We start from the raw sequence: 109,671 nt of genomic DNA, 5'->3' as shown, positions 1-109,671 counted from the left end.
GACGTGATGAACGATGCCTGGGATCCGAAGCTGGCCCGGCGCAAGCTGAAGGCAATGCCGGACGTCATGGTCTGTGATGCGCTTCTGGACCAGACGGTCTTTGCCGGCGTGGGCAACATCATCAAGAACGAGGTGCTGTTCCGTATAGGCGTGCACCCCGCCACGCGCCTGGGCGACCTGCCATCGCGCAAGCTCACCGCGCTGATCACGCAGGCCCGCGCCTACAGCTTTGATTTCCTGCAGTGGAAGCGCCGTTTCGAGTTGAAGAAGCACTGGCAGGTACACACGCGCAGGATCTGCCCGGCATGCGGCGGCCCGATCAGCAAGCTGTACATGGGCACCACCCGGCGGCGCACGTTCTTCTGCCCGAACGACCAGGTGCTGTACGAACCCTGAGGCCGCCGTCCATGGCGGCCGGCTTCGGGGCGCGTCGATCAGGCGGCTTGGGCCGCCTTGGCATTGCCGCCGCCCTTGGCCAGCAGGGTGAGCTTCTCGTCGGTGGCCTTCTCTTCCTCAAGCGTCTCCAGCAGCAGCGGCAGGGCGTCCTTGTAGCCCAGCTGCTTGGCCAGCGCGGCGATGGTGCCGTAGGACGCAATTTCGTAATGCTCGACCTTCTGTGCGCCGCCGATCAGGGCGGCATCGCGCACAGGGCCCTTGTCGATGCTGTCGATCACTTCCTTGCCTTCCTCCACCAGACCTTCCATCGCCGCGCACTTGATGCGCTTCAGCCGGATGCCGAGAACCTCCACCACCTGGTCGATGCGCTCGATCTGGCCCTGGGTTTCTTCCAGGTGCGTTTCAAACGCTGTGGCCAGGTCAGGGTTCTCGGCCGCACGGGCCAGGCGCGGGAGGGCCTTGGTCAGCTGTTTTTCGGCGCTGTAGATATCCGAGAGTTCGTGGATGAACAGGTCTTCCGCTGTCTTGATAGCCATGCTGGGCTCCGCTGTGAGTGGAGCGCTCAGCGTAGGTCCCGCCCGGTTGCGATCAGGCGGGGGCCAGGTGAAGGTGGCATGTGAACGCCAACGCGAGCCCTGCGCGTTGTCTTCACGAGGTGGCGTCTGTCGCCCGCCTGCCGCAGTCCCGATACCAGCAGGCCTTCGCCATCGCTTCACGGTGGCATCGCCTGGTGCCCATGGGCCGGCCGGTACGGTCACTTCACGCCCAATCACGCGTGGAGACTCCCATGAGCGATGACAAGAAGAACACCGGCAGCCCGGACCGGGATCGCATCAACGTCAACGAAGACTATGAACTGCAGTACTGGACCACCGCGCTGGGTGTGTCAGCCGAGGAACTTCGGGCTGCGGTCGCCGAGGTCGGGCCCACCGCCGCTGCTGTACGCAAGCACCTGGGAAAGTAGCGCGGAGCTGCCCATGTCACTGGTCGAGTACCGCCGCAAGCGTCGTTTTGACCAGACCAGGGAGCCCGAACCGGGCAAGGCGCTGCCAAAAGGCCAACGCGCCATTTTCGTGGTGCAGTTGCATCATGCCAGCCGCAGGCACTACGACTTCCGTCTGCAGGTGGGTGACGCGCTGAAGAGCTGGGCCGTTCCCAAGGGCCCCAGCTACGACCCGAAGGTCAAGCGCATGGCGGTGGAGGTGGAGGATCATCCCGTCGACTACGCAGCATTTGAAGGCGAGATTCCCAAAGGCCAGTATGGCGGCGGACATGTCGCCCAGTTCGACCACGGTGTGTGGGCCACGCAGGGTGACCCGGAAGCCCAGCTCGCCAAGGGCCATCTACGCTTCGAGCTGTTCGGCGCCAAGCTCAAGGGTGGATGGCATCTGGTCCGTTCCGGCAAGCCTGCGCGCCAGCCACAGTGGCTGCTGTTCAAGGACGACGATGAATTTGCCAGCGATATCGAGGCAGACGATCTGCTGGCGGATGTCGCTGTAGCGCCCCCGGAGGACCTGAAGCGTGCCGGGGCAGGAAAGACCGCGAAGAAGAAACTCACGGTCGTACCGCCCACACGCACCCGACGAAAGAACTGGGCGAAGAAGGCCCTGGCGCTCAGCAAGGCGAAAAAGGCGGCAGCGCCGTCCGGACCGTTTGAGCCGCAGTTGGCCAAGCTGGGCGACGCGCCGCCCCAGGGCGGGCAGTGGGTGCATGAGATCAAATGGGATGGGTACCGCATCCTTGCTACGGTGGCTGAGGGCAACGTGCAGCTGTGGTCGCGGAACGCACTGGAATGGACCGGCAAGCTGCCTGAAATACGTGACGCGATCGCGGCACTGGGCCTTACTTCGGCGGCACTGGACGGTGAGCTCATCGCCGGCGCCGGCACCAAGGAAGACTTCAACCTGCTGCAGGCCACGCTCTCCGGCGAGCGGCAGAGCATCCTGACGTACGCATTGTTCGATCTGCTGCATCTTGATGGCGTGGACATCGCCGATGCGCCCTTGCTGGAACGCAAAGCCCTGCTGCACTCCGTGCTGGAGGGGCAGGGCAGGCCATTGGCGTTCAGTTCGCATGTGCAGGGGGATGGCGACGAGGCCTATCGCCTGGCCGGTGAGCAGCACTTCGAAGGCATCATTTCCAAGCGCGCTGATCGCAGCTACCACAGCGGCCGCAGTGAGGATTGGCGAAAGACCAAACAGCTGGCCAGCGACGAGTTCGCGGTGGTCGGATACACCGCGCCGAAAGGCAGCCGCACCGGGTTCGGCTCGCTGCTGCTGGCGCGGCCAGACCCGAAACATGGCTGGCTCTACGTCGGCCGCGTCGGGTCCGGGTTCTCGGACGAACTGATCGGCGAAGTCAGCAGGCGCATCGAAGGCGGCGGCGGCCGCAAGCCGACGGCGCACGTGCCCACCCAGGACACCGACCTTCGCGCCGCGACCTGGTTCGCACCGCGTTTCGTGGTGGAGGTCTTCTATCGCGGGATTGGCGGGCAGAAGCTGTTGCGCCAGGCATCGCTGAAGGCGGTACGGGCGGACAAGGACATCGCCGATCTCGAAGATTCCGATCGCTCCGGGCCGGCCATGGCCTCTGGTGGACAGCCCGCATCCAGGCGTCCTGCGCGCGATACGAAAAAGTCACCCGCTACCGGCCGCACACCGCCCGCGCTTTCGTCGCCCGGCAAGATCCTGTTTCCTGGCGATGGCTACACCAAGCAGGAGGTATGGGACTACTACGCAGCAGTGATGGAGCACCTCCTGCCCGAGGTGGTTGATCGTCCGCTGTCGATCATCCGATGCCCCAGTGGCACCGCAAAGCCCTGCTTCTTCCAGAAACACCACACAGCCGGGCTGGAACTGGTCGATCCGGTAAGGCTGAAGGAGGAAAGCGGCATCAACGCCCATTACCTGGTGGTGCGTGACGCGGCCAGCCTGCTTGAACTGGTGCAGTTCAACGCGTTGGAGTTCCACCCTTGGGGCAGCCACGCCGAAGCGCCCGACAAGGCCGACCGGGTGGTGTTCGATCTGGATCCAGGACCGGACGTACCCTTTGCAGAGGTCAAGAAGGCGGCAACCGACATCCGAAAACTGCTCGCGCAGCTGCAGTTGGAATCGTTCCTGCGCGTCTCCGGCAGCAAGGGCCTGCACGTGGTGGTGCCGCTCAACCCGGGATGCGACTGGGACCTGACCAAGCGCTTTGCGAAGGGCTTCGCCGATGCGCTGGCGCAATCCGAGCCCCAGCGATTCCTGGCAACGGCCACCAAAAGCCTCCGCAACAAGCGGATCTTCGTCGACTACCTGCGCAACGGGCGCGGTGCCACGGCAGTCGCGTCCTACTCGCTGCGGGCGCGGCCGGGCGCACCGGTCGCGTTGCCGATCGCCTGGGGCGATCTGGCGAAACTCAAGCGCGCAGACGCGTTCACGATCAAGGACGTGCCAGCAAAGCTCAAGCGGCGGCGCAAAGACCCCTGGGCCGGCATTGGGAAAGTGAAGCAGAATCTGGCGCGCTGGGCGCAGGCAGACCCGTAGCCCGCGCCTATGCGTCGGATCCCTGCGCGCTGCCGGGCAGGACATGATCGCATTCGACCAGCCGCGCGTTGCTGACCGTCTGGCGCGAAGGACAAGCGCCGCACACCAGCGTCGTTCCACCGGGCACCGCCCCCAACGCGCCCCCCGACAACTGTGTAATCCCGCCGCAGGTGTTGCAGAGCACGCGAATGGACCTGACGCGCTCAATACCCTGCACGCCGGAAACAGCGTCCAGCTCCAGAACATGGAAAAGGCCGGTATTGGGCATGGGGCGCTCCCGAGTCATCTGGCCCAAGCGTAAACGATCCACGGCATGGGCGGTGTAGGCGTCCTGCATGCCGTTTGTCAGCTGGAACCCAACTGATTCACAAAATGCACATGATGGGAACAACTGCAGGGCGCAGCTGGCCTATCCTACGGCCACGGAATCTGGGGGGATTCGCTACAGGAGCAGTTAATGCCGATCAGGGCAGTCGCATACGTCAGCGAAGCGGGCCCAGCCGTTGCTGGTGATCCGTTCGGCCTGGGCAGCGGAAAGCTCGACGATCTGGTCGATGATGCCGCCCGCTTCAACCGCAGTGCCGGCGTCACCGGCGTCCTGCTGTTCGACGGCAGCCGCTTCCTGCAGTACATGGAGGGGCCCGAAGACGGCTTGAGGGTGGCGTATTCGCGGGTGGTGGGCGCCTCCAGCCATACCGGGCTCATCGAGCTGCAGCGCGGCAGGGTGGGCAACCGGCGGCTCCCGTTCTGGCCGATGCGCTGGCTGCCCACCCAACCCGAGCAGTTGAAGCTTCTTGCCCGCGCGGACTGGTCAGGGTTCGCCCAGCACAGCGGTGACGATGCGCCAACCGAGACGGCGATGGATATCCTGGCCAGGTTGGTGGAACCCTACGCGGTCGCGGCGTGATCCACCGGCCTAGCGGCCTCCATAGCGCGCCGCCCATGGAATCTCTCCGCTGCACGCGTTGAGGTGCCCGGTGCGCATCACGCAATACAGCCGGGCCTCCGGGTCTGCACTGGCAGCAATGTAGTCCAGTGCCTCGGCAAGCATGCGGACGAACTGCTGCTCGGGGTAGAACGCTGCCCAGGTCGGCAGCAGTTCGTCCAGTTGCGCGATCATCAGATCGATTTCCAGGTGCGTGCTCACTGCCTGATCCTCCTTCCAGGCACGTTAGCTACCACGCTGCAAGCAGAGAGTTGCGGTTCGCAGAGGCGACACAGGCGTGTTGCCCACGCAGCGCTCATCTGGCCTTGACCATGGCGTTGATCGTCGCAGCGCGTGAGCATCATCTGCACGGCCGCGCCACCCTCGTTTCACCCGGCAAGGCGTATCAGAGAGGCCTCCCAGCTGAAGCTGCAAGGATCCCTTTCATGTCCGAACCGTTCCCGCGCGCCAGCTTATGGTCAGCTGACACCGAGTCGCATTGCTTCCGCCCCCTTGCCGGCACGACGCGCGCGGACGTGCTGGTGGTGGGCGCCGGCATGACCGGCCTGCTGACAGCGGCCCGCCTGGCGGATAGCGGCCTCGATGTGCTGGTGGTCGATGCAGGGCCCATCGGCGGGCGCAATACGGTGATGTCCACGGGCAATCTTTACGCGCCCGTCTCCCGGCTGGCAGAACTGGTCTCGCGCTGGGGCGGCGACACGGCCAGTCGTATCGTGCAGTGGCGGCAGCAGGCCCTGCGCGCCATCGAAACGCTGGTTCATCGCTACGATCTGCGTTGCGGCTTCGAACGCGTGGCCATGCAGTACGGCATGCAGGAGCGCACGCGCGAGGTGACGACGCGATTCGAGCGTGAACTTCAGGCCTATCAGCGCGTAGGCCTGCAGTGCGAACACCAGCAGTCAGGTCTGCCATTCGCATTGGGCCACGCGTTCCGTGTTCCCGATCAGGCGCAGTTGGATCCGGCGGCTTTCTGCAGGGAGCTGGCGCGACACCTGGTGGGCCGGGTGCGCATCCACGACTGGACCCAGATCAACAGCATCGAGGCATCAGCAGGCGTTGCCACCGCCCTTGGCGGCCGCATCCATGCCAGGCACTTCGTGCTCGCCACCCACTCGCCAGCAGGGTTCAACCTGGTGCAGGCCGAGATGGAGGTGTACCGCGAGTACGGCGTGGCGGTGCCGGTTGCCAATCCGCCAGCGGCAGGTATTCATTGGATCGCCGATCGGCACCGCTCGCTGCGCGGGGTGCGCGGTACTGATGGCCGCGACTGGCTGGTGCTGGTCGGCGAGACACATCGCACCGGCGAAACCCCGGTGATGGATCCGGCACAGCATCTGGTCGCCGACGCGCGTCGCAACTTCACCGTGCAGGGCGAACCGCTGTGCTGGTCGGCGCAGCAGTTCCGTGCAGCCGACCAGCTGCCCTACATCGGCAGCAGCGCGCACGACAATGTGTGGGTCGCCACCGGCTATGGTCCCGATGGCTTGACCTGGGCGGGCGTGGCCGCTCGTGCGATCACCGAGGGAATCATGGGCACGACCAGCGAGATCGAGAAGCTGCTAAGCCCCATGCGCTTCACGCCAGTGCGTTCGGCGGCCGGCTGGGCCCGTACCAATGGCACGGTTGCACGGCACATGGTGGGAGATCGCCTTGGTGCTGCGCCGTCGCACTCACCCAGTGAGCTGGCCCGTGGTTGCGGCGCACTGCTGGACGTGGACGGAAAGCGAACCGCGGTCTACCGCGACGAGGGCGGGCGCCTGCACATGATGTCGGCGCTCTGCCCGCACCTGAAGTGCGTTGTCCAATGGAATGACCATGAGCGCACCTGGGACTGCCCCTGCCACGGCAGCCGCTTTTCCGCCACCGGAGCGCTGCTGGAAGGCCCTGCCAGGCAGGGCCTCACACCAGAACAGCTGTAGGCGCAGGCATCCACCTCAGGCTTCGGCGGCTGCATCCGCATCGCAGGGCATGCAGCGCTCCTTCTTGGACTTGATGTCTGCAGCGGTCTTCGCCAATGCCTCGTAACGCTGGCGAATCTCTTCAAGGTGCGCCGGTTCCATCGACTCCAGGTTCAACAGCTCCTGGTTGGCGTCCTTGCTGACCCGGATCAGTTCATCCAGCTTGATGTGCAGCGCGGCCGTATCGGCATTCTGCGTATGCTGGATCAGGAACACCATCAGGAAGGTCACGATGGTCGTTCCCGTGTTCACCACCAGCTGCCACGTATCATTGAAGTGGAAGGCCGGCCCGCTGGCGGCCCAGGTGATGATCACCCCCAGCGCCGCGACGAATGCGCCCAGGCTGCCGGACAATCGTGCCGTCGCGGCCGCGACCCGGGCGAAGCCGCGCCGGATCACTCGTCACCTCCCGCGGCCTCCTCATCCGTTCGACGATCTGGCAGCCTGACCCGCTCACCCAGGCGCTTGGCCTGCTCTTCCGGCGTTGGCGCGGCGACGAAGGGGGAGATCGGATCACTGGCAGGGAAGGTTTCCTGCAGCGCTTCGTCATGATTGCGGCGGTTGTGCAGCTTTGCCTGCAGCGGGCTGACAGGATCGGGGTGCTGCGCTTCCGCGTCCGGGTGGGGGAGGTCTTTCTGATCGCGTTGCATGGTGAATCTCCAGGTTGATCACCACCCCTCAGGTGGCGGGCCCAGCATAGGAGTGCGCTGTGACCGGCCCCATCAAGGGCGGGGCAACGTGGCGTCAAACCTTCAGGCAACACGCGTTAACAATCAGCAGGGCGGGGCAGCGTAGCGCTCAACGCGACGCCGCCCGGCCATCGCTCCATCCCCTGCACCGGGCGTCTGTAGCCCGTTCGCCGGTCAGACCCTGCTCATATAGCGCTGTGCCGGCTGGGCACGCGAAAGCCCCGGCGCCATCGCCTTGCGTGCGTGCTCGAAGGCGTCCCACTCAGCGATGTCCGGAAGCGCCGGAATGGTCACGCGTTCGCCCTGTGCCAGCCCGGCCAGGGATGCATCCACCATGTCCTCGGCGCTCATCACGATGCCCTGCGGCAAGTGCTCCACCGGCAGGCCGGAGAGGTGCCAGAAGTCCGTTGCGGTGGCCCCCGGCAGCACAACCTGGACGCGCACGCCCTTGTCGGCCAGCTCATGGTGGAGCGACTGCGAAAACGCCAGAACGAACGCCTTGCTTCCCGCGTAGACGCCGTTGAGCAGCTCGGGCGCCAATGCGACGATGGAGGCGATGTTGATGATCGTGCCCTGGCCATGGGCCACGAACACCGGGGCGGCGGCGTAGGCCAGACGCATCGCGGCGTTCACGTTGAGCGTGATCATGCGCTCCATCTCGCCGATGTCCGACTGCAGCAGGGGAGCCGTGGCGCCGATGCCGGCATTGTTGACCAGCAGTCGGATATCCGCTCGGTCTCGAATGACCTTCTCAACTTTGGCAAGCCCGTCGGAGGTGGTCAGGTCGGCCGCGACAATGTCCACTGCGCGGCCGGTGCTGCGGGCCAGTGCTTCGGCCAGTTGGCGCAGGCGGTCGCCGCGTCGCGCAACCAGGATCGGGTCGTATCCGGCGCGGGCCAGGCGATCGGCATAGACCGCGCCGATGCCTGACGATGCGCCGGTGATGAGAGCGGTGCCTTGATGGGTAGGGTTGTTCACAGTGGTCAGTCCGAAGCGGCGGGCGTCGCCGGGGTCAGGGCCAAATCTAGGCCGGCTTGTGAATGGCGTAAATGTCGTATATACCTCGTTTACGGCCACCCCTGAAAAACCGTCATGCTCAGTGTTGGATTTGTCCTGCCATCCGGGTTCCAGACCATGGCGATCGCGGCTGCGTCCGCCTTCGAACTGGCGAATGCCACCGAAGGCGCGCGCCTTTACGATCTGCACATGCTCTCCGAACAGGGCGGGCTGGTGCCCAGCTCGCTTGGCATGGCCATGCAGACGGCGCCGCTGGCTCAGCAGCCGCTGGATACCTTGATCGTGGCCGGCCTGCTGGAGCCAGCCCCGTCCACCGGCACGCTGATCGAACTGATCCGCCAGGCGGCCACGCGCACGCGCCGGACCGCGTCGGTGTGCACAGGCGCCTTCATTCTTGGCGAAGCGGGGCTGCTGGACGGGCGGCGCGCCACCACGCACTGGTTCCACGCCCGTGTGCTCAAGCAGCGCTTTCCCGCCGCGCAGGTGGAGGAAGATCGCATCTTCATCACCGATGGCCCGATCTGGACTTCCGCCGGCATGAGCGCGGGGCTGGACCTGGCGCTTGGCATGATCGAGAACGACTTCGGTGCGGAGTTGTCCAGGGCGGTGGCCCGGAAGCTGGTGGTCTACCACCGCCGTGGAGGCGGGCAGTCCCAGCATTCGGTGCTGCTCGAGCTGGATGCCCGGTCCGATCGCATCCAGAATGCGCTGACCTTCGCGCGTGGCAACCTGCGCGCCACCTTGTCGGTTGAAGAACTGGCCCAGGCCGCACATCTCAGCACCCGTCAGTTCAGTCGCGCGTTCCGCGAAGAAACCGGGCAATCCCCTGCGAAGGCGGTGGAGAGCCTGCGCGTGGAGGCCGCTCGCGTGCTGATCGAGCAGAGCCGCTACACGATGGATGAAGTCGCGGCCGAAACGGGCTTCGTTGACACCGAACGCATGCGAAGAGCGTTCCTGCGCGCCTTCGGCCAGCCCCCGCAGTCCCTGCGGCGCAACGCACGGGGCGGGGCGGACTGAGTTCGTCTTTGCGGGGACCTGTGCGGAGCCGAGCCATGCCCGGCTGCCGATGTCCGACACGAAAAGGGCCGCATGGAGGCGGCACCCTGCAGGATGAAACGGGCTCCGGCGCAGTGCCGGAGCCCCCTGTTGCTCACTTTTCCTGCAGGAACGTCAGCAAGTCCTGGTTGACCTTGTCCTTGTGGGTGTCGGTCAGGCCATGCGGCGCACCCGGGTAGACAATCAGCCTGGCGCCCTTGATGAGCATTGCCGACTGGCGGCCCGAGATATCGATCGGTACGATCTGGTCGTCATCACCGTGGATGACCAGCGTTGGCACATCGAACTTCTTCAGGTCCGCGCGGAAGTCGGTGGCCGAGAACGCAGCGATCGAATCGTAGGTGTTCTTGTGGCCGCCCTGCATGCCCTGCGCCCACCACGCATCGATCAGCCCCTGCGACACCTTCGCGCCCGGGCGGTTGAAGCCATAGAACGGGCCCGACGGAATGTCCTTGTACAACTGGGCGCGGTTGTCCATCTGTGCCTTGCGGATGCCATCGAACACTTCGATCGGCAGGCCGTTGGGGTTGTCGGCGGTCTTCAGCATGAACGGCGGCACCGAGCTGATCAGCACGGCCTTCTTCACTCGCCCGGTGCCATGCCGGCCGATGTAGCGCGCCACCTCGCCGCCACCGGTGGAGAAACCCACCAGGGTCACATCGTGCAGGTCCAACGTATTGATCACCGTGGCCAGGTCATCAGCGTAGTGATCCATATCGTTGCCGTCCCACGGCTGGCTGGAACGACCGTGGCCACGACGGTCATGCGCGATCACGCGGTAGCCATGATTGGCCAGGAAGAGCATCTGGGATTCCCAGCTGTCCGAATTCAACGGCCAGCCGTGGCTGAAGGTCACGACCGGGCCGTCCTTCGGACCCCAGTCCTTGTAGTACAGCTGCACGCCATCGGCGGTGGTGATGTAGCTGGCGGTGCGCGCGATGGCGGTGACCGCCGCCGGCTTGGCCGGCTCGGCGGCCTGTGCGGACAGGCCGGCCTGGACCGAGAGGGCGAGGGCGGCAACGGCCAGTGAGCGGGCGAGGGTATTCATGCGGGAACTCTGATGGGTGGGTGGTGAGACGTACTTTGCGCCCGCGATCAGGCGCCAGGGATATGACAAGTCCGAATTTCTTGATAGATCGTCCTGAGTGCACGGATCCACAGTGGGGTCGACTGGATGATCATCCGAAGCTGCCCGACCTGGGCCTGCGCGCTACCGAACGAGCCAGAGGCGCTTGCAATGGTGGCATTGCAGCCGGTTCCGCATTGCTTCCCGGAACGCAACATGACGTACCCCTTCACGGCGCTACCGCACCTGCGGCGTACTGCCTAGGCTGATCCCACACGGCACCTGCCGTGTTCCGGGCCCATTGCCCGCGCAGTGGCCCGTCTTCCCATGAACTCCGCAGCGCTGGCCTGCCAGGCAACCGTGCCCTGGCAATGTCACTGCCTGCGCCATGGGCAAGCGCCCGGATTCGTTCGCGCCAGCCTTGCATTGCTGCCCGCCAAATGGCTCTTCGTGGAGATCCCTCATGTTCAGTATGGAAAACACCGCCGCGCCCATTGCCCCCGCCCTCGATGAACTGGTGCCCTCGCGCTACGCCCTGAAAGTGGGCGACGTCGAAGTGCTGGTGATCAGCGATGGCGTCCTGCCGTTGCCCACCCAGATGCTCGGCCACAACGTACCGGCGGCCGACCGTGCCGAATGGTTCGAAGAGATGTACCTGCCGCAGGATGCCTTCGACTGGGCATTGAACGTAATGGTGGTGCACAGCGGGGATCGCACCATTCTCATCGATGCCGGCCTGGGCATGGACCCGGACCTGCAGCTGCCGCGCGCCGGCCAGCTGATCCGTCGCCTTGGTGCTGCCGGTATCAACCTGGGCGAAATCACCGATGTGGTGATCACCCACATGCACATGGACCACGTCGGCGGGCTGCTGGTTGAAGGTGTGAAGGAACAGCTGCGCCCGGACCTGAAGATCCACGTGGCCGCAGCGGAGGTGGAGTTCTGGAAGTCGCCGGACTTCAGCCGCACCAACATGCCGCAGGGTTTCCCCGATGCGCTACGCGCCACGGCCAAGCACTTCTGGGCCGAGTACAGCAGCTATGTGCATACCTTCCAGAACGAACAGCAGATCGCGCCGGGCGTAACGGCCCGCCGTACCGGTGGGCATACCCCGGGCCACTGCGTAGTGCGCGTAGCGTCCGCGGGGCAGGCCCTGACCTTTGCCGGTGACGCCGTGTTCGCGGTCGGCTTCGACCAACCGAACTGGCACAACGGTTTTGAGCACGACCCGGAGGAATCCGCACGCGTACGCATCGCTCTGCTGAAGGAACTGGCCGGCACCGGCGAAATGCTGGTGGCCACGCATCTTCCGTTCCCGTCAGTGGGCCGGGTGTCGCTGGAGGGCGAGACGTTGCGCTGGGTGCCGGTGTTCTGGGACTTCTGATCGGATCCTGCGGATACAGCGCAAGCAGGGGTTTTCGACGGGGCGCATCGGCGCCCCGCTCGAATCCCGCAAGGACGAGGCCGACAACGGACGCCATCCACACCTGGCGTGGAACTACAGGATGGCGGTAGGGCGAGCCAACCGCTGCAGCTTGTGCGGGTTGCGCTGCACCAGGATCTGCGTGATCCGCTCGCCATCGGTCTCGAAGGCCATCGCCGCCTCCAGCACGCCATCGAAATAGCGCAGCAGTCCCAACCGTCCGTTGAGCATGGCCGGTACCATCCGCAATTGCGCGCTGCGCCGCAGGTGCGGGGCATACAGCAGCTGGGCAATGCGTGCGCCGCCGAGCAAAGGCCCTGGAAAGCTGGTGACGATACCGCCGCCGTCACCCACCAGCTCGGCCGATTCGGCCATCAACGCCTTCATCGTGCGGAAATCTCCACTGGATGCAGCCTCGGCGAAGCGGCGCAGCAGTTTCTGATGCACGTCCTGCGGGACGTTGTAGCGCGGGCGCTCCTGCCTGAGCTGACGGCGTGCGCGATGCACGATCTGCCGGCAGGCGGCTTCCGTCTTGTCCAGTGTGCGCGCGACCACTGCGTAATCCTGATCGAACACATCGTGCAGCAGAAAAGCCGCACGCGCATCCGGGGCCAACCGTTCCAGCACACTGAGGAAGGCGACCGACAGATCGCTGGCGGTCTCCAGCACGTACTCGGGCGTGGCGGTGTCATCGGTCAGCAGCGGCTCGGGCAACCACATGCCCACATAGTGTTCGCGCGCATGCCGGGCCAGGCGCAGGCCATCAATGGCGCGACGGGTGGTGGCCGCCACCAGCCAGGCTTCCGGATTCTCGATCTGTGACTGGTCGGCGCCATGCCAGCGAAGCCAGACATCCTGCACCACGTCTTCGGCTTCGTGCGAAGACCCAAGCATGCGGTAGGCCACGCCGAACAGGCGTGGGCGGAGGCGTGAGAACAGCGCAGTGGAATCGTCCATGCCAGCGTAGACGGGACAGGTCCCCGGATTGTGACACCCGGGAACCTGTCGTTGGTGCCAGCGCCGGACGTGCGATCAGTGCGGCGGCAGCACCGCCGGCTTGCCGATGTCCTTGATCAGGAACACCACGAACTTCGCCGGCTCGGTGGCGCTGGCGTTGCGGCCTACGGTGTGCAGATCGGCCGGGCCCTCATGGAAGGCCTCGCCCGGGCCAAGGGTGACTTCCTTGCCGCCGGCCACACCCATCACGATCCGCCCTTCCAGGACATAGACGAAGCCATGGGCATCGTGGCGGTGGACAGGATCGGCGCCACCCGGCGGGTACTCCACGGTAAGGATCAGCGCTTCCTTGCCGGGCTGCTCCGGCAGGGCGCGGGTCATCACCTCGCGCACCAAGGGCTGGGGCGCAGGAGAGGGCGGGATGGCGGCAGCGCCGCACAGTGGCAGCAGCGCAAACAGGACCAGAACAGAACGACGCATGGCAGGTCTCCAAAGCGGTAGAGGAGGGCCGCAGCATGGGGCAGCGGCGGAAGGATCAGGCCAGGCCGGCCTTGTCCAGGCCAAAGGCCGTATCCAGGGTGCCGGGCGTGGTACGGAAGGCAACGTTGGCGCGGTTCCAGGCGTTGATCGCCATCACCGCGTGGGTGAGGTCGACAATTTCCTGATCGGACAGCTGGCCGCGCACGCGCGCGTACAGCTCGTCGGGCACACCCTGCGCCGGCAGCTGGGTCAGTACTTCGGTCCAGGCCAGGCAGGCGCGCTCGCGCGGGCTGAACAGCGTTGATTCACGCCATGCCGCCAGGTGATGCAGGCGCAGCGGGCGCTCACCACGCAGGGTGGCCTCCTTCACGTGCATGTCCAGGCAGAAGCCACAGCCGTTGAGCTGCGATGCACGGATGTTGACCAGATCAACGATGGCCCCTTCGATCGAGGCGGTGTGGGCGGCATGCGAGTACAGGCCGAGCTTCTTGAACAGTTCGGGGGATTGCGCGGCGTAATCCAGGCGTGCGGTCATGGTGTGTTCCTGTAGCGTGTGAAGGGCACAGCGAGGCTAGGCCTGCATTCGCAACGCCGGTAGGCGGGGGCCGGGCCGCACGCTGTTGCATGAAAAACACCAATGTCCTGTCACAGCGGCCGATGCTCGGCCGTCTGCCGGGCATGGACACCTCATCGCACTGCGCACCGCATCGCGCCCTGCCAGCGAACAGGTCTGGCAGGCCTTCCTCGCCGCATTGCGCGAACTGCCGCCCGACGCACGCGCGATCCTGCTGTTGCACGACGTGCTGGGCGCCGGATTCGAGGACATCGTGCCCCTGCTGGGGCTCGACCCTTCCACGTGCAGGCAACGGTTGGCGCTGGCGCGGAGCCACCTGCACGCACAACGTGCCCGCCTGGAGCCAGGCCACCCATGAATGCCGCAACGCCCCGCCCGGCCAGTGACGGCCACGATGCGCTCAATGCGTCCTTCTCCACCAGCTACGCCGGTGTGCTGGCCTTCATTGCAGTGGCGTCCGAGGGCAGTTTCGCGCGCGCGGCCGACCGCCTCGGCATCGGCCGCTCGGCCGTCAGCCGCAGCGTGCAGAAGCTGGAAAGCCAGCTGGGCGTGCGGTTGTTCCTGCGCACCACGCGCTCGACCACGCTCACCCGCGAAGGCGAGCTGTTCCTGGAGGGCTGCAACCCGGGCGTGACCTGCATCCTGCAGGCGCTGGAGGAAATGCGCGACCTGCGCGAGGGCCCGCCGCGCGGGCACCTGCGCATCAGTGCCAGCCACGGCTTCGGCCGGCGGGTGATCGCCCCCTTGCTGGCCGCATTCCGCGCCGAGTACCCGCAGGTATCCGTGGAACTGCTGCTGGACGAGCAGGCCCCCGACCTGGCCGGTGACCGCATCGACGTGGCGTTTCGCGACGGCCTGCTGGAAGACAGCCAGGTGATCGCCAAGCAGCTGGTGCCGATGCAGCTGGTCGTATGTGCATCACCGGCGTACGTGCAGGTGCACGGCCTACCCGCGTCGGTGGACGCGCTGCCCACGCATGCCTGCATCGGGCGGCGCCTGCCGGGCGGACGCATGCAGCCCTGGGAATTCCGTGTCGACGGTGCCGAAGTGCACCTGCAGCCGCCTTCCGCAATGGTGTTCAACGATGCCGACCTGGCCCTGCAGGCCGTCATCGACGGGCTCGGCATCGCCCAACTGCCCAGCTATCAGGTGCGTGAAGCGCTGTGGGCGGGCAGGGTGGTGACCTGCCTCGATCGGCATGCGCCGCTCGATCGTGGCCACTACCTGTGCTACCTCAGCCGCCGCCAGCTGCCCAAGCGCGTGCGGGCCTTCATCGACTTCAGCACGCAGCGGGTGCGCGCGCTCGAGCTGGATGTGATCTCGCACTGGGAAGCACGCCAGCAGGCCACGCCTCTGAACCCAGGCGCACGGCCTGGCTGGGCGTGAGCGTATTGGTGCGTGCCGGGCAACAGTGCGCGGCCCGCCATGGACCTACTGCCTCGCGCCCGCGCTCCCTACGATGCCTGCGCCCGGCCACATCCGGTAGCCCTTCTACATTCCAGGAGATACGCAATGAAGTTCCTCGTCATCGGTGGTACCGGCCGCATCGGCAGCAAGGTGGTGGAACGCCTGCGCGTAGCCGGGCATGAGATCGTGGTGGCAGCACCCTCGACCGGGGTGGATGTGCTGACCGGTGAAGGTCTGGATGCCGCCATGGACGGCGTCGACGTGGTGGTGGACCTGGCCAACTCGCCCTCGTTCGAAGATGCGGCAGTGCTTTCGTTCTTCGTGACCGCTGGCCACAACATACTTGCGGCCGCTATCCGTGCCGGCGTACATCACCACGTTGCGCTTTCCGTCGTAGGCACCGACATGCTGGCAGCCAGTGGCTATTTCCGCGGCAAGATCGCCCAGGAGCGCCTGATCCGCGACTCGGGCCTGCCGTACACCATCATCCATTCCACGCAGTTCTTCGAGTTCTTGCCGGGCATCATCCAGTCCGCCGGCGATGGGGAGACCCTGCGGCTGCCGGCCGCCGACGTGCAGCCGATTGCCGCCGAGGATGTTGCCGAAGCGGTGGCACGCATCGCGCAGCAGCCGCCGGCCAATGGCGTGCTGGAAATCGCCGGGCCGCAGCGTAGCGCGATGGCGGATCTGGCCAGGCAGTATCTGCAAATGACGGGTGATTCCCGGCAGGTCGTTGCGGATGCCCAGGCGCTGTACTTCGGCGCGCCGCTGCAGATCGACACGCTGGTGCCGGTCGGACACGCGTGGCTGGGGCAGGTCGATTTCGACGCCTGGCTGCAGCAGTCCGGCCTGTTGCAGCGGCAGCCTGCCTGAGCGGCGAATCGATCGCCTGCCGCAGCTGCGCTTGATGGAGCCGCGCAATGACCGAGCTGAAGCCTCCTTCGCCCGCCATGCTGGACCGTTACCAGGGCGACGACGTGAAGCCGCTGTACACCGGCCGCGTGCGGGTGAGCGGTGGCCAGGCCCAGCACGGGCGGGCGTCCGGCGTCGTGCGGTCGGACGACGGTGCACTGGCGGTGGACCTGCGCCTGCCGCCGGAACTCGGCGGGCCTGGCGGCGGCGCCAATCCCGAGCAGCTGCTGGCCGCAAGCTACGCTGGCTGCTTCCACGGTGCCATGGTGCTGGTGGCCGCGCGTGCCGGCCTGCTGCTGCACAACCCCAGCATCGAAGTGGCGGTCACCTTCGCCCGTGATCCGGCAGATGGGCTGTACCTGCTGTCGGCCGAGATCGTGGTACATCTTCCCGGCATGGATGAGAACCTGGCCTGCGAACTCGTTCGCAACACCGAACGCGTCTGCCCATACGCCAAGATGTTCCATCGCGGCGTCAGCCATGTGGTGCATGTTCGGGTCGGCCCGCAGGCTCCGCCTCTGTAGAATCGAGCCATGCTCGACTCCGGGAAGGTCCTGGCCCTGACGATTACACGGCTAGGCCGTATTCCGCCACAACCCAGCTCGGCTACGATGGTGGCGCCGGCAACCTGGCCGGTGGGGCAGGGGATGCAATGGACATGCAGGCAGGGGGCGGATTCGATCCGCCGGCAAAGACCGATTCGCAGGAACTGACATTCCACTGGCTCTACCAGCGGGTGCAGGGACTGGTTGAGCACAGCATCTACCCCAAGGCGGGCAGGGTGGAGACGTGGGCGTTTCGCATCGGCGTGGGTGCGGCGATCTTCGGCATTCTCATGGGTCAGCTTCCGGATCGATGGCTGCCTCTTGGCGTAGTGCTCCAGGTGGTTGTTGCCTGCCTGGCAATCGAAATAGGAGGGTTCATTGTCGGTGGCGTACTGGCCGCCCGTAGGGGCATTCGCCAGTTCATCCAGCCGCGGCTCTCGCACGCCCGGGAGATGGATGAAGACTTCGCTCACTGGCAAGCGGTGGTGACCGAGCTTCGCGGATTCCCGCGCGTCCAGCGCGAGCGGCGACTCAAGTTCGTCAGCACCTTGCGCACAAACATGATTGAGCGCATGGGCATGATGTATGGCGGCCTGCAGCGGCTGGGACCATTCCCGCTGTTGATTGCCCTCTACCTGCAGTTCCGCGGATGGAAATGGGGCGACTGGGCGGGCGCTTTCGATGTTGGCCCGCTGGGTGCACTACTGATCTTCGCCATGGTGCTGCTGTACCTGCTGGGCTGGATGCTGATCGGCCTTCGCACCAGGCTTGATACCTACGTTGCCTTGTTGGAGGGCTCCATCCACGAACCCGAGCTCTCCCAGCGAACGCCTTTGTAGCGTCGGGCCATCATGTTCCTCATGCTGAGGGACAAACAGGACTGTGAGTCATCCAGTGAGGCATACGCATGGCTCAAGAGTGCCGCGCTGTGGCTGGATGCAGCCGATTTCTTCGGGCTTGCTGCATCATGCTCGTACATTTCGCCGACTTCACAGGCCTGTACCCCGCAGAGGGGCATAGTAGCCCTTCGGTAGTGTGAGCGCGTCCATCCAGCCACGGGGTTTCCCCGAACGCCAGGAGGTCACTGTGCCAAGTTGTGATGAAGGAATGAAGTTGACGCGTCGCCAGGTGATCGCCGGCGGCGTCACGACCGTGGCGATGTCCGCCGCACCGGGGGCGTCATCGCTCGCCGCCGAACTGGCGGCGCCCCCGCCGCCCAGGCCGCCGGTCATCAGCACGGTGGCCTTGACCGTCAACGGCAAGCGGCGGGAACTTGAACTCGACACCCGGACCACGCTGCTCGATGCCCTGCGCGAACATCTGAAGCTGACCGGGACCAAGAAGGGCTGCGACCACGGTCAATGCGGTGCCTGTACCGTGCTGGTCAACGGTGAGCGCATCAATGCCTGCCTCAGCCTGGCGGTGCAGCACCAGGGCGATGCCATCACTACCATCGAAGGCCTCGGAACCCCCGATGACCTGCATCCGATGCAGGCCGCCTTCATCAAGCATGATGGCTACCAGTGCGGGTATTGCACGCCGGGGCAGATCTGCTCGGCGGTGGCGGTACTGGACGAGATCAAGCGGGGTGTCCCCAGCCATGTGCAGGCGGATGTCAGCGCACGGCCCCGGGCCACCAACATGGAAATGCGCGAACGCATGAGCGGCAACCTCTGCCGCTGCGGCGCCTATTCCAACATTGCCGAGGCGATGGCAGAGGTCGCTGGCGCAACCTCTGCAGGGAGACGCTCATGAGGGCCTTCAGTTACGAACGCGCGAAATCCCCGGCCGAGGCTGCCAAGGCCGTCGCCGGTACCGAGGGCGCGAAGTTCCTGGCCGGAGGGACCAACCTGCTCGACCTGATGAAGCTGGAGGTCGAGACGCCAGCGCACCTGGTCGATGTGCAGGACATCGGCCTGGACAGGATCGAGCCCACCGACGAGGGCGGCCTGCGCATCGGCACGCTGGTCACCAATACCGCGCTGGCCTCGCATGAGCGCGTGCGCCGCGACTACGCGGTGCTGACCCGCGCGATCGTGGCAGGCGCCTCCGGGCAGTTGCGCAACAAAGCCACCACCGGCGGCAACCTGCTGCAGCGCACGCGCTGCCCGTATTTCTACGACCCCAATCTGCCCTGCAACAAGCGCCTGCCCGGATCCGGCTGCGGCGCACTCGAGGGGTTCTCCCGGCAGATGGGCGTGATCGGCACCTCGGACAGCTGCATCGCGACCTATCCGGGCGACATGGCGGTGGCCCTGCGGGTGCTGGACGCCTCGATCCAGACCGTCAGGGGTGACGGCAGTACGCGAAGCATCCCGATTGCCGATTTCCATCGTTCCCCCGGCGACAGGCCGCAGCAGGACAATGTGCTGCAGCGCGGTGAGCTGATCACCCACGTCACGTTGCCGGAACCTCTGGGCGGTCGGCACGTGTACCACAAGGTGCGGGACCGCGCGTCCTATGCGTTCGCACTGGTGTCGGTCGCCGCGGTCGTGCAGCGTGACGGCTCGGCGCGGTTCGCCTTCGGTGGGGTCGCGCCGAAGCCGTGGCGCGTCGAGGCAGCCGAACCCCTGCTGCGCGACGGCGTGAAGGCCGCGACCCGGCAGGTGTTCGCCGGTGCCCGTCCGACGCCAGAGAACGCGTTCAAGATCGCGCTCGCCGAGCGCACCCTCGCAGCGGTGCTGGTGGAAGGAGAGCGCTGATGCCCCTTGAATTCAACGCCCCCGCCGGCGACAACCTGTTCGACAAGGCCAAGGTCGTCGGCAAGTCGACGCCGCGCATCGACGGTCCACGCAAGACCACCGGCACTGCCCCCTATGCCTACGAGCGCCATGACGTGGCGCCGAACCAGGCCTACGGCTACATCGTCGGCGCGGGCATCGGCAAAGGGCGCATCATTTCGATGGATGCATCCCGCGCGCGTGCCGCGCCCGGCGTACTGGCGGTCATCACCGCACCGGAAACCAAGCCGGTCGGCAAATCGAACTGGAACAATGCACCGTTGTTCGGCGGACCCGAAGTGGCCCACTACCACCAGGCCATCGCCTGCGTGGTGGCAGAGACCTTCGAGCAGGCCCGCGCCGCCGCGGCGCTGATCCGCACCCGCTACGAGCGCGGCAAGGGCCGCTTCGATTTCCCGGCCCTGGCACCGTCCGCGCCGCTGGCAAAGGGGCGCGGTGGCAAGCCCGACCGGCAGACGCTCGGCGATTTCGACACCGCTTACGCGAGCGCGGCGGTCAAGCTCGACGAGACTTACCACACCTCCGACGAAAGTCATTCGATGATGGAGCCGCACGCCACCATCGCCGCCTGGGAGGGTGACACGCTCACGTTGTGGACGGCGAACCAGATGATCGACTGGGCCAGGCAGGGCATGGCGGCGATCCTCGGCATCGATCCTGCCAAGGTGCGCGTGGACTCGCCCTATATCGGCGGAGGCTTCGGCGGCAAGCTGTTCATCCGTGCCGACGCGGTGCTGGCCGCGTTGGCGGCCAAGCAGGTCGGGCGACCGGTGAAGATCGCGCTGCAACGCCCGTTGATGCCCAACAACACCACGCACCGGCACGCCACCCTCCAGCGCGTGCGGATCGGCTGCGGAAAGGATGGCCGGATCTCCGCCATCGCCCACGAGAACTGGTCGGGCAACATCAACGGCGAGGACGGCGAAAACGGCACCCTGCAGACGCCCAAGCTCTATGCGGGCGCCAACCGCCTGGTGGCCAACTACATCGCCACGCTCGACATGCCCGAAGGCAATGCGATGCGCGCACCGGGCGAAGCACCGGGCCACATGGCGCTGGAAGTGGCGATGGATGAAATGGCCGAGAAGCTGGGCCTCGACCCGATCGCGTTCCGCATCCTCAACGAGCCCGAGGTGGTACCCGGCGATCCGTCCAAGAAGTTCTCCGACCGCAACCTGGTGCGCTGCCTGCGCGAAGGTGCGGAGCGCTTCAACTGGAACAAGCGCAACCCCAGGCCGGCGCAGGTCAGGGAAGGGGACTGGCTGGTCGGCATGGGCGTGTCCGCGGGCTATCGCGGCGCACCGACGATGAAGTCGGCGGCGCGGGTCCGGCTTGACGGCCAAGGCGGGGTGATTGTCGAGACCGACATGACCGACATCGGCACCGGCTCCTACACGATCATCGCGCAGACGGCAGCCGAGACCATGGGCGTGCCGCTGGAGCGGGTCCAGGTGACCCTCGGAGACTCCCGTCATCCCGCCTCCGCCGGTTCCGGCGGCCAGTGGGGCGCGGCAAGCTCGACCGCAGGCGTGTACGCGGCGTGCGTCAGCCTGCGCCGCAAGGTGGGTGAGAAACTGGGTTTCGACGGCGACACCGCAGACTTCGCCAATGGCCGCATCCAGGCGGGTGGGCGGACCATCAAGCTGGCGGAGGCGGGCACACTGTCGGCGGAGGACGGCATTGCCTTCGGCGACTTCAAACAAGGCTACGACGTCGGCACCTATGCAGGGCATTTCTGCGAGGTTGCCGTGCATGCCTACACTGGAGAGACGCGCATCCGCCGCATGCTTGCCGTATGCGATGGCGGCCGGATCCTCAATCCGCTCTCCGCACGCAGCCAGGTCATCGGCGGGATGGTGATGGGTGCGGGCGCGACCCTGATGGAGGAGCTGGTGGTCGACAAACGGCTTGGCTTGTTCATCAACCACGATCTGGCCGGCTACGAGGTTCCCGTGCACGCCGACATCCCGTACCAGGAGGTGGTCTTCCTCGACACGCTGGATCCGGTGATCTCGCCGATGAAGGCCAAGGGTGTGGGTGAACTGGGCATCTGCGGGGTTGGCGCCGCGATCGCCAATGCGATCTACAACGCAACCAGCGTGCGCGTGCGCAGCTATCCCATCACCTTGGACAAGCTGTTGCCCGGCTTGCCCGGCTTGCCCGACGTGGGCTGACGTTGCGCATGGACCGACCCGTAGCCTCACCCGCGCTGGAAGCTTCAGCGGCAGGCGGAGGGGAGCCCGGCGATCTTGCCGAGGACCTGTCCGCAGCGCCGGGCTTCCTCGCCGAAGGTAGCCCGCGCGGCGTACTCGAGACGGCCTTGACGCGCATGCGCGCGGGGGAGCACGCCGTGCTCGCGCTGGTGCTGGAAACCGATGGCTCCACCTACGCCGGTGCCGGCGACATGGTGCTGTTCTGCAACGGCAGCCAGGTCGGCTGGCTCAGCGGCGGATGCTTGGAGCCGGAGCTCGCGCGACGCGCGGAGCAGGTGAGCGCGGCAGGGCGGGTCGACTGGATCGAGATCGACACCCGCAGTGACGACGACCTGTTGAGCGGGTCCGCGCTCGGCTGCCGCGGCCGGCTTCGGATTGCGCTCCTGCCATTGCGTGCCATGGCCGGCATCGACGTTGTCATCGAGGCATGGCTGCGCGAGGGTGTGCCACTACAGCGCGAGCTTCGTGCATCGGGGCAGATCGTTTTCCGCACCGGCCATCGCGAGCAGGCGTGGCAGCTGCATCCGATGCATGGTGCGCAGCCCTTTGGCGAGGGCGCATGGCATTTGCAGTTGCGCCGTCTTCCGCGGGCTCTGGTGTTGGGGGGCGGTCCCGAAACGCCCTTCCTGGTTCCGTTGCTGCGGAGCCTGGGGTGGCGGGTCAGCGTGGCCGAACGTCGAGCGCGCTGGGCCTCAGCCGGGCAGTGCGCGGATGCGCATCTTCAGACCAGCCCGGCCGAGGCCCTTCATGGCGACCCGTGCGACGCGGCACTGGTGATGCATCACGATTTCGAACTGGACCGGGAGGCGCTGGTGGCCCTGGCTGATACCAACGTCGCGTTCATTGGACTGCTGGGTCCGCGTCGAAGGCGCGAGGACCTGTTCAAGCTGCTGACACCGGATCAGCGCCACCGCCTTTCCCCGAGACTTCAATCACCGGTCGGCCTGAACATCGGCGGCCGAGGGCCCGAGGCGATTTCGCTCAGCATCGCCGCGCAGCTGCAGCAATGGCGAAGCGCGCACGGCAGGTGACTGACGCGCATGCGGTCGTCGTGCTGGCTGCCGGCGGGAGCACCCGGCTCGGCCAGCCCAAGCAGCTTCTGACCCGGCAGGGCGAAACCCTGGTACATCGCGTGGTGCGGTTGGCGCGGGAGCTCGCGCCAGCGCAGGTCCTGGTCGTGGTGGGCGCGAACGCACAGGCCGTGACATCCAGCATTGCCGGGCTGGAGGCCACTCCGGTAACCAACCGCCACTGGGAACGCGGCCTGGCGGGCAGTCTGCAGGTTGCCGGCGCACACCTGCTGCCCACGGTGACCGCGGTGATGGTCGTGGCATGCGACCAGCCCGCGATCGAGCACTCCCATCTGCAGGCGTTGCTTTCGGGTGCCCGCGCCGCAGCGTCAACGTGCGCGGGCACCCGCCACGGAAATGCGCTTGGCGTTCCCGCAGTAGTGCCGCGCGCCTGGTTCACCTCTGTCGGTGCAGCCGGTGACCGCGGCTTCGGAGCGCGCCTGCGGCAACTTCCTGTCGATACGGTGCATGTCCTGCAGGCACCGGAACTGGGCCTGGATATCGATACGCCAGAAGATCTTGCGCGTGCGCGCGATGCGGGCTGGATCGATGCCGGGAGGTGACCCGCATGATCACTGGGCAAATGCCTGTCGCGCAGGCGACGAGCGGCAGAGCTGCAGCCCGAACCCTCGCTGCCCGCAACCCTGTAGAGTCGGGCCATGCTCGACTACGGCACGCCACATCGCGCCCCATCAGGCACATCACTAGCAAGACTCTGCAGCACCCGATCCAACAGAACAGGTTCCGGCGCGCCAGCCAGTACCTGCTCCAGGTAATCCAACGGCTCCAACTGCCATTGGAGGAGCGCCCGCAACCGCACAACGGCGGGCGCCCGCTGCTTCGCGTCCAGTGAGGCCCACAACAGCAGATGTTGCGGGCGCCTCTCCAGCCACAGCACGGGTATGCCTCGGCAATGAACCTGGAACTCGGCATCTCGGTGCCGCTCTACGAACTGGAAGCCCTGTCGTGGCCGATCCTCCACGAACTGCATGGCTTGGCGGCGCAACTGCAGAAAGCGATCGCCGGGGATGCTGTGGAAACCGATAGGCGAGGGCTTGGGCGGCGCCAGCCACTGCGTCTGTGCCGCAACCACCACCACAAGACAGAGCGCGTTGGCCGCCCAGCGGCACCACGCCACTCAACCCTCCGGATGCAGTCGGGTACTGGCGTGTGCGGTAAGGCCGATTCCGGCCATGATCAGGCCCTCCATGACGCGCGGGCCGACGTATTGCTCCAGCTCGCCGTTCTCGCGGGCACGCTGTGCGGCCAGCAGAATCTCCAGCACCACGCGAAGGCCGGCCAACGAGCAATCGGTGTCTGCCAGTGCGATGCGCCGGCCCGGCATCTGGTGGCGCTCAGGCCAGGGCTGACCATCGGAGGCGGCACCGGCGCCGATGCTGTGCAGCAGGGCGATGAGGGTGTTCGGGTCCAGCACCGGGCCGTTTGCGGGCGCGTCGTGGATGGGTTGCGGGGCAGGGGAGTGGGGCTGGGTCATGGCGGGGCTCCTTGCGTGCATGCAGAAGCCGCCACCGATAAAGGTGGCGGACGGTGCGTGGCTCGAAATCCGGTACGCGACTAGGCCCGGTGGGCGCAGGGCCCCCACGCACCGCCCGCCATAGCCGGCCGACGGATTGCCAGCCGGCACCACAAAGCGTGGTGCCGGCTGACAAGCGCAAACTACAGTCGCGTTACCGGGATTTCGAGCCCCGGCCACCGGTGTATTGGTGGCACGAAAAGAAATACGCCCGGTCGTACGCGTTGCCAATGCAGTAAGGCCGATGCCGACACCACTTTCAACATTTTCAGAATCGTTGCATATGGCGCAATGAGGCTGGAGCGTTGCGCTGCAAGGCTATCGACCATGTCGGTGGTGCAACTCTGCGCGCTGTCGGCATCCGCCCGGCGAGGCCGTGAGCGAGGCGAATGCGACAGGATTGCCAAGGGGCGCCAAGCGTCAGTAGCCCTTCAACGCAATCTTGGTCCGCTCCAGCCATGCATTGTGCCGGCCCGCACAGCATCCGACGTTACCGCTTAGGCTAATAGCGACCATCCGTATAGAATACCCAAACACCGCGAATCAAAGGACTCTCGCGCAAATGCACCTGGACAGCTTGACACTGATCGGCGTTCGTCAATTCAAACGCCAGACCTTCTATTTTCGACCGGGGTTTAATCTGCTCGTTGGCGAAAACGGGGCTGGAAAGACCACCATTCTGCGTGGATTGCTTGCTGCCATGGCAAGTTCGAGGCAGCGCGGGTCAAGTTTCAACCTCCAAGATAGTGATATTGGATTTGGTGCGCGCCGCGCGGAAGTTAGCGCCGTTGTGCGTAGTGGCAACGAATTCAAGGAGTTCAGTTTCTACAAGGAGTTATGGAAACCCGCCGAGCGCACCAAAGATCGAAAGAGCGCCCCGCTCGTCCTTCTGTACTCATCGAGCGAATCCATATGCTCCGCGCTTAAGGCGAAGCGAGGGCGGCTAGTTCGGGAGCTCGTCAACGACCCATCGCGAGGTAGTGAAGAGTTTCTTTATGCCGCCGAGGAAAGGGTTCGCCAGAGAACGGCAGTAGATAGGTCCAAGAAATTTGGAAACAGTCGGTCGGTGAGGGACTTTGTTGGAAAAGTACTCTCAACTTTTTCCCCCGGCATGGGTGACTTCTACTGGCGCTTTGAACCCTATGACTGTTCACTTGTAGCCAATGAAGGCTCTGGGAAGCGCCCGCGCTTTGAGGCCGAAGTGCGAACTCTCGCGCGCGATATTGCGATGCGTTATTTTCAGCAGCGATTAATACGAAGGGGGCGGAACTACAGTTGGCCCGACCAACCGAAAATAGTTCTCGCGCCAGATTCCCATGAGCTCGACCTCGGTCAACGAGGCATACCCAGCTTGAAATCGATATGGCAGAACGCTGATATGCCGTCGGAGGCCGCTCGACGGTACTTGATGAGTTGCTCCCTGGAAGTGAAGCTCGCTCCAAGAATAATGATTAGACGAAGAATTGGAGCACTTCCATTGAGTCAGCTTTCCGACGGGGAGCAGAGGCTTTTCTCGTTGTTCGTTGACATCGCCCGGCAGTTATCTATCAGGAACGAAGGATCTCCGCTTGGCGAGGGCGAAGGGATCGTGCTTATCGACGAAATAGATGTTCACCTTCACCCGAAGTGGCAGCGTAAGATTGTGCCGGCACTAGAAGATCTATTTTCCGGCTGCCAGTTCATCGCAACTACACATTCACCATTCGTAATTCAAGCGACCCAGCGCAATCAGGTGACATCTATTGACCCTGCATCTGCCGGAATATTCTTGCACGGTGGCGAGAGCATCGAAGATATTGCTGAAAATATTCAGGGAATCGATCAGCCTCAGCGCAGCGCCCGATCAGAGACACTAAGCAAAGCGGCCGAGAAGTACTTTTCGCTTCTTCAGATACACGCAGTCACACCGACACAAGTGAGAATGGAGGATCTACAGTTAGCCGAGCTGCGATACCGGGAAGCCAGCGAGCCATTTACGTCGGACCCAGCTGTCAGCGCCCTTCTTAAGGTGATGAAGCTCGAGAGGCAAGCGCCATGAGACCAGTGAGACGAGGCGCAGCACCGAAGGTATACGCGAGATACCAGGACGCTATCGGCGATCTAGAAGACTGTTTTGGGAGCTACTGTAGCTACTGCGAGCGCCGCTTCCCAGCGCTATTGGCTGTGGAGCATGTTTCACCAAAGTGTTTGGATGCAGCACGCGAAACAGACTGGACAAATTTCCTCCTTGGTTGCGTCAATTGCAACTCAACAAAGGGTAGCACCCCTACAAATGATTGCGACTTTTTGTGGCCGGACAAGGACAACACCTTAAAAGCCATTGAGTATAAAGCCGGAGGCATGGTAGTTCCATCGCCCGCGCTGAGTCCGCATGTCCATGCCAAGACCTCAGCCTTAATTGAACTGGTAGGACTTGACCGACACCCGGGCCAAACCCCTGACAAGCGCCCTAGCGATAGGGACAAGCGCTTCGAGCAGCGGGAGAGGGTGTGGCAGCTCGCCATACGCATGCAAGCAATGCTTGCGCGCAACGACAATAGTGACTTTCGCGAAACAATCGCTGAGTTGGCGGTGGGGCATGGATTCTTCAGTGTGTGGATCTCTGTATTTCTTGCCGACGCCGACATGTGCTCACGATTGTTTAATGCCCACGTCGGAACTGAAAGAGACTGCTTCGAAAGTGACTGGACACTCAGAAATAGGCCTGGCGGCCATATCTAGACCGCAGCAGGGGGGGGCTCCCAGAAACATGGCCATGTTTTGCAGGCACGCAGTACATTCTCGTCACGGCAGCCAATGCCAAGGCGCGGCCCGCAGGCTAGTATGGTCAGTGCGACATCTTGATTCCGTCCATAGGCGGGGGCTTGAGATGTCCACTACGGAGCAGCCATGGGCACTGGGCTGCTGCGTGACGCGGACTGAGTTTGGCGCGTTGCTGTCAACGAAGCGCCACGAGATCATCGCGACGACTTGGCCCGTAGACCCGTTTGGCGAGCAGTCCGATGCTACGACCGCGCGCATAAGGCTGCGGCGGGGTCGCCTGTGACGAGCGCTAGCGAGACACAACCGACCACCGCCGCGGCGAACGGGAGCACCCTAATTAAATTACAGTTGGGAGGCTCCCCTTGGGTACGCTCCCAGAGACGCCGCCATATCCGGCGAGCTTCTGATTTTCGCAATGGGATACCATGCCCCCAAACCTTGGGGGCGAAATGGACATTCGATCCGGCGTAGTTCTGGCTTTACTACTGCTTTCGGCACCTACCCATGCGCAACAACTACGCTCGGCTACCGGCCCGCAGCCTGTGCCTAGGTACACGCCACCAGCGCCGAAGGCGAGCAACCTTGGCGCTGAACCACTGAAATGCCAGCAACACGTTGATCCGCGCATCCGGCTCTATTGCGCCGAAATTGAACGATCCTTGATACAAGGCGAGGCGCGTCGCCAAGGCATACCGACCCCATCGAGCGAGATTGTGCGCATGCCGGCTTACGGAAGCGCTGAGGCAAAGCAGTTTGGCGCCGCCTGCATGGGGGGCACTGCGATGCGCCGCCTAAACAACGGCTGGGAGCAACTTCGAAACGCCAGGGGTGAATGGCTGAGGTGTAGAGCAGAGTAGGGCGTCGCTAGTTGTTACTCCGCCACTCACTCATCTCGGGATCACCCCAAATCTTCGGTGCCCTTTCCTCTTTAGCTACCCATTCGGCCCGATAGAACAGGCTAAGCGTGAGAAGCACCGTGGAATTGATGAAGCGAAATCTGTTGCTCGCAAACCTCGCATCGTCCATAGGGAGATCGGATTTGAGGCTCGTACAAAGACCCGCAACTTTGGGAGAGTTCAAGTCCAAGCCATGCCTCTTGTGGGCAAATTCATTCCGAATGCGACGTAGCAGGCCAATCTCCTGATGCTCATCGGGAGTTATTAGCCCGAGCGCGGCGCATGCCTCGATCCGAGCAGATAGCGTTCCGAGAGGTGCGTTAGGGTCGGTAAGCATCCGCGTAGAGGACTTGCCATCCACGAAGAAGGCTTGCAGCGTTTCCAGCAGTTTCTCGTCTAGGAGCGCCAGGCCCACCAGCGCGAGGCCACGATCAGTCTCCGCCTGAAGCTCTGTCAGAAAGCTCTGTAGGTCCGCTAAATCCTTCTCGCGCATACAGTGCCTGCTTAGATGGTCAGCGGGCATTGTACGGGGTGTAGGGGCAGCGCCCCTACGGCAAACGCCTCACATGCGCTGGTGGCGTTTCGGCCCCGGTATCGGCAGGACTGCCGCTAGTGGCTCGGCGTCAGGGCCAGCCATCGCCACCGCCGACCGCTGTTTGCGGGCGCCGTTCCTGCGCTTGGCAGGCGATGAGCGACAGCCACGCCAAGTCTTCAGGCAGCAGCTCGCGACCTTCGGGAGTGATCAGCCGATCACCGAGGAAAGAAAAGCCGGCCCAAGGGCCGGTCAAGTCGATACGGTGGTGTGGGTCGAACTCAATCTTGCCGCGATCTCATCCTTGGCCGGGGTCTCGGGGAGCAGGCAAGAGCCGAGCCAGAGGCCCAGCCATTGCCACGCGGAGCCAACCAATCGTACCAAGGCCGATACAGCATTTCGCATAATGTATACAGCGTGGCGGAATCAACGGCCGCCACCGCGCCGAGATGCACAGATTGCACAGCCGCGTGCGCCGAGCTGGGCAGGGCAAGCCCCACTGCAAGACAAACCGCCATAGCCGTCGCGGCCAGCTTCCGCCAGACCGCCTTCTCTTCTCGGCTGATAGCTCGCGCTTCACCGATGACGCCCAGCACGCGGGCAAGCGGCACTCCTGTCAGGCCAGCCAAAGTTGCGCAAACCACGGCATCAGGGTGCGAAACACCCTTTCGATAGTTGCTAATCGCAGACGGTCGCACGCCGAGGCGCGGCGCTAAGTCCTTGTCGTAGCTGACGCCACACGCCTCTTTCGCCTGGTCGAGCAGGGAATTGACGTCCATTTGATCCAAGGCCCTTGATTTTCGGAGTTCAAGGGTATTGAATCACGTCCGCGATCCAAGGGCCTTGGATTGCACCCGTCACCGGCACCCCAAGGCCGTGGGCGGGTCCTCTTGGGGGCTTGGGGCAGGGGATAGGGATGATCGATCCGCTCATTGCCTTCGCGCTGCTGGCGGCCATCGCGGCTGCCTCCATCGGCTGCGCAAAGCTCGTTTCATGGCTGCTCGACCGGCGTGACTACACCGCCTCGCAGCAGTCCCGCGAAGCCCAGGTCATCGCGCTCGCAAAAGCTGAGATTGCTGCCACCAAGCGCGGTGATCTTCTGGCCGCCGCTCGCTACGCGGAAGAGTAGGAGCGCGCCGCATGAGTAGGTATCCCTCATTCGCCGAGCTGGCAGAGTTCGATATGGGCCTCGCGGCAGTCGTTGTGTTCGTGTCGCTCGTCGTGGCCGGAGCCATCGTCTCCATCGTGATCGAGCAGGCATGGCTGGCGCTTCGTCGCCTCTGGACGTTGCGGAAGGATCGCTCCAATGATCGCTGAGATTGCTGAGTTCCTCCGCGATCCGTTCGCTGTGGCGATTGCTGGTGGCGTGCTGGTGACGGTCGTGTACTGGACGGTTGTGCTCGCGCTGCGCGGGAAGGGGCCGAGCAATGGTCGGTGATCGCGCGGTGCTGGCCGGATCGGGACTCCCCTCGTCTAACAGGGGAGTCAGTGAATTCAGGAACGCCGATGGAACCCTGACGGTCGGCATTGACTGGTTTTCCGCTTCCATCGATCTGCGCGCAGCGCTGGACGAGCTCGCGTTCCGTGATGGCGACAGCTTCGAAGAGGTCCGCCAGTGGATCGAGTTCTGCCCGGACAACGCCCGTATCGCGGCCTTGCAGGTGTTCTGCTGGTTCTTCGCTGGGCTGGGCCTTGAACTCGATGAAGCCGTGGGCGGCGGTCGCTTCTACACGTGGCGAATCAAGATCATCGACGCGGCCAAGAAGTTCGTCGGCATGATCGAACTGGGTGGCGAAGATTGCCGCCGTGCCGATGGCACATATACCGCTCGAATCGAGCTAACCGGTGATGGATGCAAGGCGGTAGGCGCAGCGCGCTGCGGCCATGCGCAGCGGTGGCTGGAGCTTCGAGCGAAGCTCGAAAGCTGCGCCGGAAGGATCACCCGTGTCGATGTGTGCGCCGATGACCTGGTGGGCGACTACCCATTGCGTATGGCGCAGAAGTGGTACGCCAATGGCGACTTCGACAACCGTGGTCAGCGCCCCAAGGCGCAGCTGGTGGACGACTACGACAGCGGTGACGGCAAGACCTTCTACGTCGGCGGCAAGAAGTCGGAAAAGCAGCTGCGCGTCTATGAAAAGGGCAGGGAGCAGGGCGACAAGAGTTCGCCGTGGGTGCGCTACGAGGCGCAATTCCGCAACTCCAACCGCAAGGAATTGCCGCTCGACATTCTGCGTGATCCGGCGTCCTACCTGCTGGGTGCCTATCCGGTCCTGTCCTTTCTGCGCTGCGTTGCCACGCGCATCGAAATCACGAAAGCCGCTGTTGAAGCGACGTGGAAGAGCGTCCGCCGCCACATCCGTCGCCAGTACGGTGCGGCCCTCAATTTCATCGCCAAGAACTGCCCTGACGATCAGGCGTTGCGGGCGGTAATCGAATCCTGCACTTCGCCATCGCTGCCGAAGTGGGTCACAGGTGACACAGCAGCGCACTGGCCCGAAATCGCGGCCGTACAGCCAACCCAAAAGGGGTAACAGCATATGAGCATCAAGGTCATCGTCCTCAAGAACGAAATTGACGAACGCGGCGGCAGCTTCAAGAACGACGCTGGCGAGAACGTGGAATACACCACCCGCAAGCAGAAGGCCAAGCTGGAAACCGGTGGTTTTGCCTACCCGTTCGACGTGCGCCTGGACAAGGGCCAGCCGGGCTACCCCGAGGGCGAGTACGAGCTCGATGTTGAATCCATGTTGCAGGTCAACAAGGGCGTCGCCTCGCTGAGCAAGTTCACCGTCCTGCGCATGGTGCCCAAGGCTGCACCGCGCGCAACCGCGCAGGCCTAAGTCATGGCCGTGTGCGTGTCTCTGACGGCTGAGGGGACGCTCGTACCCACCGGGGAGCCTGCATCGCAGTGTGGTGGGTATGTGCTTGTGTCAGCAGCAGAGCACGCACAGGCCTCAATTCTCATCGATCTATTCCAGTGGCCCGAACCTGAGGTGGCCACTGGCTGGTTCTCGGGGGTGTTCACGCTAGTTCTTGCACTGAACGTGCTCGGCTACATCGTGGGCGCCGTCGTGAAGTCGGTCAGTACAGAGCGGGATTGACCACCCCATTCAACGCGCACAACGCGCATAACCAAGGAGCAGTGCAATGGACTTCGGCGACATTCTGACCGGCCTCGCAGCCGCCAGCGCAGTCAGCGCAATCATCAGCGCAGGCGCCATCAAGGCGTCCCCGGGCTTCGCCCGCTGGGCGACCAACAAGGTCGCGACTTTCTTCCGCTGATCGCGGTCGAATCGTGACGGGGAGGGGCTGGGAAACCGGCCCCGATTCCTATGCAGACACAGCCCGATGACCTCAACACCGATGAATGCCAGGACGACTGGTGCCCTGAGTGTGGCGGTGATGACGTGATCGTGTTGGACGACGGCAACCTGTGGTGTACGGAGTGCCGCGCCGTCATCGACTACTAGGGGGTGGGTGATGGACTTCAGTGGGGTATTTCTCGGGCTGTCTGTCGCTCAGGCCGTCGCTGCAATCGTGGCTGCAGGGACGCTCATGGCGCTGCCGTGGTTTGGCCGGTGGTGTGTCGACAAGATCGCGGGCTTCTTTGAGGACCGCGAGGATCAGGACGCCGACGAGCATGCCGACGATGAGGCGGGCGAGGTGGAGGAGGTCGTGTGTGGTGACACCGGCCACGACTATGACGGCGGCGAATGCGTCTACTGCGGCGCTCCAGAGAGGGAGGATTGACGATGCTTGTGTGCATGGTGTTCGCGTTCATTGGCGGACTAGCGGGCCACGCAGTTGCCCTGGCATTCAATGAGGCAAGCCAGTGATTCGACATGCCATCGTGACAACCGCGGCGATTGCACTGGCCGTTCTTGGCCTGAGCCTTTCCGCACCAGCACAGGCCGCCGGGTGTCCGGCGAGGGCGGGCATCTCCTATGCCGAGTGCGACGATCAAGGCGAGGCTTACGCAGCGGCTTGGGCGGCTGCGACTGAGCAGGCTGGCATTTCCAATGCCGGTGGTGGGTCCACATGGGTCCCAATGGTTGAGCAGGAAGACAACGCATACGTTGGCTTCGTACGGCCCTCGTATGCGTCCAGCGGTCGGTATGCGTCCAGCAAGCGCGGTTACAAGACCAAGTGCAGTGCGCGACCTGAGGAGACTGGGTGGAAAGGAGATAAGTCAGGCTTCGGTGCCGTCTGTCACAACGGATGCAAGTACACCGATAGCCTCTACGCAGGATCACCCACAGGACACCTCTATGCGCCTTCTGGCGACACGTGCAAAACCGATGAGCTGGCCCCGCCCGAGTCGGGAGACCCCGGCGAGGGTGGCGGCGACGGCGGCGGAACCGGCCCCGGTGACGGCGGTGGCGATGGCGGTGGTGACGGCGGCGGGGATGGCGGTGGCGGTACCGGCCCAGGTGGTGGCGATGGCGGTGGCGGAACTGGCCCGGGCGATGGCGACGGCGACTGTAAAGACCCTGCAGGCTGCGAAGGACCGGGCCCCGGTCCCGGCCCGGGCCCCGGACCCGGTGATGGTGGCGAAGGAGGCGAGGGCGGCGGGGCGGGGCCGACGACAGGGCGCCTCTACAAAAAATCCGGCAAGACGGTGCAGAAGGTGTTGGCCGAGTTCAAGACCGCCATTGAGGGCGCGCCGATCCTGTCCAAGGTCAAGGGGTTCTTCGGTAATTGCACCGGCGCAGGCGGCTCCTGTCCCACCGCAACATGGGACGGCGGTCAGTACGTCGGCAAGTTCGATCTGAGCAGCTTGTGCAGCGGGCCATTGCTGCAGCTTTTCCAGTACGCCGGATTTGTCTTCCTTGCGGGCATGGGCGTTGTTGCGCTGAGGTGGGCACTGCTATGAATCGGAAACATCTGATCGTGTTGGCTGCAGCGCTTCTTGTGTTGGCGCTGTCGGCATCATGGGCGTATGCCGAAGGCGTGAGCCCGATTGCTGCGATCACCGCATGGGCCAAAGAGCAGATCACGTCGCTGTGGGCGGACTTCTCCGACTTCATGACGGACCTGCAAACGGACTTCATCGAGCTTGTGCTGTCGTTCGTAAAGGCGATTGTGTACCTGATCCCGGCGCCGGACTTCCTTACGCAAATAAGCTTCTGCGCGATGCTCAATGCGGCCGGTCCATGGACCGCGTTCATCGTCGGGCAGCTACGTGTCGGAGAGGCAATTGCGCTGCTTACCGCCGCCCTTATTTTCCGCCTTGTGCGGGTGTTCCTGACCGTATTCCAGTGGACGTAACGAAATGATCTTCGGCCATGAAGGGTTGCCGCGCAGCGGCAAGAGCTATGAGGCAGTGCTACACCACATCCTGCCCGCGTTGCGCGCTAAGCGGCACGTGTACGTGCGCCTTAACGGCGTAGGTGAGAGCCTGGACAAGATTGCGGCCCACCTTGGGATGCCCGAGGAAGAAGTGCGCGATCTTGTCCACGTGATGGGCGACAAGGAGGTGGTTGACTGGTGTGTATGCGACACGGACAACGACGGCGCTATCTCGTTCCCGCACATCGAGAAGCATGCTCTAGTCGTGATCGATGAGGCGCATGAGTACTGGCCCACGAACCGGGCCAATTTGCCGGAACGTACGGCCAACTTCTTCGCCAAGCACGGCCACATCAGCCTTGACATGGTGATCATTTCGCAGGACTGCAAAGACCTGCACCGGCTGATCATTCGCCGCATGGCGAAGAAGAACACGTATACCAAGCTCGATGCGCTGGGCTCCGATCAGCGCTATTCTGTGAGGTTCTACGCCGCCACCGGCACCGGCAAGTACGAGACGGTAGGTACCGAAGTTCGCAAGTACGATCCGGCCATATGGGAGCTTTACCACGGCGTGCAGCCGGGCATTGAGTCAAACGAGGTCTACAAGGGCAACACCCGCACCTTGTGGAAGACACTGCGGGGGCCCTCAATCGTGATGGGGCTTGCACTCGTTATCGGCGTTGTCATGTTCCTGCGATTCTTCTTCGCTGGTGGCTCAACCGGCGAGGAAAGCAAGCTGAAAGAGGTTGTGAAGTCGCAGAAAGCTGCGATTCCGGCAATCGCGCAAGCGCCCGGCGCACAGCCGGCCACCGTGGTTACGAAGGTAGTGGACGCCCCGCAGTCCAAGGAGAAAATGCCCGCAGGCGTGCAGTACATCCTTGACATGGCGGCCAATGCCAGGGCGCGGCACGCTGGCTGGTACGGTCAGCGCGATATCGTGGAGTTCCGCGCATCAGGGGGAGGGCAGGTGCTCGATAGGTTCACTACGGAGCAGCTTTGGGCGCTGGGCTGGTCCGTGAAACGGACTGAGTTTGGCGTGCTGCTGTCAGCGAAAGGCCATGAGATCATCGCGACCACTTGGCCCGTTGATCCGTTCGGCGAACAGTCCGATTCAACTACCGAGCGCATAAGGGCTGCGGCGGGGTCGCCTGTGACGAGCGTGAGCGAGACACAGCCGACCACCGCCGCGGCGAACGGAAGCACCCTAATTTCAGTTGGGAAACGCCCGCTGGGCACGTTCCCTGAAACGCCGCCCTATCCGGCCTCGTTTTAACGTGACGCGTCACGCGCTCCAAGGGGTGCTATAAGAGGACCGCGCAGCTATCATCTTCACACGATCAGGGGCGCATGGAGCATGGCAATGGCAGTAGATCCCGAAATTGGCTTTACAGCGGACGTTATCCGTGACCCGGGGAGGTTCGTTGGGAGGACATCTCTAATTCGGCAGACGATCACCGCGGTGAACTCTGCAACTGGCCTCATTGCTGTTTTTGGGAAGCGAGGCGTAGGCAAATCCTCGCTTCTACGGCAGCTTCAACAGATGGCGCTCGGGGATTACACCCTGGCTCGTCGCGCCGGCCTCGCGCACGAAATACCCAGTCGCCCGCGAACCTACCTCACCGTCTACTACACCTGCGACTCAATGATTGCGGACGGGAAAGGCCTCCTGTCGCGCCTCATCAATGATCAGGACGCAGAGGATGGCCTGCTGAGGCTCGTTCCCAACGATGGCAAAGAGATCGTTGAGTTCACTCGGACCAAGGAGGTATCCGGAGGTGCCGATCTTAAGGTGATCAACTGGGGCGCGAAGGGTGTCGAGGCATCGAAGTATGCTCGCGTCGTAGAAGGCGACGTAGTCCAGACCTTCCGGAACTTTGTTGGGGCGATCGTTGAAAATCAGGTCAAACGCCGCATGAAGCGCGACGGCCTCCTGATCATCCTTGACGAGTTTGACGTTATTGCAAACAAAACCGGCATCGGGTCGTTGATCAAGTCGCTGACCACGCCCGAGGTGAAGTTTGCCGTGTGCGGAGTCGGCGGTGATTTGATCGACTTGATCGTGGACCATGCCTCGGTCGAGCGATTGATCGAACAAGGTGAACTTCCTGTCAAGCCGATGCCGGAAGCGGAATCTGAAGAAATCATCTTTCGAGCCAGCGAGTTGTTTGGCGATTCTGTGCGATTTGCACCTGGAATCTCTGGAAAGATCGCAAAGCTTGGTGGAGGCTTCCCTTACTTCGTCCAGCTGATCGGCAAGCAATGCGTCATAGAAATGAACGCTCGGGCTACAAGCTTGATTGATGATGATGTGTTCGATGAGGTTGTGACCGGGATCAAATCGGGCAAAGGTTTCCCGACGCTGGAGCGTGCCTATCAGATGGCAATAGGAAACTCAGAAACCCGTCAGCTGCTGCTTCATCTTCTGGCGGAGCAGGATTCAGAGCAGTCAAGCTTCAACGACGAAATCGGGCGAATTGTTCTTAAAGCCTCCCGCGAGACTGCTGAGGAAATGGGTATCCAGTACATGGATCAGCTTATGCCTCGACTTCTTGATGCGAAGTACGGCCCCGTCATGCAGCGGGTCGATCACGGAGTGTACGAATTTGTCAACCCGGTACTCCGACAGTACGTTCGGCTGCGGGATTTGCCAATGGCATCGTCACAGCAAGGCTAGGGCAGGGATGAAGAGCGTAGGCTTACTATCAATAGCACTCCTCTTCCTTTCGACCCCTTGCCACTCGCAAGGCCTGCGCTCAGCAGCGGGACCATCTACGCCAACCAAGCAAGTTCCGCCTGTTCGGTTGGCACACAATCCCGGCAGTGAACCGCTAAATTGCCGGCAGCACTCCGATGCTCGCATTCGCGTGTATTGCTCTGATATTGAGCGCTGGTACATCCGCAATGAAGCTCGCCGACAAGGCCTCCCAACGCCATCGGACGAGATAGTTCGAATGCCTGCCTATGGCACGCCAGAGGCAAAGCAGTTGGGCGCCGCGTGCATGGGAGGTACCGCAATGCGCAGGCTAGACAACGGTTGGGAACAACTTCGAAACACCAAGGGTGAATGGCTACGCTGCCGGGACCATTGATCCGGGGTGTAGGGGCTGCGCCCCTACGGGAGCGCCTCATCCGCGCTGGCGCGGCCTCGGCCCACGGCGCATGTAGACCACATTGGAGGTTTCGGCGCCGGAATCGGGGTCACCCATGCCCAACTGCCGTTCTCGACGAATTCTAAGGACGTCACCAAGGTAGATCACGCTGGATTTCGCTGTAGCGGACGACTTGGGGGCCGGCAATGAACGGCGTGACGTATCTGACCGCGCCGCCGCCATCATCAGCCGCCATTCGCGCGCAATGTTGCAAGTCAGGGACCACCAAGTCATATCGCATGGTTCAAGCTGGTGGCCTTCAGGGGTAAACATATGCCCAGCCTGGAATCCGAAACCGGCCCAAGGGCCGGTCAGGTCAATTCGGTCGTGCGGATCGATCTCGATCATGCTGCAAGCTCATCCTTGTTGGGGGAGCCAGCAGGGAGGCAAGAGCCGAGCCATAGCCGGAGCCATTGCCAGGCCGAGCCGACAAAGCACGCCCAGCGAACGGCCCTGCGTCGGATACGTCGCATTTCGCATAATGTATATTATGTTCGTTGCGTCTGGGCCAGACTGGCACGGAGCTTGCCTCGACCCTTGGCCCTGCTGTGGCATGGAGCCTGATTGTGCGTGATCGCAACCTAACCGGCCCTTGGGCCGGTTTTTCGTTTAAGGCTGGCCGACTGGTCACACCCGAAGGCCGTGAGCTGGAACCACAGGATCTGGCTTGGCTTTCCCTGCTGGCGGCACAGGCGCAGGAATGGCGTCGGATGATGGAGATTGCCCGAGGCGGTCAGAAACGGCCGTTTGGGCGTGCGGGCATCGTTGACCTGGCTGAGGTTGCTCATCGGCGCGCAAAGCGGTCTTCCGGGGTGGCCGCTGGTCCCGACGCCGACCCGGTTGCAGGTGTCCTGCCGGTGCCGGGGCCGAGGCCTCGCCAGCGCGTGTGAGGCGCTTCCGTAGGGGCGCTGCCCCTACACCCCGTAGAATGGCCTCCGGATTGCTTGGGGGTGCCATAGATGGCGAATTCAACGGGTTTGGTCTGGAAAGTCGCACTTGGGGTGTTCGTCGGCGGTAGCGCGCTACTGCTTGCGACATGTGGTGTCCTGGGCTTAGCGGGACACGCTGTCATGAAGGAACAGGAGCGAGCCGGAGAGGCGCTCGCTCGCCAGATGACTCAGACCGTGCCAATCAGTGAGGTCCGCGAGAGGCGCGAAGCCGCAGAACGAGAGAAGCAGCGGAAAGCCCTGCCTCCGGGGCATCGCTGCATCAATGGACAGACCTTTCGCCGAATCGAGAATGGCTGGGCGCAGGTGTCATCCACATGCGCCCCGTGATGCGTCACGTTAATCAGAAGGTGGCCGGATAAGGCGGCGTCTCCGGGAACGTCCCCATGGGGCGTTTCCCGACCTCAACAAGTGCATGTGGTGACTTCTCAGGCGCGCCAGATGGCGTGGACTGAGCGATGCCGCGAGCTGGGTGATCCTGACTCGACTCCGATTCCTGGCGTGGTGCGCGATAGGGATTGTAGGCCGGGCCATCGCGCGCGATCGCCACGCACACAGGTATCGATATCTTCGCCTTGGTGCCCTGCTCCGTTACGCACGTACAGGTGGTGTCCTGCTCAGTGGTGCCGGAGGCCATGCAATACAGCTCCGGCTGCGATTGCACAGTTCGATCATCAAAGGCGGGGGCAGACCACGGCTGGAACTCCACACGTGGTTTGTGTTTTTGCACGTATTCTTCGCGGGTGAGGGGCCGTGCCGCCGGCATGCCCGCGCCCAAGGGCGCCAGGGCACCTGCCGCCGGCAAAGCTTCGGCCCCCTGCTCTTCCTTCTTCGCAGCTTGTGCGTTGGAGGGTTTGATCAGGAACAGCCATCCCAGCCACAGGATGCCTATCAAGGCGACCGCTACTGACAGGCCCTGCCAGACTCGCTTCGGCACCTTGAACTTGTGACTGGCCGTGTGCAGCGTTGCGCTGCGATACCTGTCATAGAGGTTCTTCGGGTAGACCCAGATTTCTTCTTCGGCCTTCTCGCGTATCCGCTCGTCGTAGGGATCAGCCTGCACGCGGGTCCACGTCAGAACACCAGCCCGCTGCATGCCAAACGCACGATTCATGTGGGTATGCGAGCCGATCAGACTGCGCACCTGGTGGTGGATCTTGCTGGGCCACTGGGTGACGAACACCAGATCGAAACCGCGATGCCGGTGCGTGGACATCGAGCGAATGCGTGGATCTTCCGATTCACCCGGCTTGCCGGTGGACGGGAACAGCCTGCCATAGCGCTCCAGCCCCTGAGTGTTGCCATCCGAATGCGCTTCGTCGTACAGCACGAAGGAGCCATCGGGAAGCTGGGTCCAGTCGTTGTGGTCAGGCAGCTTTTCGATCCATGGGAAGGCGTCCGGATTCTCCTCGGTGGTTGCACCTGCGACGTTGGTGAAGAAGCGTCGCGGCTGCGCCTTGCCTTCTTTGACGGCCTGCTGGTTCTGCTCGTAGAACTCCTGCGCCATGCTCATGGCGCGCAGGGTCTTGCCGTTGCCGGGCTGGCCGGAAATGAGATACATCATTTGGATGCGGCCTTCTGAACTGCGACTTTGCCAGCGTCAATCACAACCTTGGTGACCATGGCAGAGCCAACGATGGTGATGGCCTCCCCTGCTCCTGCGAGCAGCAGCACATTGGCGAGGTCACCGGAAATGCCGCCCCAGTAGGAGACGACAAGATTCAATGCTGATTTGACCAGCGGAAGCAACGCAGCGCCGGTCGCAAGCCCGAGGCCTGCGCCGGTCAAGACACGTGCGAGAGAGTTGCCCAGGAGTTGGACAAGGAAAGCGGCAAGCCAAGGCATTATCTTCTGAGCCCCAGAACGATGTAGGCAGCAACGATGGCCGCGAATGCGATCACCATGCCGCGGATGTACCGAGAGAAATCACACAGCGGCTTGAACTCAAAGACCATGGCTGCGCTGTAGCCGCCGAGAGAGACGTTGATGGTCCGAGGCGACGGGCAAGACCCACCCCCTAGACCGCTGGACCACTGCCCTTGGTAGCTGCCGGGAATGGGTGGATCCATGTAGGGCATCGGCACATCGCCCGGATACTGCGGATCGCCCGGGAGGCTGGGATTCTCTCCACCATCGCCATCGCCATCGCCATCGCCGTCCCCGTCTCCATCTCCATCTCCACTACCACCGCCGTCGCCACCGCCGTCACCACCCCCGGAGCCGCCGTCCCCTCCCCCATCGCCACCGCCATCACTGCCGCCGCCGTCGCCACCACCGTCGCCACCGCCTGTTTCACTACCGCCACCGCCGCCATCGTCGCCGCCACCATCACCTGCAGGCGTGGGCTCTGGCGCGTCGGAGGTGGAGCAGATGTTGCCGGTAGGCGAGTAGCTGAAGCCCGCCGCGCCAGCTGGGTCGAGCGCACTGGAATACATGCAACCTTCGTGGCAAACATTGACGGACGCGGCCGTACTGCCGCCCTCCCATCCGAACTCTTCAGCACGCTTCTCGCACTTCCTGTTGCAGTCGTAAGGGAAGAATGCGATGTAATCGCCGTTTGTGGCCTTTAAGCCGACCGCGCACGACCCGTCATAAATCTTGCCGATGTCAATGCACTGTTTGGCCGAGTTGCCCGCATTAAACAGAACACTGTTCTGGCAGTTCTGCGCGGCCTGGCCTGCATCATCAGTGTTAAGTGCCTGAGCTGGCGCAGAAATGATTGCCGCGAGCAGGATGGCAAGGAATACGCGCAGCATCTAGTCACCGAAGGCGATGTAGAGCGCCGCACTGCCGACGCAGAGAACGAATAGACCGAGCATCACCAATCCCCCCATAGAAAGGGGCCGGATTGCCCGGCCCCGGTGCTACTGCGATCAACCGAAGATCGCAGCCTTGAACCACTTGTAGCCAACCGCGATTGCGGCCGGCGCCAGCTTGGCGGTGCCGATGGCGGCAACACCCGCTGCCAGACCGGCCAGAACGGTGAGTGCAGCGCTGTAATCCAGATCCATGATGATCCCCTTGCGTAGTTGAGTTAGTTGCGAACGGACCTGCCTAACTGCTTGTATGCCCAGGACACGGCGAAGCACACCGCAACCATGGACAACAACCCCGACACCTCGGCAGTGGTAAGTGCGGGAATATCGGTGCGCGGCACGAATCCAGCCTGCTCACAGGTGCCGGTCTGCTCGTTGAATTGCAGGCACTCGTAGACGTACCGCGCCATGACTTAGGCCTGCGCCGCCGGGCGCGGTGCAGCCTTCTGCAGCGGGCGCAGCACGGTGAACTTGCTCAGGGTTGCAACGCCCTTGTTGACCTGCAGCATGGCCGGAACGTCCAGCTCGTATTCGCCTGCCTGATAGCCCGGCTGCCCCTTGTCCAGGCGCACGTCGAACGGATAGGCGAAGCCGTCCGCCTCCAGCTTGCCGCGCTGCTTGCGGGTGGTGAACTCAACGTTCTCGTTGCGGTCGTTGGTGAAGCTGCCGCCACGCTCGTTGATCTGCGAATCCAGTACGGTGACCTTGATCATTTCGTTACCCCTTGGAGGTTTGTTGTACGGCCGCGATTTCGGGCCAGTGCGCTGCTGTATCGCCTGTTACCCACTTCGGCAGCGATGGCGAAGTGCAGGATTCGATGACCGCCCGCAGTGACTGATCGTCCGGGCAGTTCTTGGAAATGAAGTTCAGTGCCGCGCCGTACTGGCGGCGGATGTGGCGACGAACGCTCTTCCACGTCGCCTCAACGGCGGCTTTTGTGATCTCGATGCGCGTAGCCACGCAGCGCAGAAAGCACAGGACCGGATAGGCGCCGAGCAGGTACGAAGCCGGGTCGCGCAGAACGTCGAGCGGCAGTTCCTTGCGGTTGGATGCACGGAACTGGGCCTCATAGCGAACCCACGGCGACGCCTTATCGCCCTGCTCCCTGCCCTTCTCGTAGACGCGCAGCTGCTTTTCCGACTTCTTGCCACCCACGTAGAGGGTCTTGCCATCGCCGCTGTCGTAGTCGTCAACCAACTGCGCCTTGGGGCGCTGACCGCGGTTGTCGAACTCGCCCTGGGCATACCACTTCTGTGCGAGGCGTAAGGGGTAGTTGCCGGCAAGATCATCTGCGCATACGTCGACGCGGGTGATTCTGCCGCCGCAGCTTTCGAGCTTCGCTCGAAGCTCCAGCCACCGCTGCGCATGGCCGCAGCGCGCTGCTGCTACTGCCCTACACCCATCGCCGGTCAACTCAATTCGGGCGGTATAGGTGCCATCAGCACGGCGGCAGTTCTCGCCGCCAAGCTCGATCATGCCGACGAACTTCTTTTCGGCGTTGAGGATCTTGATGCGCCACAGGTAGAAGCGCCCTCCCCCGGCTACTTCGTCCAGTTCCAGTCCCAGCCCTGCGAAGAACCAGCAGAAGATCTGCAGGGCGACAATGCGGGCATTGTCGGGGCTGAAATCGACCCACTGCCGGATCTCTTCGTATGAGTCGCCCTCACGGAATGCCAGCTCGTTCAACACCGCGAGCATGTCTACAGAAGCGGAGAACCAGTCAATGCCAACCGTCAGGGTTCCCTCGGGGTTCCTGAATTCACTGACTCCCCTGTTAGACGAGGGGAGTCCCGACCCGGCCAGCGCCGCGCGATCACCGACCATCGGAGCGATCCTTCCGGAGATTCCACAGGCGACGAAGCGCCAGCCATGCCTGTTCGATGACGATGGAGACGACAGCCGCGCCGAGAACGAGCGCGACCAACACAACGCACGCAGTGAGGCCCATATCGAGCTCGGCCAGCTCGGCGAAGGAGGGATACCTACTCATGCGGCGCGCTCCTGCTCTTCTGCGTAGCGAGCGGCGGCCAGAAGATCACCGCGCTTGGTGGCGGCAATCTCAGCCTTTGCAAGCGCGATGACCTGGGCTTCGCGGGACTGCTGCGAGGCGGTGTAATCACGCCGATCCAGCAGCCACGAAACGAGCTTTGCGCAGCCGATGGATACGGCCACGATGGCCCCCAGCAGCACGAAGGTAATGAGCGGATCGATCATCCCTGTTCCCCTGCCCCAAGCCCCAAGGCAACCCGCCAGCGGCCTTGGGGTGCCGGTGGCGGGGTGTTTAGCCACGCCAAACACGGGGGCATGTATAGTCCCGCTATACACCCCTGTCAAGGATTGCTAACCATGGATACCGCCAACGATCTGCTTGACAAAGTGAAGGCCGCTTGCAACTTCCCGTCCGACAACGTTTTGGCGCAGAAGATCGGGCTTACGCGAGCGATGGTCAGTTCGTGGCGACATGGGCGCCATCCGATCCCCGATGAGCGAATTGCGCAGATGTGTGCCTTGGCAAAGCTCGATGGACCCACGTGGATTGCCATGCTCCACGCCGAACGTGCGCAGACTGCGACCGAACGTGCTTTGTGGCGTCTCATGCTGGACAGGCTGAGCGCGGCGGCTGCGGTCGTCGCGCTGGTAGCGCTGTCGTTGCCGAGCCTCGGAAACGCAAAAACCGCCCAAAATAAGGCGGTTAGCGAGGGTCTACTGACCCATTCTGTATATTATGTTCAAAGCATCCCCGGGGACGCTGGCGTACCGTTCGCCTCAATCCCCTCGCGGCCTGGCAGCTACGGCTTCCTCCATCGTCCGATCAGGGTCTTATGCATGCCCCAGGCGATCCAGCCGCAGACCAAGCCGCCCCCCCGCGACAATGATCTCTTCCTCTTCAAAGGCGGCTCCATTCAGTCCTTGATAGGTCACGAAAGCCAACGCTCTCAATGACAGCAAGGCAAACAAAGCTGTAGGCGCCCAAAGCAGGACCTTCATCGTTCTCCCGCCTCCAATTGCATCGGCCGGTCACTTGCCCTGACAGGAACGTGATTTCCGCCCGGCGTGACGCGTCACGTTAATGGTCTATGGCAGTCCGCTGCCGCAGGCCCTCTATCTCAACCTGGCGCCCCTTTCTGCACTAGCTCGAAAGCAGCCCCTTCGCCAGAAGCGTGATTCGGGTCGCCGCATTGAGGTCGTACGCACCCAGATCCTTCGGTTCCACCCAGGCATGGGCATCAAACTCTTCGTTGATCGTAACGTCACGGTTCAGTGCTTCGCAGTCGAAGATCAGGTAGATCATGTGGATCTGCTCGCTGGAACCGTCCGGATAGAGCTTGGTGCGGATGTCGTCGCGGAAGGTCCATGGTTGAACGGCATCGATCTGCAGCGCGTGCCCCAGCTCTTCGCGGATCTCCCGGCGCAGGCCTTCCTCGATGCGTTCGGCGGGCTCCAGCCCGCCGCCGGACAGTCCCCATTGGCCTGGGAATGCACCACGGTCCAACGGCATGCGGCACAGCAGATAGGCGCCCTGGTTCTGGATCAGCGGGCATACGATGACGCGTTGTCTCACAGGGTCTTCCTTGGATGTTGGGCAGATGACGGAAGGATTGTATGAAACCCCGCGGCATCCCGATGGGTTGCAATTGATTTAGCGTGGCAGGTCACAACGAATCTGCGCGACGCGCCGGCTTCACACCCTGCCGCCGGTCACTTCGCAATAGTGCGGGGGTCCTCGTTGTTCGAGTGGTTCATGTCCCCTCCTCCTGCGCCCGTACATCACCTGCCCTGGCGACGGCGCATTGCCATCTACATCCTGCTGGGCTTGTATGTTGCCTACCTCCTGGCCGGCAACATCTTCCTCAACACCCCGCTGTTCGACCAGGTCACCAACCGCAAGCCGCACAAGTTCGTGATGACTACCGGCCCAGCCGTCACCTTGCTGCCCGGCCACGTGATCGCCTGGAACGTGCACATGCGCGGCCACGTCAACCACACCGTCTACGTGCTGCATGCCGACCGGGCAAGCGCCAGGCTGGCAGTCCTGCCGCTGTTCCAGCGCGAAGTTCGGGTTCCGCGCCTGCAGGCCACGGGCGTATCGGCCGAGATCAGCCGTGTTGAAGAGGCCATCCCGCCGCCCCCGCGCAGCGACCAGGGCTGGACGCTGCGTTTCGATGCCATCCACAGCGACAGCATCCGCAGCGCCCGTTTCGGCAAGCTGCTGATCATCGGCAAGGGTCAGGGCACGGTCGGCTTCGTCAAGCAGCTACGCGGCGGTCCTTCGGAACTGCTGGATTCAACCGTCACGTTCAAGGGGGCGGACACCAGCTTCGATGGCGTGCAGCTGCTGGGTGACATGAACCTGGCTGCACGCTTCAGCTACCCGCGCCATTACCGGGACCAGGCACCTGGGCTCGCCAAACTGAAGATACTGCATGCCCAGCTGGATGTTGATGCACGCAGCCAGGGCCTGCGCATGGATACGGATGCCACCACCCCGAAGATCTCCAGCGCACCGGTGCCGGGCCACCTGCAGCTCTCGGCACACCTGATCGCCGGCCAGCTGCAGCCCGGCGACCACGCTCTATGGCAGGTGCCGCTCTATCTTGGGGACGGCGCTCCCGATCGCGGCGTGCTGGCCCTTCAGCTCAATGTGGCCAATGACCTGCGCCTGCAGGCACGCCTGCCAGCCCGACCCGGCTCGGGCAGCGAAGTGGATGCGGACCTGCACGTCACCGGTCGTGACATTCCCTTCCAGGATCCGGCGCAGTTGCTGGAGCGAAGTTCCGGCACGGTGCGCGGCGAATGGACGTTCACCTCGCTCAACTGGATCCCTGCCCTGTTCGTCCGCAAGCCGTGGCTGCAACTGGACGGTGGCGGCACGCTGAAGGCCGACCTGCGGCTGCGCAATGGCGAGCTGAGCGAAGGCAGCACGGTGGACATTCCCTCTGCCGAAGCAGTCGCCGAGGTCGCCGGCGTCCGGCTTGCCGGTACCGCCAGCGCGCATGGGGAACTGAAGGCGGGCTCTCCCAACCAGGCCCTGCTTGCCGTCCGCCTCCCCCGCTTCACCGCGCGTCCCACCGATGCCAAGGACGTTCGGCTGTTCGATGGTCGTGATCTGGCGCTGGATCTGACCGGCGACGGTCGCCTGCAGGAGCTGCGCAAGGGCGTGCGCGCGCACCTGAGCTTCAGCGAAGCCACCATTCCAGATCTGTCGGCCTACAACCGTTATCTCGGTTCAAAACAGGTGCGCCTGCTGCGCGGCACCGGCTCACTCAGCGGTGATGCCACCCTCGATACCGATGGCCGCGTTGGCCATGGCACGGCCCGGCTGTTGGGGCGCAACGCCAGTGCCAAGGTGGCGGGGCTGGACATGGGCGGCGACGTCGACGTGAACGCTACGCTGCGCCGTGGCGACTTCAACCAGCGCCACTTTGATCTGTCCGGCACCACGGTCGAGCTACGCAACGTGCAGGTGGCGGGTACGGAGCGCGCAACCGCCTGGAAAGGCCGCGCGGCCTTCAAACGTGGCCGTATCGATGCGCAGTCGCCATTCCAGGTGGATGCCACCACGGATCTGGATCTCAGCGATGCCCGTCCGTTGCTCGCGCTGTTCGCAGAGCGCACCGACTACCCACGCTGGACGCTGTCCCTCCTCGATTCCGGTCAGGTGCAGGCACAGGCGACGCTGCGCTGGCGCCCTGGCCATCTGGTCATCGATGGACTGCAGGCCGAGAATGATCGCCTGTCGGTACGCGCGCGGCTGGATCTTCTGGAACAGCGCAAACGCGGCGATCTCTACCTGCGCTGGGGACTGCTGGGTGCGGGCATCGAGCTGGACGGTGACCGGCGCCAATGGCATCTGTCCAAGGCACGTGAGTGGTTTGATCAACAGCCTTCCCTGCTGCCGGCAAGCCAGGGCACGAGCGCCGCCGGCTCTTCAGACTGAGAAGGCCCGCAGCCTGCATCCATTCGCGGCCTCTGCGCGTACACGGGATCATGCGCATCAGGGATGCTGGACGGTATGAAGCGGAGTATGAAGCGGAGTTCGCAGGTTTTCGGGCTGCTGGGATGGGTGGCGATCACCTTCGTCGCGGCCGCCCTGGGCGCGTGGGCGTCCACATCCGCAGCCAGCTTCTACGCCACCCTCGATCTTCCCCCGTGGGCACCACAGGCCAGTGTCTTTGGTCCGGTGTGGACCCTGCTCTACGCCATGATGGCGATTGCCGCGTGGCTGGTGTGGCGCGAACGCGGCTGGCGCGGGGCACGACCGGCGCTGATGCTCTACCTGGTGCAGCTTGCCGTCAATGCGCTGTGGAGCTGGCTGTTCTTCGGCTGGAAGCTGGGCGCCCTGGCCTTCGTTGACATTCTTGTATTGATTGCGCTGGTTTGCGCAGCGATCGTCGCGTTTGCGCGCATCCGTCCGACTGCGGCGGCGCTGCTGCTTCCCTATCTGGCCTGGATCTCGTTCGCCTCGGCGCTCAACTTCGCGGTATGGCGAGCCAATCCCGGGCTGCTGTGATCTCCGCCGCTTACGCCTGGGCAACGGCCTGCGGGCGCCAGGTCCGCAGCAGGGCCGGCTTGAACGCCTGCTGCCCGCAGCCGGTAGGGCATCGCACCACCCGCGCCGCAGTATGGCTGACCAGGCCCTGCCCTTCTTCGGCCTTGAAGATCGTCTCGCAGGACAGGCAGCGGGCAACCAGCGAATACAGGTGCAGCAGCCGGCCACTGGCCGGGTCCTGCAGCGCATCCACATCCAGCAGTTCAAACTGGCAGCTGTCAGCCAGCATGCGGTACGGGGACAGGGGCGCGGGCTGCAGGTTCACGGGGCGGTCGCTCAGGGAAGTGGATCCACTCTAGGCAATGATCTGTCGAGCTGATGTGCAGCGTAGATGTATTCTTCGCGAAAACCTCAAGTGCTCGACCTCGTCCCTACATGAAGAATTCAGCTTGGACAGAAGCACGCTTCATACGCATACACTGGTAGGCGAATGCACGATTTTGCTTCACCATTGATGGGTACCGGATGTACCACTGGGCCTTCCAGCCATCCACGAATGATGAGTCCCGCCCTTGATGCCTTCTGCTGAGTCCGCGCACGACACTGCCTTGTCCAGTTGCGCGCGCGAACCGATCCACACCCCCGGCGCGATCCAGCCCTACGGTGTGCTTCTGGTCGTTGAACCGCAGTCCCTGCAGGTGCGCGAGCGCGCCATCAGCCAGCCCGGGCTGCTGCTGCAGTTCGGCGAACCGTTGATGCGGCACGTCAGTGAGGTGTTCGGCGGCGTGCTGGCGCCGTTCCAAGGCTTGTTCCAGCAGGCCGTGATCGGCAGCAGTGCCCATGTCGGTGCCGTGCATCTGGATGGCCACGGCCGGCATCAGCTGCTGGTGCACCGTTCCGCCACCGATCTGCTGGTCGAGCTGGAAGCACCGGTTCCGGGCCAGCCCGGCTCGCTGGAAGAGCTGTATCCGGCCATCCGCGAGCTGATGGCCGGCATCGAGTCGGCCAGCACCGTGGAAGATCTCTGCCAGCTGGCTGCCGCGCACATGCGCCGGCTCACCGGCTTCGACCGCACCCTGGTCTACCAGTTCGATGCTGGCTGGAACGGTGTCGTGGTGGCCGAGGATGGCAACGGCCTGTTGCCGTCCTACCTGGACCTGCGCTTCCCCGAATCGGATATTCCAGCACAGGCGCGCGAACTCTACCGCCGCAACCGGGTGCGCCTGATCGCGGACAACAGCTACACCCCGGCCCCGCTGATGCGGACCGAGGATCAACGCGACGCGCCGCCCACCGACCTGAGCATGGCGGTGCTGCGCAGCGTCTCGCCGGTGCACCTGCGCTACATGCGCAACATGGGGACCGGCGCGTCGATGTCGGTATCTCTGGTGCATGAAGGCCGCTTGTGGGGCCTGGTGTCCTGCCACACCGTGCAGCCACGCCGCCTGCCCTACCACGTGCGCACTGCCTGCGAGTTCATGGGCCAGATCCTGTCGCTGCAGATTGCGTTGAAGGAGCGAGCGCGTGCGATCGAAGAGCGCGTTGCCCGTCGTTCCATACTGGTCAAGCTACTGGGTCGCATGGCCGGCGACGAGGACTTCATGGCGGCCCTGCGCCAGGACGAGGCCAGCCTGCTGTCGCTGACCGGCGCGGCCGGCGCGGCGATCGTGCACAAGGGCGATTGCCTGCGTGTTGGCCAGTGCCCTTCCTCCAGCGACGTGCTGGCCCTGGCGAACTGGCTGGCCACGCAGCAGGCCGGCCAGGAAACCTACTGCACCGATCACCTGGCAGCCGACTGGTCGCCTGCCGCGCACCTCGCCGACGTCGCCAGTGGCCTGCTGGCGGTGTCCATTTCGCAGTTGCATGACAGTTACCTGATGTGGTTCCGCCCGGAAGTGGTGCGCACCGTGCGCTGGGGTGGCGATCCCCGCAAGGAAGCAGCACCGGGCGTGGCGCTGTCCCCGCGCAACTCGTTCGAGGCCTGGAAGGAGACCGTGCAGCAGCGCAGCCTGCCGTGGAGCGACGCTGACTGCGACGCGGCACACGAGATGCGCACGGCCATCGTCGATATCGTGTTGCGCAAGGCCGAGGAAATGGCCGAACTGAACGAGCAGCTGCTCCGCAGCAACAAGGAACTGGAAGCCTTCTCCTATTCGGTCAGCCACGACTTGCGCGCTCCCTTCCGTCACATTGTCGGCTATTCCGAGCTGCTGGGCAGCTCGGCGGGCGAACGCCTGAACGATACCGAGCGCCGCTTCCTGGACACGATCGTGGAATCGGCCAAGTCCGCCGGCACGCTGGTGGATGACCTGCTCAGCTTCTCGCAGATGGGACGCTCCACGCTGGGGCGTGTGCGGCTGGACATGACCGCGCTGGCCGAGGATGTGCGCCGGAGCCTGGCCCTGGACTACACCGGCCGCGACGTGCAGTGGACGCTCGCACCGCTGCCGGAGGTTGAAGCCGATCCGACGATGCTGCGCCTGGTCTGGCAGAACCTGCTGGCCAACGCGATCAAGTTCACCCGCGAGCGCGAACATGCAGTGATCGAGGTTGGTCACGAGCGAAACGACGAGGAAGACCACTTCTTCGTGCGCGACAACGGCTGCGGCTTCGACATGCGCTACGTGGACAAGCTGTTCGGCGTGTTCCAGCGCCTGCACCACGTCGAAGAGTTCGAAGGCACCGGCATCGGCCTGGCCAATGTCCGCCGCATCATCGGCCGCCATGGCGGCCGCACCTGGGCCGAGGGCGAGCCCGGCAAGGGCGCGACCATTCACTTCACCCTACCCCGCTCCACAGGAGAACACCCATGAGGGACCTGCGGCCGATCCTCCTGGTAGAGGACAGCCCCAAGGATGCAGAGCTGACGATGGCCGCGCTTGAGCGCTGCCAGCTGTTGAACGATGTCATCCATGTACGCGACGGCGCCGAAGCGCTGGATTACCTGCGCTGCGAAGGCAAGTTCGCCGGTGCCATGCACGGCGGCCCGGTGGTGGTGCTGCTGGACCTGAAGCTGCCCAAAGTCAATGGCTTGGAGGTACTGGAGCAGGTCCGTGGCGACCCGTACCTGAGCAGCACCCCGGTTGTGATGCTGACCTCTTCGCGCGAGGAGCAGGATCTGGTGCGCAGTTACGAACTGGGCGTCAACGCATTCGTGGTCAAGCCGGTCGACTTCAAGGAGTTCTTTGACGCCATCCAAGGACTGGGCATGTTCTGGGGCATCACCAACCAGCCACCACCGCACCGGCCCAGCGGCTCGGGGCAGCACAATGCGTGATGGATCGCGCCGCAGCGAGCGCCTGCGCATCCTCATGCTGGAGGACAGCGCGCTTGATGCGGAGCTGATCACCGCACAGCTGCGGCGTGCCGGCCTGGAGTTCGAGGTCGAGCGCCTGTGGACGCGCAATGCGTTCATCGAGGCCATCGACAGCCGTGCGTTCGACGTGATCCTCGCCGACCACGTGCTGCCCGGATTCGATGGCGATGCGGCCCTCGCACTGGCACGCGAGCGGATTCCGCAGACCCCTTTCATCTTCGTCTCCGGCACGCTGACCGAAGAGCTGGCGGTGCAGGCGCTGACCCGTGGCGCGCGCGACTATGTAGTCAAGCAGCGCCTGCAGCGCCTGCCGGATGCGATCCGTCGCGCCCGTCAGGAAGCCCATGAGCGCAACCAGCTGCTTCATGCGCAGGCTGCGCTGAATGAGAGCCAGGCGCAGCTGCAGCAGGTGACGGATGCCGTACCCGCGCTGATCGCCCAGCTCGACAACGCGCATCGCTACCGGTTCGCCAACAAGGCGTTCCTGGACTGGCATGGATTCAGCCTGGCCGAGTTGCTGGGCCGGACAGCGCGCGATGTCAGCGGCATTTCCGCCTTCGAACACGCCCTGCCGAGCCTGGAACGGGTGCTGCAGGGCGAACGCACCAGCTTCCAGGTCGAACTGGTGCACCGCAGCGGCCAATCACGATTCGTGCAGATGGACTGCGTGCCGGAGCATGCGGCCGATGGCAGCGTGGCCGGCTACATCTGCCTGGGTAGCGACGTCTCGCAGCTGAAACAGGCCGAGCTGGCCCTGCGCGAGGACAACCAGCTGCTCGAGCAGCAGGTGCAGGCGCGCACGGCCGAGTTGCGCGCCAGCAAGCGGCGCCTGCAGGCGATCTTCGAATCCAGCTTCCAGCATCAGATGCTGCTGGATCTGTCCGGGCGCGTGGTGGATGCCAATGACGCGTCACTGGCCGCAGTACTGGCGGACAAGAAGGACGTCGTTGGCCAACGCTTCGGTGAATCGCTCTGGTTCGCCACAACCGATGGCATCGGCGCGCTGATCGATCGGGCCGTCGCTGCAGCCGTGCAGGGCCGGAGTTCGCTGCATTCACTGGAGCTGGAACTCCCGACCGGGCCGCGCAGCTTCGATTTTTCGTTCCGTCCGCTGCTGGATGCCGAAGGCGTGGTCACCGCCGTGGTCTCCGAGGCCGTGGAAACCACGGCGCGCCTCCAGGCCGAACACGCACTGCGCCAATCACAGAAGATCGAGGCGGTCGGCCAGCTCACCGGCGGCATCGCGCATGATTTCAACAACATCCTGACGGTCATCTCCGGCAACATCGAGCACGCCATGCTGCTGAACGAGCGCGCGGGCGAAGCCGGAGCGACGGTCAGCCGCGCCCTGGACAACGCGCTGAAGGGTGTCGGGCGTGCCGCCAGCCTGACCCAGCGCCTGCTGGCGTTTGCCCGACGCCAGCCGCTGCACAGCCAGGCCGCCAACCTCCACGAGCGCCTGCTGGACATGCACGACATGCTGCAGCGTGCACTGGGTGAGCTGGTGCAGCTGGAGATCCGCAGCGCCGAGGACATCTGGTGCGTGGAGATCGACATCAGCCAGCTGGAGGCCTCCGTACTGAACCTGGCGGTGAATGCCCGCGATGCGATGCCGCACGGCGGCCGGCTGGTGATCGAGGTCGACAACAGCCACCTCGACCACGACTACGCTGCCCTGTTCCCGGATGCAACACCAGGCCAGTACGTGATGTTGCGGGTGCGCGACAACGGCCATGGCATGGACGCGGCCACCCTGGCCCGCGTGTTCGAACCGTTCTTCACCACCAAGCAGGTCGGCCGCGGCACCGGGCTGGGACTGTCGATGGTACATGGGTTCGTCAAACAGTCCGGCGGCCACGTGCTGATCGATTCGGTGGAAGGCGGCGGCACCAGCATCACCATGATGTTCCCGCGCTCGCCGCTGGCCCTGCCCCGCGAAGCACACATCCCGCAGACCGGCCTGGCCGGCTACTCATCGCGCGAGGAAACCATCCTGGTGGCCGAGGACAACGACGATGTCCGCGCCCACACGGTGGATTCGCTGCGGCTGCTCGGCTACCGCGTGCTGGAAGCCCACGACGGCCCCTCCGCACTGCGGTTGCTGGAGCGCCCCGATACCAGGGTGGACCTGCTGTTTTCGGACGTGGTGATGCCCGGCATGTCGGGCTGGGAACTGGTCCGTCAAGTCCGCGAACGCTGGCCGGAAGTGGCCGTCCTGTTCACGTCGGGCTATCCACGTGACCACGATCAGGCGGGGAGCCAGGGACGCGCGGTTGCCCTGCTGCCGAAGCCGTTTACGCGAAGTGACCTGGCGCTGGCGGTACGCACTGCGCTGGAGGCCGCGCCACACTGAGCTCAGGAGGCCGGGTCGCCTGCGCCAGCGGCGATCCGGTTGATGTCCGCGCACTCCACCGTGGCCGGCGGATGCTCCCTGCCGGCCAGTGCAATCATCGCCTGACCGAGAGCCAGATTGCTGGTCATCAGCGATGGCGCAATCGCGCTGGCCAGCTTCATCAACGGCGCACCGCTCCAGTACAGGGGCTTCAACAGGGCATGACGGGTGCCGGTGCCCGGGACCGGCCTGACACCGCCCGGGCGCAGCATCACGGTGCGCACCGGCAGGCCCTGCAATGCGACCTCGGTCTCGCCCTTGATCGTCAACGGCATCAGCCGGCTCCGAGGGTCCGCGCCGGCACCGGATACATACAAAAAGCACCCTTCGGGATTCGCAGCCGCCCAGGCACGGGCCACCGCCAGGGTGGTATCCAGGGTCACGCGTCGGTACTCGGCCTCTGCCGTGCCAACCGGAGGCGCCCCGGCACAGTAGAAGCAGGCATCGAACCCGGCCAGTTCATCCGACCGGTCCTGGATACGCAGGAAGTCCGGAACGATCAGTTCGCTGCCGGCGCCGCTCAGACTTCCCGGATGGCGGACCAGCGCTGTCAGGCCGGACACCTGTGGTGAGCGTTGGCAGGCCAGCGCCACACCCTGCCCGACCAGGCCTGCGGCACCGGTCAACAGAATCCGTAATGCGCCCGTCCCGGCCATCGTCATCCCCGCTAGAGTTTCACGAAACGCTGGATCTTCCGCGTCAGCCAGCCACTGAACACCAGCGGCGCATCCAGCGATGACACGCAGATGCAGGGGACACCGGGCGCGGTCACCGGTTGATGTTCCACGTCTTCGTCCAGATCTGCCACGTCACCCGGTGCGAACAGCCCCAGCGCATCGTTGTAAGAACCCCGCAGGATCTGGGTCAGTTCGCTGCGGCCATGGCTGTGCATGGGCAGGCATTTGCCCGGGGCGATCTTCAGCATGATCAGCGAAGGCATCTGCTCTGCACGGATGCAGTGCACGCCCGGCGCCATCCAGCGCCAGCGCAGGTCGCTGAGCGAGGCGCCGAAGTACGGATGCAGCGATGCAGGCAGATGGTCCGGATTGGCCTCGGGGCGCTCCTTCGGCACGGAGCGTGCGACCCCAGCCATGGGCACCGGCGCTTCCGCGGCCAGCTGCATCAGCATTGCCTCGCGCAGTTGTTCGCGTCGCGTCTCCGCTGCAGGTGGCTGGGTCTGCTCCAGCAGCACCGAGCCGATCGCTTCGGCGTCGCGCAGGCGCTGTCGGCAATGCGGGCACTGCTCCAGATGGGCACCGGCGACGATGCTCAACGGCGCCGGCAGCGCGCCGGCGGCATAGCTCATCAGGGTCGATTCGTGCAGATGGTGGTGCGGGTTCACAGCGCACCTCCCACTTTGGCCTGAAGCTGCAGAAAGGCGCGGCGCAGGTGCGATTTGACCGTTCCCAGCGGCATGCCCAGCGCCTCTGCGATCTCGCTGTGGCTCTTGGCCTCGAAATAGGACATCCGCACCAGCCGCGCCTGTACCGCGGGCAGTTCGTTGATGCGCTGACGCAGACGTGCCTGGTCGGCGAACTGCTCGGCACTGCTGCGCTCGATCACATCCAGTGTGGCAGCGTCCTCCACCGCTGCCTGCACCTGCATCCAGCTGCGCTCGCGACGGATGCGATCGATATGCAGGTTTCGCGCAATCCGGTACAGCCACGTACTGAGGGCGCCTTGGGCTGCGTCGTAGTCGGCGGCCCGCAGCCACAGGCGCAGCAGGCATTCCTGGGCCAGTTCCTCGGCGACGCCGTCGGGTGCACCCAGGCCGCGCAGGTACACGCACAGCCGCGGCATGAAGTAGTCATAGATCCGCATGAAACAGTCGCGGTCGCGCAGGCGCGCCACGCCGTCCATGTCACCGGCCCAGTTCGTCGGCTCGCTGCTCGGCTGCTGGGAACTGGACACGGTGCGTGCGCTATCGAAGTTGAGGAGTGTGCTGGCGGCGTCAGGGTACATCCGGGTTCGCGGCGGGCGGGTGAAGGTCTGTCCTCTGTACGCGCAGGGGCAGCAATTGGATGCAGACGGCACGACGCATCCAACCGGCCGCCCCCGCCGTATGACCTGGGCCCTCCTCTTCCGGATGAAGACCCATGCGCACTGCCTGGCTGCTGCTGTGCCTGCCCCAAGCCGCGCTGGCGGCACCCTGGTTGCGAAGCGAGGGCGTGGCCACCTCCGCGCAGGGCGACCTCCTCTACCGTGAAGTGCACTGGCGACGCGAGGCAACGGAGGGCGCCGAGCGCTGGGTGCTGTACCAGTGCCCGGATGGCCAACCCTTCGCCCGCAAGCATCTGCCCGCCAGCGCCCGCCCACAGGCACGGGGATATTCGCTGGAGGACCGCCGCAGCGGCCAGACCGCCGAGGTCGACGCCGCTGGCGACTCGGTGTCGATTGCATGGAAGGAGGATGCCGCCAGTGAGCTGCGCAGGCGCCGGCTTGAACAGCCGGCGGACGCGGTGATCGATGCGGGGTTTGATGCCGCAGTACGCCTGCACTGGCCGGCGCTGCTGCGCGGCGAGCGCATCACACTGCCGTTCCTGGTGCCTGCACGCCAGCGCTACTTCCCGGTGCAGGTGCGGCGCATCGGCCCGGTACGCTGGCAGGGCATCGACGCCCAGGCCATCGAGGTCAGCCTGGACACCTGGTACGGCGGCATCGCGCCGCGCCTGGCCCTGGTCTACGCCACGGCCGACCGTCGCCTGCTGGAGTTCCGCGGCACCAGCAATCTGCGCGATGCGCGCGGCACTTATCCGCAGGTGACGGTACGCTTCCGCTCGCCAGCTGCCGAGCGACCGGCAGGTGACTGGCAACAGGCGTGGGCGCAGCCCCTGGCCGAGCGTTGCGCCGTGACGCCCAGGTGAAGCGAAATTCAGTTCGAAGTGGCGCATCCATTGCGCACCCTGCTGCGTAAAGGAAGACACGACACCCGCCGAGATCCGCCATGGCCTCTGTAGCGCCCCTCCCCCGTCGACGCTGGCGCCTGCTGCGTACGTTGCAGCGGTGGGTGGATACCAGCAACGCCACAGAGACCACCGGCGAACAGCCAGGACGCATCGACTGGGTGCGCGCGGTACCCTTTGCACTGATGCACCTGGCCTGCATCGCGGTGATCTGGGTGGGCGTGTCATGGACGGCGGTCGTCGTGGCCACGGCGCTCTACGCCGTGCGCATGTTCGCCATCACGGCGTTCTATCACCGCTACTTCTCGCACCGCACCTTCCAGGCATCGCGTCCGGTGCAGTTCGTGTTCGCAGTCATCGGCGCGTCCAGCGTGCAGCGCGGCCCGCTGTGGTGGGCCGCCCATCATCGCCACCACCATCGGCATGCCGACCAGCCACGGGACCCGCATTCGCCGCGCGAAGGCGGCTTCTGGCGCAGCCACATGGGCTGGTTCCTCACCCGCGAGGCATTCGCGACCGATCTGTCGCGGGTACCTGACCTGGCGCGCTTCCCCGAACTGCGCTGGCTCGACCGTTTCGATACCGCCATTCCCGTGCTGCTGGCCGTCGGACTGTATGCATTGGGTGCAGCACTGGAACGCTGGGCGCCTGGCCTGCACACCACGGGCCCGCAATTGCTGGTGTGGGGCTTCTTCATCTCCACCATCGTGCTGTTCCACGCCACCGTCACCATCAATTCGCTGGCCCACCGTTTCGGCCGCCGCCGCTTCGAGACCCGCGACGACAGCCGCAACAACCTGTGGCTGGCGCTGCTCACCTTCGGTGAGGGCTGGCACAACAACCATCACTTTTTCCCCGGCACCGTGCGCCAGGGCTTCCGCTGGTGGGAGGTGGACCTGACCTGGTACGGACTGCGCGCGATGGCGGCGCTGGGCCTGGTCAAAGGGCTCAAGCCCATCCCCGGGTGGGTTCTGGCCAAGGCGAGGTACTGAGATGCGCATCGCGGTCATCGGCTCGGGTATCGCGGGGCTGGCCAGTGCCTGGTGGCTGGATGGCCAGCACGACGTCACGCTGTTCGAGGCCAACGATTACCTCGGCGGCCACACCCATACCCACGACGTGCAGGTGGCGGGCCGAGGCATGGCGGTGGATACCGGTTTCATCGTCTTCAACCCCCAGCACTATCCCTTGCTGTCGGCGCTGTTCGACGAGTTGGGCGTGGCCTCGCAACCGACCACGATGAGTTTCTCCATGCACAGTGAGCGCAGCGGCGTGGAGTACAACGCCACCTCGCTGGATGGGCTGTTCTGCCAGCGCCGCAACCTGGTATCGCCGCGCTTCTGGGGCATGCTGGCCGACCTGCGCCGGTTCTATCGCGACGCGCCGTTGCTGCTGGCCGAAGAAGACGGCCCCACGCTCGGCGATTACCTGCGCAGCCAGCGCTATGGCGAGGCATTCATCGACGAGCACCTGCTGCCGATGGCCTCGGCGCTGTGGTCCTCGCCGACGGCCACCGTGCAGGCGTTCCCGGCGCGCTACCTGGCCCAGTTCATGGCCAACCACCAGATGCTGCAGATGACCGGGCGGCCAAGCTGGCGGGTGGTCAGCGGGGGATCGACGCGCTACGTGGATGCGCTGCGTCGCCGCTGGCGCGTGCATGAGCGGCTGCAATGCCCGGTCAGCAGGGTCGAGCGCATGCCCTGGGGTGCACGCGTGCACAGCAGCGCCGGCGTGGAGGCCTTCGACGAAGTGATCCTGGCCTGCCACAGCGACCAGGCACTGGCGTTGCTTGCCGACGCAGATACCGTCGAGCGTGAGGTCCTCGGCGCCATCCGCTATCAGTCCAACGAAGCGGTGCTGCATACCGATGCGTCGTTGCTGCCGCGCAACCGCAAGGCGTGGGCGGCCTGGAACGCGCACGTACCACAGGATCGCGCGGCGCCCTGCACGGTCAGCTACTGCATGAACCTGCTGCAGGGCCTGCCGGGCGACATCCCCCTGGTAGTGACCCTCAACCGCAGCGAGGCAATCGATCCGGCCAAGGTGCTGCGGACCCTGCATTACGCGCACCCGGTACACGACCACGCTGCAGTGCGCGCACAGCAGCGCTGGGCGGAACTGCAGGGCCGCCGCCACACATGGTTTGCTGGCGCCTATTGGGGCTGGGGATTCCACGAGGATGGCATCCGTAGTGCCCGCCACGTGGTCGATGCCCTGCAGGCCTGCGCTCCGCATCGGAACGTATCGGCCTCGGATGAGGTGGCGGCATGAGTGCCAGCGCGCTCTACTTCGGGCAGGTGATGCATCGCCGGCATCATCCGCATCCGCATGCATTCCGTTACCGCATCGCGCAGCTGCTGCTCGACCTGGATGAACTCGACACGGTGTTCGCCGGGCGCTGGTTGTGGTCGGTCAATCGCCGCAACCTGGCCGAGTTCCGCCGCAGCGACTACTTCGGTGATCCCGCGCGGCCGCTGGCCGATGCGGTACGCGACCACGCTGCAGGCACGCTTGGCTACCGGCCAGCCGGTCCGGTGCGCCTGCTCACCCACCTCCGCTTCGCCGGGCATGTCTTCAACCCGGTCAGCTTCTACTACTGCTACCAGGCCGACGGCAGCACGCTGGACTGCATCGTGGCCGAGATCACCAATACCCCCTGGAAGGAACGGCACGCCTATGTGCTGCCGGTTGCCACGGCGCTCCACGAAGGGGCGTCATTGCGTTGGCAGTTCGACAAGCGCTTCCATGTCTCGCCGTTCATGCCGATGGATTGCCGCTACGACTGGCGCTTCAACCGACCGGACCAGGACCTGCGCGTGCACATGCAGGTATGGCGCGACGGGGTGCGCCAGTTTGATGCCACCCAGGCCATGCAGCGACATGCCTTGAACGGCCGTGGGCTGGCCCGGGTGCTGGCCTGCTATCCGCTGATGACCACCCAGGTGGTGGCCGCCATCCACTGGCATGCACTTCGGCTGTGGATGAAACGCAACCCCGTGTACGACCACCCTGCTCTTGCCGAGAAACCACGATGAACTCGATGACCCCTCTGGTCGCCCTGCCGCGCCCCGGCGCCCTGGATGCGCTCCTGCGCCGCCGCCTGCTGGCCCAGCTTGCCCCCATGCGCGACGGTCGCCTGTGCGTACGTGACGCATTGGGCGAGGTCTGGCTGGGCGATGCCCGTGGCGAACTGCATGTCACCGTCACCATCGATGACCCGGGGTTCTATCGCAAGGTTGCAGCGCAAGGCAGTGTGGGCGCAGGTGAAAGCTACATCCAGGGCGAATGGCACTGTGATGATCTGGTGGCACTGATCCGGCTGCTGGTACGCAATCGCGACCTGCTGGACGGCATGGAGCGTGGCCCGGCCCGCGTGGGTGGCTGGCTGCTGCGGGGCTGGAACCGCCTGCGCCGCAACAGCCGTGAGGGCAGCCGCCGCAACATCGCCGCGCACTATGACCTGGGCAACGATTTCTTTGCCCTGTTCCTGTCGCCGGACCTGATGTACTCGTCGGCGTTGTTCGCCAGTGAGTCCGAACCACTCGAATCGGCCTCGCGGCGCAAGCTGGACCGCATCTGCCAGGAGTTGCAGCTCAAACCCGGCGACCGCGTGGTGGAAATCGGCACCGGCTGGGGTGGTTTCGCGGTCCATGCCGCCCGGCACTATGGCTGCCATGTCACGACCACCACCATCTCTGCGGAACAGCATGCGCTGGCCGCCCGGCGCGTACGGGAGGCGGGCCTGCAGGACCAGGTCACGCTGCTGATGCAGGACTACCGCGACCTGCAGGGCCAGTTCGACAAGCTGGTGTCGATCGAGATGATCGAAGCGATCGGCGCCGAATACCTGGACACCTACATGGCCACGCTGCAGCGCCTGCTCAAGCCTGATGGCGTTGCCCTGCTGCAGGCCATCACCATCGAGGACCACCGCTACGAACAGGCCCGGCGCAGCGTCGATTACATCAAGCGCTATGTGTTCCCGGGCAGCTTCATCCCATCGATCAACGCGATCATGGCCGCCAAGAGCCGATCCAGCGACCTGCAGCTGATCGCCCAGCAGGATTTCGGCCACTCCTACGCATTGACCCTTCGCGCCTGGCGCCAACGTTTCCTGGCCCAGCTGCCGGCAGTGCAGGCGCAGGGTTTTGACGCGCGCTTCTGCCGGCTGTGGGAATTCTACCTGGCCTATTGCGAGGGTGGCTTCCTGGAACGTTCGATCGGCGTCTCGCATCTGTTGCTGGCCCGTCCGGACCACCGGCCCATTTTCGCTGCAACCGGCAGCCACTGACATGCATCGCTTCTGGGCCAATCTGCTCGGCAACCAGCTGGTCTGGCTGTGTGCCGTGGCCGGCGCGGGCCGCGGCTGGCAGTGGCCCGCGCTACTGGCCGCTTCGCTCTACATCGGCAGCCAGCTGTTGACCTCACCGCGCCCCCGGCTGGATCTGCGGCTGTTGATGTTGGCACTGGCCTGCGCATGGCTGGTCGACGCCAGTGCCGCCGCCAGCGGCACGGTGCGCTACGCGGCGGCCCCACTGGGTTGGGCGCCACCGCCGTGGATCATGGCGTTGTGGGCGGCGTTCGCGATGACGCTGACCACGTCGATGCGCTTCCTGCAGCACCACCCGGCCCTGCCGGCCCTGTTCGGCCTGCTGCTGGCACCGCTGGCCTATCTGTCTGCCGCACGCGGTTTCGACGCAGTGCGGTTCGCGGATCCTGTATGGCCAGGACTGCTGGTGCTGGGCGCGGGCTGGAGCATTGCGCTTTCCCTGCTGTGCCGGACCGCCCGTCGCGGCATGCACATCCCGCAGCCGCCCTTCGCAGGAGCGTCGTCATGATCAATCTGATGTGGGTCCTGCTGTACGCCGTACTGGTGATGAGCTGGGGCTGGGCCTGGCAGCGCCGCCACCACAACATCGGCGTGGTCGATGTGCTCTGGGCAAAGGGCGTGGGCGCCTCGGCGCTGTTGCTGGCGCTGCTGGGCGACGGTGCGGTGATGCCGCGGATCGCGCTGGGCGTGCTCGGCGGCCTGTGGGGCAGTCGACTCGCCCTGCATCTGTGGCACCGGGTCCGTCACGAAGAAGAGGACGGACGCTACCGCTACCTGCGCCAATACTGGCACGGCCACCAGGGCAAGATCTTCGGCTTCTTCATGGCGCAGGCTCTGCTGATCGTCCTGTTCGCCCTGCCCTTCGTGGCGGTGGCTGCCAATCCTCGGGCCGGCCTGACCCTGTGGGTGGTGGCCGCAGCGCTGGTCTGGCTGCTGAGCGTCGGCGGCGAAAGCCTGGCCGACCGCCAGCTGGCGCGTTTCCGCGCCGACCCGGCGAACAGGGGCCGCACCTGCCGCGTCGGACTCTGGCGCTATTCCCGCCACCCCAACTACTTCTTCGAGTGGCTGCACTGGTTCACCTATGTCCTGCTCGCGGTCGGCTCGCCACTGTGGTGGCTGGCCTGGGCCGGCCCGCTGCTGATGTACGTGTTCCTGCGCTATCTGAGCGGCATTCCATTCACCGAGAAGCAGGCACTGCGCAGCCGCGGCGACGACTATCGCGCCTACCAGCGCAGTACACCGATGTTCTTTCCCTGGTTTCCCCGTTCTTCCAAGGAGCATTCCGCATGAGCGCGATCCCGTCACTGAACCCAGCCGAAGATGCGGAAACCGGGATGATCGCCTGGGCCGAACGCGGGCTGGTCCCCGATGCGGCGCTGCGTGCGGGCATCCGCCGCTTGTGCGCGCAGCGCCTGCATGAGGAAAGCGAGGGTGGCATCGAAGGCCAATCGGCACGATTCAGCCGGCGCATCGCCGAGCTGGCCGACAGCCCGCTCGCGTTGCATACCGACGCAGCCAACCGCCAACACTATGAAGTGCCGGCAGCCTTCTTCCAGGCCTGCCTGGGCAAGCGACTGAAGTACAGCAGCTGCTACTACCCCACCGGGCGCGAAACGCTGGACCAGGCGGAGGACGCCATGCTGGAACTGTACGGCCAGCGCGCCGGACTGGCCGATGGCCAGCAGATTCTTGAGCTGGGCTGCGGCTGGGGCTCACTGACCCTGTGGATGGCCGAACGCTACCCGCAGGCGCATATCACCGCCGTCTCCAACTCGCACAGCCAACGCCAGCACATCATGGCGCAGTGCCAGGCGCGCGGCCTGGACAACGTCGAGGTGCTGACCTGTGACGTCAACCAACTTGATCTGCCGACAGCCCGGTTCGACCGCTGTGTCTCGGTGGAGATGTTCGAGCACGTACGCAACTACGAGCGCCTGCTGGCAGGCATCGCACGGTGGCTGAAACCGGATGGCGCGTTGTTCGTGCACATCTTCGCCCATCGCACACTGATGTACCCGTTCGAGACAGACGGCGGCGACAACTGGATGGGCCGCCACTTCTTCACCGGCGGCCTGATGCCGGCCGCCGACACGCTGCTGCATTTCCAGCGCGACCTGCGCCTGGATCAACGCTGGTTGCTGGACGGCACCCACTACCAGCGCACGGCCGACCACTGGCTGGCCAACCAGGATGCCGCCCGCGAGCAGGTGATGCCGGTGCTGATCGCCACCTACGGCCAGGCTGCAGCGAAGGTCTGGTGGCAGCGCTGGCGGATGTTCTGGATGGCATGTGCCGAACTGTTCGGCTACGACGACGGCCAGCAGTGGCTGGTCGCCCACTATCTGTTCCGACCCCGCTGAGGTGCCCCATGCGCATGTTCTCGCTGCTTCCGCTGATCGCAGTCGGCCTGTTCGGCTCGGGCTGCTCCTCCAGCGACACCCGGCCGCTTCCGCGTGCGCCGTCGGTGGATGTGCCACGCTTCATGGGCGACTGGTACGTGATCGCCCATATTCCGTCCTGGCCCGAACGCGATGCCTACGATGCGGTGGAAAGTTATGCCTTGAAGCCCGACGGGCGCATCCAGACCACCTTCACCTATCGCAAGGGCAGCTTCGATGCGCCGCAGAAGTCGATGCACCCCATTGGCCGTGTCGAGAAGGAAGGCAATGGCGCGATCTGGGGCATGCAGTTCATCTGGCCGATCCAGGCCGAGTACGTGATCGCCTGGCGGGATGACGACTACCGCCAGACCATCGTGGCGCGCAGCAAGCGCGACTATGTCTGGTACATGGCGCGTACGCCGCAGGTGTCCGACGGCGACTACCAGAAGGCCGTGCAGCGCATCGCCGAGATGGGCTACGACATCCGCCGACTGCGGCGTGTGCCGCAATCCGTCCGGTAGCATTCGATCCCATCAATTGACAGCTCCGAATCGATGGATGCAGCGAATCACTTCTTAGGAATATTCGCAAAAATCAAGCAATTTCGATGTTCGCCGCGACAGCAGCGCCAGAATGGTCATCACGCCCCATGGGCGCCGATCACCTCCCTGCGCATGAATGGACCTCCTGCCCCGCGCCCGCTGCGACTGGCACTACTGGACGACCACGAAGTCGTCCGTCGCGGCACTGCCCTGCACCTCTCCCGCGACGCCCGCTTCCGTATCGTCGCCAGCCACGCCCGCAGCGACGAACTCATCGACAGCCTCCAGCAGATGCGGGTGGATGTCGCGATCATCGATCTGACCCTGGCCCGCGACGATCGCAGCGCGGCCGAGCTGACCCCGCTGCTGCGCGAGCACTTTCCTCGCGTCACCCTGCTCGCTTTTGCGACCCTTTCACCCTCGATCCACATCAACCAGCTCATCGCCACGGGTGTCAGCGGCGTGGTCAGCAAGGCCGAACCACTGCCGATGCTCGCGGACGCGATCGTGCGGGTATCGCAGGGCCTTCCGCGACTGCCACCCGACTGCACGCTGCCGGGAGACTGCGAAGAGCTCAGCCGCAACGAGCGCGAAGTACTGGAGCTCCTGCTGGCGGGCCTGACCGTTTCGGAAATCGCGCTCCGCCGCCATCGCAGCATCAAGACCGTCAGCACACAGAAGGTTGCGGCCCTGCGCAAGCTCAGGCTGCGCAACGATGCCGAGATCTACGCCATGCGGCAGCAGCTGGAATCACCGTGAAGATGCGCGATCGAATGCGTACATCCACCCTCCTGCTGTTGGCGCTCATCCTGCTTCCCGCCGCGTCGGCCGAGGATGCGTCATCACTTGAATGGGGGCCGGGGCGCGAAGTCCGGGTGGCGACCACGCCGTCGCTGCACCCGGTACCCGCTGCACTCGCTGGCGGCACGACGTTGCCAAGCCTGGCCCATGGCTACGCCAATCTGGTTGCACGGCGTTCGCAGCTGCAGTTCCAGGAGCACCAGCATCCCAGCACCGGCGCATCGGTGGCTGCCGTCTGCAGACGCGAAGCGGATCTGGTACTGGTGATTGGCAACCACCTGCAGCCACCCTGCCCCGGCCTGGTGGCATCCAGCACGTTCCGCGGTGGCAAGACGATGCTCGCCGGCCGCAGCGGCGAACGCCTGCCACGCGATATCACGGAACTGGACCACCAGGTCCTGGCCGTGCTCGAAGGGGGGCCGTATGCGGGATGGCTGGCCGCGCGCCATCCGCACGTCCGCCTGCTACACCTGGCCGATCGGCACGCCACGCTGGCAGCTGTTGAAAACGGCACCGCCGATCTGGCAATCGGCCTGGAAACGACCCTGCGGCCCCTGATCCGTCGGCATTTCGCCGGGCACCTGCACCTGCAGCCTTTCGACAGCGATTTCTCCACCGACCTGCACCTGCTTGCGCGCCACGAAGATCGCCAGCTGCTGGAGCGCATCGAGCGGGCATTGCACGACATTACGCTGGAGGAACATGCCGGCCTGTTGCAGCTATGGGCCCAACAGGCGGCCCCCGCCTCGCTGGAGCACGTCCTGGACTGGATGCGTCAGCTGCCCCCGCAGTGGCTGCCGGCCCTGGCTGCCGCATTGGCAGTCGCCCCGTTCCTGTGGCATGCCTGGCACAGGCGCCTGCGTGCTGAAGGCCGTGCCCGCGCCCGCGCGATTGGCATGTTGAGCCACGAGGTGCGCAATTCGGCCCAGGCAGTCCTTGCCTCGATCGACCTGCTCAGCCAGCCGTCGGCGCCCATGGGGCAGCGAGAAGCGCTGGCGGCTGCACATGCCGCGGGCTCCTCGCTGCGCAACCTGCTCAACCGCTCGCTGGAGTTCTCACGCCTGGCCAGCGGCACCTTCAAGCCGCACGTAGAACCTTGCGACATTGCACGACTCTGCCGCCAATCGCTGGATGCAATTCGTCCCCAGGCTCGGCAGCGCGGGCTGGCGCTTCGCTTCGACTGCCTCCCCGAGCCCTGCCCCATTGTCGCCATCGATCCGGAAGGACTGCGCCAGATCATCGACAACCTGCTGGGAAACGCACTCAAGTTCACCGACGTCGGCGGCATCGAGCTGCGCCTTCAACTGACGCCAGGCAACCACCCTCGTGAGCTCATGCTGGATGTGATCGACAGCGGAATCGGCATCACTGCAGAGCAACTCACCGTGCTGTTCCAGCCATTCCAGCAGGGCGAAGACGGCAAGGAGCGCGGAGGCAGCGGATTGGGACTGATGATCGCGCATGCGCTTGCCCGCGCAATGGGCGGCAACCTGTCAGTACACAGCGTCCCCGGGCGCGGCAGTCGCTTCACCCTGCGCCTGCCGGTACGCCCGGCCAAGGCCAAGGTCACGTCAGCCGCCAGCGCCGGCGCGGGAACGCCGCTGGGCGGGCTTGAGCTGCTGCTGGTGGAGGACCATGCCCTCAATCGCCGGGTCATCAGCGAGCAGCTGCGCCGCCTGGGTGCCGATGTACACGCGTCTGGCGACGCCGCCAGCGCGCTTGCCGAGCAGGCCGTGAGACCGCGCAGCGTGATCCTGCTCGACATCGGGCTCGGGGACATGGATGGCTATGCGCTGGCCATGCAGTTGCGCAGGCAGGCGCGCGCCCCGTTGCGACTGATCGCACTGTCGGCACGCCGTGATCGTCGGCATGTGGCGCGCTGCCGGAAAGCAGGGTTCGACGCCACCCTGACCAAGCCACTCCAGCTTGAGTCACTGCTGCGGGCGCTGGAGCTGCCGGCGACCGGACAGGCCATCGCAACGGGCACAGCGGCAGATGACCCCGCCTACATCACGGACATCGGCCACGAGCTGCTGCGGATCGAACAGGCCATCGATGACGCCAGTGCCACTGACCTATGCCATCACGCGCATCGGCTTCAGGGGGCCCTGCAGATATACGGGGCGGCCCCAGAGGCGGACACGGCGGGCGACCTGTGGGAGCTGGGTCGCGACGCCACACCCGACTGGGCCGATGCGCGACGCCTGTTGCGCGTCCTTCAGCAATGGCATGGCTCCCGCGCTGCGGAAGCCATGCCCGGGGCCTGATCAGGCCGCCAGACGCTCGACCTGGCGACGGGTCAGGTCGTTGAAGCGACCCAGCGACATCAGATGCTGGTGGATCAGCGCCAGCCAACCACTGCGATGCCACTCGATCACAGTGGCTTCCGGCAGCGCGACGAACTTCTCGACGTCGACGACCTGGAAACCATTGAGGTTGAATTCACGGCCATCCGGGGTACGCACGGTGGCGGTGCGCTCGACCAGCAGGCCGTTGTCGATCAGGGCCTTGGAGAAGGCCTGGGTCTGTTCGTGCTCACGGGTGAACTGGCCACAGAACTCCAGCGCCTGCTGCACCATGTCGGTGGCCTTGCCATCGACGAACAGCGGCTGGCCTTCGTCACCGCCCTTGACCACGCGCGAGCTCTCTTCGTCGATGCCCAGCAGGAAATCATTGTCCGAGCCGGTGTCGATGAAGATGAAGGGGTGGCGACGCAGGTAGGCCGGGATATAGGCCTCGTCTTCCCACAGGCCATCCTTGATGAACAGGTTCTGGTCGGATACGCCAACGGCAGCCATCGGCACTGCGGTCGGGCCAGCGAAGAGGATCGGGAAGTGGTGCAGCGCCAGCGAGAACTCGCCGAGCACCAGCGGAATGGCGTTGTTGCCCGCGGCAAACTCGAGCCTGCCCGGCAGGATGCGCAGGTCGGCGTGCACATCGGCCTGCAGCGGCACCGGACGGGTGTAGAACAGGGGGGCGTTGCTCGGCGCCGCTTCGGTGGTGGTGTCGCTGGTGGTGGTCATCTTGGGAACCGTTCGATCATGCGCGCCTGCCATCCCGGGCGCGCCAGCGGGAACAACCTGAATCCCGCATTATCAACAAGCTCGATGACAACGGCCACCCCATCGTCGGCCTATTTCAGCTGCAGGGGGTACCGCTGCCAGAGCACATGGACCAGGAAACCGGCCAGTTCGGTGTCACGCGCGCTGACCGCTGCGCGGATCTTGTCCAGCAGCACCATGTCCGAACAGGAGCGCACATCCGCGTGGTTGGCCTGCCCTGCCCGGCGCGCGCGGTAGCGCGCGGCCCGTTGCGCGTCACTCATGGCGTACCCGAACTTGGGCGGACGGCCGCGCTTTCGCGGCAGGGTCAGCTCCAGGGTTCCGGGGTCTTTGTCATCACGCATGAGAAGGGTGCGGGCGGCGGCGAGCAACGGGGGGTGCGCAATTTATCGTGAGGCATCACTTTAATCCAGCCTTTTCTGCAGTTTTGTTGCGATGCAATGCAAAAAATCGCATCCGGGGGGCCCCATCCCCGCATGGCGTGGATCTACTGCAGAGCTCGCGACCCGATCGCCCGGTAGATCCACGCCATGCGTGGATGCGCGCCCCGAACACAAAAAAGGGGAGCCCGCGAACGGGCTCCCCCCACCTTTCCTCATGCAGCGCGTACCGGCTCGTAGCCGTGCAGGTGCGCCTCGCTACTCGCCCGCCCCTGGCTGAGCGAACGCAACGACGTGGTGTAACCCACCAGCTGCGCCAATGGCGCAAAACCACTGACCTCAGCGCGACCGTCCTGGTCCTCGATGCGGGCGATGCGACCGTGGCGCCGGTTGAGGTCGCCGACCACATCGCCCACCGACGCCGACGGCGAATGCACCGTCACCGCCATCACCGGTTCCAGCAACTGCGTGCCACCTTCAGCCAGCGCGGCCTTGATCGCCTCGGCACCCGCGCGATGGAACGCCATCTCCGAAGAGTCCTTGGCATGGGTCTGGCCATCGACAAGACTGACCTCGATGCCGACCACCGGATGACCCTGCGGCCCTTCCGACAGCGCGGCACGTACACCCTTCTCGACCGCAGCGATGAAGCTGCGCGGCACCACGCCACCGACGATGCGGTCGTTGAACACCACCTGGTCGTCCTCACGTGGCGACACATCCAGCACCACGTGCGCGAACTGGCCCTGGCCACCGGTCTGCTTGACCAGCCGCCCGACGACGCCGGTCATCGCACGCAGCGGCGTCTCCTGGTAGGCCACGCGTGGCGCACCTACGCCCACGTCCACCTTCCATTCGCTGCGCAGGCGCTCGACCATCACCTCCAGGTGCAGCTCGCCCATGCCCCAGACCAGGGTTTCCGCCGTGCCGCGATCGGTTTCGACGCGGAACGACGGGTCTTCCTGGGCCAGGCTGGCCAGGCCCTGCGCCATCCTGATCAGGTCGGCCGCACGCGCCGGCTCCAGGCGCCACGCCAGCACCGGCGCCTGGGCCTGGATGTTCTCCAGGCGCAGCGGCTGCGCACGGCCGCTCAGCGTTTCGCCACTGACCGCATCCTTCCAGCCCAGCACCGCGACAATGTCACCGGCCACGGCCTGCTCGATGTCGTGGGTCTGGTCGGCCTGCACCCGCACCAGCCGGCTGACACGCCGTCCCTGTGGATGCTGCGAGCTGGCCACCGCGTCGCCCACCTTCAAGGTCCCCGAGTACAGCCGCACGAAGCTCAGCGCGCCGTGCTGCTGGTGGGTGATCTTGAACAGCAGGCCCGCCAGCGGACCGTCCGGATCCGGCGGCAGCACCACCTCGCCGCTCTCGCTTTCGGCGGTCACGGCAGGGCGATCCAGCGGCGACGGCAGGTAATCGACCACCGCATCCAGCAGTGTCTCGATACCCTTGTCCTTGAACGCAGCACCGGCCAGCACGGGCACGCCCGCACCCGCCAGCGTCGCCCGGCGGATCGCCGCGCGCAGCTGTTCGGCATCGATCACGCGACCTTCCAGCCAGGCATCGGCCAGTTGTTCATCGTGATCGGCCACGGCCTCGACCAGCGCATCGCGCTGAGCCTGCCACTGCGCGCGTGCCGCGTCGTCCCACGGGGCCACCGTGGTTGCGGCGCCATCCTGCCACTGCAGCACGCGCTCATCGACCAGGTCGACCCAGCCATTGAAGCCGCTTTCGCTGCCCAACGGCACGCCCAACGCCCACGGTCGCGCCTGCAGTTTGTCCTGCAGCTGCTCCAGCACGCGCTCGAACGAAGCACCGACGCGGTCCATCTTGTTGACGAAGGCGATCAGCGGCACGCGATGGCGACGCGCCTGGCGCCACACCGTCTCGGACTGCGGCTGCACGCCGTCCACGGCCGAGAACACGGCCACGGCACCGTCGAGCACGCGCAGTGAACGTTCGACTTCGATGGCGAAGTCGATATGGCCGGGCGTGTCGATCAGGGTCAGCCGATGCGGCGGCAGGTCACGTGGCGCCCACTGCGCCTGCACGGCGGCAGCGCCGATGGTGATGCCGCGTTCGCGCTCGATCGCCGAGAAATCGGTGGTCGCATTGCCGTCGTGCACTTCGCCGACGCGGTGGATCTCGCCGCTTTTCCACAGCAGGCGTTCGGTCAGCGTGGTTTTGCCGGCGTCGATGTGGGCAATGATGCCAAGGTTGCGACGGCGGGAAAGGACGTGGGTGTTCATAAAGAGGTTCCTGCAAAGCCAACTTCAGGGGCCGCACACCCCGGTTGGCGACAGGGTGCGCGGCTAGCGTTCGGTCTCGGCGATCTGGTGCATGGCACGTTCTCCTTCGCAGTACTGGGTAGAGTCGAGCAGGTAGAGTCGACTGGGTAGAGTCGACTGGGTAGAGTCGACTGTTAGTCGACTAACAAAAAACAAAAACAAAAAGAGCGCCCCGGAGGGCGCTCTGTCGAAGGTCCAGCGATGGCCGCTTCAACGGCCTCGTGGGGCTCCAGGCAGACACGCCCGTTCCGCGCTTGCGCGGGTCAGGGTGAAAAACTTCAGGAGCGGCATCCGGTTCATGGGGCGCATTCTAGACCTGCCAATCTGGCGCGCAAGTGAATATTGCACACATGAATAGAACGATGAGGCCGACCGACATCGGGGTCGGATCGCTTTGCCCAAAGCAAAGGGCTCTGACCCCTGCCATGTCCTACTTGCAGTCGCGCAGCTTGCGCGCCTCACCCACGGTCGCAGCCTGGTCGTCGCCCATCGAGATCCAGCCCTTCAATGGCATTGCCGGATCCACATGCGGCTGCCGTGCGCCACCGTGGACCACCACTTCGGTCCAGCTGCCCACCGGCGCCAGCTCGGACAGGCGTGCCGCCTGATCGTCCTCGGTACTGAACATGTCGTCCGGGCCCGCCGGAGGCGTGGTATTCACGGTTTCCGTCTTGCGGGTCCGGACCCGAAGTGCACCGTCCGGCAGCCGCTGGGTGATCACCTCGTATCGCTCAACACCATACGCCCAGCTGCTTTCGCCAACGCTGCGGGTCTCGCTGCCGTCATCGGCCACGGTCACCACCTCGCCTGCCGGCCCGATGACGCCCGCGACAGCCCCCAGGCCTGACATCAGCGCCTGATAGACGATCATCTGCCGCTGTTCGGAGGTCAACGCACCGGCCTTGAGCTTGGTCGCAGGAATCTTCAGGTACGCCGTCTCCCTGCATAGCACCAGCACCTGCTGGTCGTCCCAGCTCACCGACATTTCCTCGTTGGCGAAGTACTGCGTCTTCATCGACGTCACAGCGGCACCGTCGCTACTGGAATGCCGGGTCTCGATCAGCGAGGCGTTTTCGGCCGCGTCGGTCAGCGAAACCTGAGAGGTCGAAGCCGCATTGGCAGCGCAAGCGGAAGCAATCATCGCGGCAAGCACCACGCTGCGGGTAACGGTACGGAACATGGCATCAGTCCATTGAAGAAAACGAAACGATCATCATACCCGGAGCAACCTGGCGGGCCCTCGCTCAGGTCACCACCACCAGCGGCACCCCGCGCCTTGGGTGCTCCAGCACCACCACGTCCTGCTGGTAGACGCGCTGCAGGTTGTCTTCGGTCAGCACCTGCAGCGGCGTACCATCGGCTGCCACCCTGCCCTGCTCCAGCAGCACGATGCGATCGGCATAGCCGGCGGCAAGATTGAGGTCGTGCAGCACCACGATCACGCACGCACCGGCTTCGGCACAGGCGCGCACACTGCGCAGCGTGCGCTCCTGGTGGCGCAGGTCCAGCGCGGCGGTCGGCTCATCGAGCAGCAGCAGCGGCGTATCCTGCGCCAGCACACGCGCGAACGTGGTGCGGGCGGACTCGCCACCGGACAGCTGCTGCACCTCGCGCAGGCGCAGCGCCTGCAGTTCGGCGGCATCGATGGCCGCTTCCACCCGGGCATCGTCCGTGACCGGGTCCGGCGGGTGTGGCAACCGGCCCATCGCCACCACCTCCTCTACGCTGAAGGCGAAACGAACGCCGTGCTCCTGCGGCATTACCGCGCGCTCGCGCGCCAGCGGCCCGGCCTTGTAGCTGGCCAGCGGTTTGCCCAACAGGCTCACCTCGCCCGCATCGGCGCGCAGGTCGCCGGCCGCTACCGCCAGCAACGTGGACTTGCCTGCGCCGTTCGGGCCAACCAGCGCAGTCACGGTACCCGGCTCGAACGCGAGCGAGATGCCATGCAGGATCTCGCACTGCTGGCGGCGCACCACCACCTCATGCAGCTTCAGCAACGCGCTCATGGGGCCGCCTTGCGGCGCTGCTGCAGCACCAGCCAGAGGAAGAACGGCGCGCCCAGCGCGGCCGAGAACAAGCCCAGCGGAATCTCCGCCGGCGGATCGAGCGTGCGGGCCGCGGTGTCGGCCACTACGATCAGCAGCGCACCGAGCAGGCCGGACAACGGCAGCAGCCAGCGATGCCCGGGGCCGACCAGCAGGCGTGCCACGTGCGGCACCACCAGGCCCACGAAACTGATCGAACCGGCAAAGGCCACCGCCGCGCCCACCAGCAGCGCACTGAACGCCACCAGGCGACGCCGCGTGCGGGTCACGTCCAGCCCGAGGTGCTGTGCCTGGCGTTCGCCCAGCGCCAGCATGTCCAGCGGCGTGGCCAACCGCTGCAACGCGAACACGCCGATGGCGAACAGGGGCACCACCGCCGCCACATCGGCCCAGTTGGCACGCGCCAGCGAGCCCATCTGCCAGAACACCAGCGACTGCAGTTCGCTTTCGCTGGCGATGTAGGTGAGGAAACCGATCAGCGCCGAGCAGAACGCGGCCATCGCGATGCCGACCAGCAGCAGCGTGGCATTGCCACTGCCTTTGCCGGGTCGCGCCAGCGCGTAGGTCAGGCCGATCGCCAGCGCGCCGCCGGCGAATGCCGCTACAGGCACCAGCCAACCGGCTGCGCCCGCAGCGCCGAGAACAATGGCTGCGACTGCACCCAGCGCAGCACCCTGGCTGACACCGACGATGCCCGGGTCGGCCAGCGGATTGCCGAACAGGCCCTGCAGGCTGGCGCCGGCCATCGCCAATGACGCGCCGACCATCGCGCCCAACAGGGCACGCGGAATACGCAGCTGCCAGACCACCGCCAGATCGCGGCTGCTGACCGCCTGCGGATCGAGCAGACCCAGCTTCACCGCCAACGCCTGCATCACCTCCAGCGGCGGCAGCCGCAGCGGGCCCACGGCGAACGAGGCCAGCACCGCACCCAGCAGTGCCAGCAACGCCACCAGCAACATCGTCCGCCCGCGACGGCGGCGCCGATCCGCCGGACTCATGCCTTCGGCAACGCCGCCAGGGCCTTGGCCAGCGCCAGCGCGCCCGCACCGGAACCGACACTGGTGTACTTCAGCTGCACGTCCGGCATCACCCAGACCCGATTGGCCTGCCCAGCCGGGGTCTGCTTCAGCGTCGGGTACGCCTTCCACAGGCCCTCGGCACCGCCGAACAGCTGCAGGTCATGCTCGGTCACCAGGATCACCTCCGGCGCTGCGGCGACCACGCCTTCATTGCTCAGCTGCGAGTAGTTCTTCACCCCCGCCTCGGTGCCGATGTTGACGCCGCCAGCCAGCGCGATCAGCTGCGCCGAGGCGCTGTCGGCACCGGCAACAGTCGGTGAGCCGCCAGCGCCGGTGGCCGACACGTGGATCAGTCGTGGCGCATGGCCCAGGCCCTTGCCAATCGCTGCAGCCTCGTCGAGCTGACGCTGCACCTGCGTGGCCAGTGCTTGCCCTGCCTCGGCCAGCCCTAGTGCAGCAGCGACCTTGCGCACCTTGTCCGGCGCTGGCTGCAGGTCATCGATGACTACCGCCGGCTCGCCCACTTCGCGCAGCTTCTTGGCCAGTTCGGTATGGCGGCGCAGGCTGTTGCCGAGGAACAGCGAGCCCTGCAGGCTCAGCACGCCCTCCACGCCAGTGGTTCGGTTGAACAGGAACTGGTGCGGCGCGGCCAGGCCGGCCTGGGTGGTGGTGTTGGTCGGCGCGGCAAATACCTGCTTGCCCAGCCCCAGTGCTTCGATCACCGCGATGACGTCGTCGCCACCGGCGATGATCCGGCTGGTATCGGCCACTTCGATATCGGCGCCATCATCGGAATGCACCTTGGCTGGGAGCACCGCCTTCTGGCCGTGCACGGCCGGCATTTCGGCTCCTGCCACGCGCTGCCAGCCTGCCGGCAGCGCGGTTTCCGCAGCGGCCGCCGTTGCTGCGGGCGACTCGGCAGGCGTATTGGCATCAGAGGGAGCCGACGAGCCGCCACAGGCAGCCAACGCCAGCGAAACAGCCAACGGAAGCGCACACAGGCGCAGACGGGACGCGATGTTCATGCACATTCTCCTTGCTGGCAGGGCGACGCGCACGCCGCCCCACCGTGTGACTTACTGCTTCGGGGTGATGCGGGTGATGCGGTCACCCTTCGGGTCTTCAGCGCCGCGCGACTTGTTCACCGCGAACACGTTGCCCTTGCCATCGGCGCGGACGTGGTTCGGCAGCGTGCCGCCATCAAGATTGGCGACCACCTTGCCGTCACCGTTCACCACGGTGACCGTGCCAGCGCCACGGTTGCTGACGTAGGCCAGGCCGGAGGCATCATCGAAGGCGACGTTCAGCGCGCCGGCGCCGACCGGCACATCGTGCAGCACCTTGCCGGCGGCCACGTCGACGATCAGCAGGTTGTCGGTGCCCTGCGAGGCCACGTACAGGCGGTTGCGCGCCGCGTCGAAGGCCACGCCCGAGGCACTGATCGAATTGCCCAGATCGATGACCTTCTCGACCTTGCCGCTGGCCACATCGATCACTGCCGCCTCCGGGGTGCCGATGCTGACGGTGAACAGCTTGCCGCCCTTCTCATCCAGCACCAGGCTCATCGGGGTGAACTTGCCGTCGTCCACGCCGGATTCCAGCGTCACCTGCGGCAGTTCCTTGAAGGTCTTCGCATCGAACACCGACAGGTGGTCCTCGCCGGTGGCAGAAGCGAACACCTTGCCGCGCGTGCCGTCGACCACCACGTCGCGCGCGTGCGGCACGGCATCGACCGGGAACTGATGGACCAGCGACAGGTCCTTCTGGCGATAGACCGCGATGGAATTCTGGCGGGTGTTGGTGACCCAGACATTGCCGTTGGTGTCATCCACGCCCACGCCGTAGACCGCATAGACCGCACCATTGGTGCTGCCCGGCACCTGCGCCGGGGTGATCGCCTTGGTCACCTTCAGCGACTTCGGGTCCAGCTTCAGCAGCTGCGACTGGGTCACCGGCGGGCGGCCCACGGCCGAGGTGACGAACACGGCATTGCTGGCCGCGCTGTACGCGGACTGGTACAGGCCCGGCACCAGCTTGTTGGACTGGGTGGCGAACTGCGCCTGGCCGGACAGCGGCAGCTGCGGCGACACGCGCAGCTTCAGCACCGTGGCCGCAGCCGGCTGGCTGGCGCGCACCACCACCGGATGGGTGCCCGGCACCGCGTCGGCCGGAATGCTCAGCTGGGTCTTGAAGTTGCCATCGGCATCGACCACCACCGGCTGGGCGTTGAGCACGCTGTCGCCACGCAGCAGGCTGACCTTCTGGCCCGGCACGAAGCCACGACCGACCACGTCGGCGGTGCTGCCGGGAACCACATTCTCACCGCGCGAGACAACCTCACCCTTGAAGGTGGCGTTGGCCGGCTGGTCGAACACGGGCTGGGCGGTGGCGGTCACCGCAAGCAACAGGCCGGCGGCGAGAGAGGTGAGATGGAAAGACGGACGGAACGACATGGAAGGCTCCTTGCACACGTAGGCCGCGCCACGTGGCGCGGGATTCATCGGTTGCCTGGGCCGCTGCACGTCGGCAGCCTCGCCTGGGTAGTGGGGTCGCACGGCATCGCGTGCGAAGGGATTCACTCAGCGGCGTTGTCACCGCCATTGGGCACGCCATCGCCGGCGCTGCGGTCGGTCACGCCGTACAGTTCATGCAGCGCGGCATGGAACGAGGCCGGCAGCATCGGGCCGTGCCCCAGACCCGGGAACTCGCGGTACTGCACGCTCAGGCCCGGCACCTTGCCCAGCCGCTCGGACAGCCGCATCGCCGCATCCGGGGTGGCGCCGCCGATGCGACGCAGGTGCGCGACCACGCGCGGGTTGTTCATGTCGCGCTTGCCACGATCACCGACTCGCTCGGCGCCGCCCAGCATCAGCCAGAGCTTTGCCGGCTGGCCATGCACGTTCTGCACGAACTGCTGTTCCGGATCACCCAGCGCCGCGCCCTGGCTCCACCACAGCGACGGGCTGGCCGCGAGGTAGGACTGGAAGGCGGCGGGACGGGTGTACAGCGCATTGAGCACGAACAAACCGCCCAGCGAGTGGCCCCACAGCGCTTGCTGCTGCGCATCGATGCATGCGCGGCGCTCGACTTCCGGCTTGATGCGGCGTTCGATCACATCCAGGAAGGCTGCGGCGCCACCGCCGACCGCCTGGGTCGTGCCACTCTCATCGTCGGCACGGTCAATCCAAGCGGTGTAGTCGTGGGTGCGCGCTTTGGAATCGATGCGCAGGTCGTTGTCGTAGCCGATCAGCACCAGCACCGGCGGCACCTTGCGCGCGGCCAGCTCGGCCAGCAGCGGCTGGTCCAGCACCATCGCCACGGCATTGCCGTCCAGGGCGTACAGCACGGGCAACGGGGCCTTGCTGGCCTTTGCCGGGAGGGCAAGGTTCACCCGCCAGCGGCGCTGCTGGTCCGGGCTGTCGACCACGAACTGCTCGAAACGGTAGCTGACCGCTGGCTCGTCGAGCACGGTATGGCCGATCTTCTGCAGCGGATTGCGCTGCTGGGCATGGGCGTACGGGGTGGCCAGGAGCAGACCCATCATCAAGGCAGCCAGGCCGCAGGCCAGCGGGCCACGGCGCGTAGGCGGGACGAAATGCTTCATCAGCGGCGGCAGAAGCGGCCCAGGGCCGCCGGTTCACAAGGGACCGCAGTCTACCTCAAACGCGAATGATTATCACATCGATCAAACGTCACGCTGTGTATCACGCGCGCGCATGCCCGGGTTGCACGAGAGGCAGCAGTTCCCCTATTTTGCCGCCCATCGGGGCATTGGATCGCCCCGCTTCCAGCGCAGCCATGGATGGCGGGCACTTGCCGCCATCCGGGGCGCGTTCATCTGCACACAACCGCCATGGGATTGGATCCCATGATTGTGAGAACCCTTGAAGCACACGGCACTGATCGCCCTTACCCTCGGCCTGCTTGCACCGCTGGCTGCCCATGCCGCGCAGGATCTGCCAACGCTCTACCAGGCCTTTGAAGAGGCCGGCAACTCGACGTTGAGCATGGACCAACTCAACCAGACGGTGACATTCACTGCCGTAGCACTGAGCGTTTCCAGCAACCTGGCGGGCGAGCCACTGATCGAGGCCGGCGATGACCAGGGCAATGTCCTGGCCCGGCTGACCAGCGACGACGAACAGCAGGCGGCCAAGCTGGGCGCACTGGAAGAAGGCGCGACTTTCACCGCCAGCTGCACGTTGCAGTTCAGCTCGGGCACCGATTACCTGTCCTTCGGCGATTGCGCCATCAAGTAAAGATGAAGCCGGCAAAATGCCGGCTTCATTTCTTTGCCTCTGTAGCGTCGAGCCATGCTCGACTCACGCATCATCACGGCCCCGTAGGCACCGGACCATACACATTCTCCTGCGGCGTGCCCGGCAGCAGCGAGAAGATCATGATCACGATCCCGCCGCCCGGCACCAGCGCCAGCAGGAACAGCCAGCCCGACTGGTTGCAGTCATGCAGGCGGCGTACGGTCACTGCGATCAGCGGCACGATCGTGGCCAGCCACATCACACACAGCATCACCACCATGCCGATCAGGATGCCGGCCAGCGCTTCGGTACTGTTGCGCAGGAGGATCGCCAGCACGCCGGCCAGCAGCATCACTGCCGTTGCGACCAGGAACAGGAACAGCTGGTACATCCAGTACTCGCGGCGGTTCGCGCGGCCCTCGAACTGGGCGTAGCGCTTCAACGGCAGAATCATTTCCTGCACGGCATCGATCCTTGAAAAAGTAGCCGCGCAGTGTGCCAAATGAACGCGTGCAGGACAATGTAGAGCCAAGCCATGCTCGGCTGTCGGGAGCCGTGAAGTGCTGCGAAAAGCAGTCGAGCATGGCTCGACGCCACATGAACCGGGTCAGCGGCCCTTCGCGGCGCGCGCAGCCTCGCGCTCGGCGCGCAAACGATCCAGCTTTTCCTTCAACTTGATTTCCAGCCCGCGCGGCACCGGGTTGTAGTACACCCGTTCGCCCATCGCATCCGGGAAACCGGTCTGGTCCAGTGCGATGCCCCCTTCGGCATCATGGTCGTACTGGTACTCGGCGCCGTAGCCCAGTTCCTTCATCAGCTTGGTCGGCGCATTGCGCAGGTGCAGCGGCACTTCTTCTGTGCCGCTCTCGCGCACATCGGACTTGGCCTGGTTGAAGGCCGCATAGCCGGCATTCGACTTCGCCGTGCTGGCCAGATAAAGCACCAGCTGGGCGAACGCGAGCTCTCCCTCCGGACTGCCCAGCCGCTCATAGATGTCCCACGCTTCCAGCGCCATGCTCTGCGCACGCGGGTCGGCCAGGCCGATATCCTCGATGGCCATGCGGGTCAGCCGGCGCGCCAGGTAAGACGGATCGCAGCCGCCATCGAGCATGCGGGTCAGCCAGTACAGCGCGGCGTCCGGGTTGGAGCTGCGCACGGATTTGTGCAGCGCCGAGATCTGGTCGTAGAACTGCTCGCCGCCCTTGTCGAAGCGGCGGGTACGATCGGCCAGCACCTGGGTCAGGGTCTGCGGCGTGATGCGCCCACCCTCCCCGCCCGCCAGCTCAGCGGCGATCTCCAGCAGGGTCAGCGCACGGCGCACGTCGCCGTCGGCGGCGGTCGCAATTTCCAGCAGCAGCTCGGGAGCGACCTCGATGTGCTCTTCACCCAGGCCGCGTTCGCGGTCACCCAGCGCACGCTCCAGCGCCTCAACGATGTCTGTGGGCGAAACGCCTTCCAGCACATGCACGCGGCAACGCGACAGCAGCGCCGAATTCAGCTCGAAGGATGGATTCTCGGTGGTGGCACCGACGAACAGGATGGTGCCGCGCTCGATATGCGGCAGGAACGCATCCTGCTGCGCCTTGTTGAAGCGGTGCACCTCATCCACGAACAACACGGTGCGGCGGCCTTCGGCGAAGCGTTGCGCGGCCTCGGCCAGCACCTGGCGCACCTCCGGCAGGCCGGACAGCACGGCAGAGATGGCGCGGAATTCCGCATCGGCGTACTCGGCCAGCAGCAGCGCCAGCGTGGTCTTGCCGCAGCCCGGCGGCCCCCACAGGATCATCGAATGCACGCGACCGGATTCGACCGCGCGGCGCAGCGCACTGTCCGGCGCCAGCAGGCGCTTCTGCCCGACCATTTCGTCCAGGGTGCGGGGGCGCATGCGCTCGGCCAGCGGGCGCATGTGTTCCCGATCGACGCTCAGCAGATCGGGTCCGGGGAATGAAGTGGAGCGATGTCTTGGCACCCGGTCATTGTACCGCGCCGCCCAACGGTAGCGCCGGACCGTGCCCGGCGGGCGGGACGCGATGTCTGGTAGTGCCGGCCGCTGGCCGGCAGATCAACAGCGTGTCAACCAAGGTTGACACCCACCAAGGCGGTGCCGGTTGGCACCCACCAGAGCAGGTAGGGCCAGGCCATGCCCGGCGACCACCATTAATTACCGATGACGTCGGTGCCCTTCGGCGGGGTGAAGCTGAAGGTGCCGGCCGCGAAGCCCGGGTTGCGCTTCCAGCCACTGAAGCTGATCACGGTACGCTGGCCAACCGCATCGGTGATTTCCATCTTGGCCAGGCCTTGGGCGTTGAAGCCCAGCGCGGCGTACTGGAAACTGGCTTCGGTCTCGCGCTTCGGCGACAGCGACAGCCACTGCAGGCCGTCGCGCTGCGCGGCCTCTTCGCTGACGTCGTACTGCTGCTCCAGCAGCGCCGGGTTGATCAGCGCGGTCAGCGGACTGTTCTGCTCTTCCTTGCCCTGCTCGCGCACGGTGGCCTGCTCCAGGTCCGGCTCGTACATCCAGACCTTCCTGCCGTCGGCCACGATCAGCTGTTCGTGCGGGCGCACGTATTCCCAACGGAACAGGCGCGGCGCCGACAGGGCCACGCGACCACTGGTTGATTCCTTCACCTTGCCGCGACTGTCGAACACCTGCTGGCTGAACTGGCCATCCAGGCCCTTCAGGCCGCTGGTGAAGGTCTTCAGGTCATCGCGGGCGCCAGCCCAGGCGCTGCCGGCGGCGGCGCAGGCCACGGCCAGGGTGGTGGTGGCAAGGAAACGGCGGAAGCGGAAGTTCATGCGGGAATCCTGTGGGCGCGGGCGCCAGGAAAGGTGGTTGCCAGTGTGCCCGGGGAAAGATGAATGGGCGATCAGGGCGACATTATGCCGCCCTGAACGTCCATCGGCGATTCAGCCACCGGATCCCGGCAGCTTGCCGTACAGCACCTGGCCGCGGAAGCCACGCCGCACTTCGCGATACAGCGCGCGGAACGCCGGATAGTCCTGCGGCTGGCACAACGCCTCTGGCCCACGCACTGCATTCTGCTGCAAGCGGTGGTGCACGATCACCTCCTGGCCCTCGCGACTCCAGTCCACCCGGTACTCGCCGGCGGCATTGGCGAAACGCTGGCTGGCCGGGATGGCGATGATCGGCGCATTGGCCGGGAACTGCAGGCGATAGGTTTCCTCGCGCAGGCTGGCATTGCAGTAGAACGGTGTCTCGTTGGCCGGCGCTGAGGCGGTGGCGTACAAGCCACGCACCGACTCGCCACCCGGCGGGTCCGGCACGGCCATGCCGCCGGCCACGCTGAAGTCGGCGTAGTCCTCGGCCTGGAACGCCATGCGATAGCCAAACGGCCGGGTCAGATCGACCGGCACGCCCTGGATCTGCAGCTGCCCTCGCCCATCGAAACCTGAGGCGGCCATGATCTGCTCTTCAGCGCGCGCACGGTTCTGCGCGTTGAGCTGGGAGAACTGGGCGCGCATGCCGATCTCGGCGTTCTCGCCCAGTTTCGGAATCGTCTCGCCGCGCAGGTTGCCGTTGGCGTCGAAGGTGAAACGCACCTCCATCGAGGTGGCATTGCGCTCCGGCGTATTGGCCGGGGTGCGTGCCAGCGTGGCGTCGCGGGTACGCATCACCGGCGCACCCAGATCACCTTCCGGCAGCTGACCGAAGCGCGCCCACGCGGTGGTCGAATCCAGGTAGAGATCAAACTCGGGAATGTAGGTGATGGCGTGGTTGAAGCGGCCCAGCACCGGAATCTTCGGCAACGTCGGGCCGCCACCTGCACCGATCAGCACCGGCGAGCTGGCGATGCCCTTGGCTGCCAGCAGCGCCTCCAGGATCGTCACGTGGTCCTTGCAGTCACCGTAGTGGTTGTCGAGGATGCTCTGCGCGCTGTTCGGCTCCAGCCCGCCATTGCCCAGGTACACCGCGACGTAGCGGATGTTCTGCGCAACCCAGCGATACAGCGCATCAGCCTGCTCGCGGCGGTCGCTGATACCCGCGGTGATCTCATCAGCCAGCGCCTGCAGCGCCGGGGTCACCTCGGCCGCCGGGCCCGCCTTGAGCTGGTAGGCGCGACCCATCTGCGACCAGTCACGATAGGTACTGGCCATGATGTTCGGGCCGAACTCCCAGCCCGCCGCCGACCAGTTCTGCGCCGGCATCGCCTCGCGACGCTGGTAGCGCCAGCGCCACTGCGCCTGGCCGTTCTTCACCGTCGGCCGATCGCTGCCCTGCACGCCGCGGCTGTCGATGAACATCGGCAGGTTGGCCGGCGCACTCAGGGTGACTTCGGCGTCCTCGTACTCGGTGAACACATTGAAGGTCTCCCACAGGCCGAAATAGCCCGGGAAGTACGGCGTGGCCTGGGTGCGGCGCACCTGGTAGTACAGACGGGTGCCCGGGGCCAGGTTCGGGAACACGATCACCCGCACCTTGCGGTCGGCATACATCGCCGCCGAGGCGCTGGAGTAGCTTTCCTGGGTGTAGATGCGGTCGGCCGGCACGTCACGGCGCTGGCCGTCGGCGGTGATGGTGTAGGCGCCAAGCACCTCCAGGGTTTCCATCTTCTCGCTGTAGCTCAGCCGCACCTGGCTGAACTGCTCGACCGAGGCCTTGGTCTTGAGCAGCACTTCGTAGGTTTCGGTCTGCACATTGCCGGCATCCGGCCGCACCTGGTAGTCGGCGCGGTAACGGACAATGCTGAAGTTATTGCTGGCTTCGGTATCGCCGCTGGTGGAAGGCGGCGCCGTGGCGGGCGCGGAGGTGGCGGTGTCTGCCAGTGCCGGGCCGGCAGCCAGGAAGGCTGCCAGCGCCAGTGCCAGCGCGCTTGGTACGGGGTGAAGCATGCGTCGGTTCCTTGGACGTCGTGGGGGATACGTCGGGTCCTACTTCGGCGGCGGCGGTGCCAGCACCGTGCGGTCGCCGTTGTGCTCGGGCGGGCTGACCACGCCGGCCGCTTCCATGGCCTCGATCAGTCGCGCTGCACGGTTGTAGCCGATCTTCAGCCGGCGCTGCACGCCGGAAATCGATGCACGGCGGGTCTCGGTGACCACCCGCAGCGCTTCGTCATACAACGGGTCGGACTCGTCGCCGGACGAACTGTTCTCGGGCAGGCCGGTGGCGCCGACGACCACGCCGTCGCCCATCGTCTGCACTTCGTCCAGCACGCCGTCGACATAGTCGGCAGGGCCCATCGCCTTGAGGTGCTCGACCACGCGATGCACTTCATCGTCGGACACGAACGCACCATGCACGCGCTCGGGTAGCGCGGTGCCCGGCGGCAGGTACAGCATGTCGCCGTGGCCCAGCAGTGTTTCCGCGCCGGACTGGTCGAGGATGGTGCGCGAGTCGATCTTGGAGCTGACCTGGAAGGCGATTCGGGTCGGGATGTTGGCCTTGATCAGGCCGGTGATCACGTCCACCGACGGGCGCTGCGTGGCCAGGATCAGGTGGATGCCGGCCGCACGTGCCTTCTGTGCCAGGCGCGCGATCAGCTCTTCCACCTTCTTGCCGACGATCATCATCATGTCGGCGAATTCGTCGATGAAGATGACGATGAACGGCAGCGTTTCCAGCGGGCGCGGCGCCTCGCCCAGTTCCGGGTTCGGCTTGAACAGCGGGTCCATCAGCGGCTGTCCTGCGTCCTGGGCTTCCTTCACCTTCTTGTTGAAGCCGGCCAGGTTGCGCACGCCCACTGCGCTCATCAGCTTGTAGCGGCGCTCCATCTCGGCCACGCACCAGCGCAGGCCGTTCGCGGCCTCCTTCATGTCGGTGACCACAGGTGCCAGCAGGTGCGGGATGCCCTGGTAGACGCTCAGTTCGAGCATCTTCGGGTCGATCATCAGCATCCGCAGGTCTTTCGGCGAGGCCTTGAACAACAGGCTCAGCACCATCGCGTTGACCGCCACCGACTTGCCCGAACCGGTGGTACCGGCCACCAGCAGATGCGGCATGCGTGCCAGGTCGGCCACGGTCGGGCGACCGGCGATGTCCTTGCCCAGCGCCAGGGTCAGCACACTGGCCGACTTGTCATATTCCTTCGAGCGCAGCAGCTCGGACAGGAAGATCATCTCGCGGGTGACGTTGGGGATTTCCAGGCCGATCACCGACTTGCCCGGAATGACGTCGACCACGCGCACCGACTTCACCGACAAGCCGCGCGCGATGTCCTTGTCCAGCGAACTGATCTGGCTGACCTTGATGCCCGGTGCCGGCTCGATCTCGAAGCGGGTGATGACCGGGCCGGGATTGGCGCCGACCACCTGCGCATCGATGCGGAAGTCCTTCAGCTTGAACTCGATCTGCCGCGACAGGGTCTCCAGCGTCTCTTCGTCGTAGCCCTTGGGCTGCGGCTTGGGATCATCCAGCAGCGCCAGCGGCGGCAGGTCCGAGCCATCACCGTTGACGCCGCGGAACATCGGAATCTGGGTATCGCGCTTGGCGCGATCGCTCTTCTCGATCACCGGCTCCGGACGCGGCTCGATCTTCACCGGCTCGCGCTTGGCGCGCACCTCGGCGTCGGCCTTGCGCACTTCCTGGCGCTCCTCGCGCATCACCCGGGTCTGCTTCCACTCGGTGACTTCTTCCTTCTTGCGTTCCAGCAACGGCGCCAGCGACATCACGCCGCGGCCGATCTTCTCCATCACCGTGAACCAGGACAGCCCGGTCGCGAGCGTGATCGAGGCCAGCAGCAGCACCAGCACGAACAGGTTGGCGCCCAGCGCGCCGAAGCCCACCGTGAGCGAATTGCCCACCAGCTTGCCGAGGATGCCGCCGGCGCTGGAGACGTCGCCACTGAACAGGCGCACGTGCAGGAAGCCGGTGCCGGCGATGAGGAAACCGACCAGGCCGACCAGGCGCAGCGCAGGATCCAGGTCGTTCTCGCCCTTGCTCTCGCGCTTGAGCCCGAACATGGCGATCCACGCCAGCGCGCCGAGCACCACCGGCAGCAGGAAGGCGATGTAGCCGAACAGCTGCAGCAGAACGTCGGCGATCCAGGCCCCGGCGCGGCCACCCAGGTTGTGCACCGGCGCGACCACGCTGCCGGTATGCGACCAGCCCGGATCAGTCGCTGAATAGGTGAAAAGACTGGCCGCCAGGTACAGCAGGGCCGGCGCGATGGCGATCAGGCCCAGATCGCGCCAGAGACGCTGGCGGCGTGGATTGTCGGTCGTCGCCGCCGCGGCCGTGCGACGTGACGCCTTGCTGTCGTCGGACTTGGAGCGTTCGGGGACCTGCTTCGCCACCTTAGACCATACCTTTGGAATGCGCTGTTAGTGATTGATAATAAATGAGACGGCGTCAGTTTTCAGTTATGCGACGTCCGGCAGGCCAATCCGGGGGCCGAAACCACTGCTGGATGACGGCGTTCCGTTCATCGGCTTGAATCGCCCTGCCCCAGCCGCCACTCTATGACCAGCCAAGGATGCTGCGCAAACATCGCCAGCGCCTTGTCCCATCTACCTTTTCGCGAGTTTACATGAGCACCAGCCTGCCCTCCCGCCACCAGCGCCTCGTCATCCTCGGTTCCGGCCCGGCCGGTTGGACCGCCGCCGTCTACGCCGCTCGCGCCAACCTGAAGCCGGTCGTCATCACCGGCCTGCAGCAGGGCGGCCAGCTGATGACCACCACCGAGGTGGACAACTGGCCGGGTGACGCCCACGGCCTGATGGGCCCGGACCTGATGGCGCGCATGCAGGCCCATGCCGAGCGCTTCGAGACCGAGGTCATTTTCGACCACATCCACACCGCCGACCTGTCGCAGCGTCCGTTCAAGCTGATCGGCGACAGCCACGAGTACACCTGCGATGCGCTGATCATCGCCACCGGCGCCACCGCCAAGTACCTGGGCATCCCGACCGAAGACGAGTTCAAGGGCCGCGGTGTGTCCGCCTGCGCCACCTGTGACGGCTTCTTCTACCGCGACCAGGACGTGGTCGTGGTCGGTGGCGGCAACACCGCCGTGGAAGAGGCCCTGTACCTGTCCAACATCGCCCGCAAGGTCTACCTGGTCCACCGCCGCGACACACTGAAGGCGGAAAAGATCATGCAGGACAAGCTGTTCAAGAAGGTGGCCGAAGGCAAGATCGAGACCGTCTGGCACCACCAGGTGGAAGAAGTGCTGGGCAATGATGCCGGCGTGACCGGCGTGCGCGTGAAGTCCACCCAGGACGGCAGCACTCGCGACATCGACGCCCACGGCTTCTTCGTGGCCATCGGCCACCACCCGAACACCACCCTGTTCGACGGCCAGCTGGCGATGAACAACGGCTACCTGGAAATCCGCTCGGGCCTGGGCGGCAATGCCACCCAGACCTCGGTGGAAGGCGTGTTCGCCGCCGGCGACGTGGCCGACCAGCACTACCGCCAGGCGATCACCTCGGCCGGCTTCGGCTGCATGGCCGCGCTGGATGCCGAGCGCTACCTGGACGCACAGGGCAAGGCCAGCTGAGAGGCTGACCCGCTCCGGTAGGGCCGAGCCACGCCCGACTCCGGATGAAAGGCCGACGCCAGTGCGTCGGCCTTTCTGTTTCATCTGCCCTATCCTTCCCTCATGCCTTCCCCCCGCTTCCTCGACTCCCTGCAGTCCATCCCCGCCACCGACTGGAATGCCCTGCACGACGGGCAGAACCCCTTCGTCAGCCACGCCTTCCTCTCAGGCCTTGAACAGCACGGCTGCCTGCGCGAGGACTGGGGCTGGCAGCCCCGGCACTTCACGCTCTGGGAAGGCGACAGCTTGGTCGGCGCCATTCCGGGCTACCTGAAGACCAATTCGCACGGCGAGTTCGTGTTCGACCATGCGTGGGCCAACGCGTATGCCCGTCATGGCCGCGACTACTATCCGAAGTGGCTGGGCGCGGTGCCGTACTCACCGGTCACCGGCCCGCGGTTGCTGGCCCGTCACGATTCAGATCGCGCCACCTTGCTGCCGGCATTGCGCGAGGCGCTGCCGGCACTGGACGTGTCCTCGGCCCATATCAACTTCCACACCGCAGTGGACGAGGCGCTGTTCGGCGATGACTGGCTGCTGCGCGAAGACGTGCAGTTCCAGTGGCAGAACCCGGGTGACTGGGCGACATTCGACCAGTTCCTCGGTGCGATGAACCACAAGCATCGCAAGAACATCCGCCAGGAACGGGCCAAGGTCACCCGCCAGGGCATCACCTTCCGCGTGGTGCACGGCGATGAAGCCAGCCGTGCCGACCTGCAGGCGATGTATCGCTTCTACCTGCAGACGTTCCTCGAGTACGGCAACGCCCCGGCGCTGACCGAGGCCTTCCTGCGCCATCTGGCCATTTCATTGGGCCGCGGGCTGGTGCTGTTCCTGGCCGAACAGGACGGCGAGCCGATTGCCGGCGCGCTGTGCCTGCGCGGTGGCGACACGCTGTACGGCCGCTACTGGGGCGGCGCCACCCTGCCCGGCCTGCACTTCGAGGCCTGCTACTACCAGGGTATCGAATACTGCCTGCGCGAAGGGCTGACCCGATTCGAACCGGGTGCACAGGGCGAGCACAAGCTGGCGCGGGGCTTCCTGCCGACGCTGGTGCGCAGCCGGCACTGGGTGGCCGATGCGGATTTCGCAGAAGCACTGCAGGACTGGTGCCGGCAGGAACGGCGCGATGTGCGGCGCTACCAGCAGGAGCTGCAGGGGCATGGACCGTTCCGCGTAGAGCCGTAGAGTCGGGCTTGCTCGACTGGCGCGGCGCCGGGAAGCGTGCCAACCAGGGTTGGCACCCACCAGGGCATAAGGTTGGTGTCTTCCAGTGCAATGGCGAGCACGCTGCGCTCAGGTGCACTGCCAGAAGTGCCCACTCACCCGACACGTCGCGCACCAGAACGTATAGAGCATGCCGCCGCTGCCCCACAGCAGCGTGCCCTCACTCGTGGTCGGCAGCGTCGAATCCAGCTGCATCACGAAGGGCATCTCCTCGCCGCAATCGATGCACGCCGGGTACCAGGCACGCTGCACCCAGCTGGGCGCGCCGCCCACGCGCGACAGGTTCTGCCGATGGTTGGACTGGCCCCAGTCCTGCTGCTGCCACCGCATGGTATCCATGGCGACCAGGCCGATCTCGGCACGCATCAGGTCACCGCTGTCGGTCGGCGTGGCCTGCACCTCCAGACGCTGGCTGGGGTGGCAGCTGGGCAGGCCGACGGCATCGTGGCGATAGAAGCGCACGGGCGGGTCTCCCCAGCCGCAGCAGTCCAAGCACAGGCCCAGCGTGATCTCACCCGCCGCGCCCGGCTGCAGCGCGGCAGCGTCGGTTCGCAGCAGGCGCTGCAGCGGTGCATGGCAGCTGCCACACAACGCTTCCAGCGGCCCTCCCATCTGCCCGGCATGGTGCACCTGCCCACCATTCCAGGTCGGGTGCAGGCGCCAGATACGCTTGCGCCAGCTCGGTTCGTCCGCCTGCTGCGCGCGATGCTGCTCGCGGCCAAAGCGGATGTGCAGCGGCCGCTCCCCATGCAGGCGGCGCGGCAGCGGCCCATCAGCCACGCCGGCCCAATGCGCCCAGACCTCAGCATCCAGCGCGCCCCAGTCAGCGAGGTAGCCGCGGGCAACGGCATAGCTCTCGGGCTGCGCCGCGAGCAGCAGCGCCCTGGCCCGCGCCATTTCGCGATCGTCATCGGCTTCGGCCAGAATCTGCGCCCACTGCACGGCAGTGGCAGACGGCAGGCCCCGCCACACCTGCGAAGCCAGCTGCAGCTCATTCTCACTGGCAATCGCCAGCAAGGCCTCCCAGTCGTCCTGCAGCACCTGCGGCGCCTGGTAGCTGGCGAATTCGATCACGCTGGCCAGCAGCTCACCGCGCTCGCCATCACGATAGCGACGCCGGGCCTCGGCACAGACCGGCGCAACCGCTTCGTCGGGCAGCAAATCCAGCGTCATGTCGAGAAAGGCCGAGCTGGGTGAACGCCGGGCAAGGGCCAGCCGCATCAGCGCACCGAGCTGGCCCGGCTGCTCAGTCGCCAGCGCCAGCAGCATGCTCTGGCTGTCGTTGCACGTGCGCGGGTTGTCGTGCACATCGAGGATGGCGGTAATCGCGTCACTCATGCGTGGGCTCCTTGCCGTTGGACGCTGATGGTGCCAGACATCAGCGGTCACCACGGCGAATACAATGGCGGCATGACCCGCCAGCTGCCCTGGCGCCTGGCTGATGCGCCGGACGCCCCCTTTCCTCTAGCCGAGACCGCGCTGCGCCAGCCCGATGGCCTGCTCGCCGTCGGCGGTGACCTGAACCCGGTGCGCCTGCTCAATGCCTACGCTGGCGGCATCTTTCCGTGGTTCAGCGAGGGCGAGCCGATCCTGTGGTGGTCGCCGGACCCGCGCATGGTGTTCCGCACCGAGGGCGTGCATCTGTCCAGCCGGTTCCGCCGCCAGCTGCGCAGCAGTACGTGGGAGGTCACCGCCGACACCGCCTTCAGCCGCGTGATGCGCGCCTGTGCGGCAGCACCGCGGCCCGGCCAGGACGGCACCTGGATCAGCCCGGCGATGGTCGAGGCCTACGGCCAGCTGCACGACCTGGGCTTCGCCCATTCGTTTGAAGTCTGGGACCGGCAGACCCTGGTCGGTGGCATCTACGGGGTGGCAATCGGGTCGATGTTCTTCGGCGAAAGCATGTTCAGTGGTGCCAGCGGCGGCTCCAAGATCGCCCTGGCCGCCCTGGCATCCACCCTGCATGGTTGGGGCTGGGAACTGATCGATGCCCAGGTGGAGAATCCGCACCTGCTGCGGATGGGCGCCGAGCACCTGCCGCGCGCGGAATTCCTGCAGCACGTGCGCCGGGCCGTGCGCGGTGACGGCCGGGAAGGCCCGTGGACCCAGGCGGTTGGACGCCTGCCAGCACGGCGTTTGGCCGGGGGTTAACACAAACTTTGCAAGCTGGCGCCGTCACGCGTAAAATACCGCGCCTTAGGCCCAGCGTGGCCGTTTTCTGAACCGCACAGGACTACATGTCGAAAGACGATTCCATCGAGTTCGAGGGCACCGTCAGCGAGACGCTGCCGAACACCACTTTCCGCGTTCGCCTGGAAAATGGGCACGAAATCATCGCCCATATCTCCGGCCGCATGCGCAAGAACTACATCCGCATCCTCACCGGTGACCGGGTCAAGGTTGAAATGACCCCGTATGACCTGACCAAGGGTCGTATCACCTACCGCATGAAGTAAGCGGTCGGCGCCTGGCGCCACTCGACAAGGCCAGCCCTGGTTGCTGGCCTTTTGTCATGCCCGGAATCCGGCCCTGCCGGAGGTCACCGTGACCGAGCTCACCGTGGCGTCGGTCAGCCCCGCTTGCGGCAGATTCGCGCCTGCAGCCGCCGCGGCATCGTGGGATCCGATCCAGTCCGGATCGCCACCCCCTCCCGATCATGAACGCCCTGCTCCCGCACGTCCTGCTGCCGGCAGTTCTGCTGGTCAGCCTCCCCCTGGCGGCATTCGCCGCTGAACCCAGCAAGCCCTCCAACGCGTCCGAGTGCATTGCCCTCGGCGCCAATCGTGATATCCGCCCCTCCAGCACGGAACGCGAGGTGCTGCTGCGCGACGGTGACAACCACTATCGGGTGCACCTGCAGAAGCGCTGCCTGGGCGCTGCCGCCTCGGCCAGCTATGTCTTCTTCACGCCCAGTACCCCTGAACGGATCTGCGGCGATGCCCGCAGCACACTGAAAACCGACAGCAACCACTGCACCGTGACCCGGATCGAACCGATCGATGCGGCGACCTTCAGGCGGCTGGCGCAGCAGGGGCGTTGAGTTGCAGTGCATGCGACAAGGGCGGCCGAAGCCGCCCTTGTCATTTCCAGTCTTTCACGCCAAGCCTGCGGCGTCAGCTCATTCCACCGTGACCGGCAGCAGCCGCTCCGGCTCGGCCTGGGTCTCGACCACCAGCTCGTCGTCGCGCACGTCGATGCTGACCTTGCCGCCGTTGACCAGCTTGCCGAACAGCAGTTCGTCGGCCAGCGGACGCTTGATCTTGTCCTGGATCACGCGGGCCATCGGACGGGCACCCATCAGCGGGTCGAAACCATGGTGGGCCAGCCAGTCGCGCGCGGTCGGGGTGGCCGACAGGCTGACGTGCTTGTCCTGTAGCAGCATCTCCAGCTCGATCAGGAACTTGTCGACCACGCGCAGGATGTGCTCGAAGCCCAGCGCCTGGAACTGCACCACCGCGTCAAGACGGTTGCGGAATTCCGGGGTGAAGCTGCGGCGGATGGTCTCCATCGCGTCGGTGGCATGGTCCTGCTTGGTGAAGCCGATCGACCGCCGCGAGGCCTGCGCGGCGCCGGCATTGGTGGTCATCACCAGCACCACGTTCTTGAAGTTCGCTTCGCGACCGTTGGTATCGGTCAGCACACCGCGGTCCATCACCTGCAACAGGATGTTGAAGATGTCCGGATGCGCCTTCTCGATCTCATCCAGCAGCAGCACGCAATGCGGCGTCTTGACGATCTTCTCGGTCAGCAGGCCGCCCTGGTCGAAACCGACGTAGCCCGGAGGCGCGCCGATCAGGCGGCTGATCGAATGCGGCTCCATGTACTCGGACATGTCGAAGCGGACCAGCTCGATGCCCAGCTGCAACGCCAGCTGCTTGGTCACTTCGGTCTTGCCGACGCCGGTCGGGCCGGCGAACAGGAAATTGCCGATCGGCTTTTCCGGGTTGCCCAGGCCCGAACGGGCCAGCTTGATCGCCGAGGACAGCGTCTCGATGGCCGGGTCCTGGCCGAAAATCACCATCTTCAGGTTGCGCTCCAGGTGCTGCAGCACATCCTTGTCGGTGGCACTGACCTGCTTGGCCGGGATCCGCGCCATCTTGGCCACGATCGCCTCGACCTCCTCGACGTCGATCAGCTCCTTGCGCTGCTCCTCGGGCAGCAGGCGCTGGCGGGCACCGGCCTCGTCGATCACGTCGATGGCCTTGTCCGGCAGCAGGCGGTCGCCGATGTGCTTCACCGACAGGTCCACTGCGGCCTGCAGGGCCTCGTCGGAGTAGGTCACACCGTGATGCAGCTCGTACTTGGACTTCAGGCCCTGCAGGATCTCGTAGGTCTCGCCCACCGTCGGCTCGACGATGTCGATCTTCTGGAAGCGGCGCGCCAGCGCCCGGTCCTTCTCGAAGATGCCGCGGTATTCCTGGAACGTGGTCGAGCCGATGCAGCGCAGCTCGCCCGACGCCAGCGCCGGCTTGATCAGGTTGGACGCATCCATGGTGCCGCCCGACGCCGAACCGGCACCGATGATGGTGTGGATCTCGTCGATGAACAGCACCGCGTTGGGCACCTTCTTCAGCGCGGTCAGCACGCTCTTCAGGCGCTTCTCGAAGTCGCCACGGTACTTGGTACCAGCCACCAGTGCGCCCAGGTCGAGCGAGTAGATCACCGCGTCGGCCAGCACGTCGGGCACCGAGCCTTCGATGATGCGGCGGGCCAGGCCCTCGGCGATGGCCGTCTTGCCTACGCCCGCCTCACCGACGTACAGCGGATTGTTCTTGCGGCGGCGGCAGAGGACCTGGATGGTGCGCTCGATCTCGTCGGCACGGCCGACCAGCGGGTCGATGCGACCGGCCCGGGCCTGGTCGTTGAGGTTGCTGGCGAATTCGGTCAGGGCATCTCCCTTGGGCTCGCCCTCCCCGCCTTCCATGCGGCTCTCGCCCTCCGGGGACGAAGACGACTGCTCGCCTTCATCGCCCAGCTTGGCGATGCCATGGGACAGGTAATTGACCACATCCAGCCGGGTCACATCCTGCTGGTTGAGGTAATAGACGGCGTGGGAGTCCTTTTCGCCGAAGATGGCGACCAGCACATTGGCGCCGGTGACCTCCTTCTTGCCCGAGGACTGCACGTGGTACACGGCCCGCTGCAGCACACGCTGGAAGCCCAGGGTCGGCTGGGTGTCGCGGCCATCGTCTTCCGCCAGGCGGGACACGGAGGCCTCGATGGCCTGCTCCAGCTCCTGGCGCAGGCGGTCGGCATCGGCACCACAGGCCTTCAGTACGGCCTGGGCTGACGGGTTGTCGAGCAGTGCCAGCAGCAGGTGTTCGACCGTCATGAACTCATGCCGGGCCTCACGGGCGCGCTTGTAGCACTGGCCGATGGTGTGTTCGAGGTCTTTGCTGAACATGGATTACTCCGGCGGCAGATGGGGACAATATGCGGCCTGACTACGCGATTTCCATCACCCTAGCGGATTGCTGCGTTCAGATGGCGTTAGCAGTACAGATCGCTTGATCTTCATTCACTCCAGGACAGCCCACCCAGCATGAGCGAACCCTACCTGAGCCGCTGGCGATTGCGGCGTGATGGCCCGGCCCTCCGTACGCCCCACGCCCGGCTCTGGCCGGTGCTGACCGCTGCGGGCGAGCCAGCGATGCTGAAGATCAGCAGCGAGACCGAGGAGCAGAACAGCCATCGCCTGCTACGCTGGTGGAACGGCGATGGCGCCGCCCGCCTGCTGGCCCACGAGGGGCCTGCGATCCTGATCGAGCGTGCCCGCGGTGACTCGCTGCGACAACGCTCGATCGAGGGCGACGATGACGCCTGCACCGCGATCCTGTGCCAGGTCCTGCAGCGGCTGCACCGGCCACGGAGCGCGCCGCCAGCGGAACTGGTCTGCCTGCGTAGATGGTTCGCCGACCTGCTGCAGCCAAGGGCTGTGCTGCCGCCACTGCTGGAACAGTGCAGATCACTGGCGGAGGGGCTGCTGCGTGACGAACAGGAGATCCGGCCGCTGCACGGCGACCTGCATCATGACAATGTGCTGGATTTCGGCCCGCGCGGCTGGTTGGCGATCGACCCGAAGCGACTGCTGGGGGACCGTGCGTTCGATTACACGACGATGTTCAGCAACCCGGACCTCTGTGGTCCGGGCATCCACGTTGCGACGCGGCCCGAGCGGTTTGCGATCCGCCTTGAGCAGGTCTGTGCGCTGGCCGAACTGGAACGCACACGCCTGCTGCGCTGGATCGCGGCCAGCACTGCGCTGTCGGCAGTGTGGTTCAGGGATGACGGCGACCCGGCCGATATCGACGAGACAGTCGCCCGGATGGCCCTGGAGGCGCTGGCGGAGAGGTGAGACCCGCGCTTGGCAGGTGCGCACCTTGGCGGGCACGCCCCATCCACGGTCGATACGGGCTTCTGCCTTGGTAGGTGCCCACCTTGGTGGGCACACCCATCCGGGATCGATGTGCCCGGACGAGAACCGGCAGCCGGTCAGGCCTTTTCCATCGTGCACAGCAGCGGGTGCTGGTTCATCCGCGAGTACTCGTTGACCTGGGCGACCTTGGTCTCGGCCACTTCGCGGGTGAACACCCCGCACACGCCGCGGCCGCGGGTATGGACGTGCAGCATCACCTGCGTGGCCTTGTCCAGGTCCATGCTGAAGAACTGCTGCAGCACATCCACCACGAAATCCATCGGGGTGTAGTCGTCATTGAGCAGCATCACCTGGTAGAACGGCGGCGGCGCCACTTCCGGGCGCGCGGCCTCTACGGCGACGCCGTGCTCGTGCTGGGAATCGGGGGAAGACTCATGGGGCATCGGGCCATTATAGAGGCTCGGGCGCGCCTGCGTCGGCCTGCCGCGGATTGGACGGCACGCACGCCCACCGTCACAATTGCACCCTCTCTCAACACTGTTTCACAGGATCTTCATGAAAAGGACCCTTCTCCCCGCCCTCCTGATCGCTCTGGCTGCCACCGGCTCCGCTGCCGCCGCAGACGCCGACAAGGCCGTGGCCCGCCATCTGGACAAGCTGGGCTACACCTACGAAGTCGATGAGGACGGCGACTACCGCATGGTCTTCGACGTCGAGGGTGACCGCACCCAGATGGTCTACGTGCGTTCGTCGGTGGAAGATTTCGGTACCCACAACATCCGCGAGATCTGGTCGCCGGCCTACAACGCGAAGACCAAGCAGTTCCCGGTGGCCGTGGCCAACCGCCTGCTGGAAGATTCGCAGGATGCCAAGATGGGCGGCTGGGTAAAGCAGGACACCACCGCCATGTTCGTGGTCAAGATCGACGCCGATGCCACTGCCGACCAGCTCAGCGACGCCATCGATGCGGCCATCCGCACCGCCGACGCCATGGAGCTGGAACTGACCAAGAAGGACGAGTTCTGAGTTGAACGCCACGCCGGACCCGCGCTGGGCACCGCACGCCACCGTTGCCACGGTGGTGGTCGACGGCGGCCGCGTGCTGCTGGTTGAAGAGACCATCGATGGCCGGCAGGTGCTGAACCAGCCGGCCGGCCACCTCGAGCCGGGCGAAAGCCTGGCCGAGGCAGCCCTGCGCGAGACCCGCGAGGAAACCGGCTGGACGGTGCAGCTGACCCATTTCATCGGCTGCTACCAGTGGACTGCCGGCGACGGCACTGCCTTCCTGCGCTTCTGCTACGCGGCGCGCCCGGTCTCGCACGACCCGGCGCAGCCACTGGACACCGGCATCGACCGCGCGCTGTGGCTGACCCCGGCCGAACTGCAGGCCGCCGGCGAGCGCCAGCGCAGCCCGCTGGTCTGGCAGGTGGTGGCTGATTACCTGGGTGGCCAGCGCCATCCGCTTTCGCTGGTCCGGGAGGTCGCATGAGCACTCCGCGCGTGATGGTGGGCGTCTCCGGAGGTGTCGACTCTTCGGTCGCCGCCTGGCGTCTGGTACAGCAGGGCGAAGCCGTGGCCGGCCTGTTCATGCAGAACTGGGCCGACGATGGCAGCGGCGACTGCCGCGCCGAGGACGACCGCCGCGATGCGGTGGCCGTCTGCGGCCTGCTCGGCATCCCGTTCCACTTCCGCGATTTCTCCAGCGAGTACTGGCAGGGCGTGTTCGAGCACTTCCTGGCCGAGTACGCCGCCGGGCGCACCCCGAATCCGGACGTGCTGTGCAACCGCGAAGTGAAGTTCAAGCACTTCCTGGATGCCGCCCGCGAGCTGGGCGCCGAACGCATCGCCACCGGGCACTATGCACGGGTGACCCAGCGTGGCCACCAGTGGCTGCTGCTGCGCGGCGCCGACCGTTCCAAGGACCAGAGCTACTTCCTGCACCAGCTGGGCCAGGAGCAGCTGGCGGCCACCCTGTTCCCGATCGGCGACCTGGAAAAGACCGACCTGCGCCGGATCGCGCGTGACGTCAGCCTGCCGACCCACGCCAAGAAGGACTCCACCGGCATCTGCTTCATCGGCGAGCGTGACTTCCGCGAGTTCCTCGGCCGCTACCTGCCGGCCAAGCCCGGCCAGATCCTCGACCCGGCCGACGGCAGCGTGATCGCCGAACATCCGGGCGTGTTCTATTTCACCCTGGGCCAACGCGAGGGCCTGAACATCGGCGGCGTGCGTGGACGCCCGGCCGCGCCGTGGTACGTGGTCGGCAAGGATGTGGCCAGCAACGTGCTGTACGTGGACCAGGACCGCGACAGCAAGTGGATGCTGTCCGAGCGCCTGCGTTCGGAAACCGCGCACTGGATCGCCGGTTCGCCGCCGGCACGGCGCTTCGAATGCACCGGCCAGACCCGCTACCGCCAGCCCGATGAGCCGTGTACGGTCCAGGTGCTGGACGATGGCAGCGTGCTGGTCACCTTCGCGCGCCCACAGCGCGCCGTTACCCCCGGTCAATCACTGGTGCTGTATGACGGTGACGTGTGCCTGGGTGGCGCGGTGATCGCCGCCACCGATGCGCCGCTGGAACAGCGCCTGCGCACCACCCCTTCCCCTTTTGAGGTAATCGCTGCATGAGTTTCACTGTCGACGACCGCGTCCTGGCCCTGGCCGGCATTGCCCAGGCCCTGCAGCAGGTACGCCGCATCGCCGATACCGGCCATTCCGACGCCGCCGCCGTGCGCACCGCCGTGGACAGCGTGTTCCGTGTCGATGCGTCCTCGCCGCAGGAGGTGTTCGGTGACCGCCATGCACTGAAGTCCGGCCTGCGCCTGCTGCACAACTACTTCCGCAGCCAGGGCCAGGACCCGATCCTGCCCAAGCTGGCCCTGTCGGTGCTGCAGCTGGAGCGCCGCTTCGTTCAGGATGGCGCCACCGTGAACAAGGTCGCCTCGGGCATCGAGCGCGCCCAGCGCCAGGCCACCGAACTGGGCGACAGCGGCCACCCGGACGTGCTGGCCAACCTGGGAGGCCTTTACGCCGACACCATCAGCCACCTCAAGCCGCGGGTCATGGTGCAGGGCAACCCGCACTACCTGGGCCAGGCTGGCGTGGTGGCCGAGATCCGCGCCCTGCTGCTGGCCGCGGTGCGCGCGGCGGTGCTGTGGCGGCAGCTGGGTGGCAGCTACTGGGACTTCCTGTTCAGCCGCAAGGCGATGATCGAGGCCGTGGACCGGCAGCTGGCCTGAGGGTGTGGGGTCAGAGCCCTTTTCCATGGAAAAGGGATCCGACCCCGTTGCTGTCTGCCCCAGCGGTCGGATCCCTTTCCGGCAAGGAATGGGCTCTGACCCCGAAGCCGCCAAGGCGCCGGAAAACCGGCGCATTCAGAATGCACTTCGAGGCATATCGACGTTAAAGAGAAAGGGGGTACGGCCGATACATCCTCCGTGCACCTCCCGAGAACGTCCATGTACTCACGCATTTTCATCCGTCTGGCCGCCCCCCTGGCTCTGACCCTGCTGCTCCCCTTCGCCATCGGTTTCGAATGGCCGGCCGCCCTGCGCTGGGCGATCCTGACCACGATGACGCTGAGCTGGCTCGGCTTTGCGTGGTGGACCACCCGCGCCCAGGCACACCGTTCCCCGGAACACGCCCGTGTCCTGCGTGAGCAGGACCAGCTGCTGACCGAACTGCGCAATTTCGTCGGCAACGAGATCGAGGGTTCGCGCGGCGAAGTGGAACGCGCCCGTGACCTGATCCGCCAGGCCGTCTCCAGCCTCGGTGGCAGCTTCGATGCGATGAACCGCAAGTCGCGCCAGCAGAGCCAGGCCCTGTCGCGCATCGTCGACCGCGCCGGTGACGAAGGCAACGCCGGCCTCGACGTTGCCCGTTTCGCCCAGCACGCCAGCCACCGCATGGAACAGCTGGTCGAAGCGCTGGAACAGGTGAGCGGCCAGAGCAGCACCACCGTGCAGCACATCGACCAGATGGCGCAGCACCTGGATGGCATCTTCGCGCTGCTGGAAGACGTCAAGTCGATCGCCGACCAGACCAACCTGCTGGCCCTGAACGCTGCCATTGAAGCGGCACGTGCCGGTGAAGCCGGTCGCGGCTTCGCGGTGGTCGCCGACGAAGTGCGCAACCTGTCCGAGCGCTCGACCACCTTCAACGAGCAGATCCGCAAGCTGGCACACAGCTCCAAGGACGCCATCGCCAAGGTGCGCGAGACGGTCTCGCACATGGCCTCGCGTGACATGGACCGCTCCCGCGAAGCGCGCCAGGAAGCGGCGGCGATGCTCGACAACGTCGCGCAGATCAACGCCTCGCTGGGTGACGGCATGCGCGAAGTGTCCGAGTGCGCCCGTTCGATCGATGGCAGCGTAGCCGAAGCCGTGCGCGCCCTGCAGTTCGAAGACATCGCCACCCAGGCGCTGGGCGGCGTGCACACCCACCTGGACCGCCTGACCGCGATCAACCGCGAAGCGGTGGCCCTGCAGGAACTGCTGCACCGCAATGGCGGCGTGTTCGACGAAGAGATCGCCACCGCCCTGCAGCGCACCGGCAGCCGCCTGCGCGAACTGCGCAGCGAATGGGAACGCCCGCCGCACAAGCCGGTTGCCCAGCAGAGCATGGGCGCCGGCACCGTCGAGCTGTTCTGACCCTGATGTCCGCTGCCCTCGTCGGCAGCCCGCAAGGCCCCGGTTCGTCCGGGGCCTTTGCCTGTGACCCGCCGTTGGATGCATCCTGTACCCGCACCATGACCCTGATCCGCGCCCTGCCCTCTCTCACCGATACCGAGCGCCCGCGCAACGCGAGCGTGCGTGAGCAGCTGCAGCAGCTGGAGGATGTGGCACGCGAGGAGATCCGCGAACTGCAGCAGCTGGCGGACGCGCGCCCCGCCCCGTCGCGGGCGGACGAGGCACTGCTGGGACTGGCCTGGGACCTGGGGTTGGACGGGGAAGCGCTGAAGTAGATCCACGCCATGGGTGGACGGCTTTCATCCGCCGGTGTGACGTCTGGCCCTCGCCGCAACATCCACGCATGGCGTGGATCTACCGGGGTGGCGAAATCGTTGTGGCATGATCCACCGATCCCGTTCATGGAAGACCGATGGCCATCACCCTGATCGCACTCCTGCTGATCGAGACCGTCCTTCTGATGGCCTGGGTGGCCGGTTATTTCAGTTGGGGCATCACCCTGTTCAACGAACGCATCGCGGCGTCACCGGCCATGCAGGCCCGGCTCTCGCTGGGCAGCCTGGAACGTGACCTGCCGCAGGACAGATGGCTGCAATTGGCCTTCCATGCGCTGCCCGATGGCAGCATGGCGTTCCGCGAGAGCTTCGCGCCAAGCTTCGGCCTGCGCTACTTCCCGGTGATGCGCGGTCGCATCGTACTCAACGCGCGACGGCACGAAGTGCGGGTGATCGGCCTGTGCAGCTGATTCGTGGCGATCCTGTCGCTGCTGCTGTTGCCGCTGGTGGCGATGCGCCCGATGGTGGCGCCCATGCTGCTGGTGCTGCCGCTGTTCCTGGCCAGCTATCTGGTCCAGAAGCGGCGCTATGCGGCCATTGTCGAGGCATTGCGCATGCAGTTGAAAGCGGATTTTCCGAGGTAGATCCACCCCATGCGTGGATGATCGAGAGGCACAGGCATCCGTGCCGACCAACGGTCGGCACCCACCAAAGCGGGTTGCGGTAGATCCACGCCATGCGTGGATGGTCGCCATGCGGCGCCTGCTTAGGTATCCGAGACACCCTTTCCGTGCCGACTGAGAACACCCGAGACAATCCCCGCGCCAATCGCGCCGAAACCGAAAGCGATGACATTCCTGACGGTCGATATGAGCAGCGCGAAGTTCAGTTGCCACGCGGTAGGAGGTAACCACCTGGAAATGTCCTGCAGCCGATCAGATAGCAGCTCGAAGCTCAGATAGTTCACGCTTGCACTGAGTATCAGGAGACTTCCAAACACACATTTCGAATGGTCGCCATGTACGTTTCTTCTGCAGAAGAGGTAGAAAACCAGGTAGAAATTGATCACCAACGACGCAATGGCGCTGGCGAAACTACCGTCGGCCGTGATGAAACGCGCCTCCGGCAGCCGTGCCTGAAGCTCACTGAGCCCACCCCAAGTGCAGAGCGCGACGACAACGAACATCTCGACCATGCGCATGTCGCTAGTTCGGGAAGGATCGTCGATCCATTCCCGGAAGCGAACAGGCAAACTCTTCGCGTCGCAATCCTCGCCCGATCCTGCTGATGAAATATTGCGCAACTGAGGAATCATCTACTCAGCGCACCAGCATCACTTCCCCACTGGCATCGGTGCGCAGCGAAACCGGCTGTGGCTGGCGCAGCCACTGCGCCAGGTCGCGCGGGCTGAGCGGGCGCGAGTACAGGTAGCCCTGGATCTCGTCGCAGCCCTGGCGGCGCAGCATGTCCTCTTCCTGGTGCGTTTCCACGCCCTCGGCCACCACCTTCATGCCCAACGCGTGGCCCAGGTGCACGATGGCCTGGGTCACTTCAGCCGTACCCGAATCGTGCAGCATGCCCTGCACGAAACTGCGGTCGATCTTCAGGCGCCCCACCGGGAAGCGGTTGAGGTAGTTGAGATTGGAGAAGCCGGTGCCGAAGTCATCCACCGCCAGCGGCACGCCGTGCCGTTCCAGCACGTCGAAGCAATGGCGCAGGATGTCGGTGTCACGGATCAACGCCGACTCAGTCAGTTCCAGCTCCAGCCGCTGTGGTGGCCAGCCATGGGCGTGGCAGATTTCGATCACGCGCTCGGCAAAGCCGCGGTCTCGCAGCTGTACCGCAGAAACATTCACCGCAATGCGGTCGAAACGCAGTCCGGCACGGTCCCAGGCGGTTGCCTGGCGGCAGGCCTCATTCAGCACCCAGTCGCCGATCCGCACGATCTCGCCGCATTTTTCGGCAATGGGGATGAACTCGGCCGGGCTGCAGTAGCCGATCCCGGGGCGGTGCCAGCGCAACAGTGCCTCGATCGCCGGCGGCTCGCCGTGGTGGGCGTGCAGCAGCGGCTGGTAGGCCAGGCTGAACTCTTCGCGCTCGATGGCGCCGTGCAGGGCATGCTCCAGCTCCAGCTTGCGCTGGATGCGGGCCAATGCGTCCTGGCTGTAGTACTGGTAGGTGTTGCGCCCCGCTTCCTTGGCCGCGTACATCGCGGCATCGGCGGCACGCAGCAATGAATCGAAATCGGTCTGTGCATCGCCCAGCATCGCGATGCCGACGCTGGCGCCGACCTTCAACGTGGTCTCGCCACGCCGCAGTGGCTCGGCCAGCGAAGCGATCAGCTTGCGCGCGACGTGGCCGGCGTCTTCCGGCTCGGCCAGGTCGCGCAGTACCACGATGAATTCATCACCACTGAAGCGGCCGAACAGATCGTTGTTGCGCAGGTTCTGGTGCAGGCGCGTCGCCGCGGCCTTCAGCAGTGCATCACCGGTGGCGTGGCCGAAGCTGTCGTTGATGGTCTTGAAGCCATCCAGGTCGATGAACAGCATCGCCAGCGATGTGCCACGGTCACGTGCTTCTTCGATGGCCTCTGCCGTCTGCTCGCCGAGCAGCACGCGATTGGGCAGGCCGGTCAGCAGATCGTAGTGGGCCAGCAGTTCGATGCGCTCGTTGGCCTCGCGTTCGCGGGTGATGTCACGGAACAGCACCACGAAGCGCGGTGGCAGGCCGTCACGGCGGTCCAGCTCGATCAGCACCTGCACCCAGACGCGCAGGCCGGACTGGCGGTAGAAGCACAGGTCCAGCTGCTCGGGCAGCCCGCCGTTGGCGATGCGCGCCAACGCCGCTTCGAAGGCATTGCGTGAGTCCTCGGTGTACAACGCCAGCGCCTGGTCGAGGGTGATCGGTTCCTTGCGCAGGCCGTGAATGCGATAGCACTCCTCGGTCCACTGCATGTGCCGGGTCTTCACCTCGATCTCGCAGCCGCCGATGCGGCCCAGCGCGGAGACGCGGTTGAGCAACTCGGTGCGCCAGCGGATCAACGCGTCGGTCTGGTGCTGCTCGGTGATGTTCTGCACCTGTCCGAGCAGTCGCTTGGGCTGTCCGTCCATGTCCAGCAACGGCTGCATCCACAGCCGCAGGTGCTGCGACGGCTCGTTGCCCCGGGTCAGTTCCAGTTCGAGATTGGCGGCACGGCCATCGCGCCACAACCGCCGCCACGCCGCACGCAATGCGCCACGTGAACGTGGGTGCAGCTGCTTCAGCCAGCGCCGCTGGCCGGGTACGGCGCCCTGCTCCAGCGCAAGCATCGAACGCAGCTCCGGCGACCACCAGAAATGACCACTGTTGGGGTCGAACGACCAGCTGCCCATGCTGGCGATGCGCTGGGCCTCGCTCAGGTGAAGCTGCTGTTCCTGCAGCAGCCCTTCCAGCTGCTTCTGCTGTTCGATATCGGTATGGGTACCGACCATGCGCAGCGGCTGGCCATCGGCGGTGCGCGCGACCACGCGGCCCCGGTCCAGTACCCAGCGCCACTGGCCATCGGCCTGGCGGAAACGGAACTGCGCGCTGTACTGCTCGCTCAAGCCACGCAGATGCTCTTCCAGTGCGGCCCGCACCTGGGCGATGTCCTCGCCGTGCACGCGGGCCAGCATCTCGGTGGCGGTTTCATCGCCCACTGCCGGGGTGCGCACCACACGGTCACTGGGAATGTCCCAGTCCCACAGGCTGTGGCCGGCACTGTCCAGCGCCAGCTCCCAGCGCCCACCGCCGCCGAGCGGCACCGGTTCGGGAATGCTCAGCGTGAAGGCCAGCAGGTTGCCGGCGCCATCGTGCACGGCGCGCAGGTGGCCATCGTAGTGCCCGTGCGGGCCACCCGGCAGCGTGCAGGCCACGATGCCGCCATCGGCGGCCATCAGGCGCAGATCTTCCAGCATCGGCGCATACGCAGCCACGGTGGCCGGCAGGCCATGCTCGCGCGCAGCCGGATTGGCCGCCAGCGGTCGGCCCGTGCGGTCGACGATGACCAGCGCCGACGCAAGCGGGTGCTGCAGCAGGCTGGCGATGATCCCTTGGTCCACGCGATCTTGCTCCGGATGACACGCCCGTCAGCGGGGCACGCAGTGGTTAACGGCGCCTGCGGCGGATAATTGAGTGGTCTGGGCGCACCTGCGCGGTAAGATGGCCGGCGCCCCTTTCAACCAGCCCGTCCATGCCTGCAGAACCGACCGGCACCGCCCTTGTACCCGATCCGCGGATGGCGCAGGCGCTGAGCCGCGACCGGCGACGGGTGGTCCTGAGCTACCTGGTGATGGCATTGGCCTGGATGATCGCTTCCGACAGTGCCGTGCAGGCGCTGGTGCCGGATCCGCAGCAGGCGGCGATGTGGCAGAGCGTGAAGGGCTCGTTCTTCGCACTGGCCAGTGCCGGCCTGCTGTATCTGCTGCTGCGGCCGCTGGCCGAGCATGTGCTGCACACCCATGCGCGCCAGCAGGCCTCGGAGCTGCGCCTGCGGCAGATGTTCGAGGGCAACCCCGGCCCGATCCTGGTCTACGACCTGGACACGCTGGCGATCCTCGATGCGAATCCGGCTGCTTGTACCGCCTTCGGCTGGGAGCGTGACGAACTGCTGGAGCAGACCATCGACGCGTTGTGGCCGCCAGGCCAGGACCAGGCGCTGCAGACCAAGCTGGAGGCGATCCGCGAGGCGCCGGAGGAACTGTGCATCCTGCGTACCCAGCTGCAGCTGCGTGACGGCTCGCTGCGGCAGATGGAACTGCGCTCCAACGCCATCAGCTATGACGGCCACAACGCCCGCTTGTTGATTGCCATCGACCGCACCGCCGAAGACCTGGCCCAGCTGCGCCGTGACCAGGCGCTTGCGCGGGTGGAAGAAGCCCACGAACTCGCGCGCATCGGCGCCTGGGAACTGGACCCGTCCACCGGCATGGGCCGCTATTCCAACCAGGTCTACCGCCTGCTTGGCCGCCGGCCGCCGGAAGCCCGCCGCTGGCACCGCTTCGACGAGCTGCTGGTTCCCGCCGACCCCGCCACCGCCACCCAGACCGAACAGCTGCTGGCCGACCTCTGCTCGGGTGATCCGGTGCAGGTGGACGTACTGCTGCCCCTGCTGTCGATGGACGGACGCGCCCTGATGGTGCACCTGCGTGCCGCCAGTGGTGTCGATGAGTCCGGCCGCAGCCGCGTGCTGGGCACCCTGCAGGACGTGACCGAGCGGGAGCAATCGCGGCGCCTGCTACGCGAGCGCGAGGAGCAGTTCCGCGAACTGGTGCGGGTGCTGCCCGATGGCGTGGTGATCCTCTCCGACGAGCACGTGCTGTACACCAACGCCTGGGCGGCCAGCCTGTTCGGCTATGGCAGCCATACCCTGCTGGGTGAGCCGCTGTCGGCGCTGGTCGCTGCCGGTGATCTGGCCCGCGTCCGCGGCCAGCTGCGTGCAGGGCAGCCACACCTGGGCCCCGGCCACAGCAGCGTGGTGGCCATGCAGCGCGCCGACGGCCGCAGCTTCCATGCCGGCCTGGCGGTGGGCGAGGTTCGCTATGGTGGCCGCGACTGCAAGCTGCTGATCGTGCGCGACCTCAGTGATTCCGAACGGACGCGCAGTGCACTGGAAACCAGCAACCGCGAACTGCAGGCGATGGCCGGCCGCCTGTTCTCCCTGCAGGAAGACGAGCGCCGCGCGATCTCGCGCGATCTGCACGACGACATCGGCCAGGCGATCACGGCGATCAAATTGTCCGCCCATGCCGCGCAGGACGAGCACGATCCGCAACGCCGCGCCGAGGACCTGGCACAGATCGTCAGCCTGGCCGACACCACGGTAGCCAAGCTGCGCGACATCTCCACCCTGCTGCGCCCTCCGCAGCTGGACGCGCTGGGCCTGGAAGCAGCCCTCAGCTGGCAGGCACGGGTGCTGTTCCGTTCTTCGCAGGTGGAGCTGCTGGCCGAGATCGAGCCCCTGCCTCATCGCCCCGACAACAGCATCGAACAGGCCTGCTTCCGCATCGCACAGGAGAGCCTGACCAACGTGCTGCGGCACGCACGCGCGAGCCAGGTGCACCTGCAACTGCGCGACATCGGCAAGCGCAGCCTGCACCTGCAGATCCGCGACGACGGCGAAGGTTTCGACCCGGACGGCCCGCGCGGCCTGGGTCTGATCGTGATGCGCGAGCGCGCGCAGAGTGTCGGCGGCCATGTGCGCATCGAGTCCGCACATGGCGAAGGCACCCTGATCGACGTTCACCTCCCCTACCAGGCGGCCAGCATGGCCGCCGTTGAGTCACCGGAATACTGAGCCTATGTGGAATCCCAACCAGCCGCCGGTCAGCATCGATGATGCACCCGATCGCCTCGGTGCCGGCAACCCCGAGCTGCAGGCGATGGTCGCCGAAGCGGCCTCCGGCGGCACCACGCTGATGCTGATGCACGTGGACATCGACCACTTCGCTTCAGTCAACGAGAACATGAGCGCCGAGGTGGGTGACCAGGCGCTGGTGCTGGTGGCGCAGCGGCTGCAGTCCTACCTGCGGGGTCGCGGCAAACTGTGGCGGCATGGCAGCGACGAGTTCCTGATCGCAGTCCCGCGCAACGCCGACGTGCCGCTGCCGGAGGACTTCGCCGAGGAGATCCGGCAACAGATGGAGTTGCCCCTGTCGGTGCTGCCGTACACGCTGTTCATGACTGGCAAGCTGGGGGTGAGCCTGTGCCCGGAACACGCCAGTAACGCCTCGCGACTGCTCGACCACGCCGAGGATGCGCTGTACCAGGCAGCCCGCGAAGGTGGGAACGCGGTGCGCATCCATGCAGTGGATACCCCGCCGAGCGCGCACAGCGAGAGCATCATCGCGCGCCAGATCGTCGACGCGATCCCCAACGGTGAGCTGAAGCTTCGCTACCAGCCGCTGGTCAGTGCCCGCGACGGCCATGTGGTGGGCATGGAGGCGCTGCTGCGCTGGCAGTCCCCCACGCTGGGCATGCTGGTGCCGGAGCGCTTCATGCGCACCGCCGAGCGACTGGGCATCATCGTGCAGATCGGCACCTGGGTGCTGGAGGGCGCGCTCAAGCAGGCCCGCCTGTGGCGCGACCAGGGCTTCGACGACTTCACCATTGCCGTGAACGTCTCCACCCTGCAGCTGCTGCGGCCGAACTTCTTCGCTGAAGTGATGGGCCTGATCCAGGCCGCGGGCGTGCCGGCACAGATGCTGACGCTGGAGATCAACGAAAGCGCGCTGACCAACAATGTCAATTTCGTGCACGAGACACTGGCCAACCTGCGCAACGAAGGCATCAGCCTGAGCCTGGACAACTTCGGCACCGGCGATTCCAGCCTCAGTGCGCTGGTGCGTTACCCGGTGGACAAGCTGAAGATCGACCGCAGTTTCATCAAGAGTGCACCAGCCGGCAACCGCGAAGCGGCCATCGCACGCGCGATCATCGCCATGGGCCACCAGCTGGGCATGACTGTCATTGCCAACGGCGTGGAATCGCAGGCGCAGCTGGGCTTCCTGCGCCGCAACGACTGCGACGTGTTCCAGGGCTACCTGTTCGGCGAACCGATGTCGGCCGATGCCGCCGGCATGACCCTGCGCCGCCGCTACCTGCGCCCGGAAGCCTTCGCCGAGACCCGCCCGGACCGCACGCTGCTGCTGCTGGACGACGAGGAGAACGTACTGCGCTCGCTGGTTCGCCTGTTCCGGCGCGATGGCTACCGCATCCTGGCCGCTGGCAACGTGCGCGATGCATTCGACCTGCTGGCGATCAACGACGTGCAGGTGATCCTGTCCGACCAGCGCATGAGCGACATGAGCGGCACCGAGTTCCTGGGCCGGGTGAAGATGCTGTACCCGGACACGATCCGGCTGGTGCTGTCCGGCTACACCGATCTGAACACGGTGACCGACGCGATCAACCGTGGTGCGATCTATCGCTTCCTGACCAAGCCGTGGAACGACGATGAGCTCCGCAAGCACATCCACCAGGCGTTCCGCACCTATGAGGAGCAGCGTCGCAGCAACGCCGGTCCGGCGCCTGCCGAGAGCGGGGATGGCGGCGAGGATCGCCCGCTGCGGTAACGATCCCGTCTGGTAGAGCCGGCCGCTGCCGGCTGCTCTCGATGCCTGGTTCAAGGAGGTTGCCGGCCAGCGGCCGGCACTACCCGAAGCGCGAACCCGGTCGGGGACAAGCCCTGGTAGAGCCGGCCGCTGGCCGGCTGCTCTCGATGCCTGGTTCAAAGAGGTTGCCGGCCAGCGGCCGGCACTACCCGAAGCGCGAATCCAGGTCGGGGACAAGCCCTGGTAGAGCCGGCCGCTGGCCGGCTGCTCTCGATGCCTGGTTCAAAGAGGTTGCCGGCCAGCGGCCGGCACTACCCGAAGCGCAAACCTGGTCGGGGACAAGCCCTGGTAGAGCCGGCCGCTGGCCGGCTGCTCTCGATGCCCGGTTCAATGGGGTTGCCGGCCAGCGGCCGGCACTACCCGAAGCGGTCAGCGCGGCTGCTTCACCGGCAGCACCACGCGGAAGCGCGAGCCCACGCCTGGGGTGCTGTCCAGGTCGATGCGGCCATGGTGCTTGTTGATGATGCTGTAGGAGATCGACAGGCCCAGGCCGGTACCGCTGCCCACCGGCTTGGTGGTGAAGAACGGATCGAAGATGCGCTGGCGCAGTTCCGGCGAGATGCCGCCGCCAGTGTCTTCAAATTCGACCCATACCTGGTCACCGTCGACACCGGTACGCACGGTGATCGTGCCACGCTCGGCAATGGCGTGGCCGGCGTTGAGCAGCAGGTTCATGTAGACCTGGTTCAACTCGGACGGCAGGCATTCCACCAGCGGCAGCTGGCCGAACTCACGCACCAGGGTGACCTTGTACTTGAGCTCGTTCCAGATGATGTTGATGGTCGATTCCAGCCCTGCGTGCAGGTCGACCAGCTTCCACGATTCGTCGCGGCCGGAATACGAGAAGTCCTTCAGGTCACGCACGATGCGGGTCACCCGTTCGATGCCTTCGCGCGATTCGGCCATCAGCTGCGGCAGGTCGCGGCTGATGAAATCGATGTCCAGGCGGTCACGGATATCGTCGATTTCCGGAATCAATGCCTTCGGGTCGGGCGCACGAAGGGCGCGTTCGTAGGCTTCGATCACCGTGAACAGGCTGCGCAGGTACTCCTGCAGGCTGCCCAGGTTGGAGTGCACGTAGCCGATCGGGTTGTTGATCTCGTGCGCCACGCCGGCAGCGAGCTGGCCGATGGACGCCATCTTTTCCGACTGCAGCAGCTTTTCCTGGGTACCGTTGAGGCGCAGGTAGGCCTGGCGCAGCTCGGCATGGCGCTGCTGCAGCTCGCGCTCGTAGTCTTCCTGCCCTTCGATATGGCGGAACAACGCCAGGAAGTGCCCTTGGCCGACCGGGCCGTGGTGGTAGAGGTGGGCGATGACCACACCCTCCCCCAGCGGCAGGCTGCCGTTCCAGTGACCATGCTGCCGCGCCTGTTCCAGCGCATCGGGTGGCAGCAGCTCACGCAGCCGCTGCGGCGGCAATGCACCGTCCTCCCCACCGGCCAACAGGTTCTGCGCAGCCGGATTGGCCAGCGCCACCTGCCCGTCTTCAGTGAACAGCAGCAGCCCTTCGCGCAGGCGCTCAAGCAGGGCCTGCAGCACCGGCTGCGGAGGAAGGGGGGCGGTAACCAGGGCGTTGGCAGCGGACACGGCGACTCGGGACGTTCGAACAGGCGCCCAATATACGCGGTCACGCAGCGGGCTTCAGCCCGCGGGGGTGGGTAGTGCGACCGCCGTCGCGTCAGGCGACGGCGAGTGGGCGGCGGGCAGTGACGGTGTGTGACTGGCCCTTGGCGTCATAGGCCGAGGCGTCTTCGGTACGGCCCAACTGGCGCAATGCCCAGTTGACTTCGCGTCGGCGCCGCGAAAGCAGCACGCCATTGGCGCGGTTGCGCTCGGCCAGCTCCTGCAGCTGCTCGCCCTGCCCCACCGGCGGCGCGCCTTCCAGCGCACGCAGCGCTTCCAGCTTGGCGCCGGTGGCCCGGATCAAGGCGTGTACGTCGTGCTCGACCAGGGCCTGGCGTTCAACGTCCAGGGCCTGGGCGAGGCGCTGCAGCGGCTCGCTCATCGCCGCGGTCATCCGTGCAGCTGCTGGTCCAGATCGAGCATGCGCGATGCGATCGCGTCCGGATTGATCTTGTAGGTGCCGTTCTGCAGCGACTCGCGCACGGCGGCCACGCGCTGGGCGTCGATCGCCGGGGCGGTGGTCAGCTCACGCTCGATGGCCTGCAGATTGGTGGCCTCGCCGGTCAGGCGCAGGCTGTCGGCCGCCTCGACCGGGCGCGCCGCCGCATCGGTGCTGACGCCGGGCTTGTTGGCCGGGGTCGTCACGCTGCGCAGTGCCTGGGGGACCTGCAGGTTGCCGTCGATTTTCTGGCTCATGGGGTGTCCTGGAGTTGCCGTTCACAAGGGATAACGGCCGCAGGGCCGTGATCTTTAGGGATATTTTGCGGTAATTCAACGCGCCACGATTACGTCACCTGCGGCATCGACCGTGCCCTGCACGATCCGCCGCGAGGACAGGTTCTCGACCGAGACCCGCTCGTTCTCACCGGCATCACCCATCGCACGGCCGGCAATGCGGACCTCGACCGAACCGCGACGCGACACCAGGGCTACATTGTCTCCTCGCTTGATGAGACGCTGAACCACCAGGTCGTTGTTCGACAGCAGGGCCCCGGCCTGCAATGGACGGCGGGCGATGCGACCGATCGCCGCGTTGGGATCGGCCAGCACGGCACCGGCAATCCGGGCAGCGTCACGCTGGGCAGTTGTGATATCGGCGGCGGTGAGGGTTTCTCCAGTGCCGATTCCACGGTTGAGCACCAGCACGGTCTGGTTACGCCGCACCTTCACCGGTACGAACAGGCGCCAGCCGCCCGCATCGGGGCAACTGACCTCTACGGTGGTGTTGGCGGTGGGCTGCACCTGCAGCGCGCCGCCACACTTCGGCAGGCGCAGCGCGTCGGCCACCTGGGCCTCACCCTCGCTGCCCGCCGGCAAGGTCGTCAGCGCTGCGGCGCGGATGCTGGCTACGGGCTGCCAGTCGGCGGCAGCCGCCCACGGCGAGGCCAGGGCAAGCGCGATGGCCAATAGAGATGTGACCCGGCGCATGGCGCCTCCTGTCGATGGGACCTGGCCCAGCTGCGTGCAAGGGGCGTGCCAGAGACCACGTCTCGGGATGGCGATGTGTAGAGTCGACTGTTAGTCGACTCTCGCGCGAAGCGCGGGATTTCCCGCGATCGGATAAGAGCAGTCGACCGCGAAGAGCAGTCTGCTAGAAGAGCAGTCGACTAACTGTGTAAACCCACCACGTTGTTCAGCAGGACTCTGGAAATAGGTGGCTGGCCACCGATCCCCATGTGAGGGCGGTGCCAGTTGTAGTGGTGCAGCCATTGGGTCAGCACGGAATTGCGCTGGT

At 65.4% G+C, this 109,671-nt stretch carries 118 protein-coding genes and 1 pseudogene (1 of these 119 only partly in view); 66 read left to right on the top strand and 53 right to left on the bottom strand.

Annotated elements, in window-relative coordinates; all coding sequences use genetic code 11:
- Window positions 1-396: the 3' portion of a DNA-formamidopyrimidine glycosylase family protein gene (locus AC5P9F_RS11640; RefSeq protein WP_180882208.1), read on the top strand. The gene continues 339 nt to the left of window position 1, outside the view; the window shows 396 of its 735 coding nt (coding positions 340-735); its start codon lies off the left edge, out of view; the stop codon is at window positions 394-396.
- A gap of 38 nt (window positions 397-434) precedes the next feature.
- On the opposite strand, the gene AC5P9F_RS11635 is transcribed toward AC5P9F_RS11640, so the two are convergent.
- Window positions 435-932, bottom strand: a complete 498-nt coding sequence (locus tag AC5P9F_RS11635; RefSeq protein ID WP_005409691.1) for a YciE/YciF ferroxidase family protein — start codon at window positions 930-932, stop codon at window positions 435-437.
- 251 nt (window positions 933-1,183) lie between these two features.
- Between AC5P9F_RS11635 and AC5P9F_RS11630 the strand changes: the two genes are divergently transcribed.
- Window positions 1,184-1,360, top strand: coding sequence for a DUF3606 domain-containing protein (locus AC5P9F_RS11630; protein ID WP_076739996.1), 177 nt, complete (start codon window positions 1,184-1,186; stop codon window positions 1,358-1,360).
- Between the two features lie 13 nt (window positions 1,361-1,373).
- Window positions 1,374-3,923 (top strand): DNA ligase D, encoded by a 2,550-nt coding sequence (gene ligD / locus AC5P9F_RS11625; RefSeq protein ID WP_180882209.1) that lies wholly within the window; start codon window positions 1,374-1,376, stop codon window positions 3,921-3,923.
- Between the two features lie 7 nt (window positions 3,924-3,930).
- Here the strand turns inward: ligD and AC5P9F_RS11620 are convergent, their stop codons facing one another.
- Window positions 3,931-4,191 carry a hypothetical protein gene (locus AC5P9F_RS11620; RefSeq protein ID WP_223846410.1) on the bottom strand — a complete coding sequence of 87 codons (261 nt, stop codon included), beginning with the start codon at window positions 4,189-4,191 and terminating at the stop codon, window positions 3,931-3,933.
- A gap of 189 nt (window positions 4,192-4,380) precedes the next feature.
- On the opposite strand from AC5P9F_RS11620, the gene AC5P9F_RS11615 reads away from it, so the two are divergent.
- A complete protein-coding gene (locus tag AC5P9F_RS11615; protein ID WP_005409687.1) occupies window positions 4,381-4,830 on the top strand; it encodes a BLUF domain-containing protein in 450 nt (149 codons plus the stop codon).
- Between the two features lie 9 nt (window positions 4,831-4,839).
- Here AC5P9F_RS11615 and AC5P9F_RS11610 read toward each other — a convergent pair whose 3' ends face one another.
- Window positions 4,840-5,070, bottom strand: a complete 231-nt coding sequence (locus tag AC5P9F_RS11610) for a hypothetical protein (RefSeq protein WP_005409686.1) — start codon at window positions 5,068-5,070, stop codon at window positions 4,840-4,842.
- Window positions 5,071-5,294: 224 nt separating this feature from the next.
- Here AC5P9F_RS11610 and AC5P9F_RS11605 point away from each other — a divergent pair, with 224 nt between their 5' ends.
- Window positions 5,295-6,788: an FAD-dependent oxidoreductase gene (locus tag AC5P9F_RS11605; protein WP_180882218.1), complete on the top strand. Its 1,494-nt coding sequence runs from the start codon at window positions 5,295-5,297 to the stop codon at window positions 6,786-6,788.
- Window positions 6,789-6,803: 15 nt separating this feature from the next.
- Here AC5P9F_RS11605 and AC5P9F_RS11600 read toward each other — a convergent pair whose 3' ends face one another.
- From AC5P9F_RS11600 to AC5P9F_RS11590, 3 genes are all read right to left on the bottom strand, one after another.
- Window positions 6,804-7,226 (bottom strand): low affinity iron permease family protein, encoded by a 423-nt coding sequence (locus AC5P9F_RS11600; RefSeq protein ID WP_019336571.1) that lies wholly within the window; start codon window positions 7,224-7,226, stop codon window positions 6,804-6,806.
- Window positions 7,223-7,477: a hypothetical protein gene (locus tag AC5P9F_RS11595; RefSeq protein WP_099473249.1), complete on the bottom strand. Its 255-nt coding sequence runs from the start codon at window positions 7,475-7,477 to the stop codon at window positions 7,223-7,225. Before AC5P9F_RS11595 ends, AC5P9F_RS11600 begins: the two co-directional genes overlap by 4 nt.
- Window positions 7,478-7,690: 213 nt before the next feature.
- The gene (locus AC5P9F_RS11590; protein ID WP_308678749.1) at window positions 7,691-8,722 is read right to left on the bottom strand and encodes an SDR family NAD(P)-dependent oxidoreductase; all 1,032 of its coding nucleotides are present in this window, start codon (window positions 8,720-8,722) and stop codon (window positions 7,691-7,693) included.
- Here AC5P9F_RS11590 and AC5P9F_RS11585 point away from each other — a divergent pair, their 5' ends adjacent.
- Complete coding sequence (locus tag AC5P9F_RS11585; RefSeq protein WP_239502325.1) at window positions 8,723-9,550, top strand: GlxA family transcriptional regulator; 828 nt, start codon at window positions 8,723-8,725, stop codon at window positions 9,548-9,550.
- Window positions 9,551-9,683: 133 nt separating this feature from the next.
- Here the strand turns inward: AC5P9F_RS11585 and AC5P9F_RS11580 are convergent, their stop codons facing one another.
- Window positions 9,684-10,637 (bottom strand): alpha/beta fold hydrolase, encoded by a 954-nt coding sequence (locus AC5P9F_RS11580; RefSeq protein WP_495231958.1) that lies wholly within the window; start codon window positions 10,635-10,637, stop codon window positions 9,684-9,686.
- A 481-nt stretch (window positions 10,638-11,118) separates the two neighbouring features.
- On the opposite strand from AC5P9F_RS11580, the gene AC5P9F_RS11575 reads away from it, so the two are divergent.
- Window positions 11,119-12,039 carry an MBL fold metallo-hydrolase gene (locus AC5P9F_RS11575; RefSeq protein ID WP_180873739.1) on the top strand — a complete coding sequence of 307 codons (921 nt, stop codon included), beginning with the start codon at window positions 11,119-11,121 and terminating at the stop codon, window positions 12,037-12,039.
- Between the two features lie 114 nt (window positions 12,040-12,153).
- On the opposite strand, the gene AC5P9F_RS11570 is transcribed toward AC5P9F_RS11575, so the two are convergent.
- The 3 genes from AC5P9F_RS11570 to AC5P9F_RS11560 all read right to left on the bottom strand — a co-directional run bounded on the left by AC5P9F_RS11570 (window position 12,154) and on the right by AC5P9F_RS11560 (window position 14,050).
- Window positions 12,154-13,035, bottom strand: coding sequence for an RNA polymerase sigma-70 factor (locus tag AC5P9F_RS11570; RefSeq protein ID WP_180873741.1), 882 nt, complete (start codon window positions 13,033-13,035; stop codon window positions 12,154-12,156).
- A 75-nt stretch (window positions 13,036-13,110) separates the two neighbouring features.
- Entirely contained in the window at window positions 13,111-13,515 is a 405-nt protein-coding gene (locus AC5P9F_RS11565; RefSeq protein WP_111196904.1) for a cupin domain-containing protein, read from the bottom strand.
- Between the two features lie 55 nt (window positions 13,516-13,570).
- Window positions 13,571-14,050, bottom strand: a complete 480-nt coding sequence (locus tag AC5P9F_RS11560; protein ID WP_164173115.1) for a carboxymuconolactone decarboxylase family protein — start codon at window positions 14,048-14,050, stop codon at window positions 13,571-13,573.
- 85 nt (window positions 14,051-14,135) lie between these two features.
- Here AC5P9F_RS11560 and AC5P9F_RS11555 point away from each other — a divergent pair, with 85 nt between their 5' ends.
- The 10 genes from AC5P9F_RS11555 (at window position 14,136) to AC5P9F_RS11510 (ending at window position 23,540) form a co-directional block, all read left to right on the top strand.
- On the top strand, window positions 14,136-14,447 hold the full coding sequence (locus AC5P9F_RS11555; protein ID WP_308678748.1) for a sigma factor-like helix-turn-helix DNA-binding protein: 312 nt from the start codon (window positions 14,136-14,138) through the stop codon (window positions 14,445-14,447).
- On the top strand, window positions 14,444-15,475 hold the full coding sequence (locus AC5P9F_RS11550) for a LysR family transcriptional regulator (RefSeq protein ID WP_180873743.1): 1,032 nt from the start codon (window positions 14,444-14,446) through the stop codon (window positions 15,473-15,475). Before AC5P9F_RS11555 ends, AC5P9F_RS11550 begins: the two co-directional genes overlap by 4 nt.
- 126 nt (window positions 15,476-15,601) lie before the next feature.
- A complete protein-coding gene (locus AC5P9F_RS11545) occupies window positions 15,602-16,369 on the top strand; it encodes an SDR family oxidoreductase (protein ID WP_053443025.1) in 768 nt (255 codons plus the stop codon).
- Between the two features lie 47 nt (window positions 16,370-16,416).
- Window positions 16,417-16,932, top strand: a complete 516-nt coding sequence (locus AC5P9F_RS11540) for an OsmC family protein (protein WP_012480266.1) — start codon at window positions 16,417-16,419, stop codon at window positions 16,930-16,932.
- Window positions 16,933-17,060: 128 nt separating this feature from the next.
- Window positions 17,061-17,792, top strand: a complete 732-nt coding sequence (locus AC5P9F_RS11535; protein ID WP_495231957.1) for a hypothetical protein — start codon at window positions 17,061-17,063, stop codon at window positions 17,790-17,792.
- 268 nt (window positions 17,793-18,060) lie between these two features.
- A complete protein-coding gene (gene paoA, locus AC5P9F_RS11530) occupies window positions 18,061-18,708 on the top strand; it encodes an aldehyde dehydrogenase iron-sulfur subunit PaoA (protein WP_138970006.1) in 648 nt (215 codons plus the stop codon).
- Window positions 18,705-19,655, top strand: a complete 951-nt coding sequence (locus AC5P9F_RS11525; protein ID WP_049433730.1) for an FAD binding domain-containing protein — start codon at window positions 18,705-18,707, stop codon at window positions 19,653-19,655. Before paoA ends, AC5P9F_RS11525 begins: the two co-directional genes overlap by 4 nt.
- Window positions 19,655-21,868 carry an aldehyde oxidoreductase molybdenum-binding subunit PaoC gene (gene paoC, locus AC5P9F_RS11520; RefSeq protein WP_274850224.1) on the top strand — a complete coding sequence of 738 codons (2,214 nt, stop codon included), beginning with the start codon at window positions 19,655-19,657 and terminating at the stop codon, window positions 21,866-21,868. The genes AC5P9F_RS11525 and paoC overlap by 1 nt, the downstream gene beginning before the upstream one ends.
- Before the next feature lie 8 nt (window positions 21,869-21,876).
- Entirely contained in the window at window positions 21,877-22,938 is a 1,062-nt protein-coding gene (locus tag AC5P9F_RS11515) for an XdhC family protein (protein WP_274849834.1), read from the top strand.
- Window positions 22,914-23,540, top strand: coding sequence for a nucleotidyltransferase family protein (locus AC5P9F_RS11510; RefSeq protein WP_180873751.1), 627 nt, complete (start codon window positions 22,914-22,916; stop codon window positions 23,538-23,540). The genes AC5P9F_RS11515 and AC5P9F_RS11510 overlap by 25 nt, the downstream gene beginning before the upstream one ends.
- A 104-nt stretch (window positions 23,541-23,644) precedes the next feature.
- On the opposite strand, the gene AC5P9F_RS11505 is transcribed toward AC5P9F_RS11510, so the two are convergent.
- Window positions 23,645-24,115 carry a hypothetical protein gene (locus tag AC5P9F_RS11505; protein WP_180873753.1) on the bottom strand — a complete coding sequence of 157 codons (471 nt, stop codon included), beginning with the start codon at window positions 24,113-24,115 and terminating at the stop codon, window positions 23,645-23,647.
- On the bottom strand, window positions 24,116-24,472 hold the full coding sequence (locus AC5P9F_RS11500; RefSeq protein WP_180873755.1) for a hypothetical protein: 357 nt from the start codon (window positions 24,470-24,472) through the stop codon (window positions 24,116-24,118).
- A gap of 601 nt (window positions 24,473-25,073) precedes the next feature.
- On the opposite strand from AC5P9F_RS11500, the gene AC5P9F_RS11495 reads away from it, so the two are divergent.
- Both AC5P9F_RS11495 and AC5P9F_RS11490 read left to right on the top strand, forming a co-directional pair.
- Window positions 25,074-26,549: an AAA family ATPase gene (locus AC5P9F_RS11495; protein ID WP_235643878.1), complete on the top strand. Its 1,476-nt coding sequence runs from the start codon at window positions 25,074-25,076 to the stop codon at window positions 26,547-26,549.
- Window positions 26,546-27,232, top strand: a complete 687-nt coding sequence (locus AC5P9F_RS11490; RefSeq protein WP_425523825.1) for an HNH endonuclease — start codon at window positions 26,546-26,548, stop codon at window positions 27,230-27,232. Before AC5P9F_RS11495 ends, AC5P9F_RS11490 begins: the two co-directional genes overlap by 4 nt.
- A gap of 906 nt (window positions 27,233-28,138) precedes the next feature.
- Here the strand turns inward: AC5P9F_RS11490 and AC5P9F_RS11485 are convergent.
- The 3 genes from AC5P9F_RS11485 to AC5P9F_RS11475 all read right to left on the bottom strand — a co-directional run bounded on the left by AC5P9F_RS11485 (window position 28,139) and on the right by AC5P9F_RS11475 (window position 29,481).
- On the bottom strand, window positions 28,139-28,663 hold the full coding sequence (locus AC5P9F_RS11485) for an MltR family transcriptional regulator (RefSeq protein WP_235643877.1): 525 nt from the start codon (window positions 28,661-28,663) through the stop codon (window positions 28,139-28,141).
- Between the two features lie 130 nt (window positions 28,664-28,793).
- Window positions 28,794-28,958 (bottom strand): DUF3653 domain-containing protein, encoded by a 165-nt coding sequence (locus tag AC5P9F_RS11480; protein ID WP_235643875.1) that lies wholly within the window; start codon window positions 28,956-28,958, stop codon window positions 28,794-28,796.
- A 25-nt stretch (window positions 28,959-28,983) separates the two neighbouring features.
- Window positions 28,984-29,481, bottom strand: a complete 498-nt coding sequence (locus AC5P9F_RS11475; protein WP_495231956.1) for a DUF3693 domain-containing protein — start codon at window positions 29,479-29,481, stop codon at window positions 28,984-28,986.
- 137 nt (window positions 29,482-29,618) lie between these two features.
- On the opposite strand from AC5P9F_RS11475, the gene AC5P9F_RS11470 reads away from it, so the two are divergent.
- The 12 genes from AC5P9F_RS11470 (at window position 29,619) to AC5P9F_RS11415 (ending at window position 36,671) form a co-directional block, all read left to right on the top strand.
- On the top strand, window positions 29,619-29,831 hold the full coding sequence (locus tag AC5P9F_RS11470; protein WP_495231955.1) for a hypothetical protein: 213 nt from the start codon (window positions 29,619-29,621) through the stop codon (window positions 29,829-29,831).
- Between the two features lie 11 nt (window positions 29,832-29,842).
- On the top strand, window positions 29,843-30,019 hold the full coding sequence (locus AC5P9F_RS11465; RefSeq protein WP_495231954.1) for a hypothetical protein: 177 nt from the start codon (window positions 29,843-29,845) through the stop codon (window positions 30,017-30,019).
- On the top strand, window positions 30,009-30,140 hold the full coding sequence (locus tag AC5P9F_RS11460) for a hypothetical protein (protein ID WP_495231953.1): 132 nt from the start codon (window positions 30,009-30,011) through the stop codon (window positions 30,138-30,140). The genes AC5P9F_RS11465 and AC5P9F_RS11460 overlap by 11 nt, the downstream gene beginning before the upstream one ends.
- On the top strand, window positions 30,130-31,236 hold the full coding sequence (locus AC5P9F_RS11455) for a replication initiation factor domain-containing protein (RefSeq protein ID WP_495231952.1): 1,107 nt from the start codon (window positions 30,130-30,132) through the stop codon (window positions 31,234-31,236). The genes AC5P9F_RS11460 and AC5P9F_RS11455 overlap by 11 nt, the downstream gene beginning before the upstream one ends.
- 6 nt (window positions 31,237-31,242) lie before the next feature.
- Window positions 31,243-31,545 carry a single-stranded DNA-binding protein gene (locus AC5P9F_RS11450; RefSeq protein ID WP_495231951.1) on the top strand — a complete coding sequence of 101 codons (303 nt, stop codon included), beginning with the start codon at window positions 31,243-31,245 and terminating at the stop codon, window positions 31,543-31,545.
- Window positions 31,546-31,852: 307 nt separating this feature from the next.
- Window positions 31,853-31,987 carry a hypothetical protein gene (locus tag AC5P9F_RS11445; RefSeq protein ID WP_049396927.1) on the top strand — a complete coding sequence of 45 codons (135 nt, stop codon included), beginning with the start codon at window positions 31,853-31,855 and terminating at the stop codon, window positions 31,985-31,987.
- Between the two features lie 50 nt (window positions 31,988-32,037).
- A complete protein-coding gene (locus tag AC5P9F_RS11440; protein ID WP_160314587.1) occupies window positions 32,038-32,175 on the top strand; it encodes a hypothetical protein in 138 nt (45 codons plus the stop codon).
- A 10-nt stretch (window positions 32,176-32,185) separates the two neighbouring features.
- Window positions 32,186-32,455, top strand: coding sequence for a hypothetical protein (locus AC5P9F_RS11435; protein ID WP_049460747.1), 270 nt, complete (start codon window positions 32,186-32,188; stop codon window positions 32,453-32,455).
- A gap of 880 nt (window positions 32,456-33,335) precedes the next feature.
- Window positions 33,336-33,578, top strand: a complete 243-nt coding sequence (locus tag AC5P9F_RS11430) for a hypothetical protein (RefSeq protein ID WP_160314678.1) — start codon at window positions 33,336-33,338, stop codon at window positions 33,576-33,578.
- Entirely contained in the window at window positions 33,575-33,973 is a 399-nt protein-coding gene (locus tag AC5P9F_RS11425) for a hypothetical protein (protein WP_049452480.1), read from the top strand. Before AC5P9F_RS11430 ends, AC5P9F_RS11425 begins: the two co-directional genes overlap by 4 nt.
- Before the next feature lie 4 nt (window positions 33,974-33,977).
- Window positions 33,978-35,270, top strand: a complete 1,293-nt coding sequence (locus tag AC5P9F_RS11420; protein WP_495231950.1) for a zonular occludens toxin domain-containing protein — start codon at window positions 33,978-33,980, stop codon at window positions 35,268-35,270.
- A gap of 87 nt (window positions 35,271-35,357) precedes the next feature.
- Window positions 35,358-36,671 (top strand): ATP-binding protein, encoded by a 1,314-nt coding sequence (locus AC5P9F_RS11415; protein WP_197572835.1) that lies wholly within the window; start codon window positions 35,358-35,360, stop codon window positions 36,669-36,671.
- A gap of 451 nt (window positions 36,672-37,122) precedes the next feature.
- Here AC5P9F_RS11415 and AC5P9F_RS11410 read toward each other — a convergent pair whose 3' ends face one another.
- Window positions 37,123-37,494: a DUF3653 domain-containing protein gene (locus AC5P9F_RS11410; RefSeq protein ID WP_495231949.1), complete on the bottom strand. Its 372-nt coding sequence runs from the start codon at window positions 37,492-37,494 to the stop codon at window positions 37,123-37,125.
- A 200-nt stretch (window positions 37,495-37,694) separates the two neighbouring features.
- On the opposite strand from AC5P9F_RS11410, the gene AC5P9F_RS11405 reads away from it, so the two are divergent.
- Window positions 37,695-38,036: a DUF3653 domain-containing protein gene (locus AC5P9F_RS11405; RefSeq protein ID WP_315973909.1), complete on the top strand. Its 342-nt coding sequence runs from the start codon at window positions 37,695-37,697 to the stop codon at window positions 38,034-38,036.
- A gap of 400 nt (window positions 38,037-38,436) precedes the next feature.
- On the opposite strand, the gene AC5P9F_RS11400 is transcribed toward AC5P9F_RS11405, so the two are convergent.
- The 8 genes from AC5P9F_RS11400 to AC5P9F_RS11365 form a co-directional block, all read right to left on the bottom strand.
- On the bottom strand, window positions 38,437-39,657 hold the full coding sequence (locus AC5P9F_RS11400; protein ID WP_495231948.1) for a zonular occludens toxin domain-containing protein: 1,221 nt from the start codon (window positions 39,655-39,657) through the stop codon (window positions 38,437-38,439).
- Complete coding sequence (locus tag AC5P9F_RS11395; protein ID WP_032966758.1) at window positions 39,654-39,938, bottom strand: DUF2523 domain-containing protein; 285 nt, start codon at window positions 39,936-39,938, stop codon at window positions 39,654-39,656. Before AC5P9F_RS11395 ends, AC5P9F_RS11400 begins: the two co-directional genes overlap by 4 nt.
- On the bottom strand, window positions 39,938-40,849 hold the full coding sequence (locus AC5P9F_RS11390) for a virulence factor TspB C-terminal domain-related protein (RefSeq protein ID WP_495231947.1): 912 nt from the start codon (window positions 40,847-40,849) through the stop codon (window positions 39,938-39,940). The genes AC5P9F_RS11395 and AC5P9F_RS11390 overlap by 1 nt, the downstream gene beginning before the upstream one ends.
- A 117-nt stretch (window positions 40,850-40,966) precedes the next feature.
- Window positions 40,967-41,104 carry a major capsid protein gene (locus tag AC5P9F_RS11385; RefSeq protein ID WP_005413437.1) on the bottom strand — a complete coding sequence of 46 codons (138 nt, stop codon included), beginning with the start codon at window positions 41,102-41,104 and terminating at the stop codon, window positions 40,967-40,969.
- A 218-nt stretch (window positions 41,105-41,322) separates the two neighbouring features.
- The gene (locus AC5P9F_RS11380; RefSeq protein ID WP_005413368.1) at window positions 41,323-41,622 is read right to left on the bottom strand and encodes a hypothetical protein; all 300 of its coding nucleotides are present in this window, start codon (window positions 41,620-41,622) and stop codon (window positions 41,323-41,325) included.
- 4 nt (window positions 41,623-41,626) lie between these two features.
- The gene (locus AC5P9F_RS11375; protein WP_495231946.1) at window positions 41,627-42,733 is read right to left on the bottom strand and encodes a replication initiation factor domain-containing protein; all 1,107 of its coding nucleotides are present in this window, start codon (window positions 42,731-42,733) and stop codon (window positions 41,627-41,629) included.
- Complete coding sequence (locus tag AC5P9F_RS11370) at window positions 42,723-42,899, bottom strand: hypothetical protein (protein ID WP_495231945.1); 177 nt, start codon at window positions 42,897-42,899, stop codon at window positions 42,723-42,725. The genes AC5P9F_RS11375 and AC5P9F_RS11370 overlap by 11 nt, the downstream gene beginning before the upstream one ends.
- Window positions 42,896-43,123 (bottom strand): hypothetical protein, encoded by a 228-nt coding sequence (locus tag AC5P9F_RS11365; RefSeq protein WP_168759615.1) that lies wholly within the window; start codon window positions 43,121-43,123, stop codon window positions 42,896-42,898. Before AC5P9F_RS11365 ends, AC5P9F_RS11370 begins: the two co-directional genes overlap by 4 nt.
- Before the next feature lie 132 nt (window positions 43,124-43,255).
- Here AC5P9F_RS11365 and AC5P9F_RS11360 point away from each other — a divergent pair.
- Window positions 43,256-43,556 (top strand): annotated as a pseudogene (locus AC5P9F_RS11360) (DUF3693 domain-containing protein); the annotation flags it as partial.
- A 483-nt stretch (window positions 43,557-44,039) separates the two neighbouring features.
- Here the strand turns inward: AC5P9F_RS11360 and nudI are convergent.
- The gene (gene nudI, locus AC5P9F_RS11355) at window positions 44,040-44,471 is read right to left on the bottom strand and encodes a nucleoside triphosphatase NudI (RefSeq protein WP_043033528.1); all 432 of its coding nucleotides are present in this window, start codon (window positions 44,469-44,471) and stop codon (window positions 44,040-44,042) included.
- A gap of 180 nt (window positions 44,472-44,651) precedes the next feature.
- Between nudI and AC5P9F_RS11350 the strand changes: the two genes are divergently transcribed.
- Together AC5P9F_RS11350 and AC5P9F_RS11345 are read left to right on the top strand one after the other, a co-directional pair.
- Window positions 44,652-46,847, top strand: coding sequence for an AsmA family protein (locus AC5P9F_RS11350; RefSeq protein WP_043033620.1), 2,196 nt, complete (start codon window positions 44,652-44,654; stop codon window positions 46,845-46,847).
- Between the two features lie 87 nt (window positions 46,848-46,934).
- Window positions 46,935-47,420, top strand: a complete 486-nt coding sequence (locus tag AC5P9F_RS11345) for a TspO/MBR family protein (RefSeq protein ID WP_043033530.1) — start codon at window positions 46,935-46,937, stop codon at window positions 47,418-47,420.
- A 10-nt stretch (window positions 47,421-47,430) separates the two neighbouring features.
- Here the strand turns inward: AC5P9F_RS11345 and AC5P9F_RS11340 are convergent, their stop codons facing one another.
- Window positions 47,431-47,724, bottom strand: coding sequence for a hypothetical protein (locus AC5P9F_RS11340; protein ID WP_033835164.1), 294 nt, complete (start codon window positions 47,722-47,724; stop codon window positions 47,431-47,433).
- A gap of 250 nt (window positions 47,725-47,974) precedes the next feature.
- Here AC5P9F_RS11340 and AC5P9F_RS11335 point away from each other — a divergent pair, with 250 nt between their 5' ends.
- Genes AC5P9F_RS11335 through AC5P9F_RS11325 form a run of 3 tightly spaced genes read left to right on the top strand, consistent with a single transcriptional unit; the run spans window position 47,975 to window position 53,068 of the window.
- Window positions 47,975-50,212: an ATP-binding protein gene (locus tag AC5P9F_RS11335; RefSeq protein ID WP_099473160.1), complete on the top strand. Its 2,238-nt coding sequence runs from the start codon at window positions 47,975-47,977 to the stop codon at window positions 50,210-50,212.
- Window positions 50,209-50,676, top strand: a complete 468-nt coding sequence (locus AC5P9F_RS11330; protein ID WP_019659676.1) for a response regulator — start codon at window positions 50,209-50,211, stop codon at window positions 50,674-50,676. Before AC5P9F_RS11335 ends, AC5P9F_RS11330 begins: the two co-directional genes overlap by 4 nt.
- Entirely contained in the window at window positions 50,669-53,068 is a 2,400-nt protein-coding gene (locus tag AC5P9F_RS11325) for a hybrid sensor histidine kinase/response regulator (RefSeq protein WP_099473158.1), read from the top strand. Before AC5P9F_RS11330 ends, AC5P9F_RS11325 begins: the two co-directional genes overlap by 8 nt.
- Before the next feature lie 2 nt (window positions 53,069-53,070).
- Here AC5P9F_RS11325 and AC5P9F_RS11320 read toward each other — a convergent pair whose 3' ends face one another.
- Genes AC5P9F_RS11320 through AC5P9F_RS11310 form a run of 3 tightly spaced genes read right to left on the bottom strand, consistent with a single transcriptional unit; the run spans window position 53,071 to window position 55,069 of the window.
- The gene (locus tag AC5P9F_RS11320; protein ID WP_099473174.1) at window positions 53,071-53,763 is read right to left on the bottom strand and encodes a Rossmann-fold NAD(P)-binding domain-containing protein; all 693 of its coding nucleotides are present in this window, start codon (window positions 53,761-53,763) and stop codon (window positions 53,071-53,073) included.
- Between the two features lie 11 nt (window positions 53,764-53,774).
- Window positions 53,775-54,449 (bottom strand): ChrR family anti-sigma-E factor, encoded by a 675-nt coding sequence (locus tag AC5P9F_RS11315; protein ID WP_308680631.1) that lies wholly within the window; start codon window positions 54,447-54,449, stop codon window positions 53,775-53,777.
- On the bottom strand, window positions 54,446-55,069 hold the full coding sequence (locus AC5P9F_RS11310) for a sigma-70 family RNA polymerase sigma factor (RefSeq protein WP_005409629.1): 624 nt from the start codon (window positions 55,067-55,069) through the stop codon (window positions 54,446-54,448). Before AC5P9F_RS11310 ends, AC5P9F_RS11315 begins: the two co-directional genes overlap by 4 nt.
- A 134-nt stretch (window positions 55,070-55,203) precedes the next feature.
- Here AC5P9F_RS11310 and AC5P9F_RS11305 point away from each other — a divergent pair, with 134 nt between their 5' ends.
- From AC5P9F_RS11305 to AC5P9F_RS11255, 11 genes are all read left to right on the top strand, one after another.
- The gene (locus AC5P9F_RS11305; RefSeq protein ID WP_049430556.1) at window positions 55,204-55,971 is read left to right on the top strand and encodes a hypothetical protein; all 768 of its coding nucleotides are present in this window, start codon (window positions 55,204-55,206) and stop codon (window positions 55,969-55,971) included.
- Between the two features lie 80 nt (window positions 55,972-56,051).
- Window positions 56,052-57,002, top strand: coding sequence for an acyl-CoA desaturase (locus AC5P9F_RS11300; RefSeq protein ID WP_111193284.1), 951 nt, complete (start codon window positions 56,052-56,054; stop codon window positions 57,000-57,002).
- Window position 57,003: 1 nt separating this feature from the next.
- Window positions 57,004-58,281: an NAD(P)/FAD-dependent oxidoreductase gene (locus tag AC5P9F_RS11295; protein WP_099473155.1), complete on the top strand. Its 1,278-nt coding sequence runs from the start codon at window positions 57,004-57,006 to the stop codon at window positions 58,279-58,281.
- Entirely contained in the window at window positions 58,278-59,045 is a 768-nt protein-coding gene (locus AC5P9F_RS11290) for a DUF1365 domain-containing protein (protein ID WP_495231944.1), read from the top strand. Before AC5P9F_RS11295 ends, AC5P9F_RS11290 begins: the two co-directional genes overlap by 4 nt.
- Window positions 59,042-60,301 (top strand): SAM-dependent methyltransferase, encoded by a 1,260-nt coding sequence (locus tag AC5P9F_RS11285; protein WP_099473151.1) that lies wholly within the window; start codon window positions 59,042-59,044, stop codon window positions 60,299-60,301. Before AC5P9F_RS11290 ends, AC5P9F_RS11285 begins: the two co-directional genes overlap by 4 nt.
- A 1-nt stretch (window position 60,302) precedes the next feature.
- The gene (locus AC5P9F_RS11280; protein WP_099473148.1) at window positions 60,303-60,848 is read left to right on the top strand and encodes a DUF2878 domain-containing protein; all 546 of its coding nucleotides are present in this window, start codon (window positions 60,303-60,305) and stop codon (window positions 60,846-60,848) included.
- Window positions 60,845-61,630 (top strand): DUF1295 domain-containing protein, encoded by a 786-nt coding sequence (locus AC5P9F_RS11275; RefSeq protein ID WP_100438522.1) that lies wholly within the window; start codon window positions 60,845-60,847, stop codon window positions 61,628-61,630. Before AC5P9F_RS11280 ends, AC5P9F_RS11275 begins: the two co-directional genes overlap by 4 nt.
- Complete coding sequence (locus AC5P9F_RS11270; protein WP_164225300.1) at window positions 61,627-62,700, top strand: SAM-dependent methyltransferase; 1,074 nt, start codon at window positions 61,627-61,629, stop codon at window positions 62,698-62,700. The genes AC5P9F_RS11275 and AC5P9F_RS11270 overlap by 4 nt, the downstream gene beginning before the upstream one ends.
- An 8-nt stretch (window positions 62,701-62,708) precedes the next feature.
- The gene (locus AC5P9F_RS11265; RefSeq protein ID WP_005413302.1) at window positions 62,709-63,242 is read left to right on the top strand and encodes a lipocalin family protein; all 534 of its coding nucleotides are present in this window, start codon (window positions 62,709-62,711) and stop codon (window positions 63,240-63,242) included.
- Between the two features lie 33 nt (window positions 63,243-63,275).
- Window positions 63,276-64,022 carry a LuxR C-terminal-related transcriptional regulator gene (locus AC5P9F_RS11260; RefSeq protein WP_231098229.1) on the top strand — a complete coding sequence of 249 codons (747 nt, stop codon included), beginning with the start codon at window positions 63,276-63,278 and terminating at the stop codon, window positions 64,020-64,022.
- Window positions 64,023-64,024: 2 nt separating this feature from the next.
- The gene (locus AC5P9F_RS11255; protein WP_133050907.1) at window positions 64,025-66,331 is read left to right on the top strand and encodes an ATP-binding protein; all 2,307 of its coding nucleotides are present in this window, start codon (window positions 64,025-64,027) and stop codon (window positions 66,329-66,331) included.
- Here the strand turns inward: AC5P9F_RS11255 and AC5P9F_RS11250 are convergent, their stop codons facing one another.
- The 9 genes from AC5P9F_RS11250 to AC5P9F_RS11210 all read right to left on the bottom strand — a co-directional run bounded on the left by AC5P9F_RS11250 (window position 66,332) and on the right by AC5P9F_RS11210 (window position 76,468).
- On the bottom strand, window positions 66,332-67,087 hold the full coding sequence (locus AC5P9F_RS11250; RefSeq protein ID WP_164225301.1) for a SapC family protein: 756 nt from the start codon (window positions 67,085-67,087) through the stop codon (window positions 66,332-66,334).
- Between the two features lie 110 nt (window positions 67,088-67,197).
- Window positions 67,198-67,470 (bottom strand): hypothetical protein, encoded by a 273-nt coding sequence (locus AC5P9F_RS11245; protein WP_005409616.1) that lies wholly within the window; start codon window positions 67,468-67,470, stop codon window positions 67,198-67,200.
- 251 nt (window positions 67,471-67,721) lie between these two features.
- A complete protein-coding gene (gene fusA, locus AC5P9F_RS11240; RefSeq protein ID WP_099523875.1) occupies window positions 67,722-69,758 on the bottom strand; it encodes an elongation factor G in 2,037 nt (678 codons plus the stop codon).
- Window positions 69,759-70,227: 469 nt separating this feature from the next.
- Window positions 70,228-70,977: a hypothetical protein gene (locus tag AC5P9F_RS11235; protein ID WP_274850216.1), complete on the bottom strand. Its 750-nt coding sequence runs from the start codon at window positions 70,975-70,977 to the stop codon at window positions 70,228-70,230.
- Window positions 70,978-71,041: 64 nt separating this feature from the next.
- The gene (locus AC5P9F_RS11230) at window positions 71,042-71,803 is read right to left on the bottom strand and encodes a heme ABC transporter ATP-binding protein (RefSeq protein ID WP_274850215.1); all 762 of its coding nucleotides are present in this window, start codon (window positions 71,801-71,803) and stop codon (window positions 71,042-71,044) included.
- Entirely contained in the window at window positions 71,800-72,843 is a 1,044-nt protein-coding gene (locus AC5P9F_RS11225) for a FecCD family ABC transporter permease (RefSeq protein ID WP_049450246.1), read from the bottom strand. The genes AC5P9F_RS11230 and AC5P9F_RS11225 overlap by 4 nt, the downstream gene beginning before the upstream one ends.
- A complete protein-coding gene (locus tag AC5P9F_RS11220; protein ID WP_044570091.1) occupies window positions 72,840-73,889 on the bottom strand; it encodes a heme/hemin ABC transporter substrate-binding protein in 1,050 nt (349 codons plus the stop codon). The genes AC5P9F_RS11225 and AC5P9F_RS11220 overlap by 4 nt, the downstream gene beginning before the upstream one ends.
- A 51-nt stretch (window positions 73,890-73,940) precedes the next feature.
- On the bottom strand, window positions 73,941-75,317 hold the full coding sequence (locus AC5P9F_RS11215) for a YncE family protein (protein WP_111189500.1): 1,377 nt from the start codon (window positions 75,315-75,317) through the stop codon (window positions 73,941-73,943).
- A gap of 122 nt (window positions 75,318-75,439) precedes the next feature.
- The gene (locus tag AC5P9F_RS11210; protein WP_111189499.1) at window positions 75,440-76,468 is read right to left on the bottom strand and encodes an alpha/beta hydrolase; all 1,029 of its coding nucleotides are present in this window, start codon (window positions 76,466-76,468) and stop codon (window positions 75,440-75,442) included.
- A 280-nt stretch (window positions 76,469-76,748) separates the two neighbouring features.
- Between AC5P9F_RS11210 and AC5P9F_RS11205 the strand changes: the two genes are divergently transcribed.
- Window positions 76,749-77,123, top strand: coding sequence for a hypothetical protein (locus tag AC5P9F_RS11205; RefSeq protein ID WP_274850214.1), 375 nt, complete (start codon window positions 76,749-76,751; stop codon window positions 77,121-77,123).
- Between the two features lie 73 nt (window positions 77,124-77,196).
- On the opposite strand, the gene AC5P9F_RS11200 is transcribed toward AC5P9F_RS11205, so the two are convergent.
- From AC5P9F_RS11200 to AC5P9F_RS11180, 5 genes are all read right to left on the bottom strand, one after another.
- Window positions 77,197-77,586 (bottom strand): DUF805 domain-containing protein, encoded by a 390-nt coding sequence (locus tag AC5P9F_RS11200; RefSeq protein ID WP_099531218.1) that lies wholly within the window; start codon window positions 77,584-77,586, stop codon window positions 77,197-77,199.
- Window positions 77,587-77,730: 144 nt separating this feature from the next.
- Window positions 77,731-79,029: a replication-associated recombination protein A gene (locus AC5P9F_RS11195; RefSeq protein WP_005413290.1), complete on the bottom strand. Its 1,299-nt coding sequence runs from the start codon at window positions 79,027-79,029 to the stop codon at window positions 77,731-77,733.
- Window positions 79,030-79,280: 251 nt separating this feature from the next.
- On the bottom strand, window positions 79,281-79,919 hold the full coding sequence (gene lolA / locus AC5P9F_RS11190; RefSeq protein ID WP_024958744.1) for an outer membrane lipoprotein periplasmic chaperone LolA: 639 nt from the start codon (window positions 79,917-79,919) through the stop codon (window positions 79,281-79,283).
- Between the two features lie 111 nt (window positions 79,920-80,030).
- Window positions 80,031-81,974, bottom strand: a complete 1,944-nt coding sequence (locus tag AC5P9F_RS11185; RefSeq protein WP_005409602.1) for a DUF3857 domain-containing protein — start codon at window positions 81,972-81,974, stop codon at window positions 80,031-80,033.
- A 39-nt stretch (window positions 81,975-82,013) separates the two neighbouring features.
- The gene (locus AC5P9F_RS11180) at window positions 82,014-84,374 is read right to left on the bottom strand and encodes a DNA translocase FtsK (RefSeq protein ID WP_005413288.1); all 2,361 of its coding nucleotides are present in this window, start codon (window positions 84,372-84,374) and stop codon (window positions 82,014-82,016) included.
- A gap of 233 nt (window positions 84,375-84,607) precedes the next feature.
- On the opposite strand from AC5P9F_RS11180, the gene trxB reads away from it, so the two are divergent.
- Both trxB and AC5P9F_RS11170 read left to right on the top strand, forming a co-directional pair.
- Window positions 84,608-85,579: a thioredoxin-disulfide reductase gene (gene trxB / locus AC5P9F_RS11175; RefSeq protein WP_062606993.1), complete on the top strand. Its 972-nt coding sequence runs from the start codon at window positions 84,608-84,610 to the stop codon at window positions 85,577-85,579.
- Window positions 85,580-85,681: 102 nt separating this feature from the next.
- Window positions 85,682-86,806: a GNAT family N-acetyltransferase gene (locus AC5P9F_RS11170; RefSeq protein ID WP_062606991.1), complete on the top strand. Its 1,125-nt coding sequence runs from the start codon at window positions 85,682-85,684 to the stop codon at window positions 86,804-86,806.
- Between the two features lie 108 nt (window positions 86,807-86,914).
- Here the strand turns inward: AC5P9F_RS11170 and AC5P9F_RS11165 are convergent, their stop codons facing one another.
- On the bottom strand, window positions 86,915-88,183 hold the full coding sequence (locus AC5P9F_RS11165; protein WP_274850212.1) for a hypothetical protein: 1,269 nt from the start codon (window positions 88,181-88,183) through the stop codon (window positions 86,915-86,917).
- A gap of 72 nt (window positions 88,184-88,255) precedes the next feature.
- On the opposite strand from AC5P9F_RS11165, the gene aat reads away from it, so the two are divergent.
- The 3 genes from aat (at window position 88,256) to AC5P9F_RS11150 (ending at window position 89,885) form a co-directional block, all read left to right on the top strand.
- On the top strand, window positions 88,256-88,996 hold the full coding sequence (gene aat, locus AC5P9F_RS11160) for a leucyl/phenylalanyl-tRNA--protein transferase (protein WP_274850223.1): 741 nt from the start codon (window positions 88,256-88,258) through the stop codon (window positions 88,994-88,996).
- An 86-nt stretch (window positions 88,997-89,082) separates the two neighbouring features.
- Window positions 89,083-89,301, top strand: a complete 219-nt coding sequence (infA, locus tag AC5P9F_RS11155) for a translation initiation factor IF-1 (RefSeq protein WP_005409596.1) — start codon at window positions 89,083-89,085, stop codon at window positions 89,299-89,301.
- A gap of 200 nt (window positions 89,302-89,501) precedes the next feature.
- On the top strand, window positions 89,502-89,885 hold the full coding sequence (locus tag AC5P9F_RS11150; protein ID WP_032966709.1) for a hypothetical protein: 384 nt from the start codon (window positions 89,502-89,504) through the stop codon (window positions 89,883-89,885).
- A gap of 78 nt (window positions 89,886-89,963) precedes the next feature.
- Here AC5P9F_RS11150 and clpA read toward each other — a convergent pair whose 3' ends face one another.
- Window positions 89,964-92,249, bottom strand: coding sequence for an ATP-dependent Clp protease ATP-binding subunit ClpA (gene clpA, locus AC5P9F_RS11145; RefSeq protein WP_005409594.1), 2,286 nt, complete (start codon window positions 92,247-92,249; stop codon window positions 89,964-89,966).
- A 138-nt stretch (window positions 92,250-92,387) separates the two neighbouring features.
- On the opposite strand from clpA, the gene AC5P9F_RS11140 reads away from it, so the two are divergent.
- Window positions 92,388-93,200: an APH(6) family putative aminoglycoside O-phosphotransferase gene (locus AC5P9F_RS11140; RefSeq protein ID WP_099479173.1), complete on the top strand. Its 813-nt coding sequence runs from the start codon at window positions 92,388-92,390 to the stop codon at window positions 93,198-93,200.
- Between the two features lie 137 nt (window positions 93,201-93,337).
- Here the strand turns inward: AC5P9F_RS11140 and clpS are convergent, their stop codons facing one another.
- Window positions 93,338-93,664 carry an ATP-dependent Clp protease adapter ClpS gene (gene clpS, locus AC5P9F_RS11135; RefSeq protein WP_005409592.1) on the bottom strand — a complete coding sequence of 109 codons (327 nt, stop codon included), beginning with the start codon at window positions 93,662-93,664 and terminating at the stop codon, window positions 93,338-93,340.
- 112 nt (window positions 93,665-93,776) lie between these two features.
- On the opposite strand from clpS, the gene AC5P9F_RS11130 reads away from it, so the two are divergent.
- The 8 genes from AC5P9F_RS11130 (at window position 93,777) to AC5P9F_RS11095 (ending at window position 98,828) form a co-directional block, all read left to right on the top strand.
- Window positions 93,777-94,247 carry a hypothetical protein gene (locus AC5P9F_RS11130; protein WP_005409591.1) on the top strand — a complete coding sequence of 157 codons (471 nt, stop codon included), beginning with the start codon at window positions 93,777-93,779 and terminating at the stop codon, window positions 94,245-94,247.
- A 1-nt stretch (window position 94,248) separates the two neighbouring features.
- The gene (locus AC5P9F_RS11125) at window positions 94,249-94,710 is read left to right on the top strand and encodes an NUDIX hydrolase (protein ID WP_005409590.1); all 462 of its coding nucleotides are present in this window, start codon (window positions 94,249-94,251) and stop codon (window positions 94,708-94,710) included.
- The gene (mnmA, locus tag AC5P9F_RS11120) at window positions 94,707-95,849 is read left to right on the top strand and encodes a tRNA 2-thiouridine(34) synthase MnmA (RefSeq protein ID WP_180881214.1); all 1,143 of its coding nucleotides are present in this window, start codon (window positions 94,707-94,709) and stop codon (window positions 95,847-95,849) included. The genes AC5P9F_RS11125 and mnmA overlap by 4 nt, the downstream gene beginning before the upstream one ends.
- On the top strand, window positions 95,846-96,460 hold the full coding sequence (gene hflD, locus AC5P9F_RS11115; RefSeq protein WP_005413279.1) for a high frequency lysogenization protein HflD: 615 nt from the start codon (window positions 95,846-95,848) through the stop codon (window positions 96,458-96,460). The genes mnmA and hflD overlap by 4 nt, the downstream gene beginning before the upstream one ends.
- 219 nt (window positions 96,461-96,679) lie before the next feature.
- Window positions 96,680-97,870, top strand: a complete 1,191-nt coding sequence (locus tag AC5P9F_RS11110) for a methyl-accepting chemotaxis protein (protein ID WP_005409587.1) — start codon at window positions 96,680-96,682, stop codon at window positions 97,868-97,870.
- Window positions 97,871-97,968: 98 nt separating this feature from the next.
- On the top strand, window positions 97,969-98,184 hold the full coding sequence (locus AC5P9F_RS11105) for a hypothetical protein (protein ID WP_032966708.1): 216 nt from the start codon (window positions 97,969-97,971) through the stop codon (window positions 98,182-98,184).
- 137 nt (window positions 98,185-98,321) lie between these two features.
- A complete protein-coding gene (locus AC5P9F_RS11100; protein WP_447382654.1) occupies window positions 98,322-98,654 on the top strand; it encodes a hypothetical protein in 333 nt (110 codons plus the stop codon).
- A 3-nt stretch (window positions 98,655-98,657) separates the two neighbouring features.
- Complete coding sequence (locus AC5P9F_RS11095) at window positions 98,658-98,828, top strand: hypothetical protein (RefSeq protein ID WP_495231943.1); 171 nt, start codon at window positions 98,658-98,660, stop codon at window positions 98,826-98,828.
- 122 nt (window positions 98,829-98,950) lie between these two features.
- Here AC5P9F_RS11095 and AC5P9F_RS11090 read toward each other — a convergent pair whose 3' ends face one another.
- Together AC5P9F_RS11090 and AC5P9F_RS11085 are read right to left on the bottom strand one after the other, a co-directional pair.
- The gene (locus tag AC5P9F_RS11090; protein ID WP_274850209.1) at window positions 98,951-99,499 is read right to left on the bottom strand and encodes a hypothetical protein; all 549 of its coding nucleotides are present in this window, start codon (window positions 99,497-99,499) and stop codon (window positions 98,951-98,953) included.
- A 4-nt stretch (window positions 99,500-99,503) separates the two neighbouring features.
- Window positions 99,504-102,263, bottom strand: coding sequence for a bifunctional diguanylate cyclase/phosphodiesterase (locus AC5P9F_RS11085; RefSeq protein ID WP_005409584.1), 2,760 nt, complete (start codon window positions 102,261-102,263; stop codon window positions 99,504-99,506).
- A gap of 131 nt (window positions 102,264-102,394) precedes the next feature.
- Between AC5P9F_RS11085 and AC5P9F_RS11080 the strand changes: the two genes are divergently transcribed.
- Both AC5P9F_RS11080 and AC5P9F_RS11075 read left to right on the top strand, forming a co-directional pair.
- On the top strand, window positions 102,395-104,497 hold the full coding sequence (locus tag AC5P9F_RS11080; protein WP_005409583.1) for a sensor histidine kinase: 2,103 nt from the start codon (window positions 102,395-102,397) through the stop codon (window positions 104,495-104,497).
- Window positions 104,498-104,501: 4 nt separating this feature from the next.
- Complete coding sequence (locus AC5P9F_RS11075) at window positions 104,502-106,274, top strand: EAL domain-containing protein (RefSeq protein WP_111174296.1); 1,773 nt, start codon at window positions 104,502-104,504, stop codon at window positions 106,272-106,274.
- Window positions 106,275-106,682: 408 nt separating this feature from the next.
- Here the strand turns inward: AC5P9F_RS11075 and AC5P9F_RS11070 are convergent, their stop codons facing one another.
- From AC5P9F_RS11070 to AC5P9F_RS11050, 5 genes are all read right to left on the bottom strand, one after another.
- Complete coding sequence (locus tag AC5P9F_RS11070; RefSeq protein ID WP_005409581.1) at window positions 106,683-107,900, bottom strand: ATP-binding protein; 1,218 nt, start codon at window positions 107,898-107,900, stop codon at window positions 106,683-106,685.
- A 91-nt stretch (window positions 107,901-107,991) separates the two neighbouring features.
- Window positions 107,992-108,330, bottom strand: a complete 339-nt coding sequence (locus AC5P9F_RS11065; RefSeq protein ID WP_005409580.1) for a flagellar protein FlgN — start codon at window positions 108,328-108,330, stop codon at window positions 107,992-107,994.
- Window positions 108,327-108,632, bottom strand: coding sequence for a flagellar biosynthesis anti-sigma factor FlgM (gene flgM / locus AC5P9F_RS11060; RefSeq protein WP_005409579.1), 306 nt, complete (start codon window positions 108,630-108,632; stop codon window positions 108,327-108,329). Before flgM ends, AC5P9F_RS11065 begins: the two co-directional genes overlap by 4 nt.
- 75 nt (window positions 108,633-108,707) lie before the next feature.
- Window positions 108,708-109,364 carry a flagellar basal body P-ring formation chaperone FlgA gene (gene flgA / locus AC5P9F_RS11055; RefSeq protein WP_062606981.1) on the bottom strand — a complete coding sequence of 219 codons (657 nt, stop codon included), beginning with the start codon at window positions 109,362-109,364 and terminating at the stop codon, window positions 108,708-108,710.
- A gap of 179 nt (window positions 109,365-109,543) precedes the next feature.
- On the bottom strand, window positions 109,544-109,671 hold a 128-nt coding region (locus AC5P9F_RS11050), incomplete at its 5' end, for an integrase core domain-containing protein (RefSeq protein ID WP_146256670.1).

The sequence above is a fragment of the Stenotrophomonas sp. YJH_SMC_4 genome, from assembly GCF_059371575.1.
The sequence above is the reverse complement of the archived record's forward strand: the minus strand, read 5'-3'. Positions and strand labels throughout refer to the sequence as shown.

Bases quoted from the DNA above. Each gene is read 5' to 3' on its own strand.
- AC5P9F_RS11635 (WP_005409691.1), bottom strand. From the start codon at position 932: ATGGCTATCAAGACAGCGGAAGACCTGTTCATCCACGAACTCTCGGAT.
- AC5P9F_RS11630 (WP_076739996.1), top strand. From the start codon at position 1,184: ATGAGCGATGACAAGAAGAACACCGGCAGCCCGGACCGGGATCGCATC.
- ligD (WP_180882209.1), top strand. From the start codon at position 1,374: ATGTCACTGGTCGAGTACCGCCGCAAGCGTCGTTTTGACCAGACCAGG.
- AC5P9F_RS11620 (WP_223846410.1), bottom strand. From the start codon at position 4,191: ATGCCCAATACCGGCCTTTTCCATGTTCTGGAGCTGGACGCTGTTTCC.
- AC5P9F_RS11615 (WP_005409687.1), top strand. From the start codon at position 4,381: ATGCCGATCAGGGCAGTCGCATACGTCAGCGAAGCGGGCCCAGCCGTT.
- AC5P9F_RS11605 (WP_180882218.1), top strand. From the start codon at position 5,295: ATGTCCGAACCGTTCCCGCGCGCCAGCTTATGGTCAGCTGACACCGAG.
- AC5P9F_RS11595 (WP_099473249.1), bottom strand. From the start codon at position 7,477: ATGCAACGCGATCAGAAAGACCTCCCCCACCCGGACGCGGAAGCGCAG.
- AC5P9F_RS11585 (WP_239502325.1), top strand. From the start codon at position 8,723: ATGCTCTCCGAACAGGGCGGGCTGGTGCCCAGCTCGCTTGGCATGGCC.
- AC5P9F_RS11580 (WP_495231958.1), bottom strand. From the start codon at position 10,637: ATGAATACCCTCGCCCGCTCACTGGCCGTTGCCGCCCTCGCCCTCTCG.
- AC5P9F_RS11575 (WP_180873739.1), top strand. From the start codon at position 11,119: ATGTTCAGTATGGAAAACACCGCCGCGCCCATTGCCCCCGCCCTCGAT.
- AC5P9F_RS11570 (WP_180873741.1), bottom strand. From the start codon at position 13,035: ATGGACGATTCCACTGCGCTGTTCTCACGCCTCCGCCCACGCCTGTTC.
- AC5P9F_RS11565 (WP_111196904.1), bottom strand. From the start codon at position 13,515: ATGCGTCGTTCTGTTCTGGTCCTGTTTGCGCTGCTGCCACTGTGCGGC.
- AC5P9F_RS11560 (WP_164173115.1), bottom strand. From the start codon at position 14,050: ATGACCGCACGCCTGGATTACGCCGCGCAATCCCCCGAACTGTTCAAG.
- AC5P9F_RS11550 (WP_180873743.1), top strand. From the start codon at position 14,444: ATGAATGCCGCAACGCCCCGCCCGGCCAGTGACGGCCACGATGCGCTC.
- AC5P9F_RS11545 (WP_053443025.1), top strand. From the start codon at position 15,602: ATGAAGTTCCTCGTCATCGGTGGTACCGGCCGCATCGGCAGCAAGGTG.
- AC5P9F_RS11540 (WP_012480266.1), top strand. From the start codon at position 16,417: ATGACCGAGCTGAAGCCTCCTTCGCCCGCCATGCTGGACCGTTACCAG.
- AC5P9F_RS11535 (WP_495231957.1), top strand. From the start codon at position 17,061: ATGGACATGCAGGCAGGGGGCGGATTCGATCCGCCGGCAAAGACCGAT.
- paoA (WP_138970006.1), top strand. From the start codon at position 18,061: ATGAAGTTGACGCGTCGCCAGGTGATCGCCGGCGGCGTCACGACCGTG.
- AC5P9F_RS11525 (WP_049433730.1), top strand. From the start codon at position 18,705: ATGAGGGCCTTCAGTTACGAACGCGCGAAATCCCCGGCCGAGGCTGCC.
- paoC (WP_274850224.1), top strand. From the start codon at position 19,655: ATGCCCCTTGAATTCAACGCCCCCGCCGGCGACAACCTGTTCGACAAG.
- AC5P9F_RS11515 (WP_274849834.1), top strand. From the start codon at position 21,877: ATGGACCGACCCGTAGCCTCACCCGCGCTGGAAGCTTCAGCGGCAGGC.
- AC5P9F_RS11510 (WP_180873751.1), top strand. From the start codon at position 22,914: ATGGCGAAGCGCGCACGGCAGGTGACTGACGCGCATGCGGTCGTCGTG.
- AC5P9F_RS11500 (WP_180873755.1), bottom strand. From the start codon at position 24,472: ATGACCCAGCCCCACTCCCCTGCCCCGCAACCCATCCACGACGCGCCC.
- AC5P9F_RS11495 (WP_235643878.1), top strand. From the start codon at position 25,074: ATGCACCTGGACAGCTTGACACTGATCGGCGTTCGTCAATTCAAACGC.
- AC5P9F_RS11490 (WP_425523825.1), top strand. From the start codon at position 26,546: ATGAGACCAGTGAGACGAGGCGCAGCACCGAAGGTATACGCGAGATAC.
- AC5P9F_RS11485 (WP_235643877.1), bottom strand. From the start codon at position 28,663: ATGCGCGAGAAGGATTTAGCGGACCTACAGAGCTTTCTGACAGAGCTT.
- AC5P9F_RS11475 (WP_495231956.1), bottom strand. From the start codon at position 29,481: ATGGACGTCAATTCCCTGCTCGACCAGGCGAAAGAGGCGTGTGGCGTC.
- AC5P9F_RS11470 (WP_495231955.1), top strand. From the start codon at position 29,619: ATGATCGATCCGCTCATTGCCTTCGCGCTGCTGGCGGCCATCGCGGCT.
- AC5P9F_RS11465 (WP_495231954.1), top strand. From the start codon at position 29,843: ATGAGTAGGTATCCCTCATTCGCCGAGCTGGCAGAGTTCGATATGGGC.
- AC5P9F_RS11460 (WP_495231953.1), top strand. From the start codon at position 30,009: ATGATCGCTGAGATTGCTGAGTTCCTCCGCGATCCGTTCGCTGTGGCG.
- AC5P9F_RS11455 (WP_495231952.1), top strand. From the start codon at position 30,130: ATGGTCGGTGATCGCGCGGTGCTGGCCGGATCGGGACTCCCCTCGTCT.
- AC5P9F_RS11450 (WP_495231951.1), top strand. From the start codon at position 31,243: ATGAGCATCAAGGTCATCGTCCTCAAGAACGAAATTGACGAACGCGGC.
- AC5P9F_RS11445 (WP_049396927.1), top strand. From the start codon at position 31,853: ATGGACTTCGGCGACATTCTGACCGGCCTCGCAGCCGCCAGCGCAGTC.
- AC5P9F_RS11440 (WP_160314587.1), top strand. From the start codon at position 32,038: ATGCAGACACAGCCCGATGACCTCAACACCGATGAATGCCAGGACGAC.
- AC5P9F_RS11435 (WP_049460747.1), top strand. From the start codon at position 32,186: ATGGACTTCAGTGGGGTATTTCTCGGGCTGTCTGTCGCTCAGGCCGTC.
- AC5P9F_RS11425 (WP_049452480.1), top strand. From the start codon at position 33,575: ATGAATCGGAAACATCTGATCGTGTTGGCTGCAGCGCTTCTTGTGTTG.
- AC5P9F_RS11420 (WP_495231950.1), top strand. From the start codon at position 33,978: ATGATCTTCGGCCATGAAGGGTTGCCGCGCAGCGGCAAGAGCTATGAG.
- AC5P9F_RS11415 (WP_197572835.1), top strand. From the start codon at position 35,358: ATGGCAGTAGATCCCGAAATTGGCTTTACAGCGGACGTTATCCGTGAC.
- AC5P9F_RS11410 (WP_495231949.1), bottom strand. From the start codon at position 37,494: ATGATCGAGATCGATCCGCACGACCGAATTGACCTGACCGGCCCTTGG.
- AC5P9F_RS11400 (WP_495231948.1), bottom strand. From the start codon at position 39,657: ATGATGTATCTCATTTCCGGCCAGCCCGGCAACGGCAAGACCCTGCGC.
- AC5P9F_RS11395 (WP_032966758.1), bottom strand. From the start codon at position 39,938: ATGCCTTGGCTTGCCGCTTTCCTTGTCCAACTCCTGGGCAACTCTCTC.
- AC5P9F_RS11390 (WP_495231947.1), bottom strand. From the start codon at position 40,849: ATGCTGCGCGTATTCCTTGCCATCCTGCTCGCGGCAATCATTTCTGCG.
- AC5P9F_RS11385 (WP_005413437.1), bottom strand. From the start codon at position 41,104: ATGGATCTGGATTACAGCGCTGCACTCACCGTTCTGGCCGGTCTGGCA.
- AC5P9F_RS11380 (WP_005413368.1), bottom strand. From the start codon at position 41,622: ATGATCAAGGTCACCGTACTGGATTCGCAGATCAACGAGCGTGGCGGC.
- AC5P9F_RS11375 (WP_495231946.1), bottom strand. From the start codon at position 42,733: ATGGTCGGTGATCGCGCGGCGCTGGCCGGGTCGGGACTCCCCTCGTCT.
- AC5P9F_RS11370 (WP_495231945.1), bottom strand. From the start codon at position 42,899: ATGAGTAGGTATCCCTCCTTCGCCGAGCTGGCCGAGCTCGATATGGGC.
- AC5P9F_RS11365 (WP_168759615.1), bottom strand. From the start codon at position 43,123: ATGATCGATCCGCTCATTACCTTCGTGCTGCTGGGGGCCATCGTGGCC.
- AC5P9F_RS11350 (WP_043033620.1), top strand. From the start codon at position 44,652: ATGTCCCCTCCTCCTGCGCCCGTACATCACCTGCCCTGGCGACGGCGC.
- AC5P9F_RS11345 (WP_043033530.1), top strand. From the start codon at position 46,935: ATGAAGCGGAGTTCGCAGGTTTTCGGGCTGCTGGGATGGGTGGCGATC.
- AC5P9F_RS11335 (WP_099473160.1), top strand. From the start codon at position 47,975: ATGCCTTCTGCTGAGTCCGCGCACGACACTGCCTTGTCCAGTTGCGCG.
- AC5P9F_RS11330 (WP_019659676.1), top strand. From the start codon at position 50,209: ATGAGGGACCTGCGGCCGATCCTCCTGGTAGAGGACAGCCCCAAGGAT.
- AC5P9F_RS11325 (WP_099473158.1), top strand. From the start codon at position 50,669: ATGCGTGATGGATCGCGCCGCAGCGAGCGCCTGCGCATCCTCATGCTG.
- AC5P9F_RS11320 (WP_099473174.1), bottom strand. From the start codon at position 53,763: ATGGCCGGGACGGGCGCATTACGGATTCTGTTGACCGGTGCCGCAGGC.
- AC5P9F_RS11310 (WP_005409629.1), bottom strand. From the start codon at position 55,069: ATGTACCCTGACGCCGCCAGCACACTCCTCAACTTCGATAGCGCACGC.
- AC5P9F_RS11305 (WP_049430556.1), top strand. From the start codon at position 55,204: ATGCGCACTGCCTGGCTGCTGCTGTGCCTGCCCCAAGCCGCGCTGGCG.
- AC5P9F_RS11300 (WP_111193284.1), top strand. From the start codon at position 56,052: ATGGCCTCTGTAGCGCCCCTCCCCCGTCGACGCTGGCGCCTGCTGCGT.
- AC5P9F_RS11295 (WP_099473155.1), top strand. From the start codon at position 57,004: ATGCGCATCGCGGTCATCGGCTCGGGTATCGCGGGGCTGGCCAGTGCC.
- AC5P9F_RS11290 (WP_495231944.1), top strand. From the start codon at position 58,278: ATGAGTGCCAGCGCGCTCTACTTCGGGCAGGTGATGCATCGCCGGCAT.
- AC5P9F_RS11285 (WP_099473151.1), top strand. From the start codon at position 59,042: ATGAACTCGATGACCCCTCTGGTCGCCCTGCCGCGCCCCGGCGCCCTG.
- AC5P9F_RS11280 (WP_099473148.1), top strand. From the start codon at position 60,303: ATGCATCGCTTCTGGGCCAATCTGCTCGGCAACCAGCTGGTCTGGCTG.
- AC5P9F_RS11275 (WP_100438522.1), top strand. From the start codon at position 60,845: ATGATCAATCTGATGTGGGTCCTGCTGTACGCCGTACTGGTGATGAGC.
- AC5P9F_RS11270 (WP_164225300.1), top strand. From the start codon at position 61,627: ATGAGCGCGATCCCGTCACTGAACCCAGCCGAAGATGCGGAAACCGGG.
- AC5P9F_RS11265 (WP_005413302.1), top strand. From the start codon at position 62,709: ATGCGCATGTTCTCGCTGCTTCCGCTGATCGCAGTCGGCCTGTTCGGC.
- AC5P9F_RS11260 (WP_231098229.1), top strand. From the start codon at position 63,276: ATGGATGCAGCGAATCACTTCTTAGGAATATTCGCAAAAATCAAGCAA.
- AC5P9F_RS11255 (WP_133050907.1), top strand. From the start codon at position 64,025: ATGCGCGATCGAATGCGTACATCCACCCTCCTGCTGTTGGCGCTCATC.
- AC5P9F_RS11250 (WP_164225301.1), bottom strand. From the start codon at position 67,087: ATGACCACCACCAGCGACACCACCACCGAAGCGGCGCCGAGCAACGCC.
- AC5P9F_RS11245 (WP_005409616.1), bottom strand. From the start codon at position 67,470: ATGCGTGATGACAAAGACCCCGGAACCCTGGAGCTGACCCTGCCGCGA.
- fusA (WP_099523875.1), bottom strand. From the start codon at position 69,758: ATGAACACCCACGTCCTTTCCCGCCGTCGCAACCTTGGCATCATTGCC.
- AC5P9F_RS11235 (WP_274850216.1), bottom strand. From the start codon at position 70,977: ATGTTCCGTACCGTTACCCGCAGCGTGGTGCTTGCCGCGATGATTGCT.
- AC5P9F_RS11230 (WP_274850215.1), bottom strand. From the start codon at position 71,803: ATGAGCGCGTTGCTGAAGCTGCATGAGGTGGTGGTGCGCCGCCAGCAG.
- AC5P9F_RS11225 (WP_049450246.1), bottom strand. From the start codon at position 72,843: ATGAGTCCGGCGGATCGGCGCCGCCGTCGCGGGCGGACGATGTTGCTG.
- AC5P9F_RS11220 (WP_044570091.1), bottom strand. From the start codon at position 73,889: ATGAACATCGCGTCCCGTCTGCGCCTGTGTGCGCTTCCGTTGGCTGTT.
- AC5P9F_RS11215 (WP_111189500.1), bottom strand. From the start codon at position 75,317: ATGTCGTTCCGTCCGTCTTTCCATCTCACCTCTCTCGCCGCCGGCCTG.
- AC5P9F_RS11210 (WP_111189499.1), bottom strand. From the start codon at position 76,468: ATGAAGCATTTCGTCCCGCCTACGCGCCGTGGCCCGCTGGCCTGCGGC.
- AC5P9F_RS11195 (WP_005413290.1), bottom strand. From the start codon at position 79,029: ATGCGCCCGCTGGCCGAGCGCATGCGCCCCCGCACCCTGGACGAAATG.
- lolA (WP_024958744.1), bottom strand. From the start codon at position 79,919: ATGAACTTCCGCTTCCGCCGTTTCCTTGCCACCACCACCCTGGCCGTG.
- AC5P9F_RS11185 (WP_005409602.1), bottom strand. From the start codon at position 81,974: ATGCTTCACCCCGTACCAAGCGCGCTGGCACTGGCGCTGGCAGCCTTC.
- trxB (WP_062606993.1), top strand. From the start codon at position 84,608: ATGAGCACCAGCCTGCCCTCCCGCCACCAGCGCCTCGTCATCCTCGGT.
- AC5P9F_RS11170 (WP_062606991.1), top strand. From the start codon at position 85,682: ATGCCTTCCCCCCGCTTCCTCGACTCCCTGCAGTCCATCCCCGCCACC.
- AC5P9F_RS11165 (WP_274850212.1), bottom strand. From the start codon at position 88,183: ATGAGTGACGCGATTACCGCCATCCTCGATGTGCACGACAACCCGCGC.
- aat (WP_274850223.1), top strand. From the start codon at position 88,256: ATGACCCGCCAGCTGCCCTGGCGCCTGGCTGATGCGCCGGACGCCCCC.
- infA (WP_005409596.1), top strand. From the start codon at position 89,083: ATGTCGAAAGACGATTCCATCGAGTTCGAGGGCACCGTCAGCGAGACG.
- AC5P9F_RS11150 (WP_032966709.1), top strand. From the start codon at position 89,502: ATGAACGCCCTGCTCCCGCACGTCCTGCTGCCGGCAGTTCTGCTGGTC.
- clpA (WP_005409594.1), bottom strand. From the start codon at position 92,249: ATGTTCAGCAAAGACCTCGAACACACCATCGGCCAGTGCTACAAGCGC.
- AC5P9F_RS11140 (WP_099479173.1), top strand. From the start codon at position 92,388: ATGAGCGAACCCTACCTGAGCCGCTGGCGATTGCGGCGTGATGGCCCG.
- clpS (WP_005409592.1), bottom strand. From the start codon at position 93,664: ATGCCCCATGAGTCTTCCCCCGATTCCCAGCACGAGCACGGCGTCGCC.
- AC5P9F_RS11130 (WP_005409591.1), top strand. From the start codon at position 93,777: ATGAAAAGGACCCTTCTCCCCGCCCTCCTGATCGCTCTGGCTGCCACC.
- mnmA (WP_180881214.1), top strand. From the start codon at position 94,707: ATGAGCACTCCGCGCGTGATGGTGGGCGTCTCCGGAGGTGTCGACTCT.
- hflD (WP_005413279.1), top strand. From the start codon at position 95,846: ATGAGTTTCACTGTCGACGACCGCGTCCTGGCCCTGGCCGGCATTGCC.
- AC5P9F_RS11110 (WP_005409587.1), top strand. From the start codon at position 96,680: ATGTACTCACGCATTTTCATCCGTCTGGCCGCCCCCCTGGCTCTGACC.
- AC5P9F_RS11105 (WP_032966708.1), top strand. From the start codon at position 97,969: ATGACCCTGATCCGCGCCCTGCCCTCTCTCACCGATACCGAGCGCCCG.
- AC5P9F_RS11100 (WP_447382654.1), top strand. From the start codon at position 98,322: ATGGCCATCACCCTGATCGCACTCCTGCTGATCGAGACCGTCCTTCTG.
- AC5P9F_RS11090 (WP_274850209.1), bottom strand. From the start codon at position 99,499: ATGATTCCTCAGTTGCGCAATATTTCATCAGCAGGATCGGGCGAGGAT.
- AC5P9F_RS11080 (WP_005409583.1), top strand. From the start codon at position 102,395: ATGCCTGCAGAACCGACCGGCACCGCCCTTGTACCCGATCCGCGGATG.
- AC5P9F_RS11075 (WP_111174296.1), top strand. From the start codon at position 104,502: ATGTGGAATCCCAACCAGCCGCCGGTCAGCATCGATGATGCACCCGAT.
- AC5P9F_RS11065 (WP_005409580.1), bottom strand. From the start codon at position 108,330: ATGACCGCGGCGATGAGCGAGCCGCTGCAGCGCCTCGCCCAGGCCCTG.
- flgM (WP_005409579.1), bottom strand. From the start codon at position 108,632: ATGAGCCAGAAAATCGACGGCAACCTGCAGGTCCCCCAGGCACTGCGC.
- flgA (WP_062606981.1), bottom strand. From the start codon at position 109,364: ATGCGCCGGGTCACATCTCTATTGGCCATCGCGCTTGCCCTGGCCTCG.